Source organism: Frankia sp. Hr75.2, from assembly GCF_949319125.1.
GTDB classification, from domain to species: Bacteria; Actinomycetota; Actinomycetes; order Frankiales; family Frankiaceae; genus Parafrankia; species Parafrankia soli.
Window position 1 is genome coordinate 1 of record NZ_CASGGV010000155.1, and the last position, 94796, is coordinate 94796.

The 94796-nt window shown below is 72.5% G+C and carries 94 protein-coding genes and 1 pseudogene; 61 read left to right on the top strand and 34 right to left on the bottom strand.

Features of this window, described 5'->3' with window-relative positions; translation table 11 throughout:
• On the top strand, nucleotides 1–903 hold a 903-nt coding region (locus AC559T_RS12800), incomplete at its 5' end, for an aggregation-promoting factor C-terminal-like domain-containing protein (RefSeq protein ID WP_498868846.1).
• A 64-nt stretch (nucleotides 904–967) separates the two neighbouring features.
• On the opposite strand, the gene AC559T_RS12805 is transcribed toward AC559T_RS12800, so the two are convergent.
• On the bottom strand, nucleotides 968–1966 hold the full coding sequence (locus tag AC559T_RS12805; protein ID WP_498868847.1) for a pentapeptide repeat-containing protein: 999 nt from the start codon (nucleotides 1964–1966) through the stop codon (nucleotides 968–970).
• 612 nt (nucleotides 1967–2578) lie between these two features.
• On the opposite strand from AC559T_RS12805, the gene AC559T_RS12810 reads away from it, so the two are divergent.
• The 4 genes from AC559T_RS12810 to AC559T_RS12825 all read left to right on the top strand — a co-directional run bounded on the left by AC559T_RS12810 (nucleotide 2579) and on the right by AC559T_RS12825 (nucleotide 4961).
• The gene (locus AC559T_RS12810) at nucleotides 2579–2962 is read left to right on the top strand and encodes a DUF7718 family protein (protein WP_498868848.1); all 384 of its coding nucleotides are present in this window, start codon (nucleotides 2579–2581) and stop codon (nucleotides 2960–2962) included.
• On the top strand, nucleotides 2955–3356 hold the full coding sequence (locus tag AC559T_RS12815; protein ID WP_498868849.1) for a hypothetical protein: 402 nt from the start codon (nucleotides 2955–2957) through the stop codon (nucleotides 3354–3356). Before AC559T_RS12810 ends, AC559T_RS12815 begins: the two co-directional genes overlap by 8 nt.
• 166 nt (nucleotides 3357–3522) lie before the next feature.
• A complete protein-coding gene (locus tag AC559T_RS12820) occupies nucleotides 3523–4455 on the top strand; it encodes a hypothetical protein (RefSeq protein ID WP_498868850.1) in 933 nt (310 codons plus the stop codon).
• A 197-nt stretch (nucleotides 4456–4652) separates the two neighbouring features.
• Entirely contained in the window at nucleotides 4653–4961 is a 309-nt protein-coding gene (locus AC559T_RS12825; protein WP_498868851.1) for a hypothetical protein, read from the top strand.
• 146 nt (nucleotides 4962–5107) lie between these two features.
• Here the strand turns inward: AC559T_RS12825 and AC559T_RS12830 are convergent, their stop codons facing one another.
• Nucleotides 5108–5446, bottom strand: coding sequence for a hypothetical protein (locus AC559T_RS12830; RefSeq protein ID WP_498868889.1), 339 nt, complete (start codon nucleotides 5444–5446; stop codon nucleotides 5108–5110).
• Nucleotides 5447–5957: 511 nt separating this feature from the next.
• Nucleotides 5958–6284, bottom strand: a complete 327-nt coding sequence (locus AC559T_RS12835) for a DF family (seleno)protein (protein WP_498868852.1) — start codon at nucleotides 6282–6284, stop codon at nucleotides 5958–5960.
• Between the two features lie 130 nt (nucleotides 6285–6414).
• Between AC559T_RS12835 and AC559T_RS12840 the strand changes: the two genes are divergently transcribed.
• Complete coding sequence (locus AC559T_RS12840; protein ID WP_112106906.1) at nucleotides 6415–7158, top strand: ankyrin repeat domain-containing protein; 744 nt, start codon at nucleotides 6415–6417, stop codon at nucleotides 7156–7158.
• An 82-nt stretch (nucleotides 7159–7240) separates the two neighbouring features.
• Nucleotides 7241–7438, top strand: a pseudogene (locus tag AC559T_RS12845) ((2Fe-2S)-binding protein); the annotation flags it as partial.
• Here the strand turns inward: AC559T_RS12845 and AC559T_RS12850 are convergent.
• The 4 genes from AC559T_RS12850 to AC559T_RS12865 all read right to left on the bottom strand — a co-directional run bounded on the left by AC559T_RS12850 (nucleotide 7435) and on the right by AC559T_RS12865 (nucleotide 10639).
• A complete protein-coding gene (locus AC559T_RS12850) occupies nucleotides 7435–8154 on the bottom strand; it encodes an SRPBCC family protein (RefSeq protein WP_131625086.1) in 720 nt (239 codons plus the stop codon). The pseudogene AC559T_RS12845 and the gene AC559T_RS12850 sit on opposite strands and share 4 nt — an antisense overlap.
• 11 nt (nucleotides 8155–8165) lie before the next feature.
• Entirely contained in the window at nucleotides 8166–8543 is a 378-nt protein-coding gene (locus AC559T_RS12855; RefSeq protein ID WP_498868853.1) for a molybdopterin cofactor-binding domain-containing protein, read from the bottom strand.
• Nucleotides 8540–9862: a xanthine dehydrogenase family protein molybdopterin-binding subunit gene (locus AC559T_RS12860; RefSeq protein WP_498868854.1), complete on the bottom strand. Its 1323-nt coding sequence runs from the start codon at nucleotides 9860–9862 to the stop codon at nucleotides 8540–8542. The genes AC559T_RS12855 and AC559T_RS12860 overlap by 4 nt, the downstream gene beginning before the upstream one ends.
• A 141-nt stretch (nucleotides 9863–10003) precedes the next feature.
• Nucleotides 10004–10639 (bottom strand): nucleotidyltransferase family protein, encoded by a 636-nt coding sequence (locus AC559T_RS12865; RefSeq protein ID WP_498868855.1) that lies wholly within the window; start codon nucleotides 10637–10639, stop codon nucleotides 10004–10006.
• 83 nt (nucleotides 10640–10722) lie between these two features.
• On the opposite strand from AC559T_RS12865, the gene AC559T_RS12870 reads away from it, so the two are divergent.
• The 4 genes from AC559T_RS12870 to AC559T_RS12885 are packed head-to-tail and all read left to right on the top strand — an operon-like array spanning nucleotide 10723 to nucleotide 14987.
• On the top strand, nucleotides 10723–11601 hold the full coding sequence (locus tag AC559T_RS12870) for an AAA family ATPase (protein ID WP_368952274.1): 879 nt from the start codon (nucleotides 10723–10725) through the stop codon (nucleotides 11599–11601).
• Nucleotides 11598–12785: a vWA domain-containing protein gene (locus AC559T_RS12875; protein ID WP_498868856.1), complete on the top strand. Its 1188-nt coding sequence runs from the start codon at nucleotides 11598–11600 to the stop codon at nucleotides 12783–12785. The genes AC559T_RS12870 and AC559T_RS12875 overlap by 4 nt, the downstream gene beginning before the upstream one ends.
• Entirely contained in the window at nucleotides 12778–13968 is a 1191-nt protein-coding gene (locus AC559T_RS12880; RefSeq protein WP_498868857.1) for an XdhC family protein, read from the top strand. The genes AC559T_RS12875 and AC559T_RS12880 overlap by 8 nt, the downstream gene beginning before the upstream one ends.
• A 47-nt stretch (nucleotides 13969–14015) precedes the next feature.
• Nucleotides 14016–14987, top strand: a complete 972-nt coding sequence (locus AC559T_RS12885) for an LLM class flavin-dependent oxidoreductase (RefSeq protein WP_498868858.1) — start codon at nucleotides 14016–14018, stop codon at nucleotides 14985–14987.
• Between the two features lie 198 nt (nucleotides 14988–15185).
• Here AC559T_RS12885 and AC559T_RS12890 read toward each other — a convergent pair whose 3' ends face one another.
• The gene (locus tag AC559T_RS12890; protein WP_112106913.1) at nucleotides 15186–15425 is read right to left on the bottom strand and encodes a hypothetical protein; all 240 of its coding nucleotides are present in this window, start codon (nucleotides 15423–15425) and stop codon (nucleotides 15186–15188) included.
• A 462-nt stretch (nucleotides 15426–15887) separates the two neighbouring features.
• Here AC559T_RS12890 and AC559T_RS12895 point away from each other — a divergent pair, with 462 nt between their 5' ends.
• Nucleotides 15888–16724 carry a helix-turn-helix domain-containing protein gene (locus AC559T_RS12895; RefSeq protein ID WP_235014132.1) on the top strand — a complete coding sequence of 279 codons (837 nt, stop codon included), beginning with the start codon at nucleotides 15888–15890 and terminating at the stop codon, nucleotides 16722–16724.
• A gap of 123 nt (nucleotides 16725–16847) precedes the next feature.
• Here the strand turns inward: AC559T_RS12895 and hpnH are convergent, their stop codons facing one another.
• Complete coding sequence (gene hpnH / locus AC559T_RS12900; RefSeq protein ID WP_020463614.1) at nucleotides 16848–17846, bottom strand: adenosyl-hopene transferase HpnH; 999 nt, start codon at nucleotides 17844–17846, stop codon at nucleotides 16848–16850.
• Between the two features lie 1147 nt (nucleotides 17847–18993).
• A complete protein-coding gene (locus AC559T_RS12905; RefSeq protein WP_020463613.1) occupies nucleotides 18994–19365 on the bottom strand; it encodes a hypothetical protein in 372 nt (123 codons plus the stop codon).
• A gap of 12 nt (nucleotides 19366–19377) precedes the next feature.
• Here AC559T_RS12905 and AC559T_RS12910 point away from each other — a divergent pair, with 12 nt between their 5' ends.
• Entirely contained in the window at nucleotides 19378–19605 is a 228-nt protein-coding gene (locus AC559T_RS12910) for a hypothetical protein (protein WP_146776723.1), read from the top strand.
• 371 nt (nucleotides 19606–19976) lie between these two features.
• Here AC559T_RS12910 and AC559T_RS12915 read toward each other — a convergent pair whose 3' ends face one another.
• A complete protein-coding gene (locus AC559T_RS12915; protein ID WP_071066521.1) occupies nucleotides 19977–20450 on the bottom strand; it encodes a peroxiredoxin in 474 nt (157 codons plus the stop codon).
• Nucleotides 20451–21662: 1212 nt separating this feature from the next.
• Nucleotides 21663–23312: an NAD(P)/FAD-dependent oxidoreductase gene (locus AC559T_RS12920; RefSeq protein WP_498868859.1), complete on the bottom strand. Its 1650-nt coding sequence runs from the start codon at nucleotides 23310–23312 to the stop codon at nucleotides 21663–21665.
• Between the two features lie 308 nt (nucleotides 23313–23620).
• Here AC559T_RS12920 and AC559T_RS12925 point away from each other — a divergent pair, with 308 nt between their 5' ends.
• The 4 genes from AC559T_RS12925 to AC559T_RS12940 all read left to right on the top strand — a co-directional run bounded on the left by AC559T_RS12925 (nucleotide 23621) and on the right by AC559T_RS12940 (nucleotide 28059).
• Nucleotides 23621–25156, top strand: coding sequence for a hydantoinase B/oxoprolinase family protein (locus tag AC559T_RS12925; RefSeq protein ID WP_498868860.1), 1536 nt, complete (start codon nucleotides 23621–23623; stop codon nucleotides 25154–25156).
• Between the two features lie 226 nt (nucleotides 25157–25382).
• Nucleotides 25383–26141, top strand: coding sequence for an HD domain-containing protein (locus tag AC559T_RS12930; protein ID WP_498868861.1), 759 nt, complete (start codon nucleotides 25383–25385; stop codon nucleotides 26139–26141).
• A 143-nt stretch (nucleotides 26142–26284) separates the two neighbouring features.
• Nucleotides 26285–27268, top strand: coding sequence for an ABC transporter ATP-binding protein (locus AC559T_RS12935; protein ID WP_498868862.1), 984 nt, complete (start codon nucleotides 26285–26287; stop codon nucleotides 27266–27268).
• The gene (locus tag AC559T_RS12940) at nucleotides 27265–28059 is read left to right on the top strand and encodes an ABC transporter permease (protein WP_498868863.1); all 795 of its coding nucleotides are present in this window, start codon (nucleotides 27265–27267) and stop codon (nucleotides 28057–28059) included. Before AC559T_RS12935 ends, AC559T_RS12940 begins: the two co-directional genes overlap by 4 nt.
• A gap of 5 nt (nucleotides 28060–28064) precedes the next feature.
• Here the strand turns inward: AC559T_RS12940 and AC559T_RS12945 are convergent, their stop codons facing one another.
• Together AC559T_RS12945 and selA are read right to left on the bottom strand one after the other, a co-directional pair.
• Nucleotides 28065–28706, bottom strand: coding sequence for a hypothetical protein (locus tag AC559T_RS12945; RefSeq protein ID WP_498868864.1), 642 nt, complete (start codon nucleotides 28704–28706; stop codon nucleotides 28065–28067).
• Between the two features lie 24 nt (nucleotides 28707–28730).
• Complete coding sequence (gene selA, locus AC559T_RS12950; RefSeq protein ID WP_498868865.1) at nucleotides 28731–30191, bottom strand: L-seryl-tRNA(Sec) selenium transferase; 1461 nt, start codon at nucleotides 30189–30191, stop codon at nucleotides 28731–28733.
• A 406-nt stretch (nucleotides 30192–30597) separates the two neighbouring features.
• Here selA and AC559T_RS12955 point away from each other — a divergent pair, with 406 nt between their 5' ends.
• The 3 genes from AC559T_RS12955 to AC559T_RS12965 all read left to right on the top strand — a co-directional run bounded on the left by AC559T_RS12955 (nucleotide 30598) and on the right by AC559T_RS12965 (nucleotide 32892).
• Entirely contained in the window at nucleotides 30598–31344 is a 747-nt protein-coding gene (locus tag AC559T_RS12955; RefSeq protein WP_498868866.1) for a TMEM165/GDT1 family protein, read from the top strand.
• Nucleotides 31345–31398: 54 nt separating this feature from the next.
• Nucleotides 31399–32079 (top strand): pentapeptide repeat-containing protein, encoded by a 681-nt coding sequence (locus AC559T_RS12960; protein WP_498868867.1) that lies wholly within the window; start codon nucleotides 31399–31401, stop codon nucleotides 32077–32079.
• A 399-nt stretch (nucleotides 32080–32478) separates the two neighbouring features.
• Nucleotides 32479–32892 carry a hypothetical protein gene (locus tag AC559T_RS12965; RefSeq protein WP_235014147.1) on the top strand — a complete coding sequence of 138 codons (414 nt, stop codon included), beginning with the start codon at nucleotides 32479–32481 and terminating at the stop codon, nucleotides 32890–32892.
• A gap of 123 nt (nucleotides 32893–33015) precedes the next feature.
• Here the strand turns inward: AC559T_RS12965 and AC559T_RS12970 are convergent, their stop codons facing one another.
• Nucleotides 33016–33666, bottom strand: a complete 651-nt coding sequence (locus AC559T_RS12970; RefSeq protein WP_498868868.1) for a hypothetical protein — start codon at nucleotides 33664–33666, stop codon at nucleotides 33016–33018.
• 508 nt (nucleotides 33667–34174) lie between these two features.
• Here AC559T_RS12970 and AC559T_RS12975 point away from each other — a divergent pair.
• A complete protein-coding gene (locus AC559T_RS12975; RefSeq protein WP_498868869.1) occupies nucleotides 34175–34594 on the top strand; it encodes an STAS domain-containing protein in 420 nt (139 codons plus the stop codon).
• A 52-nt stretch (nucleotides 34595–34646) separates the two neighbouring features.
• Here AC559T_RS12975 and mshD read toward each other — a convergent pair whose 3' ends face one another.
• On the bottom strand, nucleotides 34647–35615 hold the full coding sequence (gene mshD, locus AC559T_RS12980; RefSeq protein WP_112106926.1) for a mycothiol synthase: 969 nt from the start codon (nucleotides 35613–35615) through the stop codon (nucleotides 34647–34649).
• A gap of 402 nt (nucleotides 35616–36017) precedes the next feature.
• A complete protein-coding gene (locus AC559T_RS12985; protein ID WP_020463598.1) occupies nucleotides 36018–36761 on the bottom strand; it encodes a response regulator transcription factor in 744 nt (247 codons plus the stop codon).
• A 90-nt stretch (nucleotides 36762–36851) separates the two neighbouring features.
• On the opposite strand from AC559T_RS12985, the gene AC559T_RS12990 reads away from it, so the two are divergent.
• From AC559T_RS12990 to AC559T_RS13030, 9 genes are all read left to right on the top strand, one after another.
• Nucleotides 36852–37925, top strand: a complete 1074-nt coding sequence (locus AC559T_RS12990) for an alpha/beta hydrolase (RefSeq protein WP_498868870.1) — start codon at nucleotides 36852–36854, stop codon at nucleotides 37923–37925.
• Nucleotides 37926–37988: 63 nt separating this feature from the next.
• Nucleotides 37989–38243, top strand: coding sequence for a MoaD/ThiS family protein (locus tag AC559T_RS12995; RefSeq protein WP_020463596.1), 255 nt, complete (start codon nucleotides 37989–37991; stop codon nucleotides 38241–38243).
• A gap of 227 nt (nucleotides 38244–38470) precedes the next feature.
• Complete coding sequence (locus AC559T_RS13000) at nucleotides 38471–39643, top strand: hypothetical protein (RefSeq protein ID WP_498868871.1); 1173 nt, start codon at nucleotides 38471–38473, stop codon at nucleotides 39641–39643.
• Nucleotides 39640–40407: an LmeA family phospholipid-binding protein gene (locus AC559T_RS13005; protein ID WP_131625079.1), complete on the top strand. Its 768-nt coding sequence runs from the start codon at nucleotides 39640–39642 to the stop codon at nucleotides 40405–40407. Before AC559T_RS13000 ends, AC559T_RS13005 begins: the two co-directional genes overlap by 4 nt.
• 88 nt (nucleotides 40408–40495) lie before the next feature.
• Nucleotides 40496–41179 (top strand): TlpA family protein disulfide reductase, encoded by a 684-nt coding sequence (locus tag AC559T_RS13010; protein ID WP_498868872.1) that lies wholly within the window; start codon nucleotides 40496–40498, stop codon nucleotides 41177–41179.
• A 37-nt stretch (nucleotides 41180–41216) separates the two neighbouring features.
• On the top strand, nucleotides 41217–41294 hold the full coding sequence (locus AC559T_RS13015; protein ID WP_368672084.1) for a putative leader peptide: 78 nt from the start codon (nucleotides 41217–41219) through the stop codon (nucleotides 41292–41294).
• A gap of 93 nt (nucleotides 41295–41387) precedes the next feature.
• Nucleotides 41388–41807, top strand: coding sequence for a DUF4395 domain-containing protein (locus tag AC559T_RS13020; protein ID WP_498868873.1), 420 nt, complete (start codon nucleotides 41388–41390; stop codon nucleotides 41805–41807).
• Complete coding sequence (locus AC559T_RS13025; RefSeq protein ID WP_071066507.1) at nucleotides 41804–42637, top strand: sulfurtransferase; 834 nt, start codon at nucleotides 41804–41806, stop codon at nucleotides 42635–42637. The genes AC559T_RS13020 and AC559T_RS13025 overlap by 4 nt, the downstream gene beginning before the upstream one ends.
• Before the next feature lie 2 nt (nucleotides 42638–42639).
• Nucleotides 42640–42939, top strand: coding sequence for a DUF1416 domain-containing protein (locus tag AC559T_RS13030; RefSeq protein ID WP_020463590.1), 300 nt, complete (start codon nucleotides 42640–42642; stop codon nucleotides 42937–42939).
• A 140-nt stretch (nucleotides 42940–43079) separates the two neighbouring features.
• Here AC559T_RS13030 and AC559T_RS13035 read toward each other — a convergent pair whose 3' ends face one another.
• Both AC559T_RS13035 and AC559T_RS13040 read right to left on the bottom strand, forming a co-directional pair.
• Nucleotides 43080–43328, bottom strand: coding sequence for a hypothetical protein (locus AC559T_RS13035; RefSeq protein WP_112106930.1), 249 nt, complete (start codon nucleotides 43326–43328; stop codon nucleotides 43080–43082).
• 172 nt (nucleotides 43329–43500) lie between these two features.
• The gene (locus AC559T_RS13040; protein ID WP_041254942.1) at nucleotides 43501–43863 is read right to left on the bottom strand and encodes a DsrE family protein; all 363 of its coding nucleotides are present in this window, start codon (nucleotides 43861–43863) and stop codon (nucleotides 43501–43503) included.
• Nucleotides 43864–44126: 263 nt separating this feature from the next.
• Here AC559T_RS13040 and AC559T_RS13045 point away from each other — a divergent pair, with 263 nt between their 5' ends.
• Nucleotides 44127–44768, top strand: coding sequence for a nitrobindin family protein (locus AC559T_RS13045; RefSeq protein ID WP_498868874.1), 642 nt, complete (start codon nucleotides 44127–44129; stop codon nucleotides 44766–44768).
• Between the two features lie 55 nt (nucleotides 44769–44823).
• Here AC559T_RS13045 and AC559T_RS13050 read toward each other — a convergent pair whose 3' ends face one another.
• On the bottom strand, nucleotides 44824–45318 hold the full coding sequence (locus tag AC559T_RS13050; protein WP_498868875.1) for a type III secretion system chaperone family protein: 495 nt from the start codon (nucleotides 45316–45318) through the stop codon (nucleotides 44824–44826).
• 166 nt (nucleotides 45319–45484) lie between these two features.
• Nucleotides 45485–46789, bottom strand: a complete 1305-nt coding sequence (gene mshA / locus AC559T_RS13055; RefSeq protein ID WP_071066503.1) for a D-inositol-3-phosphate glycosyltransferase — start codon at nucleotides 46787–46789, stop codon at nucleotides 45485–45487.
• Nucleotides 46790–47060: 271 nt separating this feature from the next.
• Here mshA and AC559T_RS13060 point away from each other — a divergent pair, with 271 nt between their 5' ends.
• A complete protein-coding gene (locus AC559T_RS13060) occupies nucleotides 47061–47906 on the top strand; it encodes a class I SAM-dependent methyltransferase (RefSeq protein ID WP_498868876.1) in 846 nt (281 codons plus the stop codon).
• A gap of 6 nt (nucleotides 47907–47912) precedes the next feature.
• On the opposite strand, the gene AC559T_RS13065 is transcribed toward AC559T_RS13060, so the two are convergent.
• On the bottom strand, nucleotides 47913–48437 hold the full coding sequence (locus AC559T_RS13065) for an O-acetyl-ADP-ribose deacetylase (protein WP_498868877.1): 525 nt from the start codon (nucleotides 48435–48437) through the stop codon (nucleotides 47913–47915).
• An 84-nt stretch (nucleotides 48438–48521) separates the two neighbouring features.
• Here AC559T_RS13065 and AC559T_RS13070 point away from each other — a divergent pair, with 84 nt between their 5' ends.
• Nucleotides 48522–49019 carry a DUF1269 domain-containing protein gene (locus AC559T_RS13070; protein WP_165938533.1) on the top strand — a complete coding sequence of 166 codons (498 nt, stop codon included), beginning with the start codon at nucleotides 48522–48524 and terminating at the stop codon, nucleotides 49017–49019.
• A gap of 69 nt (nucleotides 49020–49088) precedes the next feature.
• Here the strand turns inward: AC559T_RS13070 and AC559T_RS13075 are convergent, their stop codons facing one another.
• From AC559T_RS13075 to AC559T_RS13090, 4 genes are all read right to left on the bottom strand, one after another.
• The gene (locus AC559T_RS13075; RefSeq protein ID WP_498868878.1) at nucleotides 49089–50009 is read right to left on the bottom strand and encodes an aldo/keto reductase; all 921 of its coding nucleotides are present in this window, start codon (nucleotides 50007–50009) and stop codon (nucleotides 49089–49091) included.
• A 130-nt stretch (nucleotides 50010–50139) separates the two neighbouring features.
• Entirely contained in the window at nucleotides 50140–50610 is a 471-nt protein-coding gene (locus AC559T_RS13080; protein ID WP_112106937.1) for a hypothetical protein, read from the bottom strand.
• Nucleotides 50611–50651: 41 nt separating this feature from the next.
• On the bottom strand, nucleotides 50652–51449 hold the full coding sequence (locus AC559T_RS13085; protein WP_368952246.1) for a helix-turn-helix domain-containing protein: 798 nt from the start codon (nucleotides 51447–51449) through the stop codon (nucleotides 50652–50654).
• A gap of 114 nt (nucleotides 51450–51563) precedes the next feature.
• Nucleotides 51564–52907, bottom strand: coding sequence for a DUF349 domain-containing protein (locus AC559T_RS13090; protein ID WP_235014142.1), 1344 nt, complete (start codon nucleotides 52905–52907; stop codon nucleotides 51564–51566).
• Nucleotides 52908–53245: 338 nt separating this feature from the next.
• Here AC559T_RS13090 and AC559T_RS13095 point away from each other — a divergent pair, with 338 nt between their 5' ends.
• The 5 genes from AC559T_RS13095 to AC559T_RS13115 all read left to right on the top strand — a co-directional run bounded on the left by AC559T_RS13095 (nucleotide 53246) and on the right by AC559T_RS13115 (nucleotide 59581).
• A complete protein-coding gene (locus tag AC559T_RS13095) occupies nucleotides 53246–54190 on the top strand; it encodes a carbohydrate ABC transporter permease (protein WP_131625077.1) in 945 nt (314 codons plus the stop codon).
• Nucleotides 54187–55110, top strand: coding sequence for a carbohydrate ABC transporter permease (locus tag AC559T_RS13100; RefSeq protein ID WP_071066494.1), 924 nt, complete (start codon nucleotides 54187–54189; stop codon nucleotides 55108–55110). The genes AC559T_RS13095 and AC559T_RS13100 overlap by 4 nt, the downstream gene beginning before the upstream one ends.
• A gap of 35 nt (nucleotides 55111–55145) precedes the next feature.
• Complete coding sequence (locus AC559T_RS13105; protein ID WP_498868879.1) at nucleotides 55146–56501, top strand: extracellular solute-binding protein; 1356 nt, start codon at nucleotides 55146–55148, stop codon at nucleotides 56499–56501.
• A gap of 11 nt (nucleotides 56502–56512) precedes the next feature.
• Nucleotides 56513–57703 (top strand): ABC transporter ATP-binding protein, encoded by a 1191-nt coding sequence (locus AC559T_RS13110; RefSeq protein ID WP_112106947.1) that lies wholly within the window; start codon nucleotides 56513–56515, stop codon nucleotides 57701–57703.
• A 528-nt stretch (nucleotides 57704–58231) separates the two neighbouring features.
• Nucleotides 58232–59581, top strand: a complete 1350-nt coding sequence (locus AC559T_RS13115) for an NsdA family TPR-like regulatory protein (RefSeq protein ID WP_071066492.1) — start codon at nucleotides 58232–58234, stop codon at nucleotides 59579–59581.
• A gap of 77 nt (nucleotides 59582–59658) precedes the next feature.
• On the opposite strand, the gene ygfZ is transcribed toward AC559T_RS13115, so the two are convergent.
• Both ygfZ and AC559T_RS13125 read right to left on the bottom strand, forming a co-directional pair.
• Nucleotides 59659–60897, bottom strand: a complete 1239-nt coding sequence (gene ygfZ / locus AC559T_RS13120; protein ID WP_112106942.1) for a CAF17-like 4Fe-4S cluster assembly/insertion protein YgfZ — start codon at nucleotides 60895–60897, stop codon at nucleotides 59659–59661.
• A 7-nt stretch (nucleotides 60898–60904) separates the two neighbouring features.
• A complete protein-coding gene (locus AC559T_RS13125; RefSeq protein WP_071066490.1) occupies nucleotides 60905–61339 on the bottom strand; it encodes a Fur family transcriptional regulator in 435 nt (144 codons plus the stop codon).
• Between the two features lie 403 nt (nucleotides 61340–61742).
• On the opposite strand from AC559T_RS13125, the gene AC559T_RS13130 reads away from it, so the two are divergent.
• Nucleotides 61743–62480 (top strand): phosphoglyceromutase, encoded by a 738-nt coding sequence (locus AC559T_RS13130; protein ID WP_071066489.1) that lies wholly within the window; start codon nucleotides 61743–61745, stop codon nucleotides 62478–62480.
• Between the two features lie 159 nt (nucleotides 62481–62639).
• Here the strand turns inward: AC559T_RS13130 and phoU are convergent, their stop codons facing one another.
• Nucleotides 62640–63284 carry a phosphate signaling complex protein PhoU gene (phoU, locus tag AC559T_RS13135; protein WP_020463569.1) on the bottom strand — a complete coding sequence of 215 codons (645 nt, stop codon included), beginning with the start codon at nucleotides 63282–63284 and terminating at the stop codon, nucleotides 62640–62642.
• A 332-nt stretch (nucleotides 63285–63616) separates the two neighbouring features.
• On the opposite strand from phoU, the gene AC559T_RS13140 reads away from it, so the two are divergent.
• The 11 genes from AC559T_RS13140 (at nucleotide 63617) to AC559T_RS13190 (ending at nucleotide 77285) form a co-directional block, all read left to right on the top strand.
• Nucleotides 63617–65068: a sensor histidine kinase gene (locus AC559T_RS13140; RefSeq protein WP_498868880.1), complete on the top strand. Its 1452-nt coding sequence runs from the start codon at nucleotides 63617–63619 to the stop codon at nucleotides 65066–65068.
• Between the two features lie 138 nt (nucleotides 65069–65206).
• Entirely contained in the window at nucleotides 65207–65887 is a 681-nt protein-coding gene (locus tag AC559T_RS13145; protein ID WP_026240240.1) for a response regulator, read from the top strand.
• Between the two features lie 364 nt (nucleotides 65888–66251).
• Nucleotides 66252–67427, top strand: coding sequence for a Ppx/GppA phosphatase family protein (locus tag AC559T_RS13150; RefSeq protein WP_420497600.1), 1176 nt, complete (start codon nucleotides 66252–66254; stop codon nucleotides 67425–67427).
• Between the two features lie 405 nt (nucleotides 67428–67832).
• Nucleotides 67833–68699, top strand: coding sequence for a sugar phosphate isomerase/epimerase family protein (locus AC559T_RS13155; RefSeq protein ID WP_071066580.1), 867 nt, complete (start codon nucleotides 67833–67835; stop codon nucleotides 68697–68699).
• A 73-nt stretch (nucleotides 68700–68772) separates the two neighbouring features.
• Nucleotides 68773–69522: a class I SAM-dependent methyltransferase gene (locus tag AC559T_RS13160; RefSeq protein WP_071066487.1), complete on the top strand. Its 750-nt coding sequence runs from the start codon at nucleotides 68773–68775 to the stop codon at nucleotides 69520–69522.
• A gap of 415 nt (nucleotides 69523–69937) precedes the next feature.
• A complete protein-coding gene (locus AC559T_RS13165; protein ID WP_498868881.1) occupies nucleotides 69938–72370 on the top strand; it encodes an acyltransferase family protein in 2433 nt (810 codons plus the stop codon).
• Between the two features lie 94 nt (nucleotides 72371–72464).
• On the top strand, nucleotides 72465–73319 hold the full coding sequence (gene proC / locus AC559T_RS13170; RefSeq protein ID WP_498868882.1) for a pyrroline-5-carboxylate reductase: 855 nt from the start codon (nucleotides 72465–72467) through the stop codon (nucleotides 73317–73319).
• 102 nt (nucleotides 73320–73421) lie between these two features.
• A complete protein-coding gene (locus AC559T_RS13175; RefSeq protein ID WP_003948845.1) occupies nucleotides 73422–73520 on the top strand; it encodes a 30S ribosomal protein bS22 in 99 nt (32 codons plus the stop codon).
• Nucleotides 73521–73833: 313 nt separating this feature from the next.
• Nucleotides 73834–74670, top strand: a complete 837-nt coding sequence (locus AC559T_RS13180; protein ID WP_235013575.1) for an SAM hydrolase/SAM-dependent halogenase family protein — start codon at nucleotides 73834–73836, stop codon at nucleotides 74668–74670.
• 201 nt (nucleotides 74671–74871) lie between these two features.
• Complete coding sequence (locus tag AC559T_RS13185; protein ID WP_248827507.1) at nucleotides 74872–75912, top strand: NAD-dependent epimerase/dehydratase family protein; 1041 nt, start codon at nucleotides 74872–74874, stop codon at nucleotides 75910–75912.
• Between the two features lie 44 nt (nucleotides 75913–75956).
• Nucleotides 75957–77285 (top strand): lysophospholipid acyltransferase family protein, encoded by a 1329-nt coding sequence (locus AC559T_RS13190; RefSeq protein WP_498868890.1) that lies wholly within the window; start codon nucleotides 75957–75959, stop codon nucleotides 77283–77285.
• A gap of 47 nt (nucleotides 77286–77332) precedes the next feature.
• On the opposite strand, the gene AC559T_RS13195 is transcribed toward AC559T_RS13190, so the two are convergent.
• On the bottom strand, nucleotides 77333–78217 hold the full coding sequence (locus AC559T_RS13195) for an HAD family hydrolase (protein ID WP_020463559.1): 885 nt from the start codon (nucleotides 78215–78217) through the stop codon (nucleotides 77333–77335).
• Between the two features lie 293 nt (nucleotides 78218–78510).
• On the bottom strand, nucleotides 78511–79470 hold the full coding sequence (locus AC559T_RS13200) for a sigma-70 family RNA polymerase sigma factor (RefSeq protein ID WP_498868883.1): 960 nt from the start codon (nucleotides 79468–79470) through the stop codon (nucleotides 78511–78513).
• A gap of 327 nt (nucleotides 79471–79797) precedes the next feature.
• On the opposite strand from AC559T_RS13200, the gene AC559T_RS13205 reads away from it, so the two are divergent.
• The 6 genes from AC559T_RS13205 (at nucleotide 79798) to hemB (ending at nucleotide 86755) form a co-directional block, all read left to right on the top strand.
• Nucleotides 79798–80283, top strand: coding sequence for a glutaredoxin family protein (locus AC559T_RS13205; RefSeq protein WP_083391339.1), 486 nt, complete (start codon nucleotides 79798–79800; stop codon nucleotides 80281–80283).
• 221 nt (nucleotides 80284–80504) lie between these two features.
• Nucleotides 80505–81437: a redox-sensing transcriptional repressor Rex gene (locus AC559T_RS13210; RefSeq protein WP_498868884.1), complete on the top strand. Its 933-nt coding sequence runs from the start codon at nucleotides 80505–80507 to the stop codon at nucleotides 81435–81437.
• On the top strand, nucleotides 81434–82864 hold the full coding sequence (locus AC559T_RS13215) for a glutamyl-tRNA reductase (RefSeq protein WP_071066482.1): 1431 nt from the start codon (nucleotides 81434–81436) through the stop codon (nucleotides 82862–82864). The genes AC559T_RS13210 and AC559T_RS13215 overlap by 4 nt, the downstream gene beginning before the upstream one ends.
• Nucleotides 82861–83925, top strand: a complete 1065-nt coding sequence (hemC, locus tag AC559T_RS13220) for a hydroxymethylbilane synthase (protein WP_498868885.1) — start codon at nucleotides 82861–82863, stop codon at nucleotides 83923–83925. The genes AC559T_RS13215 and hemC overlap by 4 nt, the downstream gene beginning before the upstream one ends.
• 2 nt (nucleotides 83926–83927) lie before the next feature.
• Nucleotides 83928–85742 (top strand): bifunctional uroporphyrinogen-III C-methyltransferase/uroporphyrinogen-III synthase, encoded by a 1815-nt coding sequence (locus AC559T_RS13225; RefSeq protein ID WP_112104682.1) that lies wholly within the window; start codon nucleotides 83928–83930, stop codon nucleotides 85740–85742.
• Complete coding sequence (gene hemB, locus AC559T_RS13230) at nucleotides 85739–86755, top strand: porphobilinogen synthase (protein WP_112104681.1); 1017 nt, start codon at nucleotides 85739–85741, stop codon at nucleotides 86753–86755. The genes AC559T_RS13225 and hemB overlap by 4 nt, the downstream gene beginning before the upstream one ends.
• 58 nt (nucleotides 86756–86813) lie before the next feature.
• Here the strand turns inward: hemB and AC559T_RS13235 are convergent, their stop codons facing one another.
• The 3 genes from AC559T_RS13235 to AC559T_RS13245 form a co-directional block, all read right to left on the bottom strand.
• Nucleotides 86814–87038 carry a heavy-metal-associated domain-containing protein gene (locus AC559T_RS13235; RefSeq protein ID WP_020463551.1) on the bottom strand — a complete coding sequence of 75 codons (225 nt, stop codon included), beginning with the start codon at nucleotides 87036–87038 and terminating at the stop codon, nucleotides 86814–86816.
• Nucleotides 87039–87290: 252 nt separating this feature from the next.
• Nucleotides 87291–88118, bottom strand: coding sequence for an ABC transporter permease (locus tag AC559T_RS13240; protein ID WP_498868886.1), 828 nt, complete (start codon nucleotides 88116–88118; stop codon nucleotides 87291–87293).
• Complete coding sequence (locus tag AC559T_RS13245; protein WP_498868891.1) at nucleotides 88115–89239, bottom strand: ATP-binding cassette domain-containing protein; 1125 nt, start codon at nucleotides 89237–89239, stop codon at nucleotides 88115–88117. Before AC559T_RS13245 ends, AC559T_RS13240 begins: the two co-directional genes overlap by 4 nt.
• A gap of 593 nt (nucleotides 89240–89832) precedes the next feature.
• Here AC559T_RS13245 and hemL point away from each other — a divergent pair.
• The 5 genes from hemL (at nucleotide 89833) to AC559T_RS13270 (ending at nucleotide 94659) form a co-directional block, all read left to right on the top strand.
• Nucleotides 89833–91188: a glutamate-1-semialdehyde 2,1-aminomutase gene (hemL, locus tag AC559T_RS13250; RefSeq protein ID WP_112108480.1), complete on the top strand. Its 1356-nt coding sequence runs from the start codon at nucleotides 89833–89835 to the stop codon at nucleotides 91186–91188.
• Nucleotides 91185–91829, top strand: coding sequence for a histidine phosphatase family protein (locus tag AC559T_RS13255; RefSeq protein ID WP_112108479.1), 645 nt, complete (start codon nucleotides 91185–91187; stop codon nucleotides 91827–91829). The genes hemL and AC559T_RS13255 overlap by 4 nt, the downstream gene beginning before the upstream one ends.
• Before the next feature lie 22 nt (nucleotides 91830–91851).
• Entirely contained in the window at nucleotides 91852–92772 is a 921-nt protein-coding gene (locus AC559T_RS13260; RefSeq protein ID WP_498868887.1) for a putative RNA methyltransferase, read from the top strand.
• 294 nt (nucleotides 92773–93066) lie between these two features.
• Complete coding sequence (locus tag AC559T_RS13265; protein WP_498868892.1) at nucleotides 93067–93624, top strand: TlpA family protein disulfide reductase; 558 nt, start codon at nucleotides 93067–93069, stop codon at nucleotides 93622–93624.
• Between the two features lie 6 nt (nucleotides 93625–93630).
• Nucleotides 93631–94659 (top strand): cytochrome c biogenesis CcdA family protein, encoded by a 1029-nt coding sequence (locus AC559T_RS13270; RefSeq protein ID WP_498868888.1) that lies wholly within the window; start codon nucleotides 93631–93633, stop codon nucleotides 94657–94659.
• Nucleotides 94660–94796: the final 137 nt, after the last annotated feature.

The following is a 94796-nucleotide window of genomic DNA, read 5'->3' on the forward strand; positions in this document are numbered from 1 at the left end:
CTCGTCCCCGAAATCGCCAGCTGGGCGGCGAGGCGGGGTATCCCCGGATTCAAGGGCGGGGGCCTGGTCGGCGACCTGTGGGACGCCACCGGCGGGCGGGCTGTCGGGGCGATCGGAGACGTTGTCGGCGACGTTGCCGGCGCGGTGGTCGGATTCGTACGCGGGAACCTCGCCGCGGGCCTCTCTGCCGCCCTCAGCCCCGTGAAGGGCCTCATCCGCTCCACCCTCGGCGAGGGGGGCGACTGGAAGGGCTGGTTGGGCAGGCTCGGCCTCAAGCCCATGGACCAGCTCGTCGAGTGGGTGCGCGGCAAGGATGACGCGACGGCAGCCATTGCGGGCCCTGCGGCCTCGGCGCCGACCGGCGTCATCCAGCAGTACGCCAAGGGGCTGCTCGATGCCCGCGGCTGGGGCGCCCAGTGGGGGTCGTTCAACGCGCTGGTCATGGGGGAGTCCGGCTGGAACCCGATGGCGCGCAACCCGTCCTCGGGTGCTTTCGGAATCCCGCAGGCGCTACCCGCCTCCAAGCTCGACGCCTACGGCAACCGGAACGACTACCGGGTTCAGCTCCGCTGGATGCTCGACTACATCGCCGGCCGGGCCGACTACCGGACGCCAGCCGGCGCCTACTCGAAGTGGCTGTCACGCTCGCCGCACTGGTACGACCAGGGCGGGCCGCTGCACCCCGGCTGGACCATGGCCTACAACGGCACCGGCAAGGATGAGTGGGTCTCCAAGGAGAAGCCGAGCGGTGGAGTCACGATCGCGGCCGGCGCGATCCAGCAGACGATCCACGCCGACGGGGCCATCGACGCGCAGACCATCAGGGGGATGGTCGAGCAGGGGAACATCGGCCTCCTCGACACCCTCGACCAGATGCTCCAGCAGGGCGAGGGGGTCATCTGACTACTCGCACTTGGAGTGTCGGCGCGTGGGTGAGCGAGGCGGACGCCTCGACGAGACTTGGGTGTCAGCTCTCGTCCGGTGGCTCCTCCGGCCTCCACGACGCCGGATGCGTCAACCCTGCTGGCAACCGTGTCCGCCCATCTCCCCGGGCTGCATCCACCTGCTCCTGTGACAACCCAACTGCGCCAGCGAGGTTTGTCCCGCGTAGCCAGGCGCCAGTGAGGTTCGCGCCGAACAGCCAGGCGCCGGTGAGATCTGCTAGATCTAGCTTGGCATCGGCAAAGGTTGCGTCGACCAAATGAGCGCTTGAGAGGTCCGCGTTGAACAGCCAGGCCCTGGCGAGGTTGGCTCCAGGCAGATAAGCGCCAGTAAGGTTCGCTTTGCTCAGCCGAGCGTCGGTGAGGTTGACCTCGGCCAATTGAGCGCCAGCGAGGTCTGCCTTTACCAGCTCAGCGTTGATTAGGCTCAGCCCGCTGAGGTCGGCGCGCGAGACGCCGCGGCGTCTCGGAAGGCGGCCGAGGACGGTAAGCGCGGCTTGAATGTCGATGGTTAGGCGCATAGGTGCATCGTCACCGGTTCCGGGAGATGGCTGGGTCCAACGCCGCCCTGGTGGTGGCCGCCGCAGCGAGGGGGTGGGCGTGGCCTGGTGGTGAGTGCGCTGACGGACGAACGCGGCCAAGACTTCGACGACGGTGCGCTGGTCGGCGATGCTGTCCCGGGCGATGCGTTCCAGGGCATAGATCCCGGCCAGCCGGATCCCAAGCTCGGCGTCGTTGAGGAGCTTCACCGCCTCCACGTACAGCTCCCGCACGTGGGTGTCCCGGTTCGCCCGCCGGGTCTCGTCCAGCGCGATCAGACCCCCAGCCACGGCAGTGAGCGCAGCCGCTGCCGTGAGCAGCCCGCCTTGCAGCGCCGCCCGCGCCTGCCCCATCTCGACCTCGCCGCCTGGATACATCCGGTCCGGCAGGTGCCAGATCCCTACCACCGCGCAGACCGCTCCGACGGCGGCGATCCACAGCCCGCGGCGGCCGGTCCGCCGGCGCGCTTCCCCGTTGTCGGCCATGGGGAGGTTGTACGCCACCGTGGATGGCCGGATGCCCCTCCCCGGAGCCGTCGCATCAACTCGGTCAACCAGCGATGGTCCCGGCATCAACAGACGAACCCGCTAGCTGTTTGCTTTCGCGCTAACCGCTAGCGTGCGCAGACCAATCGACGCAGGGGGGCGACGATGGCCTACCACCATCCCGGCGGCTACCCGCAAGGTGGCGGTCCGCACCGGCAGCAGCCACCACCACAGCCGTACTACGACCCGCGCTGGCAGCAGCCACCCACACCGTACGGCCCGCCACAGCAACCACCCCGCCGCCAGGCCGCTTACCGCGGGCCTGCCCGCAACGCACACGGCGCCATGTACTGGCTCTGCGTCGGCTGGTGGTGGGAGCCCACGGCCTGGTTCGGGCGGATGTGTCTCTGGCTCATACCACCGCTCGGGATCTGGCGGTCGGGCCGCAAGGGGCGGAAGAACCGCGAGGCCAGACAGCGCCGAGGCTACCGGTAGATCACATCCCGCAGACGATGGAGAGCGAGCAGATGACTACCATGCCGTCGAGCCTCGGTTAGGGCCGGCACCATGGGGCCGCCCAAGGGTCGAGCGCACGAGAAGCGCCTTGCCGACATGTCCCTCCCGCTGCCCGAGCAGCGGGGGGAACCGTGGCGAGGTCAGCCGAACCCCGAGCACACCTGGCGCTACTCGGTAGCTGTCGGGGAGACGTCACGGATCGTCTACCGCGACGAGTTCGACGACGATTGGAACCTAGTCGACTTCGCGTTCGGACAGCAGGTACTGCACCGTAACGCTTGGGTGAACGTCATGCGTGTTGACTGTGATCATGGGATCGTTCATGTACACCGGTACACACGGAGGAACCCGGAAGGCGACCGCGAAGATCTGCTCCCGATCCAGGGGCAAGAGGACATCGAGCACGGACGCAAGATCACAGAGACGCTGATCAACGCCGAGACCTGTGAAGCGAACGAACGGAGGTGGAGAGATGGATGAGTTGACTCGTCGGCGCGTTGCTGTCGCGCGCAAGATCTTCCAGGCGACCAGCAACCCCAAGTTCGGCGTGTCCCTCCCAATCCAGGCCCCCGACGGCGAACGACCCGTCGTGGTGGCGCTCCGTGAGGACTCGGTGGGCTACGTGTTCGACCGTGTCGACGACTACGGCGGATCCGCCAACGTGGTTGTCGACCTCGGCCTCTCTATAGCCATCATCACCGTCACTCCCGACCCGCCGGGGACCGCCTCGAAGGCTAGCCACCCGATCCATGACGACTCTCCGATGGAGATGCTGGTCGTCCTGCTGCGGGACTACGGACCGCAGCAGTGTCACCGCATCCGACCCGATCGAGAGACGCGGCTCGTTGGCGAGCAGGAGCTGATCGGCGCCTGATCGGGCAGGCCAAGGAGGCGAAGTGGAACCCGCCTCCTTGGCCATCAGCTGACCTCTATTTCTCCACTTGGGTGGTAAGCGGGCATTTCGGACGGCCGGTAAACAGGGGCAGAGCGATCGCTGTGTTTTGGCCCCAGCGCCACAGGCAGACCGGGAGAGTCCGCCTGTGGCGTTACACCAGTACAAGGTTGTCGATCTAGCCCGAGACGATCTGGAGAGGGAACTCAACGCCCTCGGTGCCGAGGGATGGTCAACCACCTCGATCGTTCCGGACCCGCAGGGGACAACCCTCGTCATCCTCCGACGGAGCGTCCCCGACCCCGCCACGCCGCCCAAGCAGCCCACGCTGGGTGTCCGCCTGACGCTCAGGCGCCCTGTGCGAGAGGTGCAGGCATTCGATCAGGCCGACGGAGTCGAGATCAGAGACGGCCGTGCGTACGTCCAGTCGGCAGGCTGGGACTTGGGCGACTTCGCCCTCGATGAGATCGAATCTATCGACTGGCACGCAGGCGAGTTCCGGGGCGGAGAGGTCTGGTCCTCGGCTGAGGAGGACCAGTTAGATGCCCGGTTGGCCGAAGGTCTGACCGATAGAAAGATCGCCGATCTTCACGGGCGTAAGGAGAAGGCGATCTCTGACCGGATCCGCAAGCGCAGACTCGTCAGACCGATAACAAGATCTTTATCCTCCAGGGAGACTCGCCAACAGCCGTCGCGTGCGCGGGACGAGCTATCGGCGGATGAAGGGGAGGACGGATCGCCCTCCCTAGCCCGTCGGAGGAGGACAAGTCCAAGCCACATCGCGCTCGCCCAAGACCTGGAGGGCGCGCTCGACTACGCCACTAACGATGGGCGGGTGCACCTCGAGCAAGCCGTACACGTCCTACGGAACGGCAAACGGATCTTTGCCAGAACGAGCATGGGCATCTTCGGCATCAAGGACCACCGGTCGCCGCCCTGGCGGCAACTCGCCAAGCGTCTGGAGGACGAGTGCGTCGCGTTTGACGGTGAGGATCGAGCGGTTCTGGAACGAGCAGTGGACCAGCTGAACGCCTACGCGCAGGCCCAAGGGCGCCGTCGGCCATCCACCCCTGAGTTGTGACATCGCTGGCCCGCTAGCCTGACCCTCTTCACCGAGGGGGGCAGATGAGGACACGGTGGGCATCATTGGCACTGCTGGTCGCGGTCGGGGCGGCGGGATGTGGGACGCGGGCGGAAGGGGCGCCGTCGAGCGCAGACGTCGAGCCGACCCGAACCGCCGCGTCCACTCCGGTACCCGAGCTGCCAGAGGTCATGGCCATGAGGACGTCGCCGCCCGGCCCTGACAACTTCATCTCCGAGGCCCGCATGGTAAATCTCGGCGACAAGAGCCTGCTCACGGCCACAGACGAAGCGATCCTGGGGGTAGGGCACAGCACCTGCCGACTGTTCGACACGCAGGACGCCAGCACACCGGAGATGCGTCGCGCCGGATTCGAGATCATCGTCCAGGCCGTCCGCACCCAGACAGGCGCCGACGAGATCTCGGCCCGGACCCTGATGACGTTGGCTGTTCTCAACCTCTGCCCGGTCAACGCCGACGTGCTCCCACCCGACGCCGTCAGCTAGATCGGCGGCTCGTCCCGCCTGGCGCCGTCGCGCGGTGCCGGATGGCACGTGGATGGCACGAACGGCACCGAGGGCGACCTACCGGCACCCGGCCAGACCGCACGTCATATGCGGCCTGGCCGGGGCAAACCACCCGGCGCCGATCTTCACCGACCGGCGCCACACGAGGTGAAACGGTCTGCTAATGCGGTTGGGGGCTTATACCCCCTCCGGGGTTCAAATCCCCGAGCCTCCGCCCCTCGCGGTCGGGCCCGTCCAGCACGGACGGGCCGCTGACCAGGCACTTCTCTTCCATCCTCCGAAATCCCGGTGCCCGCGCTTCCGCTGGTGCCCACAGGGTGCCCACGTGGCGCTGGACGGGGGATCGCCGCGGCCACCGTCTCCGCCGCCTGCTGCCCCGCCGAGCGCAGCAGATGGACGTACAGGTTCGCGGTGATCGACGACGACGAGTGACCGAGCCGCTTGGAGACCAGGGCCAGGTCCACCCCGGCCGCAAGCTGGATCGACGCCGACGAGTGCCGCAGGTCGTGCAGCCGCCGCGGGGACAATGCGGGGACAACAGGTCCCGGCCGAGCTCGGCCCCGACCTCTTTAGCCCGGCCCGGCGGCAAGCTGCCCGCCCCGGGTTTACCCGGTTAGAGGCAGGGCAGGGGGCGAGCTGGGTGCTGCCTGGCCACTCCCGGAGTTGGCGACTGTGCGGCCGGGAGCGCCCGCCTCGACCGCCGGCCCCGCTGCCCCACCCCGGGACCGGCGGCCTAGCGCGGGAAGCGGCGTGGCGGCGTGGCGGGTGGTCGGCGGTGGGCGGGGCGACGGCCCACGCTGGGACTCCGCCGCCCCAACCGCACGAGCGCCTGCTGCTCGGCGCCCTCGACACCGAAAGACCGAAAGCCCTGGCCTCGCCGCCCTGCTCGGTGACTCTGCTCGGTGACTCGGTGAGTTGGGCCTGCGGGTCCCCCGCTGCGCGCCCGAGTGGCGTCGGTCCTGAAGGCCGCCCCAGCTAGCGGCCCCCGGCGGCGTCCGTGACCGCGTCGAGCACCCAGTCGTCCGGCGGACTGCCGCGCAAGCCGTCGGCGGTGGGATAGACCCGGCACTGCAACCCGTAGTCGATCCGGCTCGCCGCCGACGGGTCGACGTCGCGGCCGTCGACCCGCAGCGTCGGCGAGCCCAGGAACCGCAGCGTCCGCGCCCTCTCGGGACCTTCGACCTCGACGAGCCGCACCGGCTCGTGCACGCCCGCACGTGTCAGCAGGTCACCCAGGTGGGCCAGCAACGGCCGGTAGTTCGGGCAGTCCGTGACATAGAGCAGTTCGACAAGCACCGTCACCCTCGCCTCCGTCCGGTCAGAGTGAGTGGCCCACACCAGCGTTGACCGACCTTTCACGCCCGGCAACACTCGACCCGGGCGACGACGCCCGCCGCCGGCACGTGCCGGTCACAAAGCGAGAGGACCGGCTGTGTTCATCAGCACCGACGACCCGCGCGCCGTCGCCGCGGTCGCCGCCGTCCACGCCGGCGACCTGCCCACACTGCGCCAGCTACTCGCCGACCACCCCGAACTTGCCACCGTTCACCTCGGAGACGAGGGGGACCAGGGGATGTCCCGGACCATGCTTCACGTCGCCACCGACTGGCCCGGCCACTACCCGAACGGCCCCGCCACCGTGGCCACCCTGGTCGAGGCGGGCGCCGACGTCGACGCCCGGTTCACCGGGCCCCACACGGAAACCCCGCTGCACTGGGCCGCCAGCAGCGACGACGTCGCCGTCCTCGACGCGCTGCTCGACGCCGGAGCCGACATCGAGGCCGAAGGTGCGGTCATCGGCGGCGGCACCCCGCTCGACGACGCCTGCGCCTTCGGCCAGTGGAAAGCCGCCCGGCGGCTCGTCGAACGCGGCGCCAGCACCACCCTCTGGCACGCCGCCGCCCTCGACCTGCTCGACCGCCTCACCGCCGCCTTCGACGCGACACCGCCCCCGACCGCCGAAGACACCACCCGCGCATTCTGGAGCGCCTGCCACGGCGGCCAACGCCGCACCGCCGAATACCTCCTCGACCACGGCGCCGACATCAACTGGGTCGGTTACGACGACCTGACACCTCTCGACGCCGCCCAACGCACCGGAGCCAACGAACTCGTCGCCTGGCTGCACCACCGCGGCGCCCGGTCCACCGGAACCACCAGCAAGACACAGTGCTGACGAACACCAGCGCATCCTCTGCACACCGCCTCCACTGACCACCGCACCCCTGCCGGTCCACTGAGCCGGGTGGGCCCGGCGAAGGCGCTTGCAGTGCGGCTTCTGCACCCCGGGTTTCGTCATTTCCATCACCGCGCTGCTGCGCGACATCCCGAGCCCGTCGGACGAGGAGATCCGCGAGGGCCTGTCGGGGAACTACTGCCGCTGCACCGGCTACCAGGGAATCCTCGAGGCGGTGCGCCGCGCCGCGGCCACCGGTGCAACCAGCGCGGACGGTTAGCGCCGGGGCCGTCCCGCGCGCCGGATCAGCCACAGGGCGACGACGAGCACCGCCGCGACCGGTGCCATCCGCTTCGCCACGGGCACGGCGATCGTCCCGAGCAGGTTCACCGGGACGGGCTCCTGGCCGCGCGCCTCCGCGCGGGCGGCTGTGATGTCCCCGCCGGCCGGGCGCGGAGCGGGGCGCGTGGCAGCTTCCTGGTGAGGAGCGGGAACGTCCGCCGCGGCAACGGGAGTGTCGTCAGGTGCTGAGTCGGGTACGGAGGCGGGGGCCGCGGAGAGGACGTTGCTCTCCAGGCACTGGACGAACTGCCGGAGCAGCTTGGCGCTCACGTCGGCGAGCACGCCGCGGCCGAACTGCGCGGCCTTGCCGGAGATGGTGAGGTCGGTGGAGAGCCGGACGGCGGTCGCGTCGCCGTCCTCGGTGAGGGTGGCGGTGATGACCGCGCTGGCGTTGCCCTGGCCGCGGGTCTCGCGGCCGTCAGCCCTGATCACGGCCCGGTGGGCGGCGTGGTCCTTCTCCTGGAAGGTGGCCTTGCCCTTGTACTGGGCGGTGATCGGCCCGACCTTCACCTTGACCGCGCCGCGGTACTCCTCGCCCTCGACCGACAACAGCTCGGCGCCCGGCATGCACGGTGCGATCAGTTCGAGGTCGGTCAGCACGTCCCATGCCCGGTCGATCGGCACGGCGACCCGGAACTCGTTGGTCAGCTCCACTGCTTATGTCCTCACGGTGTCGGCGCCGCGGACGACCGGCGCGCCTTCTCCAGCAGCGAGACGATCGTCGCGGGGCTGGCGGGCAAACTTGTGATCTTCACTCCGAACGGGGCCAGCGCGTCGGCTACGGCGTTGACGACCGCCGGGGCCGAGCCGATCGCGCCGCCCTCGCCGACCCCCTTGTAGCCTCCCGGGCCGGGCGCGGGGGTCTCCAGGTGGCCGTACTCGATCGTCGGGACCTCGGTGGTCGTCGGGAGGAGGTAGTCGACGAACGTCGAGGCGAGCGGGTTGCCGTCGGGGTCGTAGGCGAGGTTCTCCAGCAGGGCGCCGCCGATGCCCTGCACGGTTCCGCCGGCGATCTGCCCCTCGACGACGTTCGGGTTGATCATCGGGCCGACGTCCTCGCCGACGATGTGGCGCAGCAGCGTGACCTTGAGCCGCTGCGGCTGCCGGCGGTGCCGGCGCCGAACGGCGTGACCGCCGTGTCGCCCTGGATCGTGGCGACCTGGTCGAGGTCGACGCCCAGCGCGTCGGCGGTCAGCTGCACCACCGTCGTCTCGATGCTGTTGCCGGTCGAGCCGCCGGCCACATAGACGTTCACCGCGCCGGACGGCTCGATACGGATCGTGGCGCCCTCGGTGGCGTAGTATCCCATCCCGGTCGAGGTGGGCTCCACATAGCTGCAGGTGCCGACCCCGAGGTAGCGGCCGGCCGCGCGGGCCTCGTGCTGCTCGCGGCGGAACGCCCCGTAGTCGAGCATCTCCAACGCTAGGTCGAAGGTCTCCCGCGGGGACATGTGGTCGTAGGGCATCCCGCACGGGTTCACGTACGGCATGTCGGCCTGGCCGGCCGACATCAGGTTCTCGCGCCGGTCCTCGATCCACTTGATCGCGGCGGGGACCTTGCGGGCCGCCAGCATGACGCACATGTCCTCGCGCAGCGGGATGACCTTCTGGCCGAAGCCGCCGCCGGTGTCGCGCATGATGACCCGGACGCACTGCTCGGGCAGGCCGAGCAGCCGGGCGCAGAACGCCCGGACCTCGTGCGGGGCCTGCGTCGCAGCCCAGATCGTGAGCTCACCGGCGGACCACTCGACGACCAGCCCGCGGGTCTCGATCGGCACCGCGGCGTAGCCCTGCTGGTAGATGGTCTCGTCGGCGACGTGCGCCGCGGCGGCGAAGACCTCCTCGGCCGCGGCCGGCGGCGGGCCGCCCATCCTCCCGGCGACGTTGCCGGGGTAGGCCTCGTGCACCAGGGCGTCCGCCGTCTCGGCGTCGCGGTAGTCGGCGACGGCGGGCAGCGGGTCGTAGTCGACCTCGACCAGCTCGGTCGCGTCCTCGGCGATGTACCGACTCTCGGCGATCACCAGGGCGACCGGGTCGCCGACGAAGCGGACCTCGTCCGAGGCGAGCGCCGGCCGGGGCGTGTCCGGGATGTCCTTGCCCATCGAGGTGTACCACTGCTCGCGGATGTCCGGGTTGAGATCGGCGGCGAGGAACACGGCGTGGACACCGGGGAGGTCCAGCGCGGCCGAGATGTCGACATGGGTGACGCGGGCGTGGGCGAACGGGCTGCGCACGAAGCAGGTGTGCAGCATGCCCGGCCGCCGGACGTCGTCCACGAACGTGCCGTGCCCGGTGAGCAGGCGCCCGTCCTCCACCCGCTGGACCCGGGTGCCCGCATAACGCGCCGCGGTGGTCTCGCGCATGAGCACCTGCTCCGTTCGTGCGCCGGACGGCCGGACGGTCGGATAGCCGGCATACCGCGTACGTCACAGATGTCGCGTACGTCTCACATGCCGCCGGCGCACGACTCTAGCCGTCCGGGCTCGACGATGTTGGGCGACCGCTCAGGAGGGCGCGTCCGCGGCGGTGCCGGCCGCGGACGGGCGGGAACCGGGCCAGCGCCGTACATCCTCCGGGGTGTCGAGGTCGGCGGGATCACCCGGGACCGGCACCTCGTCGACCAGATCCGGGTGCGCGGCGAGGAAGCGGCGCGCACCCTCGTCGGCACCGGCGAGCGCGATCGCCTCGCGCCACAGCCGCGGCGCCATGACGATCGGATGTCCGCGCCGGCCGCCGTAGCGGCCGACGGCGACCCGGCCCGGCCGCCAGGCCGCCAGGACGGCGCGCACCGCGTCCGCGCCGATCCCGGGGGTGTCGACCAGCAGCACCGCGACCGCGGTTACCCCCGCCGCATCGGCAGTGGGCGCCGGGCCGCGGGCGCGGTCCAGCGCGAGTGTGAGCGAGCTGCGCTGCCCGCGGCCGGGGTCAGGGTTCACCACGACGTCCGCGCCCGGCACGACCGTGCCGTCGCGGACCACCGCGATGACCCAGGGGCAGCCGGCGTCCCGCGCGGCGGCCACCGCGCGGTCCACCAGTCGCGCCCCGCCCACGACGAGCTCGGCCTTCGGCGCGCCCATCCGGCTGCCGCCGCCCGCCGCGAGCACAGCCGCGACGATCCGGGCCGGTGCGTGTCCGGTCATGCCGGCCAGTCTGGTCCCGTCGGTCAGTCTGGTCCCGCCCGCGTGGCGGGAACCGGGGCGGGGAGGATGCCAGACTCGCCGTCATGCCGTTACGTGACTTCGCCGACCCGGCGGCGGTGGCCGGTGCGCTCGACGCGGCCGGGTACGTGCCGGACGAGGGCGTCGCCACCGCCGCGTTCCTCGCCCTGCGGATGGGCCGGCCGCTGTTCGTGGAGGGCGACCCCGGCGTCGGCAAGACCGCGCTGGCGCACGCACTGGCCACGGTCTGCCAGGCCCGCCTGATCCGCCTGCAGTGCTACGAGGGCATCGACGTGAGCCAGGCGCTCTACGACTGGGACTTCCCGCGCCAGGTCCTCCACCTGCGTGCCGCCGCCGGCAGCGCGGACCCGGGCGAGATCGAGGCCTCGCTGTACGACCGCCGCTTCCTGATCGCCCGCCCGGTGCTGCAGGCACTCGAGCAGAGCCCCGCCGTCCTGCTCGTCGACGAGATCGACCGCGCTGACGACGAGTTCGAGGCGTTCCTGCTCGAGGTGCTCGCCGAGGGCTCGGTGACGGTCCCGGAGATCGGCACGATCCGGGCGGACGTCCCGCCGCTGACGGTGATCACCTCGAACCGGACCCGCGAGGTGCACGACGCGCTGAAGCGCCGCTGCCTCTACCTGTGGCTGGACCATCCGGACTTCGCCCGGGAGGTGGAGATCGTCCGGCGGCGGGTGCCGGGCGCGGCGCGCCAGCTCGTCGCGGACGTCGCCCGGGCCACCGCGCGGCTGCGGGAAGCGGGCCTGCTCAAGCCGCCCGGCATCGCCGAGACGATCGACTGGGCGCTGGCCCTGCACACCCTCGGCCGCTCCCGCCTCGACGGGGAGGCGGCGCGGATGACGCTGGGCGCGGTGCTGAAGTACCGGGAGGACATCGTCCGCGCAGAGCGGGAGCTGGGCGAGATCGTCGGCGGGCTGACGTGAACGCGCGGCCGTCCGCCGCGGGTCCGTCCGCCGCGGGTCCGTCCGCCGCGGGTCCGCTCGCCGAACCGGACCCGCTGGTCGCCCTGACCGGGTTCGCCCGCGCGCTGCGCGGCGCCGGCGCGGCGGCGGACGCGAGCCGGGTCGCGACGGCGGTGCAGGCACTCACCCACCTCGATCCCACCAGCGCCGCCGACGTGTACTGGGCCGGTCGCCTGGCGCTGTGCGCCGAACCGGACGACCTGCCGCGCTACGACGCGCTGTTCGACGAGTGGTTCCGCGGGCGCCTCGACGGGCTGCCCGGGCAGGCCGCCGCCGGGGCTGTCGCGCCGTCGTCGCGGGCGGTGCGGGTCTGGCCGTCCAGCGGCGCCGGCACCGCGCGCGACGACGGTGACGACAGCCCGGCCGACCCGCTCCCCGTCGGCGCGAGCGACGTCGAGCTGCTGCGCCGCCGCGACGTCGCGGACCTCAGCCCGGCGGAGCGGGCCGAGATCGACCGGCTCGTCGGCCTGCTCGCCCCCCGGGTCGGGTCCCGTCCCAGCCGCCGGCGCCGGCCCGGCGGGAACCGCGGGCTCGACCCGCGCCGCACCGTGCGCGCCATGCTGCGCGACGGCGGCGAGCCCGGTGAGCTCGTCCGCGCGCGCCCGCGGGTACGGCCCCGGCGGCTGGTGTTCCTCGTCGACGTCAGCGGTTCCATGAGCCCCTACGCCGACGTGATGCTGCGCTTCGCGCACGCCGCCGTCCGGGTCGCCCCGTTCGCCACCGAGGTGTTCACCTGCGGGACCAGGCTGACGCGACTCACCCGTCCGCTGCGGCTGCGGGACGCGGGGGAGGCCCTGCGGGCGGCCGGCGAGGCGATTCCCGACTGGAGCGGCGGCACCCGCCTCGGGGAGTCGCTGCGCGCCTTCCTCGACCTGTGGGGGCAGCGGGGCACCGCCCGCCAGGCGGTCGTGGTGATCGTGTCCGACGGGTGGGAGCGCGGCGACGTCACCCTGCTCGCCGAGCAGATGGCCCGGCTGGCCCGGCTCGCGCACCGGGTCCTCTGGGTGAACCCGCACACCGGCCGGGACGGGTTCACGCCGACCGCCGCAGGTATGTCCGCGGCGCTTCCCCACGTGGACGACCTGCTGGCCGGGCATACGTTCCAGGCACTGCGAGGACTTGCCGAGGTGATCTCCGATGCGTGACGTGCTCCCCGACCTCGAGAGCTGGTGGCAGGCGGGGGAGACCGTGGGCCTGGCGACGGTCGTCGGCACCTGGAAGTCGGCCCCGCGCCAGCCGGGCGCGGCGATGGCTGTCACCCCGGACGGCTCGGTCGTGGGCAGTGTCTCGGGCGGCTGCGTCGAGGGGGCCGTGTACGACCTGGCCGAGCAGTGCCGCGCGACGTCCGTCCCCGTCCTGCAGCGCTACGGGGTCAGTGACGACGACGCGTTCGCGGTGGGCCTCACCTGCGGGGGCATCATCGACGTCTTCGTCGAGGCGGTGAGCCGGCGGACGTTCCCCGAGCTCGGCGGGATCCTCGCCGACGTCCGGGACGGCCGGCCGGTCGCGGTCGCGACGCTGGTCAGCGGGGTGGGCACCAGCACCGTCGGGTCCCGCCTCGTCGTCCGGCCGGGCTCCGTCGAGGGCACCCTCGGCAGCGCGCGGTTCGACACGGCCGTCCGCGACGACGCGCGCGGGATGCTGGAGCAGGGCCGGACGGGCATCGTCCGCTACGGCCCGTACGGCGAGCGGCGCGGTGACGACAGTGCCGTCTTCGTCGCCTCCTACGCGCCGCGGCCGCGGCTGATCGTCTTCGGTGCCATCGACTTCGCCGCCGCCCTGGCCAGGGTGGGCGCCTTCCTCGGCTACCGGGTGACCGTGTGCGACGCACGGGCGACGTTCGCCACCCGCAGGCGGTTCCCCGAGGCCGACGAGGTGGTCGTCGACTGGCCGCACCGCTACCTCGCCGCGACGGCGGTGGACGAGCGCACGACCGTCTGCGTCCTCACCCACGATCCGAAGTTCGACGTGCCGCTCCTGGAGGTCGCGCTGCGCCGGCCGCTGGCCTACCTCGGCGTCATGGGCTCGCGCCGCACCAACGCCGACCGCGCGCGGCGGCTGCGGGAGCTCGGCTTCTCCGACGCCGACCTGGCCCGCCTGCACGCGCCCATCGGCCTGGACATCGGGGGGCGCACACCGGAGGAGACCGCGATCTCCATCGCCGCGGAGATCATCGCGACGCGGCACGGGGGATCGGGCGCCCAGCTACGGCAGCTGTCCGGCCCCATCCACCATGACCTGTCCGCGCCGGCCGGTGACCCATCCACGACGTTCGGTGATCCATCTGCGCCGGCCGGTGACGTGCGGGCGTCGGCCCATGACGGCTGAACGTCGAGTGCCGATCGCACGGATCTGATTCCTGTTACTCTCCGGCCGTGCTGTTCGCCTTACGCTTCGACTTCCGTAATCCGGACCTCGCCGGTACGACCATGGCCGACCGTTACGCGGCGGCCCTCGACATGGCCGAGTGGGCTGACCAGCTGGGCTGCGTGACCATCGCGGTCTCGGAGCACCACGGCTCGCCGGACGGCTACCTTCCCAGCCCGATCCCGATGCTCGCGGCGATGGCCGCCCGCACCACCAAGGTGCGCTTCCGTATCGCGGCGCTCATCGCACCGTTTCACGACCCGCTGCGCCTCGCCGAGGACCTGATCTTCCTCGACAACATCAGCAAGGGTCGCGTCGACCTGATCGTCGCGGGCGGGTACGTCCGCGAGGAGTTCGCCATGTTCGACATCCCGATGTCCGAACGCGGGCGCCGGGTGACCGAGACCGTGACGACCCTCAAGGCCGCGTTCTCCGGCGAGCCGTTCGAATACCGCGGCCGGACGGTCCACCTCACCCCCGGTCCCTTCCGCCCCGGCGGCCCGCAGATCTCGCTCGGTGGCAGCAGCGAGCCGGCCGCCCGTCGCGCGGCACGCATCGCCGACGGCTTCGTCCCCTCGGTGCCGGAGGTCTGGGAGTTCTACCGCGACGAGGTCCAGAAGCTCGGCCGGCCCGATCCCGGACCGAGCCCGATCGGCCCTAACCAGGTCACCGCGCTCGCCGAGGACGCCGACGAGGGCTGGAAGCGAATGTCGCCGTTCTTCCTCCACGAGACGAACGCCTACGGCGTCTGGCAGGCCCAGAACAACGCGGTTTCTCCGTACCGCACGGCTGCCGATGCCGACCATCTGCGCACGACCGGGCAGTACCGGGTGCTGACGCCCGAACAGCTCGTGGCCGAGCAGAAGGCCGCGTCATTCGCGTTCACCCAGCTCCACCCGCTGTGCGGGGGAATGCCGCCCGAGTCGGCGTGGGACAGCCTGCGCCTGTTCGAGCGCGAGGTTCTGCCGGCCTTCCGCTGATCCGTCGCCCCGTCTGATTCGCGCCCGCCGGCGGTCGACGCCGCTTCTGGCCGCTGGCGGACCGTACTGATCCCTGGTTCCCGAACGCTGATGCCCGAAGCCCGAACCGGCTTCGGGCATCAGCATTTCGGGCCCGTGGAACCCCGGGTTCGCGATTCCAGCCCGGCGTTCGTGTTCGCGGGCCGGCGGCCCGCGCGGTCAGATCCCCGGATCGGCCGGGTCCACCCGTACGACGCGGAAGTCGGCGCCGACGATCCGCCCGTACATCTCGGCTGACATCGGGCCGGGGAACGTCCCGACGACGGAGGTCGGGGACCCGGCGTCGTCGACGAGCACGACGGCGTAGGCGCTGGGTGCCGCCCACTTCCCGCGCACGGCGTGCTCGACGTGCCGCCAGCTCTCCTCGGACGGGGGGTGCAGGGGGCTCGGCGTCGTCACGCCGGCCTCGCTCTGCGGAAAATGAATTTAACTTCTTTAAATGAATCTAATGCCACTCTGTCGGCCTCGACGAGGTCGGCCTCGACGAGTCGGCGCCCCTTTGTCATGTATCGCTCCGGTTCGGGCGGTGTTCCTGCTGGATGGCGTCCCCTCTCCCTTCGACCAACGGTCCACCATGACGGGCGATCGGGCGAGGGTGTGAGTGGCGTCATACTGCAGGCATGCGGAGGAAGGGACACAGAGCCACCGGCGCGTCGAATGCGGCACGGTCAACGGGACGGTCCGGTATGGCACGATCAGCACGGGAGATCAGCGGACGAATTGTGGCGGCCCTGGCGGCCGGCGCCTCGCCCGCGTGGGTGTGACAACAGTCAGACCAGCTGGAATCGGTCGGCGACGAACCAGAACCGAGGACCCCGGGTAGACGATGTGAAGCACATACAACCCTGTCTCGCCAAGTTGTTGGGCGCAATCGTCCAGCGCAGGAAGGCCGCCGGGCTCAGCCAGGCCCAGCTGGCCAACCGGGTGCGTTACCAACCGAGTTACCTCTCGAAGGCCGAGCGCGGCCTGCTGGGCGTGCCGTCGCAGTCGCTCGTGGCCGCGATCGACGCGGAGCTGAACGCCGGCGGCGCGCTCGTCGAGCTGCGCCGTCACGCGTGGCTGGAGGACAAGGGCGGTCAGGCGGGCGTCATCTGGCGGGGAGTCCCGGAGGAGGTGGACATCACGGATCGCCGACAGCTCATCGTCGGGGGCGGCGCCGTCGCGGTCGGGCCGGCGGCGGCCGCGGCCCTGCCGGCCGTGCCAGCACTGTCCGATGCACCGGCATCGTCGGGCGCGTCGGCCGTTCCCGCGCCCCGGTCCGGAGCGGCCGGGCCCCCGGCACCGAGCCGGATCGACCTGTCGGGGCGGTGGTGGACGTCCTGGCAGACCTTCCGGGACGGCAAGGAGATCCGCTCCTCGCAGGAGGTCAGCGTGGAGCAGGCCGGCGAGGTCCTCCGCATCGAGGCGGTCTCGCGCGGGCTGGCCCTGGAGGAGGGCGGCTACCTCTGGTCGGGCGAGCTGCGCGTCTTCGACAACGAGATCGTCATGGGTTGGTACGTGGCGGTCGACGGCCCGGTGCGGTCGAAGGGCACGCTGTTCCTCTCGCTGCACCCGCACGGTGACCGGCTCACCGGCCGCTGGGTCGGCCTCAGCTACGACGGCCTGTTCATCGAGGGGTGGGGAGCGATGGCTCGTTCGGAGGAGGCCACCGTGACCCTGATCGACCGCCTCAAGAAACAGTTTCCGAAGGTGGCGTGACGGCCGCTGGAACCGGCGAGCCGGAGCAGCGTGGAGGACCTCGGTGCGGCGGTCGTCGCCCTCCGGCCGGAGGACGCGACCGCCGTCACCGAGATCATCTTCCGCATCCGCTCGCCGAGTGTCTCAGCGCGTCGCGCGGATGGACTCCCGCAGCGAGGTCAGCGTGGCGGCGATGGCCGTCGGCTCGTAGCCGCAGTGGGCCATGCAGTTCTCGCAGCGGGGGTCGCGGCCGCGGCCGTACGACTCCCAGTCGGTGGTGTCGAGAAGCTCCTGGTAGCTCGAGGCGTATCCGTCACCCATCAGATAGCACGGCTTCTGCCAGCCGTAGAGGGAGTACGACGGAATTCCCCACGCGGTGCAGGGGAAGTCGACCTTGCCCTCGAGGAAGTCGAGGAACAGAGGCGAGTGCTGGATGCGCCAGCGCTTGCGCCGGCCGTCGGCGAACGCCTTGCGGAAAAGCTCCTGAGTCTCCTTGACGCCCAGGAACTTGTCCTGCTCAGGGGCCTTCTCGTAGGCGTAGGCCGGCGAGAGCATCATGCCGTCGACATTGAGGTCGTTGTTCAGGAAGTCCAGCACCTCGATGACGGTTTGCGGGGTGTCGGTGTTGAAGAACGTGGTGTTCGTCGTCACCCGGAATCCGCGGTCCTGCGCGTCCTTGATCGCGTCGACGGCCTGGGCGAAGACGCCCTTCTTCGCCACGGACTCGTCGTGGCGGTCCTCGAGCCCGTCGATGTGCACCGCGAGCGACAGGTACGGCGAGGGCTTCAGCTTGTCGATCTTGCGCGGGAGCAGCACCGCGTTCGTGCAGAGGTAGATGAACTTCTTGCGCTTGACCAGGCCTTCCACGATCTGCTCGATCTGTGGGTGCATCAGCGGCTCGCCACCCGCCAGACACACGACGGGCGCGCCGCACTCGTCGACGGCGGCGAGCGCCTGCTCGACCGGCATGCGCTGCTTGAGGACGTCCGCGGGGTGCTGGATCTTGCCGCAGCCCTCGCAGGAGAGGTTGCACGCGAACAGCGGTTCCAGCTCGAGCGTGATCGGGAACTTGTCTCGACGTGCGATTTTCTGCTTCAGCAGATAGGCACCGATCTTGATCGCCTGACGCCGCGGAATGCTCATATTCACCCTTCCGGTGTTGATCTACGTTCGCCTGGTGGGTGGTGGAGTCGCGATGCCGTACCGCTCCCCTAAGTCTAAGGAGGCGCCTTATCTAGTTCTTGGAAAAATTCTTCGATGAGAGCTACTTAACCGGCTGGCCGAGATCTTTTTTCGGTCAACTATGTCGCCACCAGCCCGTTTACCGAAGCGAGATGCGATTTTCACGTACCCGCCGGCTACCGCGGTCTCACATCGAACTGGACCTTTGGGCCCGTCTTAGGTCATCGTCAAGGGCACAACGCCCGTCGAGGCGGCGGACGTCCGACTGCTCGCGTACGCACCCGCGAAAGCCGTTGCCCGGCCAGTCAGGCCCGGCGAAGCAGGTCGGAGCCACGACCGTAACCCGGTGGGCGGAAATGCGCCGCGCCCGAACGTGCCGGGTCATCGGGCGGGCGGGTCACCGTGCCATCCGGTACCGGGACGCGGGCGGGCCGTCGGATGCCGCCACCGGACTGAAGACCCCGGTCACGCGGTACGTCTCGGCGGGCACCGGCACCGGGCCCGGTCCCGGGACGCGGAATCGTCCCGGCGCGGCCTCGGGGCGCCGATACCAGTACGGGGGCGCCCGGCGGAGCCGGTTCCGGCGGCCGGCGGGGGCGATCGACGTGTATGCGGGGGAGCAGACGCTCGGCCGCGGCATCCCGGCCTGGGGGAGACGAAGGAGCCCGCGGGCGCAGAGGGAGTGGAACGCGCGGAGGAGACGGGGGCGCAGAGGCAGTCGAGGAGACGGCGGAGATCGCGTGGGCGCGGGCGGTGCGCGGCCACGTGTGGCCCGCCCGGTCGCGCGGGCCGACGGGTTCCGTTCGCCGGCTTGGGCGTCGGTGCCGTCGAGGTGGTGTGCACCGGTGGTGATCACGGTGCCGGGCGCGGTGCGCCTGATCGTCCAGTGCTGGAGCCGGGGTGGCTTCGTAGCCGACACGATCCGGCGGGTGCCGGGCGGCGTTGTCGGGAACCGTTGTCAGGAACCGTTGTCGGGCGGCGTCATCGGGAACCGGTGCCGGTCAGCGTCGTCGGGGCCGGCACCGGCGCGCTCGTGGTTCGGCCCCGCCGCGGGAGCGCCGTCCCGGGCGGACCGTGCCGGCGGCGGCCGACCACGAGCTGGCGGACGTCACATGTCGAGGCGTGACTCGATGGTGCGCAACCGGTGGCGGGCCATCGCCAGGTTCGCGCGGCTCTTGTCCAGCACCAGATACAGGAACAGGCCGCGCCCAGTGTGGCTGCTCAGAAGCCTGATCAGGTGGTACTGCCGACCGAGGGTGATGAGGATGTCCTCGATGGTGTCCTGCAGGCCGAGGCTCTCCATCGTGCGGATCTTCGCCCGGACGACCTCGGTGTTCCCGGCGGCCGCGATCTCCAGGTCGAAGTTATGGATGTTGCTCAGCTTGCCGAGCGTCATCCCACTCGTGAAGTCGACGAGGGCGACCCCGGTCGCCCCCTCGATCTCCAGCGATTCCTTCAGTGCAACGTCGACGCTGTTCATGTCGCCTCCCACGTGATCATCAACTTCTTCCAGGGCAGCCAGGTCACTGCCTTCGTCGTTGGCGGATCGGTCCGCTCGTGCAAACCACCAGGTCCCGAGCCTTATCCGCATTTCGCCCCACCTGAAAATGGGGGCACTCTCCGGGTCGTCGAGCGCCATGTCGTGGCGGCCCTCTCTCCCGGCAATGCCAACTCGCAGGTGCCTGTCAGGGCCATCTCACCAGGATTCGGGCAGATCTGACCCGTGCATTGGTGGAGCACTTCGCACGGTGATCGGATGACCAGGCAATTAGAGTGTCGCGAGTGCATAAATTGAGAGGTCCGTGGGATTGTCTACCTGAATTCGTATAACCGCAGGTCAAGACAGGTGTCGAGCCCCAGGAGCAGGCGGCGCCGGCGGGACGGGCACGCGACCCGGCCGATTCGTCCCGTGGCCGCGGTGGTCTCGGCCCCGCCACACCGCCCCGAAGCCCCCACGTGGCAGGCGATCCACCATCGTTCCGTGGACGGCCCTCCGGTCCTACGGCCTACAACCGGGAGCCGCCCACGATGCCACGGGCCACGCCGAGCACGCGTTCAGAGCGGAACGTGTGCTCAGGGCGGAACGTGTGCTCAGAGCTGAGCGAGCTGCTTGGCGATCGTCTCCACGTCGGAGTAGGTCACACCGATCAGCCCGACCTGCTTCCAGCGTAGTATGCCGTTCGCATCCACGAGGAACACCGACCGGCGTAGTCCGAGTCCTGGCAGGGAGATGCCATACTGCTTGACGACCGTGCGGTCGTCGTCCGCGAGCAGGGGAAAGCTGAGAGAATACGAACGGGCGAAGGCTTCGTGGCTGTCGAGGTCCTGCGGGCTGATTCCCCAGACCAGGGCCCCGAGGTCACGGAACACCTCGATGCCGGCGGCGTAGGAACACATCTGCTTCGTGCAGACCGGAGTGTTGTCACCCGGGTAGAAGGCGAGGACGACCGGGTGGCCCCGCTCCCCGGAGAGGGCGAACTCGGACCGGGTGGCCTCCTCACCGGTCAGCGTCAGGCCGGGCAGGGTGAAGTCGGGCGCCGGCTGACCGATCGCGGGCGTCGCCATCTCAGGCCACCCCCCACTCGCGGCCGAGCGACCCGCCGGGCATGACACGGCGGCCCGGGTCACGGGGGCAGCCGGGGTGAACCCGCCTGGTGGGATCGTCGAGAAGACTCGACATCTGGCTCCTTCCGGGTGCGCCGCGGCGGGGACCGGTCGCGTGCGCCGGGTCGTTGGACCCGCGCCCGTGGTGGATGACGGCCAAGCCGTGGATGGCTAAATTAGGTAACCGTACCGGTGGCGTAAAGCGCTGTGTCACGTTTTCGGCTGTTTCGGTCACCTTTCCACCCACCCACGGGCCGCGGAGCTCGCTGGGGACGGGGCGTCCGAGCCCCGAGCGGGCGTGGGATCTGAAGTGTGGCGACTGAGAGAGTCCATGGTGTCACTCGGTCGCCACGCTTCTGTCTGGTGCCGGGATGGGATCGGGTTGGGGTGCGGCTCGGGCCTCGGGGCAGGTGCCGGGAGGTTCGGTGTAGGGACGGGTGGTGCGCGGTGGTGTCGTCTGGACATTGTTCTTCTATTGAGGGACCAAGGGCCCTGGTCTGCGGCGATGGTCCCGGCTTCCGGGAATCGGAGTCCGCGGGGCCTTCCGTGCCGCGACAATGGCCGGTCGGGATTGCAGGCCTGTGGCACCGCTCCGAGCGAAGGTCTGCCCACCCAGGTCCGGCTCATATCGAGTCGCCAATGTGTCGATAAAGTGAATGGCTGGCGTTTCCGGTTACACGGAACGCATACTGCACGGTCCTGGTATTCCACCGGCGGCTGCGTCGTCGGGTGGCTCTGCGGCACGTGGTCGGCGGCCCCGGATCCTCCAGCTGGTCGACCTGCGTTCCGTCGGGTTCCGTAGCGCGCGGAATGGTGGAGGATGACCTCTTCGGCGGTGAAAGAAGGGTCGATTCCTGACGCGGTGGAACCGTCGCCGAGCGACTTCTTTCGCATCCGCTGGCCGTCTCCGTCGACTACTTTGAGTCACATGACGCGCTGGTGGCTCGCGTCCACGCCCCGCGCTCGCGGCTCCGCCATGCCCTCCCGCGGTAGCCGAGCCGCGGAGCCGCCGCGGTTCCGCGGAGCCGCCCAGCCGCCCAGCCGCGGTTCCGTGGAACCGCGGAATCGCAGCTCCGTAGTCCTGTCACGCCACTGCGTCACGTAGCGCCGTAGCGCCGTAGCGCCGAAGCGCCGAGCAGGCGACGCGCTCGGCGGTACGGCGGAATGGCTGGTTCAGAAGGTGACGGGTTGCGGAACGCCGCCGCTGCGGGCCAGGAGCACGTCGAGGTCGTAGTCGTACCAGCGGCGCAGCGGCCGCGGCGATGCCGAGCGGCCCCACTCGTACATCTGGCGCTGCGCGTCGAACGAGCCGTCGTGCCACCTGCGCAGGACGTCGCCCAGGCGCAGCGGCTCGGGCAGGAAGGCGGCGGTGCCGAGCAGGTCCGCGAGGCGTCCGACCGCCTCGGTGGGTGTCGCCTGGCCCTGGTCCACCTCGTCCATCACACCGCCGAGCCGGCGGAACAGGTCCTGGAACTCGGGCAGGTCCGGGCAGAAGGTACCGGGGAAGGGGGCGTCGAAGAGCCGGTCGAACAGCGCCGGGTCGCCCCGCTCGAGGAAGCCGAAGTAGGTGCCGACGATCCGCGAGATGCCCAGGTTCCAGGCCATGAACCACACCTTGGACCAGGCCCGCCACAGGTCGAAGTCCCGGAAGGACGTGTACGAGCCGGCCACCAGCCGGTCGTTCACGTCGAGGATCGTCTGGTTGAGCTGGTCGATGGAGGCGAAGCGCTCGGCCGAGAGGTCGCCGTCGGTGAGGGCGTCCATGAGCATGGGCGCGAAGGCGTAGATGACCTGCATGGTGTTCGCCATGCCGCGGGAGAACAATGCGTCGATGGCGCCGGCGGCGTGGCTCATCATGGTCCAGCGGTCACCCACCGTCCGGGTGCTGGAGTACTGGGTGCGCCCGGTGGACACCCAGTCCCAGGTGGGCCGGGCGGCGGCGAACTGGCGCGCCACGCTGGGGAAACGGTCCAGGTAGGTCTGCCACTCCTCGTCGGCGGTGACGCCGGGCTGCTTCGGGAAGCGGCGGGTGTCGAGGTTGAGGCCGACGCTGCACAGCGGGTTGGTGGCGCTCTGGTGGTTGTCGAACGGGATCACCCAGAGCCACCCGCCGTCGAAGATGTGGTGCAGCGTCCCCTGGTGCCACGGCGACGGCTGTCCGCTGGGCCGGGTCACCTCGTCGAACGGGGTGACCCCGACCATGTGGGTGAACAGCGTCCGCGAGTGTGTCCTGAACCGGCAGGGGTCCTCGCGCAGGCCGTACTGGTTGGCCAGCACCGAGTTCCGCCCGGAGGCGTCGACGACGTAGCGGACCCGGATCCGCTCGCCGGCCCGCGTCGTCAGGGTGGCCGCGTCGTCGGTGATCTCTACATGGTCGACGAAGGTCCGCTGCCGCGGGTGGGCGCCGTGGCGCACCGCGGAGTAGAAGAGGTAGGAGTCGATGTCCTGGCGGTGCATGTGCATCTCAGGGCCGTTCGGGAACTCCGAGACACTGCACTGCGTGACCTCCTCCGGGTCCTGGACCTCCCCCTCCCGGTGGTAGACGAAGCCGAAATTGCGTTTCACGCCGCACGCGGACGAGACGTGCTTCCGGACGCCCTCGAAGCTGCTGACATGGCCGAGCTCCGGGACGTCGAAACGTTGCGCGAGAAGTTTCAGCAGATAGGTCGTCTCGCCGATCGTCGATTCCCCGAGTGCGAATCGCGGGTGTGTTCCACTGTCGATGAGTACCACACTGTGACCGTGGCGGGCGAGGATGTTGGCCAGGGTCGAGCCGGCGATGCCGCTGCCGAGGATGGCAACCGAATAGTCGTACTCGCTCATTGCGTGACTCCCTGTACGCCGCTATCGGAGATGATCAGCGGGTCTCGCTCCGCTTGCGGGCTCTCGAGATCCCCCGATCCCTTCACAATCGCGTACTGAACCACTTATCCGTCCGTTGGTCTAGATAAACGCAATATAAACTCGGATGGACGTGCAATTCTCCTGATATCGTTCGATATAGAGTTTTCGTCCCGATATTTACTTCTTAAGGTAAATGCCCGGAATCGTCCGTTGGGCAGGGTCGTCGGCGGGCCCGTCCCGGCGCGGCGGCGGCCGGCGGGCTGCCACGCTGGTGGCATGGATGTGGCATGGATGCGGTGACGCTGTCGGTGGTGTCCAGTGCGCTGGGCGGCATCGCCGAGGAGATGGGGACGCTGCTCGTCCGGAGCGCGTACTCGTCCAACATCAAGGAGCGGCGCGACTGCTCGGCGGCGATCTTCGACGTGGACGCCCGGATGATCGCTCAGGCCGCCCACGTGCCGGTGCACCTGGGCGCCATGTACGAGTCGGTCCGGGTGGTCGCCGAGCGCGGGCCGCTGCCTGGTGACGTGTGGGTGCTCAACGACCCGTTCTCCGGCGGGAACCACCTGCCCGACGTCACGCTGATCTCCCCGCTCGCGTTCGACGGCGAGGTGGTCGGCTACGCGGCCACCCGGGCGCACCACTCCGACATGGGCGGGATGCGTCCCGGGTCGATGCCCGCGGACTCCACCGAGATCTTCGCCGAGGGCCTGATCATCCCGCCGGTCCGACTCGTCCGGGCGGGGCGCTGGGAGGAGGACCTGCTCGACCTCATCTGCGCGAACTCGCGGACGCCCGACCTGCGCCGCGGTGACCTGCGCGCGCAGGCGGCGGCGAACGGGCTGGCCGCCACCCGGCTGGTTGAGCTCGCGCGCCGGCACGGCACCGGGCTCGTCCTGGAGTCGTTCGCCGAGGTACTCCGCTACGGCGAGCGGCGCAGCCGGGCGGTGATCGCGCGGCTGCCCGACGGCGTCCACCGGGTGGAGAGCGAGCTCGAGGGTGACGGCGTCGACGACCGGGACATAGCGCTGCGGGTCGCGGTGACCATCGAGGGCGACGGCATCACCGTCGACTTCACCGGCACGTCACCGGCGGTGCGCGGCAACGTCAACTGCCCGCGCGCGGTGACCCGCTCCGCGTGCTGCTTCGCGCTGCGGGTGCTGCTGCCCGACGACGTCCCGACCGGCGACGGCACCTACGCCCCGCTGACCGTGGTGACCGAGCCCGGTTCGCTGGTCGACGCGCAACGCCCGTCCGCCGTCGTGGCGGGCAACGTGGAGACATCGCAGCGCATCGCCGACACGGTGCTGGCGGCCCTGCGGCTGGCGGTCGGCGCCGGGTCGGACGTCCTGGCGGCGCCCGGGCAGGGGACGATGAACAATCTGGTGATCGGCGGCGCGACCTGGACGTACTACGAGACGCTGGGCGGGGGGCAGGGCGCGTCCGCCCGCGGCCGTGGCCCCTCCGGGGTGCACGTGGGGATGACGAACACGCTGAACACCCCGATCGAGGCGCTCGAGTTGGAATACCCGATGCGGGTGGAGCGCTACGAGCTGGCCGACGGCACGGGTGGGCCCGGCAGGCATCCGGGCGGGGACGGCCTCGTGCGCTCGGTGCGGGTGCTGGAGCCGGCGACGCTGTCCGTCCTGACCGACCGGCGGCGGCACGCGCCCGGTGGGGTGGCGGGCGGTGGGCCCGGCGCGGTCGGGCACAACGATGTTGACGGTGTTCCGCTCCCGCCGAAGGCGAGCCGGCAGCTCCCTGCCGGGTCGGTCGTCACCCTGCGCACACCGGGCGGTGGCGGATGGGGCCCGCCGCCGTAGTTCCTCGGGATCGACATCATCACGCAGGGTGTACCTCTGGCTGTCGATCGTTATCTGGACGGCCACGCGCCCACCTTCGCGCGCGTGTTCGACTGCGGCACTGTGCACTGGGATACCCATAGGTCAAAGGTGTGATCGGTAGATCTATGTAATCGGCTGCGGACGGACCACGCAGCGTTCACGATCGAGGGTGACCCGACCGGGATGCGAGGAACCGGGAGGCCACATGGAGGCTGAGTTCGGTGTTGGCGCCGCGATGGCAGTGGCCGCGGTGCCCGGTGTGCCCGTGCCCGTGCCCGCGGCCGTGACCGCCGCGGCCGTGACCGCCCCTGCCCCACGCTCACCGCTGGCCAGGGCGTTCGACGGCGCGCTGGTCGCGGTCGGCGCGACGGCGGACCCGGGGGAACGGGTCGCCGCGTTCGTGGACCTTGTCCGGAGGTACCAGGAACCTGGTCGGCACTACCACACCCTGCGGCACGTGGCGGAGACGACCGCCGCCTTCCACCTGCTGATCGCCGCCGACCGTGCCGAGGCCGCCGAGGTGCGGCTACCGGTCTGCCTCCTCGCCGTGCACTTCCACGACGTCGTCTACGACTCCCGGGCGAGGGACAACGAACAGCGCTCCGCCGAGCTCGCCGCCGGCGTCCTGACCCGTCTCGGCTGCCAGGCCGAGGCGATCGCCGACGTGTGCCGCCTGGTCGAGGCCACGGCGGGGCACCGGGCGGTGTCCGCCGACGAGGCGTTCGTCAACGACGCCGACCTGCGGGTGCTCGCGCGTCCCGCGCCCGCCTACGACCGGTATGTCCGCCGGGTGCGCCTGGAGTACGCCTGGGTCGGTGGCGGCACCTGGGCCTCCGGACGCGGCGCCATCCTGCGGCATCTGCTGGACGGGGAGATCTACGCGACCTCCTGGGCCCGCAGGCACTGGGAGCCGGCCGCCCGCGCCAACCTCAACCGCGAGCTCTCGGCGCTCTCCCTGGCCTGAGGGCTGTCTTCGGCCGCCGGCGCGGATCACCTTCCGGCCACGGCCGACCGTCGCTGGCCGGAGCGGAGACAGAGCCGGTCGTCGATGCGGAGTCGCCGTTCGGCCGATGCCCGCGACGGGCGTCGGCCGGCACGATCATCGCCATGATTCGTGTCGAGTCGCTGACCAGACGTTACGGGGCGTCCACCGTCGTACGGGACGTCTCCTTCACCTGCGAACCGGGGACGGTGACGGGCTTCCTCGGCCCGAACGGCTCCGGCAAGTCCACCACACTGCGCATGATCACTGGCCTGACCAGGCCGGACGCCGGCCAGGCCACCGTCGACGGACATCCGTTCGCCGCGCTGCCCAACGCCTCCCGCGCGGTCGGCACGCTGCTGGACGCGTCCGCGACCCACCGCGGCCGCAGCGGCCGGGCGATCCTGCGGACGGCCGCGGACATGGCCGGCGTACCCCGCCGGCGGGTCGAGGAGATGCTCGACCTGGTCGGTCTCGCCGGCCCGGCGGCCGGCCGCCGCTCGGGCACCTACTCGCTGGGGATGCGCCAGCGGCTCGGCTTCGCCCAGGCGCTGATCGGCGACCCGTACGTCCTCATCCTGGACGAGCCGGCGAACGGCCTCGACCCGGAGGGCATCGCCTGGATGCGCCGGCTGCTGCGGGAGTTCGCCGCGCGCGGCGGGACGGTGCTGCTGTCGAGTCATCTGCTCGGCGAGGTGCAGGCGACCGTCGACCGGCTCGTGGTCATCGCCGCGGGCGCGGTGGTGGCGCGCGGGCGGCTGGACGAGCTGCTCGCCCCCGCCGGGCTGATCGTCGGCGCGCCGGACCGGGCCGCGCTGGCGGCGGCACTGTCCCGGGCGGCGATCCCGTTCACGCCGAATCCGGACGGGGCCCTGCTGGTGGACGTCTCGTCCGGCACGACCGCGGCGGACGTCGCCCGGGCCGCCGTCGGCGCCGGCGTGCTCGTGACCGAGCTGCGCCCGGCGGACCACGGAACCCTCGAGGACCTCTTCTTCTCGCTCACCGCCTCCCTCCCCACGGATGTGCCCGCCGGCACCGGCACCGTTGCCGCCAGCTCCGTTGCCGGCTCCGCCGCCGGCACCGCTGCCCGGACCGAGGCGGCCCGATGACCGTCACCGCCACGAGAACCGGTGGCCCCGGCGCGGTGGCACCGCGGCCGGCCGCCGTCCCGATCCCGTTCGCCCGGCTGGTGCGGGTGGAGTGGGACAAGTGCCTGGGCACCCGCGCCACGCGATGGCTGCTGGCCGTCGCCACCGCCGTGTCCGTCCTGTGCCAGCTGGTCCCGCTCCTGCTCCCGGACGACGTCGACCAGTGGGCATCGGTCTATCTAGGCCTCGGCTCGGTCGGGTTCGGCGTGCTGCTGCCGGTCGTCGTGATCCTGGCGCTGACCAGCGAGTGGACGCAGCGCACGGTGCTGGTGACCTTCACCCAGGAGCCACGCCGCGCGCGGGTGCTCACCGCGAAGATCACGGTCGGCGTGATCCTGGCCCTGCTCGCGGTCGTCGCGACCTTCGTGATCGCGCTGGGCGGGATGGCGGTCGCCGAGTGGGGGCTGGGCCGCTCGGTCGTCGCCGACCGCCCGTGGGGCCTGCTCGTCCTGGGGCTCGTGCTCGCCTCGGTGGTCGGGACGGTCTCGGCGATGGGTTTCGCGGCGCTGTTCGGCTCGAGCGCGGCCGCGATCGTGAGCGTCTACCTCATCCCGACCCTGTGGGGCGTCGTCTTCTCGTTCGGAGTGCTGCGGAAGCTGAGTCCGTGGCTGGACAGCGCGCAGTCGGTGACCTGGATGCAGGAGGCGCGGTTCGACGGCCATCTCGGCCAGATGGCCGTCTCGTCTGCGCTGTGGGTCCTGGTGCCTCTGGTGGCCGGCTTCGTCCGCACCCTGCGCCGCGAGGTCTCCTGACGGCCTCACCTGCCGGTGGCGGGTGTCGGACGTCCGCCAGGCGTCGGATGCCCGGCGGGCGGGCTGCCGGTGGGTGGGCTGGTGGCGGGTGTGTCGCCGGCGGGCGGGCTGGTGGCGGGTGTGTCGCCGGAGGAGCGGCGGGCTCGTCGGCGTAGCAGCGCGGCGACGCCCGCCCCGGCCAGCAGGACTCCGCTGAGCACCGGCCCGGCGGTGAACTCGGCCGCGTCCGGTTCGAGGCCGGGCCAGACGAGGGCGAACAGCAGCAGCGAGCAGATGGCCCCGACCGCGCTGGTCAGCAGCGGGAAGCGGCGGACGCCGGGCAGCCCGAGCAGCGCGAGCCCGCCCAGCACACAACCGAGGACCGCGCCTGCGAGCAGCGCCCCCCCGACGGAGTGGACCACGACGGCCGGCAGCCACCCCGGCTGCCACGACCACGAGTCGCCGTTCCAGCGCAGGCGCTTGCCGCCGCCCGCGCCGGCCGTCCCGAGCGGTGCGCCCGGCCAGACCAGCAGGTGCACCAGGCCGTGGGTGACGATGACGAATCCGCCGGCCCAGCTGGCGCCACGTCTGACCGCGCCGCGGCCGACCGAGTCTCGGCTGACGGGGCCACGGCTTACCGAGCCCTCGCTGACCGGGCCGAGGGTCACCGGGCCACGCTCACGCCGGTTCGCTCACTGCAAGGTGACCGCGTCGACGTCGGACCCGGCGTCGGCGCCCGGCCCTTCCCAGCTCGCCGGATCCGTCCAGCCGGTGGCCGCCGAAGGAACGGCGGAGGCGGGCGTGTCCGCGGAGAGCGCGTGGAGGTCGCCGGCGGTGGCGGTACCCGACTCGGCCGCGGCGGCGAGCACCGTCGCGGCGAGGACGGGGTCCAGGTCCGGTGGAACCGACCGCAGATCCAGCAGGCAGCAGCCCTGCTCGACCCGTCCGAGGACGGACGGGCGGCCGCGGCGCAGGAAGGCGGCCAGGGTCGCGTCCAGCGCGACGGCCGCACTCGGCAGGCCGCTCTCCCACACCTCCGGCCCCGACCCGTAGACCGTGTGGCCGCCGTGGCCCGCTCCGGTTCCGACGGCGCCGCGGCGCACGGCGGCCCCGGCCCGGGCGGTGTCGTCGATGCCGTCCGAGCCGACGACCGCCCGGCTGGTCACGGCGGAGGCAGGGACCCCGGACTGCCGCAGCCAGGACGCCAGCCGCTCGGCCCGGTGCCGCAGCTCGGCGGGCTCGGCGCGCAGCGACCTGCGGACGGGGTTGTCCCCGGTGCCCAGCGTGGCCTCCAGTGCGGCCAACGTCAGTTTGCCCACCCGCAGGGCGCGGGCGAGCGGATGCCGGCGCAGCCGGTCGACCAGGTCCGCGCGGCCCAGGACGAGGCCGCACTGCGGCCCGCCGAGAAGCTTGTCGCCGCAGGTGGTGACCAGGCTGACCCCGCAGCTCAGCCAGGTCGAGGCGTCCGGTTCGTCGGGCAGGGCGGGCTCGGGGTGCAGCAGTCCGGATCCGGGATCGCCGACGAGTGGCACACCGCGGCCGGCGCACAGCTCGGCGAGATCGGCGAGCGCCGGGGCCGTCGTCAGCCCGACGACCCGGTAACTGGGCGGATGTACCCGAAGTACGAAACCGGTGCCTGGCCCGATGGCGTCGGCGTAGTCGCCGAGTGTGGTCCGATTTGTGGTCCCAACCTCGCGCAGCCGGGCTCCGGTCGACGTCAGCAGCTCGGGCAGGCGGAGCCCGTCGGCTGTCTCGATGAGCTCGCCGCGGCTGATGACTATCTCCCGGCGGCCCGCGAGCGCCGCGGCCGACAGGATGAGCGCGGCCGCATTGTTGTTGACCACGTGCACGGAACGGGCCATTGGCACGGCCGCGGCCAGCGCGGTCATCGCCGTGCGGCCGCGCCGGCCGCGGCGACCCGTGACCAGGTCGACCTCGACGTCGCAGGTCCCGGCCGCGGCGTCGAGCGCGGTGCGGGCCGCCGGGGACAGCGGCGCGCGGCCGAGGCCGTCGTGCAGGAGAATGCCGGTGGCGTTGATCACCGGGCGTGGGCCTCCGGCCTGCCGGGCGGGCGCCACCAGCACGGCGGTCGGCGCGGGCGTGGTGAGGAACCGCGTCGGCTCGGTAAGAGGTCGACCTGGATCGGCGGTCACCTTGAGTGATGTTAATGGCCCTTATCTGTGATGGATGGTTGGCTCTCCGTCGTCTGTCCCCGATGCGTGGCCTGACTGTCGTCCTGAGACGGGATCGCCGTGGGTTCCGTCAGGGCGTTGTTGGGGGTAGCTTCGGAGCTGAAGGGGAGTAGCCCCGCCGTGTGGCCACCGGCCGTGTCCGATCGCCGCGCCCGTGTCACCGCGCTCCGTGCGCGGCGGATGCGCCGCGGTCGTCGGGCCGCCGGGGAGCCGCACGGTCCGGCGCGTCGACATACTGGCCCGACCTGTTCGGGCCCGGCCGTCGGGCCTGACCTCCGTCAGGTGGGCGAGACCTTCGATCTGGCTGTCATGCCGGGTCGAAGGCGGCTCCCGTCCCGGCCCGGCTCCAATGAGAGGGACCCGAGCCGTGAGCCTCACCGCCGTACTTGTCACCTTCGGTGTGATCTTCCTGGCGGAACTGCCTGACAAGACGATGGTGGCGAGCCTCGTGCTGGGCAGCCGCTACCGTCCCCTCTACGTCTGGACGGGTGTCGCGGCCGCCTTCGCGATCCACGTGACAGTGGCGGTCGCCGCCGGCAGCGCGATCTCGCTGCTGCCCGGGCGGCTCGTCGACGCGGTCGCGGCGGTGCTGTTCGCGCTCGGCGCGGTGCTGGTGCTCCGCGAGGGACGCGAGGAGACCACGGACGAGTCCGAGCCCAGCCCGGCCGAGGCGCTGCCCGCGCCGAGGGTTGCCACCGTGGTCGCGGAGCCGGCGGGCGGTGCCGGTGCGGCTGACGGTGCGGCTGGCGGTGCTGGCACCGGGCATGCGTCCGGCCCGGTTCCCGCTGCGGAGCCGAGTTCGGCGCGCCCGGCGAGCGCGGACCCGTCGCGGTCCACGTTCCCGCGGGTCGCGGCGACGTCCTTCGCGGTCGTGTTCGTCGCGGAACTCGGTGACCTCACACAGTTCTCGACGGCGAACCTCGCCGCCCGGTTCTCCGCGCCGGTGGCGGTGTGGCTCGGCGCGGTCCTCGCGCTGTGGACCGTCGCGGGTCTGGCCATCGTCGGCGGTCGTGGGCTGCTTCGTGTCCTGTCGGTAAAGGTGATCACGCGGATCGCCGCGGTCGCGTTCACGGCACTGGCGCTGATCTCGCTCGTGGACGCCATCCGCGGCTGACCGCCCGGCACGGGCCCGGTTCGCCGGCCGAACGCGGCGCGGCAGACTCCGCACATGCCGCCGCGACGCAGGACCGACCTCTGGCAGCCGCTCCCTCCGGCCATCGACGACCAGCCCGGGAGTGCCGCCGCGTCCGCGGGAGGTGGCCGCCGGGTCGTCCGTGGAACCGTCGACGACCTGGCCGCGGCCGTCAGCGAACTCGACCCGGACGCCGGTGGCCTGACCGGGACGACGGTGGAGTCGATCGTCCTGGCCGGCACCCGTGTCCTGGGCGGGCGGGTCACGGGCCTGCGGTTGCGCGACGTCGTCGCCGATCAGGCCGTCCTGGCCGGCATCGTGCTCGACGGGGGCGGCGCGACGCGGGTCCGGGTCACCGGCGGCCGGGTGTCCGGCACGGTGTGGATCCGCGGGGAGCTCAACGACGTGGTGTTCGACCAGGTACGGGCAGACGGGCTCGCGCTGCGGGCCTGCCTGCTGCGCCGGGCGCGGTTCGTGAACTGCGACCTCTCCGGGCTGGATATGACGGACACACGGCTCGACCACGTGCGGTTCGAGGACTGTGATCTCAGCTCCGCGATCTTCACTGGTACGCAGATCGCGGCAGCTCAGCTGCGGGGATGTCGTTTCGACGGCGTGGTGGGAGCCGATGGCCTGGCTGGAGCCGAGGTGGACTCGTCGGACCTGGCGAGTCTCGCCGGGCCGATGGCCGCCGCGCTCGGAATATCTGTGGTCTGAGCGTTTCCGCCCGTACCTGGGTTGTGCCTGGTCGCGTTCGGTGTAGCGGGCGATACCGGTGCTGGAGTGATACAGACGGACCGCGACCGCGACCGCGAGGCCGCCGGTCGCGCGCGTGACGGCCGTCGCCTGAGGTACCCGTGGTCCGGAGGCTCGACCCCGACCTCCGGTCCGGATGACCGATTCGGATGTCCTTAGTGGGAATTCTCCTGATTTCGGGTGAAGGTGGAGGATCGCCGGAATGCGGAACGTGATGAAAGGCGCGCGGACCCATGAACGGGATGTTTCCGCCCTGCTGGGAGACCTCGCGACGGTCCGTGCTTATATCGGTGCGTCGATCGCGCTTGTGGCGATGTGGACACGAAGAGTGCCCCAATACGCCCGATCGAACCGGTGGCGATGGGGCTGCCGGCGGACAGCGGAGGGAACGGCGACGAGATGATCACGGAGGAGGGCAGCTGCGGTGCCTGGCAGCGCGTGCCCGAAGAGATAGCGATACGGCTCGACGATGTGCCAGGAGCCGCGTACGAGGTGCCCAGCGAGGTGACCTGCGCGCTTCAGCAGGGCCACCCGGACAACCACATGGCGGTACTGCAGGGATGGGGGAACGAGGAGGTCTGGCTGTCGTGGTCCGCCCCGAGGACCATCACGGCCCCCGGGTGCCGCGCCGAGGGGATGACCTGCCTGCTTCCGACCGGCCATCAGGGCCACCACTATGTGATCATGGCTGACGTGGTGGAGGACGAGGGCCCGTACTGGGTCGCCGACCGCGCCGATCTGGACACGCGGCGGGCCGGCGTCCCCGGGGGCTGACCGACCTGGCTGTTCTCCGCTGGCAGGCAGTGGCCCGGCAGTGGTGTCCCGCCGCGGGCACCTGCGGTTTCAGGGCCGCCGCGGGCATCGGCGGCTTCTGGACCGCCGCCGGTACCAGCGTCTTCAGGGCCGCTGCCGGTGCTGGCCGAAGACGAGGACGACCTCGGTGTCGGTGACGAAGTCCTGCAACCGGGCCTCGGCCGGCACGGAGGCCAGCGCCTGGCGCAGGCCTCCGGCCGTCGTGCCCTCGGTCGCCACGACCGTGAGCCGTGAGGCGCCCCCGGCCGGCTCGGGTGCGGCTCGGAACGCGGCCGGCCGCGTGGAGACGATCGTCATCAGGTGATCGACTATGCGGAGGATCTCGTCCGGCTCGAGGTCGACGAAGGCGGCACGGCCCGGTTTCGGCGGTTCGATCCGCAGCCGCACGGTCACCTCCTCCTCCTCCTCGCCTTCCGTGTCCTCGTCGTCCGTGATCTCGTTGTCGCTATTGACGTGAGCGCCCCGGGACCCGCCCGTGGGCCCACTCTCCGGACGGCCCCCCGAACCGGGCGTCACGGTGACGGTGACGGCGGTCCCGTCGACCCGGCCGACGAAGATCCTGGTGTCACTCGGGAACGTCGGGACGTCGGTCGGGGCCGTCGTGGTGCCGGTCGGGGAGATCGCCGGATCCGAGGGTGACCCGGAGTGAGCGTCGCGCGGCCCGGTGGTCGGGGCCGCGGCGCCCGGGACGGCCGCGGCCGGGGCCGTGATGGGGCTGGGGGTGGATCGGGGCATCGTTACTCCTGTCCGCGGCCGAGGGATTGCTCGATCGCTGTTCACGGGACGACGCTCTCATGTGAATTTCGGCCATTACACCCCGCGGGCCGGGGAGCTTTACCCGGCATCCGCCTTTCCTCGACGGATCGGCGGCGGAGATCGGTGGAGGTGGCCGCGGTGGGCCGTCCCGCGTGAAACAGGACCACCGTGAAACAGGACCACAGAGAGACGCAAATTCCGCCGGTCGGTTGCTCCACGTAAACCAGATTGCTTCAGGTAGCTGTTCTACGCCATCGGGTGTCAGCGCAGGCCGGGGGAGATCGCTGTGGCTGCTCCCACGCCCGCCCACGGCGAAGACGCGGACGGATGAAAACGTGACGGACGCGCGGGTGTGAGCCCGATAGCGGAGGGGTAGTAGCTGGATTATCGCGCTTGTCAGGAGCGCGTCGCGCCGCGGGAGGCAGGCCGGCCGTGCTTCCCGCCCCGCACCGTCGTTTCGGCCGACAGCGGAGCCATGGTCCCCAGCGTGCGTGTGGAAGTGACAGGTCGGGACGCTGTCGTGGTGCACCCGGTTGGCGAGATCGACTACTCGTCACTGGAACCGCTGCGGGAGGCGTTGCTCGACGCCCGAATCGCCGGAGTTCGTGAGATCGTCGTCGATCTCGAGCAGGTCTCGTTCCTGGACTCGCAGGGGCTTGCCGTGATCCTCTACGCGCACCAGCGGCAGCGGTCCGCGGGCGGGCGCCTGATTCTGCGAAACCTGAACGAGAACACCTACCGGCTGCTCGACGTGACCAATCTGACGACCGTGATCGACGTCGACCACGGCTCGGTCGCCGTCCCGAACGGCACGCGCTCCAATGCTGCGCGTCCGAACGGCACGCGGGCGAGCGGCGCGCGTGGCATGGAACGGTGGCCGGGAGTGGTGTCGCGCCGCGGAGCCTGAGCTGCCCGGCCCCTGAGCGGACCCGTCGCTGCGTCCATCCACGGCACCGGGCCTAGCCGCGCGCCGGGTGCCGGTAGGAGACGTCGGCGGCGTGCCGGCGGAACCCGAGCCGGGTGTAGAGACGGACGGCGCGCGCGTTGTCCTCGTCCACGTAGAGCATCACCGAGGCCAGGCCGATGTCGCGCAGGTGCCGCAGACCCACGATCGTCAACGCCGCGCCCAGCCCGGTGCCCGCCGCCGCCGAGGCCACTCCGACGACGTAGACCTCACCGATCGGCCCTGGTTGCCCGGCCGGCTGGTCCGGCGCGGCGGGGTGCTCGGGTACCGGGTCCTGCGGGTGCACCTTGGTCCAGTGGAAGCCGAGCAGGGCGCCGTTCCGTTCGGCGAGGAAGAAGCCGGCCGGGTCGAACCAGGACTCACCCTCCCGCGCACGCAGGTCGTCCAGCGTCCAGCGGCCCTGCTCGGGGTGGTCGGCGAAGGCCTCGGCGTTGACGGCGAGCCAGGCCTCCTCGTCCACGCCCACTTCGAAGGCCCGGATCGTCACGTCGGCCGGGATGATGGGCCTTGGCAGATCATCCGGATCACCGGGGCGGGCCGAAGCCAGGGGCCGGCGCAGCTGCAGGAGCACCCGCTCCCGGTCGAACCCGTTGCGCGCGGCCAGCGCGGCCGCGGCCGGTGTGTCCCCGTGTGCCCAGATGTTCAACGAGACCGGTGACGTCGTCGCGAAGAGGGCGTGGACGAGCGCGGTGCCGACTCCCCTGCGGCGGTGGTCGGGATGGACAACCAGCTCAGCCTGCCGCTCCATGGCCGTGCCGCCGAGCGCCGCGTAGCCGACGACAGCCGAGCCGGCGCGGGCGACCAGGTGCTCCACGCCGCCACCGACCGGGCCGGGGCGGAGGGCGAGGCGGACGTCCTCGGAGACGCCGCCGTTGCCGTCGGCCCGCTCGGCCGCGGCCAGCAGGTCGGTGATGGCGGCGATGTCGGCCACATCGAGCGCGCGGAGCCAGCTCAGCGAGGTCACCAGTCGACGTTAGTGCGTCCGGGCCGGACATTCGCCCGGCACGAGGACGTTCCCCAGAACGTCGATCTTCCCGGTACCGGTGTCAATGTGACGAGCGCCGGCGGGGGGCGGCGGCACAGGGACCTGTGTCCCGCCCGGTCGCGGCGGAGCCTGCGTCTGCACGTGACCACGAGGTTACGTCAGGCGTCAACGGACGCCGACCATGGCTGTCCGTGACCGGTGGCGGAAGGCGCCGGTAGCGGAAGGCGCCGGTGGCGCAGGGCGATGGTGGCGGAAGACGCCGGAAACGCCGAAAGGGTCCGGCGGTCGTCGTCACCGACAACCGTCGGACCCTTTCGGAACGCGCGCGGTGGTGCTGGCGCGAGCCCCGTGCCTGTGGAGCGGGTAGCGCCAGTGGTGAGGTCAGACGCGCTCGGGGGTGCGGATGTCGTCCCGGTCCATACGGTTGGCACCGGACTCGGGCAGCGGCGAGATCGGCGGCGCCACGAACTTGTAGCCAACGTGGCGGACGGTTCCGATCATCGCCTCGTGCTCGGGCCCGAGCTTCGCCCGCAGCCGGCGGACGTGCACGTCAACCGTGCGGGTGCCGCCGTAGTAGTCGTAGCCCCAGACCTCCTGCAGGAGCTGCGCGCGGGTGAAGACCCGCCCCGGGTGCTGCGCGAGGTACTTGAGCAGCTCGAACTCCTTGAACGTGAGCTCGAGCGGACGTCCACGCAGCTTGGCGGAGTAGGTGGTCTCGTCGACCGACAGGTCGCCGGACCGGATGACCCCGGCCTCGGCCGTACCGCCGGCGGCGGCGACCCGCCCGATGGCCAGGCGCAGCCGCGCCTCGACCTCGGCGGGACCCGCGGTGTCGAGGACCACGTCGTCGACGCCCCAGTCCGCCGACACGGCGGCGAGCCCACCCTCGGTGACAAGGGCGAGCAGCGGGGTGGTGAGCCCGGTGGTGCGCAGCAGCCGACACAGGCCTCGCGCGATCACGAGCTCACGGCGGCCGTCGACGACGATCACATCGACCGGCGGTGCGTCGAGCAGTGCGCTTGCCTCCAGCGGTGCCACCCGGACCGTGTGCGTGAGCAGGCCGAGCGACGGGAAGGACTCGGCTGACGGACCGGGGGCGTTGGTGAGCAAAAGGACGACGCTCAAGACGGCTCCTCCAGGTGCGGTGTGTGTTGGGGCAGCGTCGACCCAGCGATCCTTGTCTCCGGTGTCCCACGTTCCACGACCGTCATGGGCATGAAACGAGCACCGGTCCATGGGGAGGATAGCGGAGTGCCCTACTCCGCTCCTACTGTCTACCGACTTCTTCCCACCGCAGACGCTGAGATCCTGGCCACGGAGCTGCGTAATCGTGTTCCCGCGGTGACAGACCCGCACGGGGTCTGCGTCGTTCTCGTCCACGGGTTCTCCGGATCGATCGGGCGACCCGCGCTGCGTGCTGTAACAGCCGGATTGCGCACGCACGTGAGTGTGCTGTCGATGGACCTGCGAGGTCACGGCAGATCGACCGGCACCTGCACTTTCGGGGACCGCGAAGTCCTGGATGTCGACGCGGCGGTAGGCGAGGCGCGACGGCTCGGCTACCGCGAAGTGGTCACTATGGGGTGGTCCATGGGTGGTGCCGTGGTGGTCCGGCACGCGGGGCTGGCAGCCGGCGGTGAGCCGGCGCACGGGCACCGGGTCCGGCACCGTCCGGACGCGGTCGTCGCCGTCAGTGCCGCGAGCCGGTGGTTCGTCCGCGACACGGCGCCGATGCGCCGCATCCACTGGTTCGCCGAGACGGCGTCCGGACGAGCCGCGGCCCGGGTCGCCCTGGGCGTGCGCATCGCCGCGCAGCCATGGCCGGCGGTGCCGCCCTCGCCGGTCGAACTCATCGGACGGATCGCGCCGACGCCCGTCCTGATCGTGCACGGTGACCGTGACTCGTACTTCACGCTCGAGCACCCGCGGGCGCTGGCCGCCGCGGCCGGCCCGACCGGGCAGCTGTGGGTGGTCCCGGGATTCGGCCACGCCGAGGCCGCCGCCACCGCGGGCCTGCTCGACCGCATCGGCGCCCACCTGCCCGATCTGCTGGCCGGCCGTCCCGAGTGGTCGGCGCGCGCGGGGCGCATCGCCGGGGAGACGGCCGAGGGCCTGGGGGCGGGTCTCGACGCTGGCCGGGGGGTTGGCCGGGGCCCGGGAGGTGACACGTCCCCAATACTGGGCGAACCGTCGTCCGGAGTCCTGCGGCCACCGGTCACGCGGCGGGGAGCGGCGGGGGAGTGGCGTCGTTCCGGCCCTGGCCGAGGGAGCCGGTCACGACGCGGTTGACGTGGATTGAGTCGACGTGGACTGACCGGACGCGGTCGACGTGGACTGACGTGAAGGAGAACCGTGGCACGCATCATGGTCAGGTACTGGGCCGCGGCCCGCGACGCGGCCGGCGTCGCCCAGGAGGAGCTCGACGCCGCCACCCTCGCGACCGCGCTGGCCGACGTCACCGAACGCCGGGGCGAGCGCCTCGGTGCGGTACTCGCGAGGTGCGCCTTCCTGGTGGACGACGAGCCCGTCGGCCGGCGTGATCCCGACAGCGTCACGCTGCGGGAAGGCGCGCTCATCGAGGTGTTACCCCCGTTCGCGGGGGGATGAGCCGCTCTCTCTTTGACGTCGTGCTCGCCGTTTCGGGGTCGATGGGGCTGCTCTGCTCCTGAAGCGGCGAGTGGGACGGCGAACGACAAGTAGTTCGATGATTCGGTGCGGCCTGGGTCGCGATGACGGCGCTGGGGGCGGGCGTCCGCGGCCGGCTGACGCACGGACACATGCAGCCACCGTTGGGCCCTGGAATCTTCGTCGATCGACCGTGGCAGCATGGTGCGGTGCCCACGCCCGAGCCCGGTTCGCCCGGATCGCCGGAAGTCGCCCGGCCGGTCGGTGGGGCACGCCCGGCCGAACCGGCCCTGCCGGATCCGTCGGTCGCGCCGGGCGAACCGGACCTGCCGGTCCCATCGGTTCTGCCGGGTGGGCTCGAGGCGGTGTCCGTCGGGGCGACGGTCGCGGTGCTGGCCGCCGGTGCGGCGTTCGCGGCGGTCGCTGGTCCCTGGGCGCTGGCGGGAGTGCTGCTCGCGGCGCAGATTGTCCTCGGCTGGGCGTGGGCGCGCTCCCTCGGTGCCTCGGCGGGAACCGTCGCCCTCGTCGCCGGCAGCGCGCTGGCCTGTGACCTCGCCGTGCTCTGGCCCGGCGACGGCGAAGCGGGCGGTCACGGCTACGACGACAATGGGATCGGCACGGTCGCCGGCGTCATCGGGGTCTCCCTCGCGGTGACGGTGCTCTACCAGCTCGCGCGGCGCGTACACCGGCCCGGCCCCGCGGCGGCGCCCGCGGCGGTGCTCGCGGAGGGTCGGCCGTCCCGCGCGGCGGACCGGGTCAGCGGTGACATGGCTGCCGCGCTGGGCGGTGTCGCCGTCACCGCCTTCCTGACCGGATTCCTGGTGCTGCGCTCGGAGGCCGGAGCCCCGAACCCCGCCGACAGCATGGTGATCGCCGGGCTGATCGGGGCCGGGACGTCGGTACTGGCCGGCCGGCTGCTGGCCGCGCTCGCCGGCCTCGGCCGTTTCGCGGCGCCCGGCGGACCTGGCTCGGTGGGCGGGGGTGTGGCACGAGCTGTGGTCCTCATCGCGGCGGCGTTCGGCGCCATGGCAGGTGCGGGTGCGGGCTCGCTCTACGGCTCGCTCACGGACCTCGGGGCGGCCCCGGCGGCCGCCCTCGCCGCCGCCGGGGCCGTTGCCGCCGCGTGCGTGAGCCTCCTGCTGGGCCAGACCGCGCCCGAGGCACCGTCCGCGCCGGACTCCGAGCCACGAGCCGGGGCCCTCGCCCCGGGTGGCCTCGCTCCGGGTGGCCTTGCCTCGGGCAGCCCTGTCTCGGGCAGCCCTGCCTCGCGTGGCGTTCTCGCTCCGGGAGGCGCCCTGGCCGGGGTGCTGCTCGGCGCGCTGCTCCCGATCGCGCTGGCGGCGCCCATGGTGTACCTCGTCGGCAGGCAGCTTCCCGGATGAGCCCCGGTGGCCGGCGCGGCCTGCGCATCTTCCTGATCACAATGGTCGTGGCTCTGATCGTCGTCGGGGTGCTGGACCGGGTCGCCGCACGCGTGGTCGCCGACCAGATCGCGACCAGGGCCCAGAACGCCGAGAACCTGGCGCAACGGCCAGATGTGTCCCTCGGCGGCTTCCCCTTCCTCACCCAGGTCGTCGCCGGCCGGTATCGCGACGTCCAGCTCGAGGTCCGCGGCTACGAGCAGGACGGCACACGGATCGATCGCGTCCACGCCGACCTGACAGGGGTGCGGCTCCCGCTCTCCGACGTCCTGCGCGGCGCGGTCGAGCGGGTGCCCGTCGACCAGGTCGACGCCGAGGTCGACCTGACCTTCAACGACCTGAACGCATACCTGGCCAGTCAGAACTCGCAGCTGAAGATCAGCCCGGCCGGGCAGGGGATCCAGGTCGGCGGAACGGTCGATCTCCTCGGCACGGCCTACCCCGTCTCCGGTACGACCGATATCGGCGTCGCGCCGGACGCTGTCACCTTCACCCCGCGCGACCTGGCCCCCGACCTGGCGGCGGTGATCCCGCCGGGCCTGCTCGACACCGTCCGCTCACTGCTCACGGTGCGGGTGCCGGTGACCGGGCTGCCGTTCAACATGAAGCTGCGGTCCGCCACAGTGGGCGCCGACCGGCTGACGTTCGCCGCTGGTGGGGAGAACGTGCTGCTCGACGCCACCGTCGCCCCGACGGTCGCCCCCGCGGGCACACCCGGCCTCTGACCCGCGGCCCGGCGCGCACGCGCGCCTCGCGCCTCGCGCCTCGCACGGAGGTGGGAAGGTTTCGCGGTCCTGAGGCGCTGCACCCGCCATGACCGGCGTGTGGGTCCTGCTGGCGGCACTTGTAGCGGCGACCGGGGTCGGCCTGGTGGCCAGGGCGCGGGACGGCCGGTTCCGGGTGTCCCGGGTGCGCGGTGGTCCCCGGGGCGCCGGCGCGCGCCGCGGTGACCAGCACGGAGGTGGTGAACGTGAGGGTCGTGGGGACGCGGGTCCGGCGGCGGTGACCGGTGTCGGTGCGGTGCCGGGCCCTGATCCGGGCGATCACCGCCCCGAGGCGCCTGGCGAGACGGCGCCTGGCGAGACGGCGCCTGGCGAGACGGCGCGGGGCGGGCGGGGTGGTCTGACGGCGGAGCTTGCGGCGCTGGGGCACGTGCCCGGCGAGGTCGCGACCCTGCTGCAGTTCTCGACGGCGTTCTGCGCCCCCTGTCGGGTGGTCCGGCGGGTGCTCGCCGACGTCGCCGCGATCGTGCCGGGGGTGCGCCATGTCGAGGTGGACGCCGAGTCGCACCTGGAGCTGGTGCGCAGGCTGCGTGTGCGCCGGACGCCGACGGTGCTCGTCCTCGACGCCGAGGGTGTCGAGGCACGCAGGGCGAGCGGTGCGCCGCCGACCCGGGACGCCGTCCTGGCGACCCTCGCGTCGCTCGTCGAGTCGGCGCCCGGAGACCATCGGAAGGGTACTGATGGTGATTCGGTGGGTCTGTCGGGTAACGCTTAACACAGACGTGACGTTCGCTGCTACCGTGACACGAACCATGTGCAGCACTGAGCTGGTCAAGCGCCGCGCGGTCGACCTGTGCCGCGTGAGCAGCTGCTTGTGTCGCATCTTCTGACAGCGCGTTGACGTACGTCCGCGCCCGTGCCGGCCGGGTGTGGCAGCCCCGCCCGGCTGCCCGAGCTCGTTTGCAGGTCAGGAGAACAGCACCATGGTGGATCCACGTGGGCCGCGGTTCGCCGCAGCCGTGACCACTGTTGTACTCGCAGTAACGATCATTACCGGTAATCCGTGGCTCCTGCTCGCGCAGACCGTGGTCTTCCTGGTCGGCGCCGTGGCCGGGATCCGAAACGCCCCCTACGGGCTGGTGTTCCGTCACCTCGTCCGGCCGCGGCTCGGCCCGCCCGCCGACCTGGAGGACGAGGCGCCCCCGCGGTTCGCCCAGGCCGTGGGCGCCGTGTTCGGCGTGCTGGGAACCGTCGGGCTGCTCGCCGGGCCTGCCGCGCTGGGCTACTCGGCGGCGGCCCTCGCCTTCGCCGCGGCCTTCCTGAACGCGGCGTTCGGATTCTGCCTCGGATGCCAGATCTACCTCGTCCTACGTTCCGCAACCGTGAAGGGAGCACGCACATGAGCCGTGAGAACGCGCTGGTCGACGCGACCTGGGTGGAAGCCCACAGCGGCGACCCCAAGGTCGTCCTCGTCGAGGTCGACGAGGACGTGTCGGCCTACGACAAGGGCCATATCCCCGGCGCAGTGCGGCTTGACTGGAAGTCCGAGCTGCAGGACCCGGTGATCCGTGACTTCGTGAACAAGGAGCAGTTCGAGAAGCTCCTGTCGGAGAAGGGCATCGCCGACGACGACACCGTGGTGCTCTACGGCGGCAACAACAACTGGTTCGCCGCCTACGCCTACTGGTACTTCGTCCTCTACGGCCACGCCGAGGTCCGCCTGCTCGACGGCGGCCGCAAGAAGTGGGAGCTGGACGGCCGCGAGCTGACCATCGAGGTCACCCCGCGCGCGGCGACCAAGTACTCCGCCTCGGAGGCGCGTACCGACATCCGCGCGTTCCGCGACGAGGTCATCACCGCCATCGGTGACAAGAACCTGGTGGACGTCCGCTCGCCCGACGAGTTCAGCGGCCGCCTGCTCGCCCCGGCGCACCTGCCGCAGGAGCAGTCGCAGCGGGCCGGCCACGTGCCGACCGCGAAGAACATCCCGTGGGCGAGGACCGCCAACGAGGACGGCACCTTCAAGTCGAACGCCGACCTGGAGAAGCTGTACTCCGAGGCCGGTGTCGACCTGTCGAAGGACACCATCGCCTACTGCCGGATCGGGGAGCGCTCCGCGCACACCTGGTTCGCCCTGCACGAGCTGCTGGGCCTGGCGAACGTCAAGAACTACGACGGCTCGTGGACCGAGTACGGCTCCCTGGTGGGCGTGCCGATCGAGAAGGGTGCCTGATCATGTGTGGCGCTACCAGTGGTGGACCCTCGGTGGAAGGAATCGACGTGGCCAAGGAGACCGTGATCCAGGGCGTCGTGGTGAAGGACGGGTCGCCGGTCTCGACCGGCTACGCCCGGCTGCTCGACTCCGGCGGCGACTTCACCGCGGAGGTGCCGCTCTCGGCGACCGGCCAGTTCCGTTTCTTCGCCCGCCCCGGCGAGTGGACGGTCCGCGCGCTCGTCCCCGGCGGGAGCGGTGAGCGCAAGGTCGTCGCCCGGCAGGGCGAGCCGGTCGACACCCAGGTCGACGTCGCGGCCTGACCTCGTCTGACACTTCTGGGCATCCGGCTGGCAGCTGGGTGCCCGGTGGCGGCCGGGTCCCGAGGAATCGCCTCCCCGGGACCCGGCTGTTACGCGTGGGGCGCCATCCCAGGTGGGACGAGTGTGGCCCGGAGTGGTGGTCAGCTTGTGGCCTGGCGCGGGGCGGGAAACCTGTCGGCGGGCTCGGCGTCGTCCACGACGCCGAACGGGATGCTGGTGGGGACCGCGAAGGCCATCGGGCCCACGGTGAAGTGACGCAGGTCGTTGTCGACGGCGAAGGTCGCCGCGGCGCTGCGGTCGGGGAACGGCGCGACCACGCGACGGACCGTGTGCCGGCCCGCTCCCTCGAACTGCACCACGGCGAAGAGCATCTCGGACTCCGGCATCATGCGATCATGAAAGCGCATCCCGGCGTTCCGGTGAACGCGCCGCGTCGTGTGCTGTCAGTGGTCTGCCGTGCGCGTGCAGAAGTAGCGCGCATTCTCGGTGCACACGCACCGCTCATGTGCAGGTGCGTATAACGCGAACGTCAGCCACCTGCGGACGCCGGCGGAGCGGACGTCAGTAGACGAGCGCCTGGACGTCGTCGGCGAGCGCCTCACTCACGAAGACGGCCGCCCCGGCGATGCGGACCCCGGGAATGACGTCGTCCGGGCCGATCGACCGGCGGGCGGCGCACTGCGTGCACAGGGTCACCCGGCCGGCGGCGAGAATCGCGTCGAGAAGATCGTTCAACGGCGCGGCCTCCGGCAGCGAGAACTCCGCGGCACGCCCCGGGAGCGCGAACCAGGCCGATTCGCCGGTGAGCCACAGGGAGACATCCACTCCGGACGCGACGGCCACCGAGGCTACGGTGAAAGCCTGGGAGCAGCGTTCCGGGGCGTCGGCGCCGGCGGTCACCTTGACGAGCAGCGAACGGGTCACCCGTCCAGTGTGCCGTGCCGGGCCACCGCGGGCCGGCGGCTGGTAGCTGGTGGCTGGTGGCGGACACGCACCGGCCAGATGCGGTACGGGGCAGGCGTTACGGAACGCGTCAGGGCACGGCCTAGGCTGTGGTCCGTGCTGCACTACTTCATGAGCGGCCTGCTGGTGGCCATGGCGATGCTGATCGCCTGGTTCTCCGGCTACGCCGTCTACAAGCTGTACGGAGGCCAGCGCTGAGCGGCCGGGCGAGAGGTGGCAGGACGATGAGGGCGGACGCGACCGGCGACACGGCGGCACGCGGCGACAGAGCGGCACACGGCGACACCGCGAGCGGCGGAGCTACCGGCGGCACGGCCGGGAACATCGCGACGGTCGACCTGCACCCGAGCCTGCTGCCGCTGGCGTTCCTCGTCGGGACCTGGCGCGGCGAAGGCGTCGGCGGCTACGAGGGCATGGAGTCGTTCCACTACGGCCAGGAGATCACCTTCGCGGCGGACGGGCGCCCCGCGCTCGGCTACGTCTCGCACACCTGGTGGGCCGACGAGCCGCGGGACGGCCGCGAGCCCGGCAGCCCGCTGGCCACCGAGACCGGCTTCTGGCGGGTCCAGCCACCGGCCACCGAGCCCGACCCCGACGGGAAGGTGAACGGGAGCCCGGTCGTCGAGGTGATGCTCGCCCACCCCTTCGGCATCGCCGAGATCTACGTCGGGACGGTCACCGGAACCAGGATCGATCTCGACTCGAACGTCCTGATCAGGACGGCCACCGCCCGGGAGGTCACCCGGTCGGTCCGGCTGTACGGCCTGGTCGAGGGCGGTGACCTGGCGTACGCGATCGACATGGAGGCCGGCGGCAAGCCGCTGCAGTCCCACCTCTCCGCCCGCCTGCACCGCTCACCGTCCTGATCCGGCACCGGCCGGGTTACCGGCCGGTCGGGGCTGTCGGCCGGCGGCTGGGGCGTCAGGTGGGGCGGGGGGCGGTGCCGGCGTCGGTGGCCAGCCTGGCGCGCCAGGCGCGTTCGCGCTCGATGGCGCCGGCGAAGCCGAGCGCGATGGCCGGGTCGAAGTTGTCGTCGGCGTAGGAGCCGACGCAGCCGAGGAGGCGGTCGACCTCCTCGGCGGTGACCGCGGTCAGCGGGACCTGGCCGGTCAGGAAGATGTCGCCGACGCGGTCGATCGAGAAGTGCACGCCGTAGGTGCGGGCGTTCCGGCTGAGCAGGAAGCCGTAGGTACCGGCGGCGTTCTCGGCGGGCGCGCGCATGAAGAACGCCTCGACGAGCAGCGTGTGGTCCTGGACCACGAGCCAGGTCATGGTGCGCAGCTTGTGCTCGCCTTCGAGCGTGACCAGGAAGGCGCCGGTGTCGGGGTGCTCGTAGGCCACGCCGAGGTCGTCCAGGGCGGTACTGATCAGCTTGTCGAGCCGTTCGCGTTCCGCGCCGTCGATGGGTGCCGTCATGCGCAGGGACCTCCCCGTTCGTGGTGCCGGTCAAGCCGGGCGGGCGCGGTGACGCCGAGCCCGGCCGAACCCGCCGTCGGCGACGCTAGCCGACTCGGCGACGGAGGGTACGCCCGAGTGACTGGTCCGCCGAGCGGGTCGGCGGTGACCGGCTCGCCGGGGCGGGTCAGACGGCGACGGCCGCTGGTGAGATCGCCGCCTGGTAGCTCGCGAGGACGCCCTTCGCGGTCGCTGTCCAGCCGAAGCTCGCGGCGCGCAGTCGGGCGCCTGTCGACAGGTGCCGGCGCCAGCGTTCCTCGGTGAGGATGCGTTCCAGGGCGTCGGCGTAGTCGGCGGGCTCCCAGCCGTGGACGAGGACTCCGGACGTCCCGTGGGCGACGGCGGTGCGCAGGCCGCCGACGGAGGCGGCCACCACGGGGGTGCCGCAGGCCTGGGCCTCGACCGCGACCAGGCCGAAGCTCTCGCTGTGGCTGGGGACGACGACCGCCGTCGCCGCGCGGTACCAGTGGGCGAGCTGCTCCTGGGGTACCGGCGGCTGGAAACGGACGATGTCGGTGATGCCGAGTTCGGCGGCGAGCTTGACCAGAGAGTCCGGGCGTTCGAGCCCGGAGCCGCTCGGGCCGCCGACGACGACGACCGCCAGCTGTCCGCGGCGGTCGGGGTCGCGGTGGATGAGTTCGGCCGCGGCGGCGAGCAGGACGTCCGGTGCCTTGAGCGGCTGGATGCGTCCGACGAAGAGGAGGAGCTGGGTGTCGGGGTCGAGGCCGACCCGCTCGCGGGCGGCCCGGGGGTCGCCGGGGCGGAAGACGTCGAGGTCGACACCGGGGGCGACCACGTCCACCTTGCCCGGCGCCGCGCCGTAGAGCTGGGTGAGGTGACGGCGCTCGGTGTCGGTCGACGCGATGAGCCGCGTCGCCGCCTTGATGATCTCCTGCTCGCCCTGGACGCGCGGTTCCGGCTCGGGGCGGTCGCCGTCGGCGAGGGAGGCGTTCTTGACCCGCGCCAGGGTGTGGGCCGTGTGCACCAGAGGCACGCCCCACCGGCGGGCGGCCGACAGCCCGACCTGCCCGGACAGCCAGTAGTGCGAGTGGACGACGTCGAACCAGCCCGCTGCGTGGCCGGCCTCGGTGCGCAGGACGTCCGCCGTGAAGGCGCACAGCCAGGCGGGCAGCTCCTCGCGGCCGATGTCCTCGAACGGGCCGGCGGGCACATGCCGGACGATGACCCCGGGGGCGATCTCCAGGGCGGGTGGGAGCCGGCTGCTCACGGCCCGGGTGAAGACCTCCACCTCGGTGCCGAGCACGGCCAGCTGCCGGGCGAGCTCGATGACGTAGACGTTCATCCCGCCCGCGTCGCCGGTGCCGGGCTGCTCCAGGGGCGACGTGTGCATCGACAGCATCGCGACCCGCGAGGCTGGCTTCGGCCGGGCTGGTTCGGGATGTTCCGGCGGCGCGCCTCCGACCAGATGCACCAACCACCTCCACAGGCAGATCTACCCGACGACCGGCGCCAAAGCGGTTCAACACCGGGCGGTGGCCGTCCTATGCCCGCCCGGCACACTCGGTACGAGCTTGTATGTGCCCGGACCAGGTCGTCGCCATCCGACCGACTCCGCGCCACGGCGACACTGTGCCAGTGCGACGCTGCACCACAGTGACGCTGCACCACAGCGACGCTGTGCCAGTGCGACCCGGCATGACGGCGACCGTGTACAACAGCGTGCTTCGTGGTCGAGTTCTCCGATGGGGGGTGTGAGGGGTGTGACAGTCGCGCGGCGGCCGCCGAGGCTGGCGGCGGGGCGGGCGCGGGCGCTCGGACTGCCCACCCGGGGCACGACGGCGCCGAACCGGCTGCGCCGCGTCGACCGGTGGCTGACCTCGGCGGCCTGGTCGGCGTTGCGCGCCGCCGAGGACCCGCTCGTGGTCGACCTCGGGTTCGGGTCGTCGCCGGTCACCACCGTCGAGATGTACGACCGGCTGCGGCCGGTGCGGCCCCACCTGCGGGTGGTCGGGCTCGAGCTGGACCAGGGGCGGGTGGCCGCGGCGGCGCCGGCGGCCCGTCCGCCGGGGCTGGCGTTCGCGCGCGGCGGCTTCGAGCTCGCCGGACTGCGCCCGGTGGTGGTGCGGGCGATGAACGTGCTGCGCCAGTACGACGAGGAGGCGGTCGGCGCGGCGTGGGCGGCGATGGCCGGTCGGCTGCAGGACGGCGGGCTGCTGGTCGAGGGGACCTGCGACGAGATCGGCCGGCGGGCGTGCTGGTTCGCGGTCCCGCCCGGCGGGGTGCCCCGGACGCTGACCCTGTCAGCGCACCTGCCGAGTCTGGCCCGCCCGTCCGACCTGGCGCCGCGGCTGCCGAAGGCGCTGATCGCGCGCAACGTGCCCGGTGAGGACGTCCATGACCTGCTCGCGGCGTTGGATCTGGCCTGGGAGCGGGCGGCTCCGCGTGGTCCGTTCGGGCCACGTCAGCGCTGGATCGGCGCCGTCGAGCTGCTGCGGCGGGACGGCTGGTCGGTGCTGGACGGCCCGCGCCGCTGGCGCCTCGGCGAGCTCACCGTCGCCTGGCCACCCCGCCCGCCGCGGACGTCCTGAGGTGCTTCAGCCGGTCGTGGCGTTCTCGAGGGCTTCGGCGAAGATCCGCAGCATGGCCTGGTCGAACAGGACGAAGCGGGCCTCGGTGACCGAGCTGGGGGTGGTGAGCACGGTGGTCACGGCGATGTCGGCGGCGTCGCGGGCCGGCCAGCCGTAGGCCCCCGCGCTCACCGCGGGCAGCGCGAGGGTCCGGGCCTCGATCTCGTCCGCGACGGCCAGGGAACGCGCGTAGCACGACCGGAGCAGGTGAGACCGGTCCTCGTGGGGGGTGTGGACCGGCCCGACGGTGTGGATGACGTGCTTCGCGGCGAGCCGGCCGGCGGTGGTCGCGACGGCCTCGCCGACGGGTAGCCCGCCGGGCAGGGCACCGGCCCGAAGACGGCGGCAGGCGGCCAGGATGTCGGGTCCGCCGGCGGCGTGGACCGCCCCGTCGACGCCGCCGCCCCCGAGCAGCGACGATTTGGCGGCGTTGACGATCGCGTCCACGGCCTGGGTGGTGATGTCGCCCTGAACTAGCCTCACCGTGACCATGCGGACACAGTACCGAGACCAGAGCGGGCCCCTCGCGGGAATGTCCGTTTGCCAGACGTCAACGGCCTGCGATGCGATGGAGGCGTGGCGGAGTTGGTCGTACTCGGGTTCGACAGCAGGCGCCAGGCCGAGCAGGTCTGGGAGCTGGGTCGGCGGCTGTCCCGGCAGGGGCTGGTCGACCTGGCTGACCGGGCGGTCGCGTGGCGCGAGGACAGCGGTGCGGTGCACGTGCGGCACGGGGCACGGCGGATCAGATCAGCGGCGGTGGGCGGCGCGGCGTGCGGGGCCACCGTCGGTGCCGTCTTCCTGGCCCCGGTCGTGGGCCTGGCGATCGGCGCCGGCGGTGGGGCGCTCGCCGGCCGGCTCCTGATGGCCCAGGCGATGGACACTGGCATGATCCGGCGCATCGCCGGCCATCTGCAGCCCGGCCGTGCGGCGGTGTTCGCGCTGGTCCGCGAGTCCCGGCCGGCGGCGATCGCGGCGCTGCGCGAGCACCATCCGATGGTGATCAAAACCTCGCTGCCCCGGGAGCGGGAGGAGGCCCTGGCCCGCGCCCTGCGCTTTCAGTCGAGCCCGGCCTGAGGCGCCAGGGCTCCGAGCCCGGCTGAGGAGTCAGGCTCCCGATCCGGGCCGTCGAGCGGGCCCGAGGTGTCAGGCCCCCGGGCGGCGGGTGGGAGCGATCTTGTCGAGGACGGCGAGGTCGTCCGCTCGGGGCTGCCACTGGCCGGCCGCGGCGTTCGCCCGGACCTGCGCCGCGCTCGTCGCACCGGCGATCACGGAGGCGACCGCGGGCTGGGCGACGAGGCCGCCGATCGCCACGTCCAGCAGGGAGCGGTCCCGCTCCCTGGCGAAGGTCTCCAGGGTCTCCACCCGATCGAACAGGTCGTCGGTGAGCTCGTCCTGACGGCCCGCCATCCGGGTGCCGGCCGGCGGCGCCTCGTCGCGCAGGTACTTGCCGCTCAGGACGCCGTTCTCCAACGGGAAGTAGGGGATGACCCCGATCCCGTACTTGAGGGCGGCCGGCACCAGCTCGGCCTCGACGTCCCGGACGAGCAGGTTGTAGTGGTTCTGGGCCGAGATGAACCGGGTGGTGCCGGACGCCCGTGCCGTCCACTCGGCGTCGGACACCTGCCAGGCGTCCAGGTTGCACGACCCGACGTAGCGGACCTTGCCCTCCTGGACGAGCTCGCCGAGCGCCTCCAGCGTCTCCTCGATGGGAGTGAAGGCGTCCAGGTTGTGGAGCTGGTACAGGTCGATGTAGTCGGTCTGCAGCCGGCTCAGCGACCCCTCGACCGCCTTGCGGATGTAGCGGCGGGAGGCGCGTGCGTTGAAGTCCTGGCCGTACATGCCGCCCATGTCGTTGCCGACCTTGGTGGCGAGGACGACGTCGTCGCGCCGGCCCCGGAGCACGTGCCCCAGCAGGGTCTCCGAGCCGCCCTTGTTCCCGTAGGTGTCGGCGGTGTCGAAGAAGTTGATCCCGGAGTCGAGGGCGGCCTCGACGACGGCACGCGTACCGGTCAGGTCGACCCTGGACCCGAAGTTGTTGCATCCCAGCCCGACGACGGAGACCATCAGGCCCGAAGATCCAAGGGGGCGATAACGCATGCCCTTAATACAACACGCGCACCACGAACCGTCAGCAATCAGGGTCTGGGGTTCGTGGTGCGCGCAGCTGTGGTGTTGATTTTTTGTTCTGCTGTTTTCAGTTCGGTGTCGCGGCGTCGCTGACGGCGCGGCCCGTGGCGGTGGCCGCCCGGCGGGTGGAGGTGCGCGCGGCCCGCGTCTGGCTGACGGCCGTCTTCGTCTGCTTCACCGCCTCCTCCGTCGCGGGGCTGCGCCGGATGCCGGCGACGCGCTTCTCGCCCCGGCTGGCGAAGGAGTTGTAGAGCTGGGTCGCCCGGCCCTGCAGGTCGGAAATCTGCGACCCGACGGTCACCGGAAGCGCGAGGACGGCCGAGCCGACCTGGACGGGCACCTTGGCCGCCTGGGCCGGGATCTGGCTGACCCGGTCCGAGATGCGCCGGACCTCTGTCCCGTAGGCCGTGGGAAGCGTCCGGAGCTTCTCGACCGCGAGATCGGCGGCGCCGACCGACGCGTACAGGGGCTTGCGAACATCGGAGGTTGCCGCGGGCGTGTCGCTCTTCGTCTTCGTACCGGTGCGGGCGGTAGCCATGTGATCTCCTAGCGATCTCCGCTGGTTGTGATGGTGTTGGGTCAGGTGTTTGACGGCCCCGCGGGCGGGGTCCGGCTCGTGGTGGCCTCGCCGGCACCGTCCTCCGGTGCCACCGGGGCGCTCCTCGTACTGCTGCTACGCGGGCCTCGCCGGCCGTCCCCCGCCTTGCGGGTCGCCGCGCGCCGCGTCGTGGACGTCGGCTCGCCCGCCGTGGCGGCGGTCTTGCGCCGGGTCGTCGCGGGCCTGGTCCGCCCGGCGGGCCCCGGCCCGGCCTCGCCCGGGGCTTTCCCGCCCGGGGTGGTCTCGCCATGCTCGGCGGCAGAGGCCGCGCGGTCCGTGCCCGACGGGGATGCCGCCGAGCGCGGCGCAGGTGCCGCGGAGCCGGGCTCGGTGTCGATGTCGGTCAGAGCGTCGGTCGCGGTGCCGGCCTCGACGTCGGCTTCGGTGTCGCCGGCCTCTGCCGCGGCCGGGCCCCGCGCGCCGGGGGTCAGCCCGGCGAGCGCGTTCTCCCGGCGGAACGCGTCGTAGATGTCGACGATGACCTGCTTCTGGCGTTCGGTCAGCGTCTCGTCGGCGTGGACGGCGGCCAGCAGGTCCTCGCCGCCCTCGCGTTCCTCGAGGATGCCGGCCTGCACGTAGAGGACCTCCGCCGAGATGCGCAGGGCCTTCGCGATCTGCTGCAGGATCTCGGCCGAGGGCCGGCGCAGGCCGCGCTCGATCTGGCTGAGGTAGGGATTGCTCACCCCCGCCTGGCGGGCGAGCTGGCGCAGTGAGATCTGCGCGCCGCGCCGCTGCTCGCGGATGAAGTCGCCGACATCCCGCACATGGATAGCCGCCACCGCCGTCGTCGACCTCCACAGGAACAACCGGTCAAGAGGAGGTCGACGATACGGGCTGATGCTAGCTGTGGCAAGCGGGCAGTTAGCGCAGTTGGGCCATTCGGCGCACCGCGGTCAGCTTCCCTTCTCGGCCTGCGCCAGCCAGGCGCGCTGGGTCGCGAGGGCGTTCTCGGTCTCGGTGATCTCGCGGGCCCGGCCGGCGGCGCGGGCGCGCTCCAGCTTCGCCTCGAGCTTCGCCACCGACTCGCGCAGCTTCGTCAGGAACGGGGACTCGGCGATGTCGCGACGGTCCCAACGGGCGTCGGAGGCATCGCGCAGCTTGTCCCCGATGGCGTTGAGCTGGCGTTCCAGGCTGCCGACCGCCTCGCGGGGCACCCGGCCGATCGCGTCCCAGCGCTCCTGGATCTCGCGGTACCGGCGCAGCGACCGCTCGACGTCGACGGGATCGAGCGCGGCGGCCTCGACGAGCAGCTCCTCCTTGCGGGCCTGGTTGGCGATCTGCTCCGCGTCGCGCTCGGCGTTCACGGCGTTGCGCCGGCTGAAGAAGCCGTCCTGCGCGGCCCGGAACCGGGCCCACAGCTCGTCGTCGACGTCCTTGGCGGCCCGGCCGGCCGCCTTCCACTCGACCATCAGCGCGCGGTACCGCGCGGTCGTCGGGCCCCAGTCCGTCGAGTCCGACAGCGCGACGGCCTCGGCGATGATCGCCTCCTTGCGCTCGCGTGAGCGCGTGCGCTGGGTGTCGAGCGCGGCGAAGTGCGAGGTGCGGCGGCGGGTGAACTCGTCGCGGGCCGCGGCGATCCGCCGCCACAGCGCCGAGTCGGTCCGCTTGTCGACACCGGTGATCGCGCGGAAATCGTCGCCGATGGTCCGGAAACGCTCGCTCGTCACCTTCCACTCGGAGCTGCGGGCGAGCTGCTCGGCCTCGGTGACCAGCTCCTCCTTGGCGGTGACCGCGGCGGCGACCCGGCGGGCCCGCTCGGCGGCGAGCTCCGTGCGGCGGGTGTCCGTGGCCGCCAGGACGGCGTCGAGCCGCGCGGCCAGGGCGTCGACGTCGCCGACGACCGAGGCCTGGGCCAGCCCCTCCCGCAGCCGGCGGGCGCTGCCGGCGATGCCGCCGGGGTCGACGCCGCTCACCGTCAGCCGCCGCTCCAGCAACACCACCTCGGCGAGGAGGTCGTCGTAGCGGCGGCGGAAGTGGGCCAGGCCCTCCTCAGGGCTGCCCGCGCGCCACGAGCCGACCGCGCGCTCGCCGTCGGCGGTGCGCAGGTACACGGTGCCGTCGGCATCCACCCGGCCCCAGTCGTCGCCGAGTTCGTCCCGCCCGCCGGAAGGTCCGTCCCCGTCATGGTGGTGGGCGGGCCCACCAGGTCCGGTGCCGTGGCGTCCGCTGTCATCGCGGTCGCCGTCGCTGCGGTCACTCATCGCGTTCCCGAAGATCGACATCAAGATGCCTGTCATTGTTGCAGGCATCCGGCCGGAAGGGGACCGCTGGCGGCTATCGAATGAAGAAGGAGGTTCGCCGAACCTGCCCGCAACCGGTGTCGCCCCCGGGCGTGTCGGTGCGCGTCGGCCGCCGGGACGCCGCCGGGACGCCGCCGGGGATGTCACCGGGATACGACCAGGATGTCGCTGTCGCGGGTGCCTGGCGGTGTGGCCGCGCGGCGCGAGCGTCGTCACCATGGCGCGGCTCTGTTCGGTGTGTCATCAGGCGCTGGCCGTAAAAGACGTCGGGCGTTCATCTTTTCCCGCCCCCCGGTGTGTGCGGACCGGTCGCCGTCGGGCCAAGATGCGTAACCGTGGCGCAGGGGACCAGAGCCGGGCGGGACGGCTGGCGGGCGGCCGCGCTGTTGACGCCCGCCTTTGTCGGGCTGTGTGTGTTCGTCATCGGCCCGGCGATCGTGTCGGCCTTCGTCGCCGGCACCGACAAGAACCTCACCGGCCCGGACTTCCACTGGGTGGGGACGGCGAACCTGCGCGAGGCGCTGGCGGACCCCGATCTCGGCCAGGCCGTCCGCAACACGCTGGTCTACTGCCTGTTGACGGTCATTCCGTCCGTTCTGTTCGGCCTGTTGCTGGCGCTCGCGGCCGAACGGGTGACCCGCGGCCGGGCGGCCGTCCGATTCGCGTTGTTCCTGCCGGCGAGTGCGAACATCGTGGCGATGGCTGTGGTCTTCCAGTACATCTTCGACAGCAGCCCCGACGGGCTGGCCAACACTCTCGTCGGATTCGTCGGCATCGATCCGGTGAACTGGCTCGGTGACCGCGCCACCGCTCTCCCGGTCGTCGCGCTGGTCGGTGGCTGGCGGCTGACCAGTTTCGTCTTCGTGGTCTATCTGGCCGGCCTGACCGCGATTCCGCGCTCGGTGTACGAGGCGGCCGACGTGGACGGCGTCCGCGGGCTCGCCCGGCTGCGCCACGTCACGCTGCCGCTGCTGGCCCCGACGACGGTGTTCCTGGGGGTGTTCGTCACCGTCCTGACGTTGCAGACGTTCGAGACGGTCGCGGTGCTCACCGAGGGCGGGCCCCTGGACTCCAGCACGACGATCATCTACTACATCTACAAGGTCGGTTTCACGGGTTCGTTCCGGATCGGCTACGCATCCATGATCGCCCTGTTGCTGCTGGTCGCGGTGGTGCTCGTCGGCGCGGCGGGAGCGCTGCTGGGCCGGCGCGTCCGGATGGCCAGGCAGCTCGACGGCATGGGCGCCGAGGATCCCGTCGCCGAAGGAGGCCGGTCATGACCAGCGAGGCGGCGAGCCCGCGGCACCGCGCCGGTGCCGGCCGGGCGCCCGGTTCGAAGCGTTCGGCAGGCGCCGGGCGGCGCGCCGTGCCGTTCTGGTCGTCGCTGTCGGCGGCGGGCCGGTTCGGGTTCCTCGCGGTCGGTATCACCGCCGCGCTCCTCCCGTTCGTCTGGATGCTGCGCACCGCGGTCGGCCCGCCGCAGAACGCCCTGCGGCTCTCGGCGAACCCGATCCCGTCCTCGGTGGGCTTCGGGGCGTTCGAGAACGCCTGGCAGGCGGGTGATCTAGGCCCCGCGCTGCTGACCGGGATCGGCGTGAGCCTCGCCGTCCTGGCGCTGCAACTGCTCACCGGGATCCCGGCGGCGTACGCGTTCGCCTGGGTGCCCTTCCGGGGGCGCGGGCTGCTGTTCGGCGTCGTGCTGGCCACCCTGCTCGTCCCGCCGCAGGTGACCGCCGTGCCGAACTACGTCACGATCTCGGCGCTCGGGTTCGCCGACACCCGGGTGGGCCTGGTGCTGCCGTTCATGACGCAGGCCGCCGCGATCTTCCTGCTCCGCCAGTACATGTCGACGATCCCGGTGTCGGTGCTCGAGGCCGCGCGGATGGACGGCCTGGGGACGCTGCGCACCCTGCGCACCGTCGTCGTCCCGCTGAGCATGCCCGCGATCGCCACGGTCAGCGTCTTCAGCTTCCTGCTCTCGTTCAACGAGTACCTGTGGCCGCTGCTCGTCGCCCGCTCGCCCGACATCGCGACACCCCCGCTCGCGCTCGCCGGGCTCGCCACCAGAACTTCCGCGTTCCCCGACTTCACCCAGCTCGCCGCGGGCTCGCTGATCATCAGCCTGCCCACCCTCGTCGTGTTCGTTGTCGCCCAGCGCCGGTTGACGGCCGGCATCACCGGAACCGGGCTCGCGGCGTGACCGCCGAACGGGCGAGCCTCCCGAGAGGAAGATCCGTGATCCGATTCCGACGCGCGGTGCCGCTCGCCGTGGTGGCGGCGCTGTTCCCGCTGGCGGCCTGTGGCGGAGGCGGCTCGACGCCGGCCAGCCCGGGGGAGGGCCTGCGCCCGACCGCGCGCACCGCGGCCGCCGGCGTGGACGACGTCGAGGGCGCGAAGGCGTCCCCGCAGTGCGCCGCCCAGGTGAAGACGCTGCGGATGTACGCCGTGGGGAACCTGAACGACGTGGCGAAGTCCGGCAAGGCGTACATGGAGAAGACGCATCCCGGCCTCACGGTCGAGATCGTCGCCACCGCGCCCAACTATGTGGCGCTGGTGCAGCAGCTCAGCGCGGACCGCTCAGCCCACCAGCAGGTCGACGTCGCGGTCGCCGGCTTCGACGTGCTGCCGGTCTTCGCCGACCAGCTCGGCGCGCAGGAACTCTCCCCGCGGCTGCTGCGGGCCTCCTACGACCAGCGGATGGTCCCGCTCGGCCAGGTCGGCGGCCGCCAGGTCGGCATCCCCCAGCAGGTCTCGACGCTGACGCTGGCCTACAACCTCGACATCCTCGAGAAGGCCGGGGTCGACCCGAAGACGCTGACCACCACGGACGGTGTGATCGCCGCGGCCGACAAGATCAAGGCATCCGGGCAGGACGTCCAGCCGATCGACATCCCGACCGGTCAGCAGTTCGGGCAGTGGGTGCTGAACACCCTCGCCAGCTCGAAGGGCGCGCCGATCCAGGACGAGGCGGGCCGGCCGCGGCTGAACAGCCCGCAGGCGCTCGAGGCCGCCCGGTTCCTGGCGAAGGTCGGGACGTACGGGCCGCAGTCCGACGACCCGACCAACCAGGGCCTGCTGCGGTTCGGCATCCGCAAGCAGACCGCGATGACGATGGTGACGGTCGCGGCCCTCGCGGGCGGCCTGAAGTTCATCCAGGACCAGGGGGCGCAGGGCTTCCGGGCCGGCGCGGTGCCGTTCCCGACGCTGCCGGGCGGAAAGCAGGCGCCGGTCGCGGGCGGCAACGCGCTGACCGTGCTGTCCACCGACCAGTGCCAGAAGGAGATGGCTACCGAGCTGGTCGTGTCGCTGCTGGCCCCCGACGTCGTGGCGGCGAGCACCGAGTCGCTGAGCTACCTGCCCGTGGACACCGAGGCGCTGACCCGGCTGGAGCCGTTCTACCGCCAGTACCCGCAGCTGCTGCCGTTCAACGACCTCATCCCGTCGCTGGTCGGGCCTCCGTCGTGGGGCGGCGCGCGCGGCGGCGAGCTCCCGACAGCCCTGTCCGACCAGGTCGTGCGCATCATGACCGGGGCGGACGTCGACAAGACCCTCGCCGCGGCGCAGGCCGAGGCCGAGACCCTGACCCGGTGACGGCGAACCCGGTGCCGGCGAGCCCGGTCACCGCGACCTCGGGGGCCCGGATCGAGGCGGTGGGCATCGGCCGGGACTTCGGCTCCGTGCACGCCCTCGCCGGGGTCGACCTGGCGATCGAGGCCGGTGAGATCGTCGCCCTGCTCGGCCCGTCCGGGTCGGGCAAGTCGACGCTGCTGCGCATCCTCGCCGGGCTGGACGCGCCGACCTCGGGTGACCTGCGTTTCGACGGCGACAGCCAGCTCGGCGTCCCGCCGCACCGGCGTGACGTCTCGATGGTCTTCCAGCACTTCGCCCTCTACCCGCACCTGTCCGCGACGGACAATCTCGTGCTGGCCCTGCGCTACGGGCGCGGGATGTCCAAGGCGGCGGCCCGGGAGCGCGCCGCCGAGACGCTGCGGATGCTCGGCATCGCCGACCTCGCCCGGCGGCGCCCCGCCCAGATGTCGGGCGGGCAGCGCCAGCGGGTGGCGATCGGGCGCGCGCTGGCCACCCGGGCCCGCGTCGTCCTGCTGGACGAGCCGATGTCCGGGCTGGACGCGAAGCTGCGGGTGGAGCTGCGGGTGGAGATCGTCGGCCTGCTGCGCCAACTGGGCACCACCGCCGTGTTCGTCACCCACGACCAGGCCGAGGCGATGGCGGTGGGCGACCGGGTGGCGGTGATGAACCGGGGCGCCGTCGAGCAGATCGGCACCCCGGACGAGATCTACGACCTGCCGGCCACCCGGTTCGTCGCGACGTTCGTCGGCAGCCCGCCGATGAATGTCTTCGAGGGGACCTGGGCGGACGGCATCCTGCGCGGACCGGGCTTCTCCGCGCCGGCACCCGCCGCCGCGGTCGCCGTCGGGGTGCGGCCCGAGCACCTGAGGCTCGGCGACTCCGCCGCGGCCGCGTCCGGCACCCGCTCGCCGTCCGGCGGCGGGATCGGCGCCCGCGCCGGTGTCGGTGTCGGCACGGCCGCCGGGACGGGCGTGGGTGACGGGTTCCGGGTGAAGGGGCACGTCGTTGTCGCCGAGCGGCTCGGTGCGGAGCGCACCGTCTATGTGCGATCGGCGGCCGGAACGCTCGGGGTGCGGGTGGCGGCCCAGGTGCGGGTCGCGCCCGACGAGCCGGTCACGGTGACCGCGCCGGCCTCGGCACTGCTCTGTTTCGGCCCGGACGGCCGGTCGCTGCCGATCCCCCCGGCGCGCCAGCCGTCCTGACCACCACCGCTGACCTGCACCTCAGGACCTCCGGAGTGTTCCTCCGGAGGTCCTTTGTCGTTTCGTGGGTGTCCTGAGGCCCCCAAGTCCGGACCATGGAGAGTTCGGACCTTAGACCCTGGCCGGCGCCTGTCGGATGGCTGATGCTCATTCTGGGGCAAAGGCGGCTGTGCTCCGACCTGTGTCTAAGGCGGATCATCCCCGTGGCCCCGGCCGGCAGCCCTCGCGCGTGTGCCGGCGGCGGGGCCGCCTCGGCCGGCCTCGGGCGCGAGTGCCCGTCCGCGAGGCGGGCGGAGTGCGGGTGGACTTGTCCGGCCCTGTGCCGCATCTGGCGCCTACGGGACGATGCGGGCATCGTCGCACGCGCTTTGGCGAGCGAACCGTGCAATTGCGTCGCTGAAGTGGTCCGTGCGTTACCTCTTCGCTCACAACGCACTCTCCATCGCCCTGGGACACGAAGATGTCGCGACATAGCGTTGCTAGCTGGTCACGCAAGCGACTGTGTCAGCGACTAGAGGAGAGACGTCGATGCTGACGGACAATGCCCACGCCTGCACCCATCCCCTCGCCTTCGTCCGCGCTCAGCGTGGGTGGTCCTACCAGCGGCTGGCACGCGTCGTCGCGCGTCGGGCCCGAGATCTCGGGGTCGCGAACATGGCCGCCGAGCGGCAGAAGGTCTGGCGCTGGGAGCACCGCGGGGTCGTGCCCGACCGTGTCTCCCAGCTGGCGCTCGCCGCCGAGCTCGGGGTCCCGACCGACCGGCTGGAGTCCCACCCGTGGCCGTCCTGGCTGCCGACCGGTGACGCCGTGCGCACGGAGTACCCGTGGACGGCCTCGGGCAGCGTCACCTCGCTCATGGACGTCGTCGAGGACGCGCTGACCGACCGCCGCGGCTTCCTGACCATCACCGGGCCCGGTGTCGCGTCGCTGTCGTCGGAGTGGCTCGGCCTGGAGCCGGCCCGGCTGCAGGCCGCGCTCGCCGGCGGCCAGGTGGACGAGCAGATCGTCAACCGGATCGAGCACAACATCCCCGGCCTGCGGGTGATGGACGAGCGTCTCGGCGGGGAGAGCGTGCGGCGGCTGGTGGACGCCGAGCTCGGCGTGGTCGCCGACCTGCTCGCCCGCGGCTCCTACACCGAGGCGATCGGCCGGCACCTGCACCTGGTCGCGGCCGAGCTCGCCCGGTTCGCCGGCTGGGTCTCCTTCGACGCCGGCTTCCAGACCGCGGCGCAGCGGTACTGGGTGACCGCGCTGCACGCCGCGCACGCCGCGGGGGACCGGATGCTCGGCGCGAACGTCCTGAAGAACATGTCGCTGCAGTGCGTGGACTTCGCCCGGCCGCGTGAGGCGGTCGACCTGGCGGAGGCCGCGGTCGCCAGCGCGCGGCGGGCGACCGGCCGGGTCGCGGCGATGCTGCAGATGCGCCGGGCCCGCGCGCACGCCGCGCTGGGCGAGGCCAGCGCCTGCGCCCAGGCGCTGGCCTGCGCCGAGGCGGCGTTCGTCGAGGCACGCGCGGAGGACCCGGCCTGGTCGGCCTACTTCGACGACGCCGAGTACCAGGCGCAGGTCGGCAGCTGCTACATCGACCTCGGCCACCTCGTGCACGCCGATCGCTGGCTCGAGGGCTCGCTGGCCATCCACCCGCACGAGCGCACCCGGGACCGCGCGACCTACCTGTTGCGGCGGGCCGCCGTCCAGATCGACCTGGGCAACCTCGACGGTGGGTGCTCGCTGGCGAAGGAGGCCCTGCCGATGCTGGAGGCGACCCGGTCGAAGCGGAACAGCCGGCGTGCCGACGAGGTCCGGCGGCGGCTGCGCCGGCACTCGGCGGACCCGGCCGCGCGTGAGCTCGACCAGATACTGGCCCGCACGGCCTGAGTGACCGGCGGCCCGCCGGTCATCCCGGCGGCCGCCGGACAGGCGGGCGGTGGCCGCCGGTCAGCCTCCGCCGCCGGTCAGCCTCCGGTGTCTCCGGTGTGCGGGTGCAGCAGGCGCCCCGCGGGACGGGTCGGCTGCTCCGGGCCGGCCTCGGGGTCGATCGTCGCCGCCACCTGGGCGCCGTCGGGGTCGGTGACGACGAGCACCGCGTCCGCCGGAAGCGAGCGCTTCACCACGGCCAGCGCGATCGGGCCCAGCTCGTGATGCATCTCGGACGCCCCGACGAAGCCGACCGCGCGACCGCCCGCGGTGACCGGGGTACCCGGAGCCGCGACGGCGCCGTCCAGGTGCAGCAGCACCATGCGCCGAGGCGGGCGACCCAGGTTGTGCACCCGGGCGACGGTCTCCTGGCCGCGGTAGCACCCCTTGTCCAGGTGTACGGCGGCCGGCAGCCAGCCCACCTCGTGCGGGATGGTGCGGTGGTCGGTCTCCCGGCCCAGGCGCGGCCGGCGCGCGGCGATCCGCAGCGCCTCGAACGCGCTCAGGCCGGCCGGGGTGGCTCCGGCGCCCACCAGCTGGTCGGCGATCGTGGCGAGATCCGCGCGTGCGACCAGCAGGTCCAGCCCGTAGGGCATCCGGCGGATCAGGGGGGCCAGGCCGCCCACGGCCGCGCCGGTGGCGGTCGGGTCGGTCGCGGCCGCCGCACGGGTGACCGGGTACGGGCCGGTGGTCACGGCACCGGCCGCGGTGGGGGAGCCCGCGGCGGCAGTGCCCGCGGCAGGACCGCCGCCTGCCTCGCCGGGGACGGCCGACGGCCCGAGCACGGCCCGGGCGACGTCATCCGCGTTCGGGCCGAGCAGCGACAGGACGGCCGTCTCGGCCGTGGCGTCAGCCGGCTCGACCCGGAGCATGAACCGCATCGACTCCAGGAAGGACAGCAGCCGCGGCGCGCTCCCGGGCTCGACGTCGATCCAGGTGGCGGTGCCGTCGTCGGCGAGCACCAGATGGTGCTCGATGTGGCCGTGCGGGGAGAGCACCAGTGCCTCGGTGCCTCGCCCCGGGGCCAGCTGCGACAGGTGCTGCGAGGTCAGACTGTGCAGCCAGGTGAGCCGCTCCGGACCGGTGACGCGCAGCACGCCGCGGTTGGAGCGGTCGACCAGCACCGCGGTGGTGACTGCCCGGCGCTGCTCGCGCAGCGGATCGCCGTAGTGGGCCGCGACCGTCGCGTCCGGCTCGGGGGCCGCGACCGCTCCGGGCCGCGCGAGCAGCGGAGACGGGGCCGGGGCCGGCCGGAGGGCCTGCGTGTCGGTGCTCATGCCAGGTCTAACGCCTTCCGGCCGCTGTGCACTCCGCGCACCGGCCCGCCAGTGTGAGGTGCTCCATGTCGACGGTGAAGCCCAGCTCCGCGCGCAGCTCGCCGACGATGCCCGCGAGCCGCTCGGGCGAGATCTCCAGGATGGCCCCGCAGGCGCCGCAGACCAGGTGCACGTGCGGGTCGACCCCGGTGACGTGGTAGGTCGGCGCGCCGTGTGAGAGGTGCGCGTGCGAGACGAGGTCGAGCTCCTCGAGGAGGTCGAGGGTGCGGTAGACGGTGGAGATGTTCACGCCGCTGGCTGTCTGCCGGACCTCGTGGACGATCGCCTCCGGGGTGGCGTGGCCCAGCCTGGCGACGGCCTCCAGCACCAGTTGGCGCTGCGGCGTCAGGCGGTACCCACGCGCACGTAGCCGTGTGTGCCAGTCGTCGACCTCGGCCGCCATGGAGAAAGTCTAGGCCCCGCCGCGCGGATCCCGGCGGGGCGGACCACACCCTGCTCCTCGCGGAGCACCAGTGGAAAAAACCGTTTGCGACGGCGGTCGGCTGGCGCGTAGCGTTCCCTGTACACGAGAAGGGAGGTGGTCCAGGCTTTGTATGCACATAGGACTCGTGAGGTGACTGTCCGCTAGCCGGTCTCGTGGTCCTCACCCCCTGCCGGGTGGCCCTCGGGCACCGGCACCGGCGAGTACCAGGCAGACACCCGACCCCCGGGTGCCGTCGTTAGTCCCGACGGCCCGTCCCGCCCTATGCGGGGCGGAGCACCCGGGGGTCGCTGCGTTTCCGGCGGTGCACGGGACCAGCGGAGGACACTGGCCGAGCACCGGGCCGAGCGGGCAGGATTCACCTATGCCGACGCTCGTCCTGCTCCGCCACGGCGAGAGCACGTGGAACCGTGAAAACCTGTTCACCGGCTGGGTGGACGTCGATCTGTCCGAGAAGGGCCTCAAGGAGGCCACGCGCGGCGGGGAGCTGCTCCAGGAGGCGGGGGTCCTGCCCGACGTGGTGCACACCTCGCTGCTCACCAGGGCCATCCGCACCGCGTGGCTGGCCCTGGACGCGGCCGGGCGCACCTGGGTGCCGGTGCGCCGCAGCTGGCGCCTCAACGAGCGGCACTACGGCGGCCTGCAGGGGCTGAACAAGGCGGAGACCCTGGCGAAGTTCGGCGACGAGCAGTTCCTGCTCTGGCGCCGCTCCTACGACACGCCGCCGCCGCCCATCGAGCCGAGCCAGCCGAGCGGCGTCGACGAGCGGTACGCCGACCTCGCTCCCGATGTGATCCCGCTCACCGAATGCCTGCGCGACGTCGTTGTCCGGATGCTGCCCTACTGGTATGACTCGATCGTCCCGGACCTGCGCTCCGGCGCGACGGTGCTCGTCACGGCGCACGGGAACTCGCTGCGGGCGCTGGTCAAGCACCTCGACGGGATCTCCGACACCGACATCGCGAACCTGAACATCCCGACCGGCATCCCGCTGCGCTACGAGCTGGACGACGATCTCAAGGTGCTGGACTCGGGCTATCTCGACCCGGCCGCGGCGGAGACCGCCGCCGCGGCCGTCGCGGCTCAGGGCAAGAAGAAGTAGTCGCCAGGCGGGCGGCACGGGCCGCGGCGCGGCGGGACACCGGGCGGTGCGGGCGGGTGGCCGAAGGCTGGGAGCTGGCAGCCGAGCGCGGGGGCCGAGCGCGAGGGCGGGTCGTCGAAGGCGCGGGGCGGGCGGCGAGAAGCCGGGGCGGGCGGGTCGTCAGCCCGCCTTCTCGCCGGTGACCAGGTAGATCACCCGGCGGGCGACCGACACGGCGTGGTCGGCATAGCGCTCGTAGTAGCGGCCGCACAGGGTGATGTCGATGGCGGCCTCCATGCCGTGGGTCCACGGCTTCTCGATCAGCACGTGGAACAGGGCACGGTGCAGCCCGTCCATCGCGTCGTCGTCGGCCTCCAGCTCCTTGGCGAGCTCGGCGTCCCGGCTGGCGATCACCGAGCCGGCCTTGGCGACGATGCGCTGCGCGACCTGGCCCATCTGCAGCATCGTGGCGTGCAGCTCGGGCGGGACCGCCCGCCCGGGGTAGCGGCGCCGGGCGACCTTGGCCACGTGCAGGGCGAGGTCGCCCATCCGCTCCAGGTCGGCGACGATACGCAGCGTGGTCACCATCATCCGCAGGTCGGTCGCGACCGGGGCCTGCCGGGCCATCACATCGAAGGCCCGCTCCTCGATCTCGTTGCGGAGCAGGTCGACGGTCTCGTCCGCGCTGATCACGTTCTCGGCGAGCTGAAGATCGGCGTCCAGGAGCGAGGTGGTGGCCCGTGCCATCGCCGACGCGACCATGCTGGTCATCTCGATCAGCGATTGGTTGATGCTTTCCAGTTCTTCCTGGAAGACGTCCCGCACAGACGGCTCCTTACAGCTAGGGGAGGCTCGGAGCACCATTCGATCACAGTCGTTCGGTGGTCCTCGGGGGTTGACGTCAGACGATGATGCGCAGCCGTCGCCGTCGGGTGAACATCGACGATAGGCCGGATGAACACCTGGCGACCATCGGCCGTGAACCATTGCGAGCCAAGGCGCGGACGACCTGGTGGCGCCTAACATTCGGCACGTGGGGGACAGGTCGGACGATGACATGACAACCGGTCACGTCGCGTTTCGTCAGGGTTGGCTCTGCAGGGCCGGTACGGGTGCCCTCGACGGTCGGGTCGCGGCATCGTGGAGGGGACGCGGCGATGGCACGGCGGCCTGACTCGGCTGATCGGGGCGGTGCGACGAACACCGGCCCCCGCGGCGCGGCGGCGGCCGCCACCGGTCCGCACGCGCTGCCCGCCCACCTCGTCCGACAGGTGATCGCCGGCCTGCCCTCCGGGCTGGTGGTGGTGAACGCCGAGGACGTGGTCGTACTGGTCAACTCCGCCGCCCGCCGGATGGGTGTCGTCGACGGTGACGAGCTCAGCGTGGGCGAGGTGGCGGATCTGGTGAAGGCCTGCCGGTCCGCAGCGGCCGAGCGCAACCGTCAACTGGACCTGCCGCCGGTGCCCGAGCCACCGCTGACCAGGGCCCGTCCGGACCAGACCGCGCTGGCCGTCTGGGCATACGCACGACCGCTCGGTGACAGCGGGTACGTCTCGGTCCTGCTCGACGACATCACCGACTCGCGGCGGGTCGAGGCCGTCCGGCGCGATTTCGTCGCCAACGTCAGCCACGAGCTCAAGACGCCCGTCGGGGCGCTGCACGTGCTCGCGGAGGCGGTCAGCGAGGCCAGCGAGGACCCGGTGGCCGTGCGCCGTTTCGCGTCGCGGATGACGCACGAGTCCACCCGGCTGGCCCGGCTGGTCCAGGAGATCATCGACCTCTCCCGGCTGCAGGGCGCCGAGCCGATGCCCGACCTGGCCCCGGTGCCGGTCTCGGTGGTGCTCGCGGAGGCCGTCGACCGGAACCGGTTCAGCGCGCAGGCGCAGGAGATCTCGGTCGCCGTCATCGGCGCCGGCGGGCTGCGGGTCCGCGGCGACGAGAACCAGCTGGTCACCGCCGTGGCGAACCTGCTGGACAACGCCATCAGCTACTCGCCGCGCGGCACACGGGTCGTGCTGGGAGTCCGCCAGGTCGGCGGAACGATAGAGATATCAGTCGCGGACGAGGGAATCGGCATCGCCGAGAAGGACCTGGAACGGGTCTTCGAGCGTTTCTACCGCGCCGACCCGGCGCGTTCCCGGGCGACCGGGGGAACTGGTCTCGGCCTGGCTATCGTGAAGCACATCGCGACCAACCACGGCGGTTCGGTGAGCGTGTGGAGCGCGGAGGGTCGGGGCTCGACGTTCACGCTGCGCCTGCCCTCCGGTACCGACGATCCCAAGGCGACCGGGTCCGGAGCGGGCCGCTCCGAAACAGGCCGTGCGGGGAAGTCCGGCGGGGTGGCGAAGGCCGGCCCCGCGGCGAGATCCGGCGGCACGGTCGAGCCCGGCGGCACGGTCGAGCCTGGTGGCGCGGCTCCGTCGCGGCCGAGCGGTGTCGTTCCGTTGCGGCCGCCAGTCGATGCACCCGATCTCGCCGATTCCGCGTCGCGGGGCCCGGTCCTGGCGGAAACTGTGCACGAATCAGCTGGTCGCACCCGGCCGGCGGCGGCCGCTCCGGTCGCGTCCGAGAATTCCTCCGGAACCGGCCACGGCGGCCCCGGAGCATGATCCGGAGCCGGTATTCCAACCGGCTTTTCAGCGGTGGCCCCTGTTCCCGGCACCGGCCGTAAAACGGTGTGACACCGCGCGGTGAAACATTTCGTCCCCGGAGATCCCGGCGGACGCGGGAGTACAGGGAGCGTGACGGTGACCAGGCTGCTCGTGGTCGAGGACGAGGAGTCCTTCTCCGATGCGTTGTCGTTCATGTTGGAGCGTGAGGGGTTCGAGGTCGCCGTCGTCGGTGACGGGCCCAGCGCGCTGGCCGAGTTCGACCGGCACGGTGCCGACCTGATCCTGCTCGACCTCATGCTCCCCGGCCTGTCCGGGACGGAGGTCTGTCGCACGCTGCGCGCCCGCTCGACCGTGCCTGTGATCATGCTCACCGCCCGGGACAGCGAGATCGACAAGGTGGTCGGCCTCGAGCTGGGCGCCGACGACTACGTGACGAAGCCGTTCTCGGCCCGCGAGCTCGTCGCCCGGATCCGCGCCGTCCTGCGCCGCCGGGTGGAGACCGAGGAGGTGTCCGACGCCACCCTGGAGGTCGGCCGGGTGCGGATGGACGTCGAGCGGCATGTCGTCACCGTCGACGGCAGCCAGGTCGCGCTGCCGCTCAAGGAGTTCGAGCTGCTGGAGATGTTCCTGCGCAACGCGGGCCGGGTGCTCACCCGCGGCCAGCTGATCGACCGGGTCTGGGGGTCGGACTACGTCGGCGACACCAAGACGCTCGACGTCCACGTGAAGCGCCTGCGCACCAAGATCGAGGCCGAGCCGGGGGCGCCGCGGCACCTGGTGACGGTGCGTGGCCTGGGTTACAAGTTCGAGCCCTGACCGGCTCCCGCCCCCCACTGGCCGGCTGACGTGGTCGGAAGCGGCACTAGGTTGGATGGGCGCCCGGGACGGACGGATTCCGGGGCAGGCCACGCGCGGCCTCCCGGTCACGGGGCGTCGGCGGCGGCATACACAGGGGGGTGACCAGTCCGGTGACGAGCGGTCGTAGGACGGGCCGTCGCGGGGCCATCGGTCGGATGGCGATCCGGGCGGGTGACCGGCGGTGCGGTTGAGACCGGCGCTGGCGCGCCGGGGACCGGGCGGAGGTGTTCCGGTTAACAGGGCCGGCGCCGACCAGCCCGGCGCTGTTGAGCTCGGCGCTGGTGAGACCAGCGCTGTCGAGCCCGGGGCGGACGCGACCGGCGTGAACGAAGCAGTCGCGGACATCATCGGCCCGGGCACGGCTGGTGCCGACACGGCTGGTGCCGACACCGCTCGCGCAGGCACCGGCGGCCAGGCTCCGCGGAGCGGCGACGACGGTGCGCTGCGTGAGCTGGAGCGTGGCCTGCGGCCCACCGCCCCGGCCGCGGACAACCGGGTCGCGGCGCCTCCCGGTCATCCGCACGGCCCGATGCGCCTCGGTGTGATCGACATCGGGTCGAACACCGTCCACCTGCTGGTGGTGGACGCGCACCGGGGTGGCCAGCCGCAGCCGGCGGCGAGCGTGCGGGTGCCGTTGCGTCTGGTCGAACTGCTCGACGACGACGGGCGGCTGGCCGAGCGTGGTGAACAGGCGCTGACCGACTGCATCCAGCAGCTGCGGGCGCACGCCCAGGACCTGCACGTGGTCGACCTGGTCGCCTTCGCCACGTCAGCCGTCCGGGACGCCCCGGACGGGGACGAGGTGCTGACGCGGGTACGCGCCGACACCGGGCTGGAGGTCGCCGTCCTGCCGGGTGAGGCCGAGGCGCGGCTCACCTTCCTGGCGGTGCGCCGGTGGTTCGGCTGGAGCGCGGGACGGTTGCTCGCGCTCGACATCGGCGGCGGCTCGCTGGAGATCGGCGCGGGCATGCACGAGGACCCCGAGGTCGTCGCCTCCCTCCCGCTCGGCGCGAGCCGGCTGACCAGGGACTGGCTCAGCGAGAACGACCCGCCCAAGCGTTCGGAGCTCAACGCGCTGCGCCGCTATGTCCGGGCGCAGATCGCGCCGGTCGTCGGGTCGCTGTACCACGTGGGCGAGCCGACCCGGGCGGTGGCGACGTCCAAGACCTTCCGCTCGCTGGCCCGTGTCTCCGGCGCCGCGCCCTACGGCCGCGGGCCGTACGTGCGGCGGGTCCTGCGCCGGGAGGACCTCGTGGAGGTGGCCGCGCGGGTGTGCCGGATGTCGGCCGCCGAGCGCGCGGCGCTGCCGGGTGTCTCCGCGTCGCGGGCCAGCCAGCTGATCGCGGGCGCCGTCGTGGCGGCCGAGGCGCTGGATCTGTTCAACCTCGAGGAGGTGGAGATCTGCCCCTGGGCGCTGCGCGAGGGGGTGATCCTGCGCCGGCTCGACCTGCTGACCTCGGGACTGGACGGCCCGCGTTCACTTCCACCGGCACGGTAGCGATGACTTGCGTCACTGTGTGGTCTCGTCGTCGGCGATTCTGAACGCGGGAGCGCCGTGGGCGCGGGGCCGGTCATCCGCCGGACACCCGTCCCGCACCGCTGGTCCTGCCGTCGCGCCGCTGGTCCGGGCCCGGGCCCGGACCAGCGGGCGGCACCGCCGGGCCTGTCCGGCGATGCGTTCCGCCTCCTGACGGAGCAAAGGCCCGGGAGGCGGCACGCCGGGTATGGCCTAGCCTGGATGACGGGGCCGGTTCCTCACCGGTCCGGGACGGGTCCGGTCACAACAGGCGTCCGGCCGTTCGGCCGCCGAGATCCTGATACGGGAGCCGAAGTGCAGCAACGCGGTGCCAGGAGGCGGCCGGTGGCGCCGGCGCCGCCGCCGGCGGGGTCCTCGCCGTCCGGCATGGTCGTCACCCCGCGGCTCGGGGCGCCGGCCGGCCCACCCGCCGCCGGGTTCCAGCCGGTGGGCGGTGGGCTGGTGGCACTCTCCACGGCCTCCACCTACCCGGAGTCGACGGCGACCGCCTTCGAGATGGCGGCGCGGCTCGGCTACGACGGCGTCGAGATCATGGTCTGGACGGACCCGGTCAGCCAGGACCCGCAGGCACTGCGCCGGCTCCGTGACTACCACGGCATCCCCATCCTGGCCGTGCACGCGCCGTGCCTGCTGCTGACGCAGCGGGTGTGGGGGACGGACCCGTGGGCGAAACTCGAGCGCGCGCGGGCGGTGGCGGAGACCCTCGAGGCGCCCACGGTCGTCGTTCATCCACCGTTCCGGTGGCAGCGCGACTACGCCCGCGAGTTCGTCGCCGGCATCCACCGGATGGCCGGCGAGACGGACGTCCGCTTCGCGGTGGAGAACATGTTCCCGCTGCGCGCCCGGGGCCGGGAGGTCTCGGCCTACGCCCCCGACTGGTCGCCGATCGACGACGGCTACCGGCACGTCACGCTGGATCTCTCCCACACCAGCGTCTCCCGGTCGGATGCGCTGCTGATGGCGGACGAGCTCGGTGACCGGCTCGCGCACATCCACATGGCGGACGGCACGGGGCTGGCGAAGGACGAGCACCTGGTGCCCGGCCGCGGCACGCAGCCCTGCGCCGAGCTGCTGGAGCGCCTCGCGGCGAACGGGTTCGACGGCACGGTCGTCGTCGAGATCAACACCAGGCGCGCGGAGTCGCGCGACCAGCGTGAGGCCGACCTCGCCGAGGCGCTGGCCTTCACCCGGCTCAACCTCGCCGCTCCGGCCGGAGTCGTCCCGGTTCCCTGACAAGGGCCTTACCGTCCGGTGGGGTAAGCCACTGTCAGTGGCGGAGTTGCCGCGTAGGGGCCACTATCGGGGCGTGTCCCCTGGATCACTCTTCGACCCGTTGGCCGACGCGTACGACCAGGCCCGGCCGGGCTACCCGGACCAGCTTTTCGCCGATCTGGAACTGCTCGCCGACCGGCCCGTCGCCGGCGCCGGCGTGGTCGACGTGGGCGCGGGTACGGGGATCGCCACCAGGGCCATGATCTCCCGGGGTGCCTCCGTCCTGCCTGTCGAGCTGGGCCCGGTGATGCTCGACCGGCTGCGGCGGCGGACCCCGGACCTGCCCGTCGTGCGGGGCGACGGGGAGGCGCTACCGCTCCGGAGCGCGTCGGCGGACCTGGTCACCTACGCCCAGGCCTGGCACTGGGTGCGGGTGCCGGTGGCGGCGGCGGAGGCGGCCCGGGTGCTTCGCCCCGGCGGAGCGCTCGCCGCGTGGTGGAATGACGTCGACGCCGACGACTTCCACTGGTACCAGCGCCAGCAGGACCGCCTCGAGGCGATGAGCCCCGGCTACACCAGGGAGTACCGCAACCGGCCGTTCGCCGACGAGCTGCGTTGGACGGGGCTGTTCGCCGAGGTGGCTACGGTGACCTGCCGGTGGCACCGGGAGCTGGACATCGACCTCTACGAGACGTGGCTGTGCTCGAAGTCGTACGTCGCCGCGATCGGTGACCGGCTCGAGGACTTCCTCGCGGCTGAGCGCCGCTCTCTGCTGCGCTCGTTCCCCGACGGTCGGATCATCGAGCCGTTCCGGACGATGCTGGTTGTCGCGCGCGTCCCCTGAACCACCGACCGATCGTGATGCCGGCGCGGATCCGCCGGTGATGTTCGCGAGGTGCCTTCGCGCAGGTAGCGGCGCCGTGATGCTCCCTTGACGCCGGGCGGTCGGGCCGTTGGTGGATACCTCTCGTAATCGTCCAACTCCTTTCGGATCCTTTAGAAACGTGTCAGGAGTATGCGACTGGAAGTCTGATAAGGGGCTTCCGCTATCGTCGTGCGCGTTCGTGGGGTTCTGACCGACTCGCCCGTGTCGTCGCATGGCCGGGCGCGCCGGTCTTGATCCTGGTCGGCGGGGGTCGGGCACGGCGGGGGTCGGGCACGGCGGGGCGGCCCGCGGCCGGACGGCGGTCCAGGGGTCTGCCGGGTGCTCACACCCGGTCGCCACGTGCGTCCCTGGCTGGAGGAGGGGACGCACGATCGTGAGAGCCGGTTCGCTTCCGATGACCGACGGCCCGCCGGGGGCGGCCAGGCGGGCGAAGCCCACCCCGCGCCCGCCGGCCGGGCCAGCCGAGACCCGGCAGCCCACCGACGCGGAGGCGACGGCGGCGGCGAAGTTCGCCTACAACCCGGCGCTCGACGGTCTGCGCGTGATCTGCATCTACATCATCCTCGCCGGTCACATGGGCGCCATCCACGCCAGCAACGTGGCCGTCGACATGTTCTGCGTGCTCAGCGGGTTCCTGATCACGACCCTGCTGCTGGCCGAGCAGGCCCGCACGGGCACCGTCTCGATCGGGCGCTTCCTCGTCCGGCGCGCGTACAAGCTGATGCCGGTGATGTGGGTCTATCTTCTGCTCGGCCTGGCCATCACGGTCGCCTTCAAGTGGGATGACATCCCATACCGCGACGACTACATCAAGAGCGCCCTCTCGACGTTCCTCAACGTCAACAACTGGTACAAGGTCGAGAACCCGCTGGGCGGCGGGCGCTGGCTGGCCCACGTCTGGTCGTTGTCGATGGAGGAGCAGTTCTACCTGGTCTGGCCGTGGGTCTTCCTGCTCTTCGTCCGCTCCGCGCGGCTGCGCCCGTACCTGTTGACGTTCCTGATCGCCTCGATCGGCCTGATCATGGGCTGGACGTACATGATGGCCGCCAACGGGGCCCCGCGCAGCCGGGTCTACCTCGCGCCCGACACCCACATCGCCCCGCTGCTCATCGGCTGCCTCGTCGCGGTCTGGCGGGACAACCGGCTGCGCGCGCTGGCGACCCCGGTGGTCCGCGACAAGAAGGACGGGGACAGGAAGGACGGCGGCGGGAAGGGCGACGGTAAGAAGGCCTCGACCGGAGCTCACTCCGCGGCGACCGCCGCCGCCGTCGAACGCTGGACGAGCGGACGGCGACTGGCCGCCCTCGGCCTTCCCGCCGGCATCGTGCTGTTCCTGCTGGCCTTCCTCGGGCCGAACAAGGACCTCCCGGAAGCGAACTGGATCGACTACGGGGCCTACGTGCCGAGCGCGGCCCTGGGCGCGCTGCTGATCATCGGCGCCGACGTCAACCGGGACGCCCGGTGGGTGCGGCTGCTCGGCTCGCCGAAGATGGCCTGGACCGGAAAGATCACCTACAGCATCTACCTGTGGCACTACCCGTTCATCTCGGCCGCCGCCGGCCAGCTCGTGCCGCGGATCGGGCTCTGGCCGTCGGTGGTCGTCGCCGCAGTCTGCACCACGATCACGGCCTACTTCTCGAACCGCTTCATCGAGAAGCCCATCATCGCGCGCCGGCCGAAGTGGGCGGACACCCCGCGTGGCCCGGCCCGCCCCGCCGCCGCCGCGGGCCCGGCGGGGGCCCCCGCCCAGGTGCCGGCCAAGGCCGGCCCGCGGGAGCCGCGGGAGCCGGACCTGTCCGAGCTGCCGGAGCTGCCCGAGCTGGAGCCGGTGCTCGCCGGTGTCGGCACGAGCGCCGCCGACGCCGAGCAGGCGGACGGACGCGGTGGCCGGGCCGGCGCCCCGCCTCGGCCGGGAGACTGGTCGGACGGCGACGTCGACTGGGTGGACGAGGGTTACCCGGGCCGCGGCGGCCCGGCCGGGCACGGGCCGGCCCGGTCCGGCTACTCCCGCGATCCGGATTCGCAGCCGATGCCGGCCGTTCCGCGCCCGAACGGGCCCCGGGCCGGCGAGGTGGTCTACGACCGCGCCGACGGGCCACCCGTGTACGAACACGGGCCGGCGGTGGGCGCTACGCACGCCGGTGGGTTCGAGCCGACCCCCATCCCGGACTGGGCGGCCTACCCGGCCCTCAACCGCGGCCCCGGATCGGCCGCGGACGCTGGCCCGGCCATGGGCGCTCCCCGGCGGGGGCCGGCGGCGTCGATGGGCGGCGACACCATGAACCTCCACCTTCCCTCGACGTTCGACCCCGGCGCGCCCCCTGCCCACGGGACCGGCCCGCGGGCCGGTCGCGACCGGCCCGGCCGTCCGGCCGATCCCGCCGACCCCGGCCGCCTGCCCGGGGTCGCCCATCCGGCCGGCCACCGGCCCGGCCCGGCACCCGGCCACGCGCCCGCGTACGGCCACAGCCCTGCGCACAGCCCCGCCCACGGCCAGGCCCTGGGTCACGTGCCGGGCCACGGTCACGTGCCGGGGCCCAGTCATGCGCCGGCGTACGGCCACGGCCCGGGGAACGGTCACGGCCCTGCCCACGGCCACGGCCCGGCATACGGGCGGGGGCCCGGGGAGAGCAGGGGTCCCGGGCGTGACCAGGGCCTCGACCGTCTCGACGGAGCCGGGCACGGCCCCGCCGACCACGCCGGGGACCACGTGCTCGAGCCCGTCCGGGATCCGCGCGCCGGGCGCGAGCCCGCCGAGCCCGACCCGCTTTTCGGCCCGGTCCCGGGCGCGGGGCGCGACTGGTGAGAGCGATGGGACGTCCCGAGCAGCCCGGGTCATAACCTTCATCGGCGTGGTCGCCGTCGGATGCGGTGGGCACCGGAGCGAAGGGAAGTGTTCGGTGGTGGGTTCGAGCGTTGTCGCGATCGTCGGGGCCGGCCGGCTCGGCGGCGCCCTGATGTCCGGGCTGCTGCGGGCGGGGCGGACGCCGTCCGAGGTCGTCGCGGCCGAGCGCGACCCGGGCCGGGCCGCCGAGATCACCCGGCGGTACGGCGTCGAGGTGGTGGATCCCGCCGCCGCGGCGGCGAAGGCCGGTGTCGTCGTCCTGGCGACCAAGCCGCAGGACATGGGCACGGTCCTCGCCCAGCTCGCTCCGCACGTCGCGCCCGGGACGCTGGTCGTCTCGGTGGCGGCCGGGATCACCTCGGCGTTCGTCGCCGAGCGGCTGGCACCGGGCACCCCCGTCGTGCGGGCGATGACGAACACGCCGCTGCTCGTCGGCGAGGCGATGTCCGCGGTGTGCGCCGGGCCGGGTGCCGGCGACGAGCATGTCGCCGCGGTCGAGGAGATGCTCCGCCCGGTCGGTCGCGTCGTCCGGGTGACGGAGACCCAGCTTGACGCGGTCACGGCCCTGTCGGGCAGCGGCCCGGCCTATTTCTTCTACCTGATCGAGGCGATGATCGAGGGCGGTGTGCTGCTGGGCCTGCCGCGCGCGCTGGCGGCCGAGCTCGTCGTGCAGACCGCCGCCGGATCCGCGCGCATGCTGCGCGACCCCGGCGCCGGCGACCCGGGTGACTCGGATGGCGCGGGTGGGGCCGCGGGCGAGCACCCGTCGCTGCTGCGGGAGGCGGTCACCTCGCCTGGCGGGACGACCGTGGCCGCGCTGCGGCAGCTCGACCGCGGCGGGGTACGGGCGGCCGTCCTCGACGCGGTCGAGGCGGCGTGGGCGCGTTCCCGGGAACTCGGCGCGTCCTAGCGCCGTCCCGGCACCGGCCGGGATCCGCACCGGTCGTCTTGCCGGGGGGTTCCGGCGGGTAGGCTCGCTCGGAAAAACCTCGTCAACAGATCGGTCGGGTACGTGGGTTCCGTAATCAAGAAGCGTCGCAAGCGTATGGCCAAGAAGAAGCACCGCAAGCTGCTCAAGCGGACGCGAGTCCAGCGCCGTAACAAGAAGTAGCGGCGGCGGGCCGGCGGACGCCGGGGCGGCACGGATCACAAGGGGCGCGGATCCCGGACGTGCCGCCGCGTCGTCGGCGGGTCCCTTCCGGCTGCCACGGTTCCCATCGTCAAGCCACGGTTCCCGCGGTCAGGCCCGCTCACGTCGGCCCGTTGCGGCCGCTGTCCCGGCCCGGACAGCCGAGTAACAGACCTGTTTCGCGCTGTGTGCTCGTCCATGCGGTCCTGGTGACCGTATGGCAGGCTGGTTGCAAGGTCGGCAACGACGCCGTCCGGGCACAGGGGGTCACATGGGCAGCGCGTGGATCACATTCATGTCCGACTACGGAGTGGACGGCGCCTGCGTCGGCGTCTGTCACGGGATCATCGCCCGGCACGCGCCGGACGCCCGGGTCATCGACCTGTGCCACTCGATTGCGCCGCAGGACATCGGCCAGGCGGCCGTGACGCTGGTCGGCGCGGTCGGCTACCTGCCGAGGGGAATCCACCTCGTGGTCGTCGAGCAGCTCGACGCCAGCGGCTACACCCGCGGTGTCGTCGCCCGCGCCGCGGACGGATCGACGTTCGTCGCCCCGGACAACGGCGTCGCCTCGCTGGGCTGGGAGGCCCTGGGCGGCGTCGAGGAGGCCTACGAGATCTCCAACCCGGACCTCTGGCTCCCGCTGCCCACCGCTGTCTTCCGTGGCCGTGACGTCTACGCGCCGGTCGTGGCGCGGCTCGCGACGGGCCTGCCTCCGGCCGACGTCGGCCCCAGGATCGACCCGGGGGAGCTGGTCGTCGTGGAGCCACGGGTGTGCCACGTGGACGACGACCACGTCCACGGCGAGGTGCTCTCGGTGGACCACTTCGGGAACCTCTCGTTGAACATGACCAGGGCCGAGCTCGAGGCCGCCGGCATCCTGCTCGGGGACAGGGTGGAGGTGCGCGCCGACGGTCGGCTGCTCACCATGCCCTTCGCGCACACCTACGGCGAGGTCCCGCCCGGCGAGATCGCGCTCTGCGAGGACGCGCTGCGCCAGGTCATGATCGCGGTGAACTGCGGCCGGGCGGCCGAGGTGCTGCGCCTGCGGCGCGGCGACGCCGTCGTCGTCGCCCAGGTCCCCCGGGACGGCGCCCGGATCCCGGTGAGCGCGGTGCGTGGGCTCGCCTGACGTCGGAGCGTGGTGCGCGAGCGGGTCTGACACGACTGGCATCCCGTGTCGTGCGTCGCCCGACCGTAGTCTTGCTACTCTCCGTAGCTTTCCGTGCGCCTTGATGTGACGCTACGCAGCGATGAGGGTGGTGCGCGGCGTACGATGACCCCGCGAGGCCGGCCGCTGGCCGAGTCGGTAGGTCATGCCGGGGAGGCGACCATGAGGCCACGTCGCGTGCTTGTGACAGGAGTGTCGCGTCCGCTGGGCGCCGAGGTCGCGGCCGCACTCGCCGCCGACCCCGAGATCGTCGACGTGGTCGGGGTCGACACCATCGCCCCGACGGCGGATCTCGGCCGGACCCAGTTCGTTCGGGTGGACATCCGAAACCCGCTGATCGCGAAGGTCATCTCCACCGCCGCCATCGACACCGTCCTGCATCTGAGTGTGCTCGCCACGCCGCTCGGCGCCGGCGGGCGCACGGCGATGAAGGAGATCAACGTCATCGGGACGATGCAGCTCCTCGCCGCCTGCCAGAAGACCCCCGGGGTGAAGAAACTGGTGGTGAAGTCGACGACGTCGATCTACGGTTCGTCGCCGCGCGACCCCGCGCTGTTCACCGAGGAGATGGAACCGCGCGGCCTTCCCGGCGGCGGTTACGCCAAGGATGCCGTCGAGGTCGAGGGGTACGTCCGAGGCTTCGGCCGGAGGCGCCCCGACATCGCGGTGACGGTGCTGCGCCTGGCGAACGTGCTCGGCCCGCGAGTGGACAGCCCGCTCGCGCGGTACCTCGACCTTCCGCTGGTCCCGACGGTCCTCGGCTTCGACCCACGGATTCAGCTGCTGCACTCCGACGACGCGATGGCGGTACTCCTGAAGGCCACCCGGGAGACCCACGCCGGCACCTTCAATGTGGCCGGGGACGGCGTGCTCCTGCTCTCGCAGGCGATCCGGCGGGCCGGGCGGCCGGCGCTGCCGGTGCCCTTCCCCGCGATCGGGTCGTTGGGCAACATCGCCCGCCGGCTGCGGCTCGTCGACTTCTCCTCCGAGCAGCTCGGGTTCCTCGCGCACGGGCGCGCGGTGGACACCACCAAGCTCAAAGAGGTGTTCGGATACGTTCCTCAGTACACGACCGTCGCGACGTTCGACAGTTTCGTCCAGGACCGCGGACTGCGGTTCACCATCGACCACGAGCTGGTCTCGCGGGTGGAGCACGGCCTTCAGGGCGTGCTCGCCCGACGCCGGCTGCTCGGCACGTCCTGATGGGCGAGCGGGACACCAGCTCGCGGAGAGGGGCCGACGTGCCGATGCCACCGGATGGACGCGCCGGTCCCCGGGGGGCGGCCGGTCCGCCGCCGCCGCGACCCGAGGGGACCAGGCGCTCGCCCAACGGGACGAGCGCGCGCGCGACCGGCGCCGCGAGTCGGACGGTCCGGCCTGGTTCCGGACGATCCGGTTCCAGCCGGGCCGGCACCGGCAGCCAGCGCGAGCCCGGAACACGGGCGGGCCTCGACGGCCTCGATGACCTGGCCGCCCTCCCCGGCCGGGAAGGTGCCGGTGCTCTGAACGGCTCGAGCGGCCCGAACGGCGCCGACCATCCAGGCGGTGCTGACGCCGCCGGCCGTTCTCGCGGTGCCGACAGTGCCGACGGTGCCGACCGTTCACGTGATGCGGGCGGTCCGGGCAGTGCCGGTGCCGGCACCGGCACCGCCCCTGGCGGCAAGGCGGGCCCTGGTAGCGGCGCGGATCCTGGTGGCGAGGCGGTCGGGCCACCGGCCGAGCCGGTCGCGGACGCCGGTGAGCTGGAGCGGGTGCTCGCCGAGCTGCTCGCCTTCCTGCGGCGCCGCATCACCGGGGACTACACGGTGGACGAGCACGGCTTCGACCCCGACCTGACCGAGCACATCGTGGCGCCGCTGCTACGCCCGATCTACCGGAGCTATTTCCGGGTCGAGACCCGGGGCCTGGAGAACATTCCGGACAAGGGCGGGGCGCTCGTCGTCTCGAACCACTCGGGGACGGTACCCCTCGACGCGCTGATGACCGCCCTGGCGATTCTCGACCACCACCCGGCCCACCGTCACCTGCGGATGCTGGCCGCGGACCTGGTGTTCGCCCTGCCGTTCCTCGCGCCGTTGGCCCGCAAGACCGGCAACACCCTCGCCTGCCAGGCGGACGCCGAGCGTCTGCTGGGAGCGGGGCATCTGGTCGGGGTGTGGCCGGAGGGCTTCAAGGGCATCGGCAAGCCGTTCAGCGACCGCTACAAGCTCCAGCGGTTCGGTCGCGGCGGGTTCGTCTCCGCGGCGCTGCGCACCGGGGTGCCGATCGTCCCGTGCACGGTCGTGGGCGCCGAGGAGATCTACCCGATGGTCGGCAACGCCAGGACGCTGGCGCGGCTGCTGGGGCTGCCCTACCTCCCGATCACGCCGACCTTCCCCTGGCTGGGGCTGCTGGGGCTCGTCCCGCTGCCGAGCAAGTGGATCATTGAGTTCGGTGAGCCGGTGGACACCACCGAGTACACGCAGGCCGCGGCCGAGGACCCGATGCTCGTCTTCGAGCTCACCGACCGCATCCGCGAGACGATCCAGCACACGCTGTACGGCCTGCTGATGCAGCGCCGCTCGGTGTTCTTCTGATCGCCGCGGCCCGACGGGCCTCCGTCGGGCCCGCGTCATCCTGACCGTCAGGTTCCGCCGTAGCGGCGGCGCAGCGCCATGCCGGCAGCGACGCCGCCGCCGAGGGCACCGATCCCGGCGGCCGTCGGAATGCCGATCTTGGCTGCCTTGCGTGCCGTCCGGAAGTCCTTGATCAGCCAGCCGCGCTCCTTGGCGACGGCGCGCAGGTCCGGGTCCGGGTTGATGGCCACGGGATGGCCGACGAGGGAGAGCATCGGCAGGTCGTTCACCGAGTCGGAGTAGGCCCAGCAGCGGGACAGGTCGAGGCCCTCCCGTTCGGCCAGCGCCTGCACGGCCGCGCCCTTGGCCGGCCCGTGTAGCGGCTCCCCGACGAGGTGCCCGGTGTACTTGCCGTCCGCCACCTCGCTGACGGTACCCAGCGCGCCGGTGAGGCTCAGCCGGCGGGCGATGATCGAGGCGAGTTCCACCGGGGTGGCGGTGACCAGCCAGACCCGCTGCCCGGCGTCGAGGTGCTGCTGGGCCAGGGCGTGGGTGCCCGAGTAGATCTGCTGGGCCATCCGCTCGTCGTAGATCTCCTCGCCGTAACGGACGATGTCCGTCACGCTGCGTCCGGCGACGAACGCCAGGGCCGCCTCCCGGGCGTCCCGCATCCCGTTCGGGTCCTCCAGGCCGCGCAGCCGGTAGCTGACGTGCTGCCAGCCGAACTTCAGCAGGTCACGGGAGTCGAAGAAGTCGCGGGCGGCCAGCCCGCGGGCGAAGTAGAAGATGGACGCGCCGGCCATCATCGTGTTGTCGACGTCGAAGAAGGCAGCGGCGGACTCGTCCGGCGGGGCCTTGGCCACTTCCTCGGCAGCCACCTTCAGCGCGGCCGTCGCCGCCGCCTCCGCGGCCTCGCGGCCACCCAGGTGATCCTTGCGTCGTCGCACTCTCATGGTCATCTCCGTGCCGGTCCGGTCGCCGTCGCCGGTGGCCGACCGGCCCGGTCCTGGCCACGCCCGCCGACATCCGGAGCGAATCTGGTTGCCCGGCCGCGTCGAGTGCCGCGCCGTGTGGTCAGCCTACGACCCGTGGCGCCGCCGGGACCGCATGGTGGGCCATCCGCGGTCAGTCGGCGCGAACAGTCAGTCGATGCGAACAGTCAGTCGATGCGAACAGTCAGTCGACGCGAATGGTCTCAGCTGGTGCGAATGGTCAGCCGATGTGGCTGGTCAGCCGATGTGGCTGGTCAGTCGGTGCGCGCCGTGGGCAGATGTCGGGCCAGCGTCCGCACGGCCCGTAGCTGCAGCGCACGCACCGCGCCCTCCTTCTTGTTCATCGCCCGCGCGGTCTCCCGGACGGACAGCCCCTCGAGGAACCGCAGCGTCACGCACTCCCGCTGCTCCGGCCCGAGTGTTCCCAGCGCCTCGAGCACCTCGCGGATGTCCAGCGCGGCCAGCACCGCGTCCTCCGGGCCGGGAACGGCGGCGCCCGCGCCCGGGTGGCCGTCCGCGGCCGCGAGCAGGTCGGCGGTCGGGAACTCCAGCCGGGCCCGGCCCGAGCGGGCGAGGTCCACGATGTGGTTGCGGGCGATGGTGACCAGCCAGGCCCCGATGTCGCGGCCCTGCCACTCGAAGGTCGAGATCCGGGTCAGCGCCCGTAGGAACGTCTCGGAGACCACGTCCTCGGCCACCGCGCGGTTGCCGCCGACGCGGTAGTAGGCGTAGCGGTAGAGGAACTCGGCGTACCGGTCGTAGATGAGGCCGAAGGCCTCCCGCTCCCCGCGGATCGCCCGACCGACGAGATCGGCGTCCCTGCGCGGGTCGGGCATGCCCAGACCGTCCGCGGGACCGTCGGTGAAGGGACGGATGTCCTCCGTGTGCGGCCCGACCGGCTCGACCCGGATGGAGTGAGCGGTCGCCGTCCGGGCGGTGGCCATCGCGGCGCCCAGCAGCACCGGGAGCACGCCGAGCAGCCCTGCCCGGCGGGCGCGGGCGATCTCCGCGCGCAGGGTGGCGACGCCGACGGCCAGCGGGTCGTCGAACTGGGACGGCGCCGCCGCGGCAGGAGCCCACCGCGCCGCGGCCGGAGTGAGGCCCCGGCGCGCCGCCGCCGGGGCGAAGGTCGACCGCGCCGCGGCCGGGGCGAGTGTCCACCGTGGCGCCGCCGGTCCCGCGGGCAGGGTGGCCGGTGCCGCGGGCAGGCGCATGCGGGCTCCCGAACATGGACGTCGCGGGCGGTCGCGATCTTCGCGGGCGAGGGGCGGGGCCGGGTCACTGCCGTGGTGCTCTGGTGACCTGCCGTCGTGTCGCGGTTACCTGGTGTGTTGGCGTGGTGGCGCGTAGTACTTCGGTGCCGGCCGCGGTACGGAGGATGGTCGGACAACGACTCCACCATAGTCGCCGAGTAGCTGGCTGTAGCCGGTTGGCTGACGGTGGGGACCGGGAACCGTACCGTGAGCCCGGTTACCGGCGACCGTCGGGGCGGCCTCGCAGGGGCGGTATCCCTGCTGTGGCGGGGGACTATCGTCGATGAGATGACCGAGGTCGCCGCCGGGACGTCCGGGCCCAACCGCGAACAGGGCCCCCAAGGGGCCACATCGACTCCCGCGCATGTCGCCGGTGACCACGTCACCGCCGACAGCCCCGCCGGTGACGGTGCCGCCGGTAGTCGTGCCGCCGGTGACGGCGCCGCCGGGGGCGAGGTGCCCGGCGTCCGGATCACCCTGCTCACCCGGGTGGGCTGCCACCTGTGCGACGACGCGCGCCAGGTGATCGAGCGGGTGAGCGCCGATGTCGGGGCCGGCTGGCGGGAGCTCGACGTCGACGCCGACCCGCGCACGGCGGACACCTACGGCGACCGGGTCCCGGTGATCCTGGTCGACGGCCGGGAGCACGGCTACTGGCGGGTGGAGGAGCAGCGGCTGCGGCGCGCGCTCGCCGGCGACCGGTGGTCCTGGCTGACCGGCAGGTCCGGTGGCTCAGGCCGGTCCGGCAGGAGCCCCGCATCGGGAACTTCGTGAATCCCTTCACGAAGTCGTAGACTCGACGGGTCCGCAGATGCGGTCGTCGGTCGCGGTGACCGCCGGGTCGGGCGCGCCCGTTCGGCCCGCACCGGCCTCCGGGCCGGCTTCGCGGCCGCCGTTGAGGCCGGCTTCGAGGTCGGAATCAGGACCGGCCCAGAGGTCGGCATCGGGCGGTAGTGCCGCCGGCCCGCACTGTCGAGCAACGTCGGGAGCCGCGGATGGGTCAACCTCGGCGGGGTGCCGGGCGGGTACCGGGGCGGTCGCCGGTGCCCGAGGCGACAGTGGCCAGGTTGCCCCTCTACCTCCGTGTGCTGACGGCGCTCGGCGAGCGCGGCGTGCACACGGTGTCCTCGGACACGCTCGCCGCGACCGCCGGCGTGACGTCGGCGAAGGTACGCAAGGACCTCTCCCAGCTCGGCTCGTACGGCACGCGCGGAGTCGGGTACGACGTGGGTGTGCTCCTTGAGTGCATATCGGCCGAGCTCGGCCTGACCGAAGACCGCTCGGTCGTCCTCGTTGGCGTGGGTAACCTCGGGCATGCACTTGCCGGATACGGCGGCTTCCATGCCCGAGGGTTCCGCATCGCGGCATTGGTGGACGCCGATCCGTCCAGGGTGGGTGAGCGGGTCGGTGAGGTCGTCGTTCGCCCGGTCGACGAGCTGGAGGCGGTCATCGAGGACTGCCAGGTGACCATCGGCGTGATCTCCACGCCGGCGGCCGCGGCGCAGAGCGTCTGCGACCGCCTCGTGGCAGCGGGCGTGACCAGCATCCTGAACTTCGCCCCCACGGTGCTTTCGGTGCCCGAGGGAGTGGATGTGCGTAAGGTCGACCTTGCCCTGGAACTGCAGATTCTCTCCTTTCACGAAGCGCGTAAACGTCCGTCGCCAGGCCGGGCCCCCGGCGCGGGGGGCGTGGTGGTCGGCGATCAGCCGGGGTCGGGCGGATTCGTGGATGACGAGGCTGGTGAGGTCGTGCGGATGACCCGTCGGATGGTGCCACCGTCACCCTTGGCGCAGCCTTCACCGCTGGCGCAGCCGGTGGCGCGGCAGTCGCGGGCGGCGCGGGCGGCGCAGGCGCCGGAGGCGGCACGGATGGCGCAGGCGCCGGAGGTGCCGATGCCGGCCGCCACTCACGGGGGTGAGGCGGAGTGAGCCTGCTCGCGGTGGGCCTGAACCACCGGACGGCCCCGACCTCGCTGCTCGAGCTCGCCGCGGTCTCCGCCGACGACGCGCCGAAGGTGCTGCACGATCTCGTCGCGGCGGATCATCTCAGCGAGGCGGTGCTGCTCTCCACCTGCAACCGCACCGAGATCTACGCCGAGGTGGAGACCTTCCACGGCGGCCTGGCCGACATCTCCGACCAGCTGAGCCGCGTGTGCGGGGTACCGCTGACCGATCTCGCCTCGCACCTGTACGTCCACCATGAGGCCCGCGCCGTCAGCCACCTCTTCTCGGTGGTCTGCGGCCTCGACTCGATGCTGGTCGGCGAGACGCAGATCCTCGGCCAGGTCCGCGCCGCGTTCCGGCTGGCCCAGTCTGCCGAGGTGACCAGCGGCACGCTCGCCAACCTGTTCCAGACCGCGCTGCGGGTCGGCAAGCGGGCCCACACCGAGACCTCCATCGACGCCGCGGGGGCCTCGATCGTCTCGGTCGGCGTCCGGATGGCCGCCTTCGACCTGCAGGCCCGCCGGCCGGACATGCTCGTCGCGCCCGTCGCGTCCCCCGGATGCGACCCGGGTGACGCGGTGGAGGCGCTGCTGCGCCCCGAGCTGACGGCCCCGGTCGAGGTGACGGGCCCCGCCCCGCTCGCCGGGGCCCGGGTGCTGATCATCGGGGCCGGCGCGGTCGGTTCGCTGGCGGCCCAGACCGTGCGCCGGGCCGGCGCCGGTGACGTCGTCGTCGCGAACCGGACGGCGGCCCGCGCGGCCCGGGTCGCCGATCTGCACGACGCCCGCGCGGTCGGGCTGGCCGAGATCGCCCACGAGGTCGGCCGCGCGGATCTCGTGATCTCGTCGACCGGAGCCTCCGGGCTCGTCGTCGGCCACGACGTGGTGCGCGCCTCGCTGGCGGGCCGCGGCGCCCGGCCGCTGGTCTTCCTCGACCTCGCGCTGCCGCGCGACATCGACCCGGCGGTGCGCGAGCTCCCCGGGGTGACCCTGATCGACATCGAGGCCCTGCGGGTCGCCCTGGACGGGGCGCAGGTGGCCCATGACGTGGAGGCCGTCCGGGCCCTCGTGACCACCGAGGTGGCCGGGTTCCTCGACCGGCGGCGTGCCGAGCGGGTCGCCCCGACCGTGGTGGCGCTGCGGGCCCACGCGGCGGCGGTGGTGCGCGACGAGCTGGACCGGCTGCGCACCCGCCTGCCCGACCTTGACAACCGTGAGTGGGACATGGTCTCCGGCACTGTGCGGCGGGTCGTCGACAAGCTGCTGCACGCGCCCACGGTGCGCGTCCAGCAGCTCGCCGAGGCGCCTGGCGGTGACTCCTACGCCGAGGCCCTGCGCGAGCTCTTCGACCTGCCGCGTGACGTGCCGGCCATCGTCTCCGCCCCTGATCTGGATCTGGTGGAGAGAACGTGACAGTGACCCGAGGGCCCGAGGCACGAGCACACGCGCTCCTGGCGCGCCGGCCGCTGCGACTGGGCACCCGGCGTTCCGCGTTGGCGCGGGCCCAGTCCGAGAAAGTGGCCGAGACGCTGCGGACCCGGCTGAGTCGGCCCGTGGAACTCGTCCCGATCGTTACCGCGGGTGATCAGTCGCAGGTGGCGATCACCCAGATCGGTGGAACGGGCGTCTTTGTCAGCGCGCTGCGTGACGCCCTGCTCGCCGGTGAGATCGACCTCGCCGTCCACTCGCTCAAGGACCTGCCGACGGCCACCCCGGACGGACTCGTCCTGGCCGCCGTCCCGCGCCGGGCCGACACCCGGGACGTCCTCGTCTCGCCCAGCGGCCGGCGCCTGAGCGAGCTGGGTCCGGGCGCGCGGGTCGGGACGGGGTCGCCGCGGCGGGCCGCCCAGCTGCTCGCGCTCGGCCACGGCTTCGAGGTCGTCCCGATCCGCGGCAACGTCGACACCCGGATCAAGAAGGCCATCGACGGCGAGGTGGATGCGGTGGTGCTCGCGCACGCCGGCCTCGACCGCCTCGACCGCCTCGACGCGGTCACCGAGATCATCTCACCCGAGATGATGCTGCCCGCTCCCGGGCAGGGCGCGCTGGCGATCGAGTGCGTGCGCACCCCGGCCGGCGGCGGACCAGCCCACGACCAGACCGGACCAGAAGCGGGCCGGGGCTTCGATGAGGGACTCGCGGAGCTGCTACGGTTTGTGCTCGACGACGCAACGTCCTCCGTCGCGGTCCGAGCCGAGCGTGCCTTCCTGGCGGGCATCGAGGCCGGTTGTACCGCTCCGGTAGGTGCTCTGGCCCACGTGCTTCCGGGTACCGACGCACGCCCGGTCGCGGGCGGTGACGATGCGCCCGCCGTGGGTGAGATCCGCCTGCGGGCGGTGGTCGCCGCGCCGGATGGAGGCAGGGTCCTGCGGCGCGAGCTCACCGGTTCTGCCGTCGACCCGGAGGCGCTCGGGCAGCGCCTCGCGGACGAGCTGTTGTCCGCCGGAGCACACACGCTGATGGGAACAAGCTGAGCATGGCCACCCGACGTACCAAGAAGCCCGTGTCCCCGGTCGCGCTTGTGGGCGCCGGTCCCCGTGATCCGGGGCTGCTCACGGTCCTCGCCGTGGAGACTCTCACCGCTGCCGACGTGGTGGTCGCCGACCCGGACGTACCGTCCGAGGTGGTCGAGTCGCTGTCGGCCGAGGTGCTGCGGATCGGTGACCTCGACGCCCCGAAGCCGGTGCGGGACGCGGAGGCCGCGACCGCCGCGGTCGTCAGCCGGGCACGGGCCGGGGACAAGGTCGTCCGGCTCTACGCCTCGGACCCGTGGCTGACCCGGATCGGCGCGGCGGACGCGCAGTCGCTGGCCAAGGCCAAGATCCCCTACCGGGTGGTTCCCGGTGTCTCGACCTCCGCCGCGGTCGCGACCTACGCCGGTGTCGCGCCGGGCAGCCCGGTCACCTTCGCCAGCACGTCGGGTGTCTTCTCGTCCTCGGGTTCGGTCGCCTCGGCCTCACCGTTCGGCGTCGGCGACCCGGTCGGCCCGCTCACCCCGCCCCCCTTCGGGACGTCCCGCCTCGGCGGCCGGTCGATGCCGAGCCTCGGCGGCGGCCCGCTGGGCGTGGGCGGCGGCTTCGGCGCGCCCCTCGGCCTGGGCACGCCTACCGGCTTCGGTGGTCTCGGCGTGCCCACCACACCGGGCGACGTCGACTGGGGCGCGCTCGCGCAGGCCCCCGGCACGCTGATCGTCACCGCCGGCCCCACCGAGATCGGCAAGGTGGCGACCGCGCTGGTCGAGCACGGCCGCGCCGGTGACACCCCCGTCGCGGTCACCGTCGACGGCACGACCACCGACCAGCGCACCGTCACCTCGACCCTCGACCGGATCGAGGCCGACGTCGCGCCGATGCTCAACGCCACCGCGAACCCGCCGAACGAGGTCATCATCTCCGTCGGCCCGGTCGTCGCGACCCGGGCGAAGCTGTCCTGGTGGGAGACCCGCGCCCTGTTCGGCTGGACGGTGCTGGTGCCCCGGACGAAGGAGCAGGCGGCGATCCTCTCCGACTCGCTGCGCGCCCACGGGGCGAGTCCGCTGGAGGTGCCGACGATCGCCGTCGAGCCGCCGCGGACGGCCGCGCCGATGGAGCGCGCCATCACCGGGCTGGTCTCCGGCCGCTACCAGTGGGTCGCCTTCACCTCGGTGAACGCCGTCAAGGCGGTGCAGGAGAAGGTCGAGGAGCGCAGCCTGGACGCCCGCGCCTTCGCCGGCGTCAAGGTCGCCGCGATCGGCGAGGCCACCGCGGACGCGCTGCGCGCCTTCGGTATCCGCCCCGACCTGGTGCCCGCCGGCCAGCAGTCCAGCGAGGGCCTGCTCGAGGACTGGCCCGAGTTCGACGAGTCGCTCGACCTGCTCGACCGGGTTCTCCTGCCGCGCGCCGACATCGCCACCGACACCCTCGTCGCCGGCGTCAAGGACCGCGGCTGGCAGGTGGACGACGTCACCGCCTACCGGACGGTGCGCGCCGCGCCGCCGCCCGCGCCGATCCGCGAGGCCCTCAAGGGCGGCCGGGTCGACGCGGTGGTCTTCACCTCCTCCTCCACGGTGCGCAACCTGGTCGGAATCGCCGGCAAGCCCCACGAGACCACCGTCATCGCGGTGATCGGCCCGGCGACGGCCGCGACCGCCCAGGAGCTCGGCCTGCGGGTGGACGTCCAGGCGACCGAGGCGTCGATCCCGTCGCTCGTCGCGTCGCTGGCGGAGTTCGCCGCCGAGCACCGCGAGGAGCTCGGCAAGGTCGGCCCGCTCGCCGCCAGGCTGCCCAAGCCGCGCCGGGGTTCCCGGCGGTGATCGCGGGGCCCGGGCGGTCGGCCGTCGGTTTCCCCGTGGCGCGCCCGCGGCGGCTGCGCCGCGGGGCCGCGCTGCGGCGGATGGTGGCCGACGTCCGGCTGCATCCCGCCGACCTCATCCTGCCGATGTTCGTCCGGGAGGGTGTGCCCGAGCCGGTCCCGATCTCCTCGATGCCCGGCGTCGTGCAGCACACCCGTTCCTCGCTGCGCAAGGCGGCGGCCGAGGCGGCCGCGGCCGGCGTCGGCGGCATCATCCTGTTCGGCGTGCCCGAGCACAAGGACGCCCGCGGCTCGTCCGCCGACGACCCGGCCGGCATCGTCCAGCTTGCCATCGCCGACCTCGTGTCCGAGGTCGGCGGCGACACGGTGATCATGGCCGACCTCTGCCTGGACGAGTACACCGACCACGGTCACTGCGGCCTGCTCACGGCCACGGGCGAGGTCGACAACGACGCGACCCTCGTCCGCTACGGCGAGATCGCGCTGGCCCAGGCCGCCGCCGGCGTCGAGATGATCGCCCCCAGCGGCATGATGGACGGCCAGGTCGCGGCGATCCGCACCGCGCTGGACGGCGGTGGCCACACCGACATCCCGATCATGGCCTACTCGGCGAAGTACGCCTCGGCCTTCTACGGCCCGTTCCGGGAGGCCGCCCTGTGCGCCCCCCAGTTCGGCGACCGGGCCGGCTACCAGCAGGATCCAGCCCGCTCGGCCGGTGAGGCGCTGCGCGAGGTGGAGCTGGACCTGGCCGAGGGCGCGGACGCCGTGATGGTGAAGCCCGCCCTGGCCTACCTGGACGTCCTGCGCGCGGTCGCCGACTCCGTGGACGTCCCGGTCGCCGCCTACCAGGTCTCCGGCGAGTACGCGATGGTCGAGGCCGCCGCGGCCAACGGGTGGCTCGACCGCGACCGGGTCATCATGGAGACGCTTACCGCCATCCACCGGGCGGGAGCCGACATCATCCTCACCTACTGGGCGGCCGAGGTCGCGGAGCGGCTGGCCTCCCGCCGCTAGCCTCCCCGCCACCAGCCTCCGGCCGCCGCCAGGTTCGGGCCGCGGCCGGGGGCGTTGGTCAGAGGCGGCCGGTCAGGGTGTAGCCGGCCTCCTCGACGGCGGCCTGGACGGCCGCGTCGTCCAGCTCGCCGGTGCTCGTCACGGCCACCCGGCCACTGGGAGCGTCGGCGTCCACGGACGTCACCACAGGCAGCCGCGAGATCTCCTCGCTGACCGCCGCGGCGCAGTGCCCGCAGGTCATCCCGGTGACGCTGTAAGTGGTCACGATGCTGGTGACGGACATGGCGACGCCTCCTCGCGATGCTTTCGTCCGAACGGTTCCCGATACCCACCGAACCCTACGTCCATACCCTCCCCCCGTAGGGTTCTCCGCCGCGTCACACGGACCACAAGGAAAACGGCAAGCACCACCCCACCCCACCACCCCACCGCGGCCCAAACCTCGACTCAGGTTTAGCGTGGCGGGTGAATGAGTCCATGGACTCATTCACCCGCCACACATCGGGCCGCCCGGCCTGACCGGAGGCCGGTTTGGTCAGAGGGAGCGTTGGTAGGCGCGGAAGGCCTGGGTGGCCAGGGCGGTGGCGGTCAGGGCGGTGGCGGTCAGGGCGGCCACCCGCCAGCCGGCCAGCGCCCAGTTCGGGTCGGCGGCGATGGTCTCGCGCGCCGCCGAGACGGCCCAGTCCAGTGGGTTCGCGAGCGCGATCGGCCGGATCCAGCCGGGCAGCAGGTCGCGGGACATCATCGCTGTCGAGAGGAAGGTCAGCGGCAGCGCGAGGAAGTTGGTCGCCGCGACCAGTGACTCCTCACGGCGGACGAGCAGCGCCAGCGCCATGGACAGCGCGGCGACCACGGTGCCGAGCGCGATCGCGACCAGGACCAGCACGAGCAGTCCGACGGCACCGCCCCCGTAGTCGGTTCCCAGCGCCCAGCCGAGCAGCAGGATGATCACCGTCTGGACGGTCGTCAGCAGGGCCTGGTAGGCAAGACAGCCACCGATGATCGCCCAGCGGCTGGCCGGGGCGGCGAGGATCCGGTCCATGACCCCGCGCTCCATGTCCGTGATGAAGCCCATCCCGGCCCAGCCGGCGCTGAAGAACGCCGACATCATCACAACGCCCGGTGTCAGGTAGTCGAAGTAGGAGCCGTCGCCGAATCCGGGTATGTCCGCGACTCCGCGGAACAGCGACCCGAAGAGCGGCAGCCACACCACGGCCTGGACCAGGCTGATCGACAGGTAGGCCGGCTGGCGCAGCAGCGCGCGCACGTTGCGCACGAAGAACGCGGCGAGCTGCCCGCGCCCGGACACGCGGGCCGGCCTGGCGCTCCCCGCCGCCGGTCCCGGCAGCACGGAGCTGCTCATCGGACGTCCCCCTGCCCGGTGCCCGAACCGTGCTCGCCTGCCGTGCCCGGCTGGCCTGCCGTGCCCAGTGTGCGTGGGGTGTCCGGCGTAGGCGGGGTGTCCGGAGGGTTCGCGGCGGCGTCCGGATCCCCGGAACGGGCTTCGGGCCGCATGCGGCGCCCCACGTGGCGCAGGTAGACGTCGTCCAGGGAGGGCCTGGCGATCGTCGCCGACGCCACCGCCAGCCCGGCGCCGTCCAGCGCCGCGATGACCGCCGGCAGGGTCGCGGCGCCGCCGGACACCCGGCTGCGTACCTGTCGGCCCTCGACGGCCACGTCCAGCACTCCGGGGACGGCGGCGAGGAGCTCACGAATCCGGGCCGCCTGCTCGGCGCCCTCGTGCGTCCGGTCGCCCTCCGGGTGGGCGGCGAGCTCGAGGTTCACCGAGTCACCGCGCAGCTCGCTGCGCAACGTGTCGGGACTGCCCTCGACGACCACGCGCCCACCCTCGACGATCGCGACCCTGGCTGCGAGGCGGTCGGCCTCCTCGAGGTAATGCGTGGTCAGCAGGATGGTCAGCCCGTCGGCGGTGAGGTCGGCGATCTCCCGCCACATGGCCGACCGGGCCTGTGGATCCAGGCCCGTCGTCGGTTCGTCGAGGAACAGGACGGACGGACGGTGGACGAGGCCGACGGCGACGTCCAGCCGGCGCAGCATCCCCCCGGAGTAGGTGCGGGCGAGCCGGTCGGCAGCGGCGCCGAGGTCGAAACGGTCGAGGAGCTCGTCGACCCGGCGGGTCAGCCGGGGGCCGCCCAGCCCGTAAAGGCGGCCCTGTAGCCAGAGGTTCTCCCGGCCGGTGGCGTCCAGATCCGTGCCGGATTTCTGGGTGACCAGGCCGATCGACCGGCGTACCAGGCCGGGATCGCGGCGGACGTCGTAGCCGGCGACGCTGGCCGTGCCCGAGTCCGCGCGGGACAGCGTGCTCAGGATTTTGACGGTGGTCGACTTGCCGGCCCCGTTCGGCCCGAGCAGGCCGAACACTGTTCCCGCCGGAACCGTGAAGCCGATGCCGGCCAGGGCCGGGACGGGCTGGGCCCCGCGTCCTCGGCCGGGGTACGACTTACGCAGGTCGGCGACAGTTATCGCCGCGGTCGGGTCGGGCGGGCTCGCGTGCCGCCGGTGTCCCTGCCGCCCGTGCCTGGGCTGCTGGCCCGCGTCCCGTGTTTCTGTGCTGCTTGGTACCGATTACTCGCCGCCGAGTATCAGGGTTCGGATGGCTGAAGGTCAACCGCCGTTCCTGGGATAGCGGGGAGTCGGGCCGGTGGCCCGTGTGGGGAAGGTCGCCTAGGACAACCGCGCCTATCGATCATCGGTGCGGGCGGAGGCACCCCGGGCCCGGTTCCGGCATTATCAGGACATCCACCGGGCCCGCAAGGTCCGCCGGGCGCCCGTCGAGTTCGCGGCGGGGCATACCATCGTCCCTGGCGGCCAAGCAAGACCCGGGCAGATGAAGGATTAGGGTCTGGTTCGTCCCCGGCGCGCAGGTGCCGGTTCGGGACGAAAGTTGGTAACCGGAGCCGCCGCCGGTGGGCGGCCGGGGCAGACCCCCGTCCGCCGGCGGCCTCGGTCGGTGCCGACCGCTCCGGCCCCGCGCCCGCTCCCGCTCTTGGTGCCGGATCCGCGGCAGCGCCCGCGCCGGGCGCGGGCTCGCGGCGAGACCTGCGAGGATCGGGGGCATGGTGGTTCCGTCTACCGCACCCGCATCCGATGATCTCTTCCGGCGGGCCCAGCGGGTCGTCCCCGGCGGGGTGAACTCGCCGGTGCGTGCCTTCCGCGCCGTCGGGGGCACTCCCCGCTTCATGACCTCCGGGTCCGGCCCGCGGCTCGTCGACGCCGACGGCCGCACCTACGTGGACCTTGTGTGCTCCTGGGGTCCGATGATCCTGGGCCACGCCCATCCCGACGTGGTCCAGGCGATCACGGCGGCCGCGGCCCGGGGCACCAGCTTCGGTACGCCCACCCCCGGCGAGGTGGAGCTCGCGGAGCTCATCGTCGAGCGGGTGGCCCCGGTCGAACAGGTGCGCCTGGTGAACTCCGGCACCGAGGCGACGATGAGCGCGATCCGGCTGGCCCGGGGGTTCACCGGACGTCCCACGATCGTCAAGTTCGCGGGCTGCTACCACGGGCACGTCGACGCGCTGCTCGCGGCGGCCGGCTCCGGGGTGGCGACCCTCGGCCTGCCCGACACCCCGGGCGTCACCGGCGCGGCGACCGCCGACACGATCGTCCTGCCCTACAACGATCTCGCCCTGGTCGAGGCGACCTTCGCCGAGCGCGGCGACACGATCGCGGCGGTCATCACCGAGTCCGTCGCGGCGAACATGGGGGTCGTCCCGCCGCTGCCCGGTTTCAACGCCGGCCTGCGGCGCCTGTGCGACGCCCACGGCGCCCTGCTGGTGTTCGACGAGGTGATGACGGGGTTCCGCGTCTCCCGCACCGGCTGGTGGGGCCTGGAGGGCGCCGTGGAGGGCTGGGTGCCCGACCTGTTCACCTTCGGCAAGGTGATGGGCGGCGGCCTGCCGGCCGCGGCCTTCGGTGGCCGGGCGGACGTGATGGCCCGACTGGCCCCCGCCGGCCCCGTCTACCAGGCCGGGACGCTCTCCGGGAACCCGCTCGCGGTGGCCGCCGGGCTCGCCACGCTGCGCGCCTGCACCGACGAGGTCTACGCGACGGTCGACGCGCGCGCCGCCGACGTCGCCGGCATCGTCTCCACCGCCCTGAACGAGCAGGGCGTCCCGCACCTGCTCAACAGCGCTGGGTCGCTGTTCAGCGTGTTCTTCACCGACGCGACGACGGTCATCGACTACGCCGGCGCGAAGCGGCAGGCGAGCGAGCGCTATGCCGCCTTCTTCCACACCATGCTCGACGCGGGGGTCTACCTTCCGCCGTCGGCCTTCGAGGCGTGGTTCGTCTCGGCGGCGCACGACGACGAGGCGGTCGAACGGATAGCCGCGGCGGCACCGGCGGCCGCCCGGGCCGCGGCGGCGGTGGCGGTGGGCGCGGCGGTCGCGGTCGGCGGGGGGGCCGTGTGAGCGGGCCGGAGGTCACGACCGTGCACCTCGTCCGGCACGGCGAGGTGTTCAACCCGAGCAAGGTGCTCTACGGCCGGCTGCCCGGCTACCGGCTCTCCGAGACCGGCGAGCGGCAAGCCAAGATCACCGCCGAGTACCTGGCCGGCTTCGATGTCGCCGCGGTGGTGGCGAGCCCGCTGGACCGGGCGCAGCAGACGGCCACCCCGATCGCGGCGGCGCACGGCGTGCCGCTGCAGGTCGACCCGCGGCTGATCGAGAGCCGCAACGCGTTCGAGGGCAGGACCTTCGAGGCGGGCCCCGCGGTGTTCCGCTATCCGGCGATGTGGAAGCTGCTGCGTAACCCGCTGACGCCGTCCTGGGGCGAGCCGTACACGGAGATCGCCGGGCGCATGCTCGGCAGCGTCGCCGAGTGGCGGGACGCCCATCGGGGCCGGCACGTCGTCCTGGTCAGCCACCAGCTTCCGGTGTGGATCGCCCGGCGCGCGCTGGAGGAGCAGCACCTGTGGCACCGCCCGGACCGGCGGCAGTGCGCGCTGGCGAGCGTCACCTCGGCCGTCTACGTGGCCGGGGAGCTCCTCCGGGTGGAGTACAGCGAGCCCAACGGGCCCACCGCCAACGCGCCCGGCTCCGTGGGCGCGTGAGGGCCGGCCCCCACCGCGTCGGATGATCCATCCAGCCCTGCGCCTCCTGCGGTGCCCCGTCTGCGCGGCGCCCCTGGCCGACCCGGCGGGTGCCGTGCGGTGCGCCGCGGGGCACTCCTTCGACGTCGAACGGTCCGGCTACCTGAACCTGCGTACGGGCCGGGCCCGCCGGGTGTCCGGGGACACCGCCGAGATGGTCCAGGCCCGGGTCGACTTCCTCGGGGGTGGCCACTACGCGCCGCTCACCGCCCGCCTGGTCCAACTTGCCGCGGCCCGAACGGGGGGCGGGCGGACACCGGCCGATGCTCCGCCAGCCGATCACCCGGCGGTCAGTGATCCGGCGGCCGGTGCTCCCGAGCTCGTGCTGGAGATCGGCGCCGGCACCGCCCACCACCTCGCGGCCGTCGTGGACGCGGGGCCGCGGCGGCTCGGGATCGCCGTCGACGTGTCGAAGTACGCGCTGCGCCGCGCGGCACGGGTCCATCCGCGAATCGGTGCCGTGGCCTTCGACGTGGCCGACCGCTGGCCGCTGCCCGACGCGTCCGTCGACGTCCTGCTGGACGTCTTCGCGCCGCGCAACCTCGCGGAGATGCGCCGGCTGCTGCGGCCGGGGGGCACGCTGCTCCTGGTCACACCCGGAGAGGGGCACCTCGCGGAGCTGCGGGAGCCACTCGGGCTCGTCGGCGTCCAGCCGGGCAAGCGGGCACGGCTGGCGGACGAACTTTCCGGCCGGTTCGCCCAGCTCTCCTGGGAAACGTTGACCCGTACCCTCCAGCTCGGCGTGGACGAGGTCGTCGACGTGGCTCTCATGGGCCCCACCGGGCATCACACGGGCGCGCCCGAGCTGCGCCGGCGCCTGGCCGCGGTGTGGCCCCCCGGCCGGGCCGCGATGGACGTCACCGCCTCCTTCGTCATCGACCGCGCGCAGGCGCCCGAGGCCTGACCTGTGGCGGGCCGGCGTTGCCGGAACCGGCGTTGCCGGCACAGCCGGCCCGGTGTGCGGTCCCGGTGTGCCGGCCGGGCTGGAGCGCCTGGATCGCGTCAGTGCCACGGGGCCGAGTCGAAGGTCCTGGGACGGACGTCCGGGGCCTGTGCGGCCAAGCCCTGACGCGTGCGGCTCACGGGGCACCTACTCTGGAGGGCGTAGTTCTACGGTTGGTCGTAGAAGGTCGGCGATGCCGAAAGGAGCGGGCTCATCCTGGGCTGGGAGCGGGACACTGGGCGGAGACGCCGCGTGATGGCCGTGGTCGCCGCCGTGCTGCTGGTCGGCGGCGGGCTCGCGGCCTGCTCGGCGAACGCGAGCAAGGTCGACGCCACGGGTGGCGGGGGCTATGGATTCGTTCAACAGGCACCCGGGCAGGACTTCGTGCCCGCCGCGGACCGCCGTGAACCGCCGGGGATGTCCGGCGCGACGCTCGACGGGAGCCAGCTCGACCTCGCCTCGCTGCGAGGCAAGCCCGTCGTGGTGAACTTCTGGGCCTCTTGGTGTGCCCCGTGCCGGGCGGAGACCCCCGGTCTCGTCACACTCGCCGGCAGGAATCCGGACGTCGCCTTCGTCGGGGTGAACGAGAAGGACAACGCCTCCAGCGCGAAGGCGTTCACCCGCGACTTCAAGGTCGTGTACCCGAGCATCGTCGACCGGCTCGGCACGCTCGCCGCCGGTTGGCCGGTCGCCCCGGGCCTGCCGTCGACGTTCGTCCTCGACGCGGACGGCCGCATCGCCGCGCGCTTCACCGGTGGCGTGCTGCCGGCGGAGCTGACCACCGTGCTCGAGCGGCTCCGGACGGAGGTCTAGTTCCGGATGGGTGTCGTGGACGTCGTCACGGACGGCCCGCTGCTGCTGGCGGCGCCCGTCGCGGCTGCGGCGGGGCTGCTGTCCTTCCTGTCGCCGTGCGTGCTGCCGCTGGTCCCCGGCTACCTGTCCTTCATCACCGGGTTGTCCGGCGAGGATCTCCAGCGCCGTCCGGCGCAGACAGCCTCCGCCGGCTCCGCGGCGTTCGCCGCGACCGCGGAGCCGGGCGAGCCCGCCGCCGCGCCGATGGCTGCCGCCGGAGCGCCCGCGGCTGTCGGAGCGCCCGCCGCCGCAGGCGTGTCAGGCATGTCAGGCGCGGCCGACGTGGGTGGCCCCGCGCGGGGGTCCGGTGCGTTGCCGGCCGTCGGCGTACCGCCGTCCGGCGGTGCTGCGGCGGCCGCCGGCGGGCAGCCGTCCGCGCTGGTCCGGCGGCTGGGGGAGCTGCGCAGGGTCGGCCGGGTGACCGCTGGAACCGGGCTGTTCGTGCTCGGTTTCAGCGTCGTGTTCGTGACGTACGGGGTGGCGTTCGGCGGCCTCGGCCAGTGGCTGAACCTGCACCAGGTCGGGCTCAGCCAGGTGCTCGGTGTGGTCACGATCGTGATGGGGCTCGGCTTCGCCGGAGTGTTCTCCCAGATGTCCTGGGCCAACCGGGAGTGGCGCTTCCACCGCATGCCCAATCCCGGGCTGCTCGGCGCCCCCGCGCTGGGCCTGCTGTTCGGTCTCGGCTGGACGCCGTGCATCGGCCCGACCCTGGCCGCCGTGCTGGGGCTCGCCGCGCAGAGCGCGACGGCCGGGCGCGGCGCGTTCCTCTCCGCCATGTACTGCCTGGGGCTCGGGCTGCCCTTCCTGGCTGTCGGCCTGGCCTTCCGCCGGGCCGCCGGTGCCCTGCGGGTGGTTCGCCGCCACGCCCGACTCCTCGCGCTGACCGGCGGCGCCCTGCTGGTGACGGTGGGCGTTCTGCAGCTCACCGGAGCCTGGGCCGACCTTGTCGCCGAGCTGCGCCCCTACGCGCCCGGATTCTCGGAGACGCCCCTGTGAGCACACGTCCCACCGCGCCGTCAGGACATGTCGACGGGCTGCGCCCGGACGATCCGACGGTCCTCGAGGCCCCGGAGGCGTTCGACCCACCGGCTCCGCGAGCGTCGTCGCGGGGCCCCCCCCCCGGGCCCGGGGCC

Coding starts and splice junctions, on each gene's coding strand:
- AC559T_RS12815 (WP_498868849.1), top strand. CDS start 2,955: ATGGATGAGTTGACTCGTCGGCGCGTTGCTGTCGCGCGCAAGATCTTC.
- AC559T_RS13010 (WP_498868872.1), top strand. CDS start 40,496: ATGACCGGCGTGTGGGTCCTGCTGGCGGCACTTGTAGCGGCGACCGGG.
- AC559T_RS13115 (WP_071066492.1), top strand. CDS start 58,232: ATGCTGACGGACAATGCCCACGCCTGCACCCATCCCCTCGCCTTCGTC.
- AC559T_RS13050 (WP_498868875.1), bottom strand. CDS start 45,318: ATGACGGCACCCATCGACGGCGCGGAACGCGAACGGCTCGACAAGCTG.
- AC559T_RS13140 (WP_498868880.1), top strand. CDS start 63,617: ATGGCACGGCGGCCTGACTCGGCTGATCGGGGCGGTGCGACGAACACC.
- AC559T_RS12940 (WP_498868863.1), top strand. CDS start 27,265: ATGACCGTCACCGCCACGAGAACCGGTGGCCCCGGCGCGGTGGCACCG.
- AC559T_RS12930 (WP_498868861.1), top strand. CDS start 25,383: ATGGAGGCTGAGTTCGGTGTTGGCGCCGCGATGGCAGTGGCCGCGGTG.
- AC559T_RS13125 (WP_071066490.1), bottom strand. CDS start 61,339: ATGGCGGCCGAGGTCGACGACTGGCACACACGGCTACGTGCGCGTGGG.
- AC559T_RS12880 (WP_498868857.1), top strand. CDS start 12,778: ATGCGTGACGTGCTCCCCGACCTCGAGAGCTGGTGGCAGGCGGGGGAG.
- AC559T_RS12810 (WP_498868848.1), top strand. CDS start 2,579: ATGTCCCTCCCGCTGCCCGAGCAGCGGGGGGAACCGTGGCGAGGTCAG.
- AC559T_RS13155 (WP_071066580.1), top strand. CDS start 67,833: ATGGTCGTCACCCCGCGGCTCGGGGCGCCGGCCGGCCCACCCGCCGCC.
- AC559T_RS12960 (WP_498868867.1), top strand. CDS start 31,399: ATGCCGCCGCGACGCAGGACCGACCTCTGGCAGCCGCTCCCTCCGGCC.
- AC559T_RS12905 (WP_020463613.1), bottom strand. CDS start 19,365: ATGAACAGCGTCGACGTTGCACTGAAGGAATCGCTGGAGATCGAGGGG.
- AC559T_RS12935 (WP_498868862.1), top strand. CDS start 26,285: ATGATTCGTGTCGAGTCGCTGACCAGACGTTACGGGGCGTCCACCGTC.
- AC559T_RS12915 (WP_071066521.1), bottom strand. CDS start 20,450: ATGGCGACGCCCGCGATCGGTCAGCCGGCGCCCGACTTCACCCTGCCC.
- AC559T_RS13200 (WP_498868883.1), bottom strand. CDS start 79,470: ATGCGCCTGCCCGCGGCACCGGCCACCCTGCCCGCGGGACCGGCGGCG.
- ygfZ (WP_112106942.1), bottom strand. CDS start 60,897: ATGAGCACCGACACGCAGGCCCTCCGGCCGGCCCCGGCCCCGTCTCCG.
- AC559T_RS13190 (WP_498868890.1), top strand. CDS start 75,957: ATGCCACCGGATGGACGCGCCGGTCCCCGGGGGGCGGCCGGTCCGCCG.
- AC559T_RS13030 (WP_020463590.1), top strand. CDS start 42,640: ATGTGTGGCGCTACCAGTGGTGGACCCTCGGTGGAAGGAATCGACGTG.
- AC559T_RS12970 (WP_498868868.1), bottom strand. CDS start 33,666: ATGCCCCGATCCACCCCCAGCCCCATCACGGCCCCGGCCGCGGCCGTC.
- AC559T_RS12920 (WP_498868859.1), bottom strand. CDS start 23,312: ATGAGCGAGTACGACTATTCGGTTGCCATCCTCGGCAGCGGCATCGCC.
- hpnH (WP_020463614.1), bottom strand. CDS start 17,846: ATGAGCATTCCGCGGCGTCAGGCGATCAAGATCGGTGCCTATCTGCTG.
- AC559T_RS13075 (WP_498868878.1), bottom strand. CDS start 50,009: ATGGTCTCCGTCGTCGGGCTGGGATGCAACAACTTCGGGTCCAGGGTC.
- hemL (WP_112108480.1), top strand. CDS start 89,833: ATGGTGGTTCCGTCTACCGCACCCGCATCCGATGATCTCTTCCGGCGG.
- AC559T_RS13185 (WP_248827507.1), top strand. CDS start 74,872: ATGAGGCCACGTCGCGTGCTTGTGACAGGAGTGTCGCGTCCGCTGGGC.
- AC559T_RS13260 (WP_498868887.1), top strand. CDS start 91,852: ATGATCCATCCAGCCCTGCGCCTCCTGCGGTGCCCCGTCTGCGCGGCG.
- AC559T_RS13225 (WP_112104682.1), top strand. CDS start 83,928: ATGGCCACCCGACGTACCAAGAAGCCCGTGTCCCCGGTCGCGCTTGTG.
- AC559T_RS13015 (WP_368672084.1), top strand. CDS start 41,217: ATGTGCAGCACTGAGCTGGTCAAGCGCCGCGCGGTCGACCTGTGCCGC.
- AC559T_RS12860 (WP_498868854.1), bottom strand. CDS start 9,862: ATGCGCGAGACCACCGCGGCGCGTTATGCGGGCACCCGGGTCCAGCGG.
- AC559T_RS12965 (WP_235014147.1), top strand. CDS start 32,479: ATGGGGCTGCCGGCGGACAGCGGAGGGAACGGCGACGAGATGATCACG.
- AC559T_RS13210 (WP_498868884.1), top strand. CDS start 80,505: ATGGGTCAACCTCGGCGGGGTGCCGGGCGGGTACCGGGGCGGTCGCCG.
- AC559T_RS12870 (WP_368952274.1), top strand. CDS start 10,723: ATGCCGTTACGTGACTTCGCCGACCCGGCGGCGGTGGCCGGTGCGCTC.
- AC559T_RS13195 (WP_020463559.1), bottom strand. CDS start 78,217: ATGAGAGTGCGACGACGCAAGGATCACCTGGGTGGCCGCGAGGCCGCG.
- AC559T_RS13100 (WP_071066494.1), top strand. CDS start 54,187: ATGACCAGCGAGGCGGCGAGCCCGCGGCACCGCGCCGGTGCCGGCCGG.
- AC559T_RS13265 (WP_498868892.1), top strand. CDS start 93,067: ATGGCCGTGGTCGCCGCCGTGCTGCTGGTCGGCGGCGGGCTCGCGGCC.
- AC559T_RS13025 (WP_071066507.1), top strand. CDS start 41,804: ATGAGCCGTGAGAACGCGCTGGTCGACGCGACCTGGGTGGAAGCCCAC.
- AC559T_RS13240 (WP_498868886.1), bottom strand. CDS start 88,118: ATGAGCAGCTCCGTGCTGCCGGGACCGGCGGCGGGGAGCGCCAGGCCG.
- AC559T_RS13270 (WP_498868888.1), top strand. CDS start 93,631: ATGGGTGTCGTGGACGTCGTCACGGACGGCCCGCTGCTGCTGGCGGCG.
- AC559T_RS12865 (WP_498868855.1), bottom strand. CDS start 10,639: ATGACCGGACACGCACCGGCCCGGATCGTCGCGGCTGTGCTCGCGGCG.
- AC559T_RS13065 (WP_498868877.1), bottom strand. CDS start 48,437: ATGGTCACGGTGAGGCTAGTTCAGGGCGACATCACCACCCAGGCCGTG.
- AC559T_RS13080 (WP_112106937.1), bottom strand. CDS start 50,610: ATGGCTACCGCCCGCACCGGTACGAAGACGAAGAGCGACACGCCCGCG.
- AC559T_RS13035 (WP_112106930.1), bottom strand. CDS start 43,328: ATGATGCCGGAGTCCGAGATGCTCTTCGCCGTGGTGCAGTTCGAGGGA.
- AC559T_RS12925 (WP_498868860.1), top strand. CDS start 23,621: ATGGATGCGGTGACGCTGTCGGTGGTGTCCAGTGCGCTGGGCGGCATC.
- AC559T_RS13090 (WP_235014142.1), bottom strand. CDS start 52,907: ATGACAGGCATCTTGATGTCGATCTTCGGGAACGCGATGAGTGACCGC.
- AC559T_RS13205 (WP_083391339.1), top strand. CDS start 79,798: ATGACCGAGGTCGCCGCCGGGACGTCCGGGCCCAACCGCGAACAGGGC.
- AC559T_RS13180 (WP_235013575.1), top strand. CDS start 73,834: ATGTCCGACTACGGAGTGGACGGCGCCTGCGTCGGCGTCTGTCACGGG.
- AC559T_RS13235 (WP_020463551.1), bottom strand. CDS start 87,038: ATGTCCGTCACCAGCATCGTGACCACTTACAGCGTCACCGGGATGACC.
- AC559T_RS12825 (WP_498868851.1), top strand. CDS start 4,653: ATGAGGACGTCGCCGCCCGGCCCTGACAACTTCATCTCCGAGGCCCGC.
- AC559T_RS13005 (WP_131625079.1), top strand. CDS start 39,640: ATGAGCCCCGGTGGCCGGCGCGGCCTGCGCATCTTCCTGATCACAATG.
- AC559T_RS13045 (WP_498868874.1), top strand. CDS start 44,127: ATGAGGGCGGACGCGACCGGCGACACGGCGGCACGCGGCGACAGAGCG.
- AC559T_RS13130 (WP_071066489.1), top strand. CDS start 61,743: ATGCCGACGCTCGTCCTGCTCCGCCACGGCGAGAGCACGTGGAACCGT.
- AC559T_RS12805 (WP_498868847.1), bottom strand. CDS start 1,966: ATGGCCGACAACGGGGAAGCGCGCCGGCGGACCGGCCGCCGCGGGCTG.
- AC559T_RS13060 (WP_498868876.1), top strand. CDS start 47,061: ATGGGGGGTGTGAGGGGTGTGACAGTCGCGCGGCGGCCGCCGAGGCTG.
- AC559T_RS12990 (WP_498868870.1), top strand. CDS start 36,852: ATGAAACGAGCACCGGTCCATGGGGAGGATAGCGGAGTGCCCTACTCC.
- AC559T_RS13020 (WP_498868873.1), top strand. CDS start 41,388: ATGGTGGATCCACGTGGGCCGCGGTTCGCCGCAGCCGTGACCACTGTT.
- AC559T_RS12855 (WP_498868853.1), bottom strand. CDS start 8,543: ATGATCAACCCGAACGTCGTCGAGGGGCAGATCGCCGGCGGAACCGTG.